General features: G+C 62.0%; 111 protein-coding genes and 1 pseudogene (1 of these 112 cut by a window edge). 43 read left to right on the top strand and 69 right to left on the bottom strand.

Features of this window, described 5'->3' with window-relative positions:
* The 3 genes in view from C9427_RS28835 to C9427_RS28825 are tightly spaced (at most 52 nt apart) and all read right to left on the bottom strand, a layout consistent with a single transcriptional unit that may run on beyond the window.
* Window positions 1–762 carry the 5' portion of a metal-dependent hydrolase family protein gene (locus C9427_RS28835; protein WP_107652417.1) on the bottom strand. Its footprint begins 579 nt before the window's first position, so the window shows 762 of its 1,341 coding nt (coding positions 1–762); it begins with the start codon at window positions 760–762; the stop codon falls past the left edge of the window.
* A gap of 52 nt (window positions 763–814) precedes the next feature.
* Window positions 815–1,594 (bottom strand): alpha/beta fold hydrolase, encoded by a 780-nt coding sequence (locus C9427_RS28830; protein ID WP_107652416.1) that lies wholly within the window; start codon window positions 1,592–1,594, stop codon window positions 815–817.
* Window positions 1,591–2,469 carry a fumarylacetoacetate hydrolase family protein gene (locus C9427_RS28825; protein ID WP_107652415.1) on the bottom strand — a complete coding sequence of 293 codons (879 nt, stop codon included), beginning with the start codon at window positions 2,467–2,469 and terminating at the stop codon, window positions 1,591–1,593. Before C9427_RS28825 ends, C9427_RS28830 begins: the two co-directional genes overlap by 4 nt.
* A gap of 203 nt (window positions 2,470–2,672) precedes the next feature.
* Here C9427_RS28825 and C9427_RS28820 point away from each other — a divergent pair, with 203 nt between their 5' ends.
* Window positions 2,673–3,344 (top strand): FadR/GntR family transcriptional regulator, encoded by a 672-nt coding sequence (locus C9427_RS28820; RefSeq protein ID WP_107652414.1) that lies wholly within the window; start codon window positions 2,673–2,675, stop codon window positions 3,342–3,344.
* Between the two features lie 509 nt (window positions 3,345–3,853).
* On the top strand, window positions 3,854–4,078 hold the full coding sequence (locus C9427_RS34990; protein WP_245437209.1) for a hypothetical protein: 225 nt from the start codon (window positions 3,854–3,856) through the stop codon (window positions 4,076–4,078).
* A 356-nt stretch (window positions 4,079–4,434) separates the two neighbouring features.
* On the opposite strand, the gene C9427_RS33905 is transcribed toward C9427_RS34990, so the two are convergent.
* On the bottom strand, window positions 4,435–4,629 hold the full coding sequence (locus tag C9427_RS33905; protein ID WP_146172605.1) for a hypothetical protein: 195 nt from the start codon (window positions 4,627–4,629) through the stop codon (window positions 4,435–4,437).
* A 568-nt stretch (window positions 4,630–5,197) separates the two neighbouring features.
* On the opposite strand from C9427_RS33905, the gene C9427_RS28805 reads away from it, so the two are divergent.
* Entirely contained in the window at window positions 5,198–6,343 is a 1,146-nt protein-coding gene (locus C9427_RS28805; protein WP_167434518.1) for an extracellular catalytic domain type 1 short-chain-length polyhydroxyalkanoate depolymerase, read from the top strand.
* 38 nt (window positions 6,344–6,381) lie between these two features.
* On the opposite strand, the gene C9427_RS28800 is transcribed toward C9427_RS28805, so the two are convergent.
* From C9427_RS28800 to C9427_RS28785, 4 genes are all read right to left on the bottom strand, one after another.
* A complete protein-coding gene (locus C9427_RS28800) occupies window positions 6,382–6,600 on the bottom strand; it encodes a hypothetical protein (protein WP_107652412.1) in 219 nt (72 codons plus the stop codon).
* A gap of 39 nt (window positions 6,601–6,639) precedes the next feature.
* Complete coding sequence (katE, locus tag C9427_RS28795) at window positions 6,640–8,754, bottom strand: catalase (RefSeq protein ID WP_107652411.1); 2,115 nt, start codon at window positions 8,752–8,754, stop codon at window positions 6,640–6,642.
* 89 nt (window positions 8,755–8,843) lie between these two features.
* Window positions 8,844–9,446: a general stress protein gene (locus C9427_RS28790; protein WP_107652410.1), complete on the bottom strand. Its 603-nt coding sequence runs from the start codon at window positions 9,444–9,446 to the stop codon at window positions 8,844–8,846.
* 27 nt (window positions 9,447–9,473) lie between these two features.
* Window positions 9,474–10,229: a DUF4142 domain-containing protein gene (locus C9427_RS28785; protein ID WP_107652409.1), complete on the bottom strand. Its 756-nt coding sequence runs from the start codon at window positions 10,227–10,229 to the stop codon at window positions 9,474–9,476.
* Window positions 10,230–10,992: 763 nt separating this feature from the next.
* Between C9427_RS28785 and C9427_RS28780 the strand changes: the two genes are divergently transcribed.
* Genes C9427_RS28780 through C9427_RS28765 form a run of 4 tightly spaced genes read left to right on the top strand, consistent with a single transcriptional unit; the run spans window position 10,993 to window position 14,320 of the window.
* Complete coding sequence (locus C9427_RS28780) at window positions 10,993–11,499, top strand: DUF305 domain-containing protein (protein WP_107652408.1); 507 nt, start codon at window positions 10,993–10,995, stop codon at window positions 11,497–11,499.
* Between the two features lie 13 nt (window positions 11,500–11,512).
* Window positions 11,513–12,967, top strand: coding sequence for a YncE family protein (locus C9427_RS28775; RefSeq protein ID WP_107652407.1), 1,455 nt, complete (start codon window positions 11,513–11,515; stop codon window positions 12,965–12,967).
* 55 nt (window positions 12,968–13,022) lie between these two features.
* Window positions 13,023–13,547, top strand: a complete 525-nt coding sequence (locus C9427_RS28770) for a sigma-70 family RNA polymerase sigma factor (protein WP_107652406.1) — start codon at window positions 13,023–13,025, stop codon at window positions 13,545–13,547.
* Window positions 13,544–14,320 carry an anti-sigma factor family protein gene (locus C9427_RS28765; RefSeq protein WP_107652405.1) on the top strand — a complete coding sequence of 259 codons (777 nt, stop codon included), beginning with the start codon at window positions 13,544–13,546 and terminating at the stop codon, window positions 14,318–14,320. Before C9427_RS28770 ends, C9427_RS28765 begins: the two co-directional genes overlap by 4 nt.
* Before the next feature lie 272 nt (window positions 14,321–14,592).
* Here C9427_RS28765 and C9427_RS28760 read toward each other — a convergent pair whose 3' ends face one another.
* Genes C9427_RS28760 through C9427_RS28735 form a run of 6 tightly spaced genes read right to left on the bottom strand, consistent with a single transcriptional unit; the run spans window position 14,593 to window position 20,667 of the window.
* A complete protein-coding gene (locus C9427_RS28760; RefSeq protein WP_107652404.1) occupies window positions 14,593–15,366 on the bottom strand; it encodes an SDR family NAD(P)-dependent oxidoreductase in 774 nt (257 codons plus the stop codon).
* Window positions 15,367–15,371: 5 nt separating this feature from the next.
* The gene (locus C9427_RS28755; protein WP_107652403.1) at window positions 15,372–16,706 is read right to left on the bottom strand and encodes a dihydroorotase; all 1,335 of its coding nucleotides are present in this window, start codon (window positions 16,704–16,706) and stop codon (window positions 15,372–15,374) included.
* A gap of 15 nt (window positions 16,707–16,721) precedes the next feature.
* Window positions 16,722–17,657 (bottom strand): polysaccharide deacetylase family protein, encoded by a 936-nt coding sequence (locus C9427_RS28750; protein WP_107652402.1) that lies wholly within the window; start codon window positions 17,655–17,657, stop codon window positions 16,722–16,724.
* 12 nt (window positions 17,658–17,669) lie between these two features.
* On the bottom strand, window positions 17,670–18,695 hold the full coding sequence (locus C9427_RS28745) for an NAD-dependent epimerase/dehydratase family protein (RefSeq protein ID WP_107652401.1): 1,026 nt from the start codon (window positions 18,693–18,695) through the stop codon (window positions 17,670–17,672).
* A 30-nt stretch (window positions 18,696–18,725) separates the two neighbouring features.
* The gene (locus C9427_RS28740) at window positions 18,726–19,475 is read right to left on the bottom strand and encodes an SDR family NAD(P)-dependent oxidoreductase (RefSeq protein WP_107652400.1); all 750 of its coding nucleotides are present in this window, start codon (window positions 19,473–19,475) and stop codon (window positions 18,726–18,728) included.
* Window positions 19,476–19,485: 10 nt separating this feature from the next.
* Entirely contained in the window at window positions 19,486–20,667 is a 1,182-nt protein-coding gene (locus tag C9427_RS28735) for an MFS transporter (RefSeq protein WP_342587268.1), read from the bottom strand.
* Window positions 20,668–21,043: 376 nt separating this feature from the next.
* Between C9427_RS28735 and C9427_RS28730 the strand changes: the two genes are divergently transcribed.
* Genes C9427_RS28730 through C9427_RS28700 form a run of 7 tightly spaced genes read left to right on the top strand, consistent with a single transcriptional unit; the run spans window position 21,044 to window position 28,193 of the window.
* Window positions 21,044–21,394: a RidA family protein gene (locus C9427_RS28730; protein WP_107652398.1), complete on the top strand. Its 351-nt coding sequence runs from the start codon at window positions 21,044–21,046 to the stop codon at window positions 21,392–21,394.
* A 24-nt stretch (window positions 21,395–21,418) separates the two neighbouring features.
* Window positions 21,419–22,849 (top strand): dihydropyrimidinase, encoded by a 1,431-nt coding sequence (hydA, locus tag C9427_RS28725; protein WP_107652397.1) that lies wholly within the window; start codon window positions 21,419–21,421, stop codon window positions 22,847–22,849.
* Complete coding sequence (locus C9427_RS28720) at window positions 22,834–23,748, top strand: nitrilase-related carbon-nitrogen hydrolase (RefSeq protein ID WP_107652396.1); 915 nt, start codon at window positions 22,834–22,836, stop codon at window positions 23,746–23,748. Before hydA ends, C9427_RS28720 begins: the two co-directional genes overlap by 16 nt.
* A 12-nt stretch (window positions 23,749–23,760) precedes the next feature.
* A complete protein-coding gene (locus C9427_RS28715) occupies window positions 23,761–25,071 on the top strand; it encodes a Coenzyme F420 hydrogenase/dehydrogenase, beta subunit C-terminal domain (protein ID WP_107652395.1) in 1,311 nt (436 codons plus the stop codon).
* 13 nt (window positions 25,072–25,084) lie between these two features.
* Window positions 25,085–26,251 (top strand): NAD(P)/FAD-dependent oxidoreductase, encoded by a 1,167-nt coding sequence (locus C9427_RS28710; RefSeq protein ID WP_107652394.1) that lies wholly within the window; start codon window positions 25,085–25,087, stop codon window positions 26,249–26,251.
* On the top strand, window positions 26,248–27,531 hold the full coding sequence (locus tag C9427_RS28705; protein ID WP_107652393.1) for a hydantoinase/carbamoylase family amidase: 1,284 nt from the start codon (window positions 26,248–26,250) through the stop codon (window positions 27,529–27,531). Before C9427_RS28710 ends, C9427_RS28705 begins: the two co-directional genes overlap by 4 nt.
* Window positions 27,528–28,193, top strand: a complete 666-nt coding sequence (locus tag C9427_RS28700) for a cysteine hydrolase family protein (RefSeq protein ID WP_107652392.1) — start codon at window positions 27,528–27,530, stop codon at window positions 28,191–28,193. The genes C9427_RS28705 and C9427_RS28700 overlap by 4 nt, the downstream gene beginning before the upstream one ends.
* Here the strand turns inward: C9427_RS28700 and C9427_RS28695 are convergent.
* The 9 genes from C9427_RS28695 to C9427_RS28655 all read right to left on the bottom strand — a co-directional run bounded on the left by C9427_RS28695 (window position 28,178) and on the right by C9427_RS28655 (window position 39,593).
* The gene (locus C9427_RS28695; RefSeq protein WP_245437204.1) at window positions 28,178–29,701 is read right to left on the bottom strand and encodes an N-acyl-D-amino-acid deacylase family protein; all 1,524 of its coding nucleotides are present in this window, start codon (window positions 29,699–29,701) and stop codon (window positions 28,178–28,180) included. The two genes, C9427_RS28700 and C9427_RS28695, sit on opposite strands and share 16 nt — an antisense overlap.
* A gap of 64 nt (window positions 29,702–29,765) precedes the next feature.
* Entirely contained in the window at window positions 29,766–31,307 is a 1,542-nt protein-coding gene (locus tag C9427_RS28690; RefSeq protein WP_107652391.1) for a trimethylamine methyltransferase family protein, read from the bottom strand.
* 19 nt (window positions 31,308–31,326) lie between these two features.
* Window positions 31,327–32,295, bottom strand: coding sequence for a D-2-hydroxyacid dehydrogenase (locus C9427_RS28685; protein ID WP_107652390.1), 969 nt, complete (start codon window positions 32,293–32,295; stop codon window positions 31,327–31,329).
* Between the two features lie 10 nt (window positions 32,296–32,305).
* Entirely contained in the window at window positions 32,306–33,214 is a 909-nt protein-coding gene (locus tag C9427_RS28680; protein ID WP_107652389.1) for a dihydrodipicolinate synthase family protein, read from the bottom strand.
* Window positions 33,211–33,801, bottom strand: a complete 591-nt coding sequence (locus C9427_RS28675; protein ID WP_107652388.1) for an aminomethyltransferase family protein — start codon at window positions 33,799–33,801, stop codon at window positions 33,211–33,213. Before C9427_RS28675 ends, C9427_RS28680 begins: the two co-directional genes overlap by 4 nt.
* On the bottom strand, window positions 33,802–36,660 hold the full coding sequence (locus C9427_RS28670; protein WP_107652387.1) for a 2Fe-2S iron-sulfur cluster-binding protein: 2,859 nt from the start codon (window positions 36,658–36,660) through the stop codon (window positions 33,802–33,804).
* Entirely contained in the window at window positions 36,657–36,923 is a 267-nt protein-coding gene (locus C9427_RS28665; RefSeq protein ID WP_107652386.1) for a sarcosine oxidase subunit delta, read from the bottom strand. Before C9427_RS28665 ends, C9427_RS28670 begins: the two co-directional genes overlap by 4 nt.
* 2 nt (window positions 36,924–36,925) lie before the next feature.
* The gene (locus tag C9427_RS28660) at window positions 36,926–38,167 is read right to left on the bottom strand and encodes an FAD-dependent oxidoreductase (protein ID WP_107652385.1); all 1,242 of its coding nucleotides are present in this window, start codon (window positions 38,165–38,167) and stop codon (window positions 36,926–36,928) included.
* Window positions 38,168–38,174: 7 nt separating this feature from the next.
* Entirely contained in the window at window positions 38,175–39,593 is a 1,419-nt protein-coding gene (locus C9427_RS28655; RefSeq protein ID WP_245437203.1) for an MmgE/PrpD family protein, read from the bottom strand.
* Between the two features lie 171 nt (window positions 39,594–39,764).
* On the opposite strand from C9427_RS28655, the gene C9427_RS28650 reads away from it, so the two are divergent.
* The 4 genes from C9427_RS28650 (at window position 39,765) to C9427_RS28635 (ending at window position 46,062) form a co-directional block, all read left to right on the top strand.
* Entirely contained in the window at window positions 39,765–40,652 is an 888-nt protein-coding gene (locus C9427_RS28650) for a LysR substrate-binding domain-containing protein (protein WP_107652383.1), read from the top strand.
* A gap of 190 nt (window positions 40,653–40,842) precedes the next feature.
* Complete coding sequence (locus C9427_RS28645) at window positions 40,843–42,498, top strand: ABC transporter substrate-binding protein (protein ID WP_107652382.1); 1,656 nt, start codon at window positions 40,843–40,845, stop codon at window positions 42,496–42,498.
* A gap of 151 nt (window positions 42,499–42,649) precedes the next feature.
* On the top strand, window positions 42,650–45,070 hold the full coding sequence (locus C9427_RS28640) for a GcvT family protein (RefSeq protein WP_107652381.1): 2,421 nt from the start codon (window positions 42,650–42,652) through the stop codon (window positions 45,068–45,070).
* Window positions 45,071–45,159: 89 nt separating this feature from the next.
* The gene (locus C9427_RS28635; protein ID WP_107652380.1) at window positions 45,160–46,062 is read left to right on the top strand and encodes an SMP-30/gluconolactonase/LRE family protein; all 903 of its coding nucleotides are present in this window, start codon (window positions 45,160–45,162) and stop codon (window positions 46,060–46,062) included.
* A 53-nt stretch (window positions 46,063–46,115) separates the two neighbouring features.
* Here the strand turns inward: C9427_RS28635 and C9427_RS28630 are convergent, their stop codons facing one another.
* The 3 genes from C9427_RS28630 to C9427_RS28620 form a co-directional block, all read right to left on the bottom strand.
* The gene (locus C9427_RS28630) at window positions 46,116–47,021 is read right to left on the bottom strand and encodes an allantoinase PuuE (protein WP_107652379.1); all 906 of its coding nucleotides are present in this window, start codon (window positions 47,019–47,021) and stop codon (window positions 46,116–46,118) included.
* Between the two features lie 48 nt (window positions 47,022–47,069).
* Entirely contained in the window at window positions 47,070–48,137 is a 1,068-nt protein-coding gene (locus C9427_RS28625) for a pyridoxal phosphate-dependent aminotransferase (RefSeq protein WP_245437202.1), read from the bottom strand.
* A 191-nt stretch (window positions 48,138–48,328) separates the two neighbouring features.
* Window positions 48,329–49,432: a PQQ-dependent sugar dehydrogenase gene (locus C9427_RS28620; protein ID WP_245437201.1), complete on the bottom strand. Its 1,104-nt coding sequence runs from the start codon at window positions 49,430–49,432 to the stop codon at window positions 48,329–48,331.
* A gap of 881 nt (window positions 49,433–50,313) precedes the next feature.
* Here C9427_RS28620 and C9427_RS28610 point away from each other — a divergent pair.
* From C9427_RS28610 to C9427_RS28595, 4 genes are all read left to right on the top strand, one after another.
* Complete coding sequence (locus tag C9427_RS28610) at window positions 50,314–51,150, top strand: universal stress protein (RefSeq protein WP_107652377.1); 837 nt, start codon at window positions 50,314–50,316, stop codon at window positions 51,148–51,150.
* Window positions 51,151–51,179: 29 nt separating this feature from the next.
* Window positions 51,180–52,775 carry an MBL fold metallo-hydrolase RNA specificity domain-containing protein gene (locus C9427_RS28605; RefSeq protein ID WP_107652452.1) on the top strand — a complete coding sequence of 532 codons (1,596 nt, stop codon included), beginning with the start codon at window positions 51,180–51,182 and terminating at the stop codon, window positions 52,773–52,775.
* Window positions 52,776–52,891: 116 nt separating this feature from the next.
* Entirely contained in the window at window positions 52,892–55,315 is a 2,424-nt protein-coding gene (locus C9427_RS28600; protein WP_107652451.1) for a phosphoketolase family protein, read from the top strand.
* Window positions 55,316–55,366: 51 nt separating this feature from the next.
* Window positions 55,367–56,560, top strand: a complete 1,194-nt coding sequence (locus tag C9427_RS28595; RefSeq protein WP_107652376.1) for an acetate/propionate family kinase — start codon at window positions 55,367–55,369, stop codon at window positions 56,558–56,560.
* A 343-nt stretch (window positions 56,561–56,903) separates the two neighbouring features.
* Here the strand turns inward: C9427_RS28595 and C9427_RS28585 are convergent, their stop codons facing one another.
* Both C9427_RS28585 and groL read right to left on the bottom strand, forming a co-directional pair.
* Window positions 56,904–57,722, bottom strand: coding sequence for a universal stress protein (locus C9427_RS28585; RefSeq protein ID WP_107652375.1), 819 nt, complete (start codon window positions 57,720–57,722; stop codon window positions 56,904–56,906).
* Between the two features lie 74 nt (window positions 57,723–57,796).
* Window positions 57,797–59,419 (bottom strand): chaperonin GroEL, encoded by a 1,623-nt coding sequence (groL, locus tag C9427_RS28580; protein WP_107652450.1) that lies wholly within the window; start codon window positions 59,417–59,419, stop codon window positions 57,797–57,799.
* Between the two features lie 159 nt (window positions 59,420–59,578).
* On the opposite strand from groL, the gene C9427_RS28575 reads away from it, so the two are divergent.
* The 3 genes and pseudogenes from C9427_RS28575 to C9427_RS28565 all read left to right on the top strand — a co-directional run bounded on the left by C9427_RS28575 (window position 59,579) and on the right by C9427_RS28565 (window position 60,571).
* Complete coding sequence (locus C9427_RS28575) at window positions 59,579–60,085, top strand: hydrolase (protein ID WP_107652374.1); 507 nt, start codon at window positions 59,579–59,581, stop codon at window positions 60,083–60,085.
* A gap of 38 nt (window positions 60,086–60,123) precedes the next feature.
* Window positions 60,124–60,256: pseudogene (locus C9427_RS34985) on the top strand (SDR family oxidoreductase); the annotation flags it as partial.
* 69 nt (window positions 60,257–60,325) lie between these two features.
* Complete coding sequence (locus C9427_RS28565; protein WP_342587267.1) at window positions 60,326–60,571, top strand: hypothetical protein; 246 nt, start codon at window positions 60,326–60,328, stop codon at window positions 60,569–60,571.
* A gap of 141 nt (window positions 60,572–60,712) precedes the next feature.
* Here the strand turns inward: C9427_RS28565 and fixJ are convergent, their stop codons facing one another.
* Entirely contained in the window at window positions 60,713–61,327 is a 615-nt protein-coding gene (gene fixJ, locus C9427_RS28560; RefSeq protein ID WP_107652373.1) for a response regulator FixJ, read from the bottom strand.
* Complete coding sequence (locus tag C9427_RS28555) at window positions 61,314–62,804, bottom strand: PAS domain S-box protein (RefSeq protein ID WP_425351689.1); 1,491 nt, start codon at window positions 62,802–62,804, stop codon at window positions 61,314–61,316. Before C9427_RS28555 ends, fixJ begins: the two co-directional genes overlap by 14 nt.
* Before the next feature lie 298 nt (window positions 62,805–63,102).
* Here C9427_RS28555 and C9427_RS28550 point away from each other — a divergent pair, with 298 nt between their 5' ends.
* Complete coding sequence (locus tag C9427_RS28550) at window positions 63,103–63,915, top strand: universal stress protein (RefSeq protein WP_107652372.1); 813 nt, start codon at window positions 63,103–63,105, stop codon at window positions 63,913–63,915.
* A 9-nt stretch (window positions 63,916–63,924) separates the two neighbouring features.
* Window positions 63,925–66,573, top strand: a complete 2,649-nt coding sequence (gene mgtA, locus C9427_RS28545; protein ID WP_107652371.1) for a magnesium-translocating P-type ATPase — start codon at window positions 63,925–63,927, stop codon at window positions 66,571–66,573.
* Window positions 66,574–66,689: 116 nt separating this feature from the next.
* On the opposite strand, the gene C9427_RS28540 is transcribed toward mgtA, so the two are convergent.
* Together C9427_RS28540 and C9427_RS33900 are read right to left on the bottom strand one after the other, a co-directional pair.
* Window positions 66,690–67,157: a DUF2231 domain-containing protein gene (locus C9427_RS28540; RefSeq protein WP_107652370.1), complete on the bottom strand. Its 468-nt coding sequence runs from the start codon at window positions 67,155–67,157 to the stop codon at window positions 66,690–66,692.
* Between the two features lie 111 nt (window positions 67,158–67,268).
* Window positions 67,269–67,550, bottom strand: a complete 282-nt coding sequence (locus C9427_RS33900; RefSeq protein ID WP_146172604.1) for a hypothetical protein — start codon at window positions 67,548–67,550, stop codon at window positions 67,269–67,271.
* 130 nt (window positions 67,551–67,680) lie between these two features.
* On the opposite strand from C9427_RS33900, the gene C9427_RS28535 reads away from it, so the two are divergent.
* The 3 genes from C9427_RS28535 to C9427_RS28525 are packed head-to-tail and all read left to right on the top strand — an operon-like array spanning window position 67,681 to window position 70,015.
* The gene (locus C9427_RS28535; RefSeq protein ID WP_107652369.1) at window positions 67,681–68,007 is read left to right on the top strand and encodes a PepSY domain-containing protein; all 327 of its coding nucleotides are present in this window, start codon (window positions 67,681–67,683) and stop codon (window positions 68,005–68,007) included.
* The gene (locus C9427_RS28530) at window positions 68,007–68,672 is read left to right on the top strand and encodes a response regulator transcription factor (protein ID WP_107652368.1); all 666 of its coding nucleotides are present in this window, start codon (window positions 68,007–68,009) and stop codon (window positions 68,670–68,672) included. The genes C9427_RS28535 and C9427_RS28530 overlap by 1 nt, the downstream gene beginning before the upstream one ends.
* Entirely contained in the window at window positions 68,672–70,015 is a 1,344-nt protein-coding gene (locus tag C9427_RS28525; protein ID WP_107652367.1) for a sensor histidine kinase, read from the top strand. Before C9427_RS28530 ends, C9427_RS28525 begins: the two co-directional genes overlap by 1 nt.
* Window positions 70,016–70,024: 9 nt before the next feature.
* Here C9427_RS28525 and C9427_RS28520 read toward each other — a convergent pair whose 3' ends face one another.
* From C9427_RS28520 to C9427_RS28510, 4 genes are read right to left on the bottom strand one after another with little or no spacing between them, the layout of a single operon-like run.
* Entirely contained in the window at window positions 70,025–71,536 is a 1,512-nt protein-coding gene (locus tag C9427_RS28520; RefSeq protein WP_107652366.1) for an RnfABCDGE type electron transport complex subunit D, read from the bottom strand.
* A complete protein-coding gene (locus tag C9427_RS28515) occupies window positions 71,533–72,276 on the bottom strand; it encodes an FAD:protein FMN transferase (RefSeq protein WP_107652365.1) in 744 nt (247 codons plus the stop codon). The genes C9427_RS28520 and C9427_RS28515 overlap by 4 nt, the downstream gene beginning before the upstream one ends.
* A 4-nt stretch (window positions 72,277–72,280) precedes the next feature.
* Window positions 72,281–72,409, bottom strand: a complete 129-nt coding sequence (locus C9427_RS34980; protein ID WP_245437200.1) for an FMN-binding protein — start codon at window positions 72,407–72,409, stop codon at window positions 72,281–72,283.
* Window positions 72,355–73,032, bottom strand: a complete 678-nt coding sequence (locus tag C9427_RS28510; RefSeq protein WP_245437199.1) for an FMN-binding protein — start codon at window positions 73,030–73,032, stop codon at window positions 72,355–72,357. The genes C9427_RS34980 and C9427_RS28510 overlap by 55 nt, the downstream gene beginning before the upstream one ends.
* A gap of 196 nt (window positions 73,033–73,228) precedes the next feature.
* Between C9427_RS28510 and C9427_RS28505 the strand changes: the two genes are divergently transcribed.
* The gene (locus C9427_RS28505; RefSeq protein ID WP_107652364.1) at window positions 73,229–73,747 is read left to right on the top strand and encodes a cytochrome b; all 519 of its coding nucleotides are present in this window, start codon (window positions 73,229–73,231) and stop codon (window positions 73,745–73,747) included.
* 217 nt (window positions 73,748–73,964) lie between these two features.
* Here C9427_RS28505 and C9427_RS28500 read toward each other — a convergent pair whose 3' ends face one another.
* The 7 genes from C9427_RS28500 to C9427_RS28470 all read right to left on the bottom strand — a co-directional run bounded on the left by C9427_RS28500 (window position 73,965) and on the right by C9427_RS28470 (window position 79,490).
* Window positions 73,965–74,474 (bottom strand): GNAT family N-acetyltransferase, encoded by a 510-nt coding sequence (locus C9427_RS28500; RefSeq protein ID WP_107652363.1) that lies wholly within the window; start codon window positions 74,472–74,474, stop codon window positions 73,965–73,967.
* Window positions 74,475–74,533: 59 nt separating this feature from the next.
* Complete coding sequence (locus tag C9427_RS28495; protein WP_107652362.1) at window positions 74,534–75,181, bottom strand: helix-turn-helix domain-containing protein; 648 nt, start codon at window positions 75,179–75,181, stop codon at window positions 74,534–74,536.
* 187 nt (window positions 75,182–75,368) lie between these two features.
* The gene (locus C9427_RS28490; protein WP_107652361.1) at window positions 75,369–75,959 is read right to left on the bottom strand and encodes an NAD(P)H-dependent oxidoreductase; all 591 of its coding nucleotides are present in this window, start codon (window positions 75,957–75,959) and stop codon (window positions 75,369–75,371) included.
* 30 nt (window positions 75,960–75,989) lie between these two features.
* Window positions 75,990–76,376, bottom strand: a complete 387-nt coding sequence (locus C9427_RS28485; RefSeq protein ID WP_107652447.1) for a hypothetical protein — start codon at window positions 76,374–76,376, stop codon at window positions 75,990–75,992.
* A 250-nt stretch (window positions 76,377–76,626) separates the two neighbouring features.
* Window positions 76,627–77,076 (bottom strand): thioredoxin TrxC, encoded by a 450-nt coding sequence (gene trxC, locus C9427_RS28480; protein ID WP_107652360.1) that lies wholly within the window; start codon window positions 77,074–77,076, stop codon window positions 76,627–76,629.
* A gap of 26 nt (window positions 77,077–77,102) precedes the next feature.
* Entirely contained in the window at window positions 77,103–78,956 is a 1,854-nt protein-coding gene (locus C9427_RS28475; protein WP_107652359.1) for a heavy metal translocating P-type ATPase, read from the bottom strand.
* A 147-nt stretch (window positions 78,957–79,103) separates the two neighbouring features.
* Entirely contained in the window at window positions 79,104–79,490 is a 387-nt protein-coding gene (locus C9427_RS28470; RefSeq protein ID WP_107652358.1) for a DUF302 domain-containing protein, read from the bottom strand.
* Between the two features lie 162 nt (window positions 79,491–79,652).
* Here C9427_RS28470 and C9427_RS28465 point away from each other — a divergent pair, with 162 nt between their 5' ends.
* Entirely contained in the window at window positions 79,653–82,334 is a 2,682-nt protein-coding gene (locus tag C9427_RS28465; RefSeq protein ID WP_107652357.1) for a bifunctional acetate--CoA ligase family protein/GNAT family N-acetyltransferase, read from the top strand.
* A gap of 23 nt (window positions 82,335–82,357) precedes the next feature.
* On the opposite strand, the gene C9427_RS28460 is transcribed toward C9427_RS28465, so the two are convergent.
* Window positions 82,358–83,911, bottom strand: a complete 1,554-nt coding sequence (locus C9427_RS28460) for a bifunctional aminoglycoside phosphotransferase/ATP-binding protein (RefSeq protein ID WP_107652356.1) — start codon at window positions 83,909–83,911, stop codon at window positions 82,358–82,360.
* Window positions 83,912–83,956: 45 nt separating this feature from the next.
* Window positions 83,957–84,355 (bottom strand): c-type cytochrome, encoded by a 399-nt coding sequence (locus C9427_RS28455; protein ID WP_097571439.1) that lies wholly within the window; start codon window positions 84,353–84,355, stop codon window positions 83,957–83,959.
* A 176-nt stretch (window positions 84,356–84,531) separates the two neighbouring features.
* Here C9427_RS28455 and C9427_RS28450 point away from each other — a divergent pair, with 176 nt between their 5' ends.
* Window positions 84,532–85,368 carry a universal stress protein gene (locus C9427_RS28450; RefSeq protein ID WP_107652446.1) on the top strand — a complete coding sequence of 279 codons (837 nt, stop codon included), beginning with the start codon at window positions 84,532–84,534 and terminating at the stop codon, window positions 85,366–85,368.
* An 80-nt stretch (window positions 85,369–85,448) separates the two neighbouring features.
* Here the strand turns inward: C9427_RS28450 and C9427_RS28445 are convergent, their stop codons facing one another.
* On the bottom strand, window positions 85,449–85,895 hold the full coding sequence (locus C9427_RS28445) for a pyridoxamine 5'-phosphate oxidase family protein (RefSeq protein WP_107652355.1): 447 nt from the start codon (window positions 85,893–85,895) through the stop codon (window positions 85,449–85,451).
* A gap of 299 nt (window positions 85,896–86,194) precedes the next feature.
* On the opposite strand from C9427_RS28445, the gene C9427_RS28440 reads away from it, so the two are divergent.
* The 5 genes from C9427_RS28440 to C9427_RS28420 all read left to right on the top strand — a co-directional run bounded on the left by C9427_RS28440 (window position 86,195) and on the right by C9427_RS28420 (window position 88,616).
* Window positions 86,195–86,578, top strand: a complete 384-nt coding sequence (locus C9427_RS28440) for a phasin family protein (protein ID WP_107652354.1) — start codon at window positions 86,195–86,197, stop codon at window positions 86,576–86,578.
* A 30-nt stretch (window positions 86,579–86,608) separates the two neighbouring features.
* Window positions 86,609–86,965, top strand: a complete 357-nt coding sequence (locus C9427_RS28435; protein WP_245437198.1) for a c-type cytochrome — start codon at window positions 86,609–86,611, stop codon at window positions 86,963–86,965.
* 190 nt (window positions 86,966–87,155) lie between these two features.
* Window positions 87,156–87,911: an SDR family NAD(P)-dependent oxidoreductase gene (locus tag C9427_RS28430; protein WP_107652352.1), complete on the top strand. Its 756-nt coding sequence runs from the start codon at window positions 87,156–87,158 to the stop codon at window positions 87,909–87,911.
* A gap of 60 nt (window positions 87,912–87,971) precedes the next feature.
* Entirely contained in the window at window positions 87,972–88,232 is a 261-nt protein-coding gene (locus C9427_RS28425) for a hypothetical protein (RefSeq protein WP_342587266.1), read from the top strand.
* Window positions 88,233–88,346: 114 nt separating this feature from the next.
* Window positions 88,347–88,616, top strand: coding sequence for a DUF6455 family protein (locus tag C9427_RS28420; protein WP_107652444.1), 270 nt, complete (start codon window positions 88,347–88,349; stop codon window positions 88,614–88,616).
* A 167-nt stretch (window positions 88,617–88,783) separates the two neighbouring features.
* Here the strand turns inward: C9427_RS28420 and C9427_RS28415 are convergent, their stop codons facing one another.
* The 3 genes from C9427_RS28415 to C9427_RS28405 form a co-directional block, all read right to left on the bottom strand.
* A complete protein-coding gene (locus C9427_RS28415; protein ID WP_107652351.1) occupies window positions 88,784–89,482 on the bottom strand; it encodes a CBS domain-containing protein in 699 nt (232 codons plus the stop codon).
* A 127-nt stretch (window positions 89,483–89,609) separates the two neighbouring features.
* Window positions 89,610–90,791, bottom strand: a complete 1,182-nt coding sequence (ubiM, locus tag C9427_RS28410; RefSeq protein WP_107652350.1) for a 5-demethoxyubiquinol-8 5-hydroxylase UbiM — start codon at window positions 90,789–90,791, stop codon at window positions 89,610–89,612.
* Window positions 90,788–91,192 carry a globin domain-containing protein gene (locus C9427_RS28405; protein WP_208636433.1) on the bottom strand — a complete coding sequence of 135 codons (405 nt, stop codon included), beginning with the start codon at window positions 91,190–91,192 and terminating at the stop codon, window positions 90,788–90,790. Before C9427_RS28405 ends, ubiM begins: the two co-directional genes overlap by 4 nt.
* 127 nt (window positions 91,193–91,319) lie before the next feature.
* On the opposite strand from C9427_RS28405, the gene C9427_RS28400 reads away from it, so the two are divergent.
* The gene (locus C9427_RS28400; RefSeq protein ID WP_107652348.1) at window positions 91,320–91,535 is read left to right on the top strand and encodes a hypothetical protein; all 216 of its coding nucleotides are present in this window, start codon (window positions 91,320–91,322) and stop codon (window positions 91,533–91,535) included.
* A gap of 3 nt (window positions 91,536–91,538) precedes the next feature.
* Here C9427_RS28400 and C9427_RS34245 read toward each other — a convergent pair whose 3' ends face one another.
* The 9 genes from C9427_RS34245 to ccoN form a co-directional block, all read right to left on the bottom strand.
* Window positions 91,539–91,697, bottom strand: a complete 159-nt coding sequence (locus C9427_RS34245; RefSeq protein ID WP_167434517.1) for a hypothetical protein — start codon at window positions 91,695–91,697, stop codon at window positions 91,539–91,541.
* Between the two features lie 118 nt (window positions 91,698–91,815).
* The gene (gene ccoS, locus C9427_RS28395) at window positions 91,816–91,974 is read right to left on the bottom strand and encodes a cbb3-type cytochrome oxidase assembly protein CcoS (RefSeq protein ID WP_107652347.1); all 159 of its coding nucleotides are present in this window, start codon (window positions 91,972–91,974) and stop codon (window positions 91,816–91,818) included.
* The gene (locus C9427_RS28390) at window positions 91,971–94,262 is read right to left on the bottom strand and encodes a cation-translocating P-type ATPase (protein WP_107652346.1); all 2,292 of its coding nucleotides are present in this window, start codon (window positions 94,260–94,262) and stop codon (window positions 91,971–91,973) included. Before C9427_RS28390 ends, ccoS begins: the two co-directional genes overlap by 4 nt.
* Window positions 94,259–94,756 carry a FixH family protein gene (locus tag C9427_RS28385; RefSeq protein WP_107652345.1) on the bottom strand — a complete coding sequence of 166 codons (498 nt, stop codon included), beginning with the start codon at window positions 94,754–94,756 and terminating at the stop codon, window positions 94,259–94,261. The genes C9427_RS28390 and C9427_RS28385 overlap by 4 nt, the downstream gene beginning before the upstream one ends.
* Window positions 94,753–96,318 carry a cytochrome c oxidase accessory protein CcoG gene (ccoG, locus tag C9427_RS28380; protein WP_107652344.1) on the bottom strand — a complete coding sequence of 522 codons (1,566 nt, stop codon included), beginning with the start codon at window positions 96,316–96,318 and terminating at the stop codon, window positions 94,753–94,755. The genes C9427_RS28385 and ccoG overlap by 4 nt, the downstream gene beginning before the upstream one ends.
* Window positions 96,319–96,528: 210 nt before the next feature.
* A complete protein-coding gene (gene ccoP, locus C9427_RS28375) occupies window positions 96,529–97,392 on the bottom strand; it encodes a cytochrome-c oxidase, cbb3-type subunit III (protein ID WP_107652343.1) in 864 nt (287 codons plus the stop codon).
* Window positions 97,393–97,394: 2 nt separating this feature from the next.
* The gene (locus C9427_RS28370; protein ID WP_097571450.1) at window positions 97,395–97,544 is read right to left on the bottom strand and encodes a cbb3-type cytochrome c oxidase subunit 3; all 150 of its coding nucleotides are present in this window, start codon (window positions 97,542–97,544) and stop codon (window positions 97,395–97,397) included.
* Window positions 97,545–97,555: 11 nt separating this feature from the next.
* Window positions 97,556–98,287, bottom strand: a complete 732-nt coding sequence (ccoO, locus tag C9427_RS28365) for a cytochrome-c oxidase, cbb3-type subunit II (RefSeq protein WP_107652342.1) — start codon at window positions 98,285–98,287, stop codon at window positions 97,556–97,558.
* An 11-nt stretch (window positions 98,288–98,298) separates the two neighbouring features.
* A complete protein-coding gene (ccoN, locus tag C9427_RS28360) occupies window positions 98,299–99,909 on the bottom strand; it encodes a cytochrome-c oxidase, cbb3-type subunit I (protein WP_107652341.1) in 1,611 nt (536 codons plus the stop codon).
* Window positions 99,910–100,184: 275 nt separating this feature from the next.
* Here ccoN and C9427_RS28355 point away from each other — a divergent pair, with 275 nt between their 5' ends.
* The gene (locus tag C9427_RS28355; protein WP_107652443.1) at window positions 100,185–100,601 is read left to right on the top strand and encodes a hemerythrin domain-containing protein; all 417 of its coding nucleotides are present in this window, start codon (window positions 100,185–100,187) and stop codon (window positions 100,599–100,601) included.
* A 104-nt stretch (window positions 100,602–100,705) separates the two neighbouring features.
* On the opposite strand, the gene C9427_RS28350 is transcribed toward C9427_RS28355, so the two are convergent.
* Window positions 100,706–101,434 carry a Crp/Fnr family transcriptional regulator gene (locus tag C9427_RS28350; protein ID WP_107652442.1) on the bottom strand — a complete coding sequence of 243 codons (729 nt, stop codon included), beginning with the start codon at window positions 101,432–101,434 and terminating at the stop codon, window positions 100,706–100,708.
* Between the two features lie 153 nt (window positions 101,435–101,587).
* Between C9427_RS28350 and hemN the strand changes: the two genes are divergently transcribed.
* The gene (gene hemN / locus C9427_RS28345; protein WP_107652441.1) at window positions 101,588–102,937 is read left to right on the top strand and encodes an oxygen-independent coproporphyrinogen III oxidase; all 1,350 of its coding nucleotides are present in this window, start codon (window positions 101,588–101,590) and stop codon (window positions 102,935–102,937) included.
* A 15-nt stretch (window positions 102,938–102,952) separates the two neighbouring features.
* Here hemN and C9427_RS28340 read toward each other — a convergent pair whose 3' ends face one another.
* The 6 genes from C9427_RS28340 to C9427_RS28315 form a co-directional block, all read right to left on the bottom strand.
* On the bottom strand, window positions 102,953–103,240 hold the full coding sequence (locus C9427_RS28340; RefSeq protein ID WP_245437197.1) for a potassium channel family protein: 288 nt from the start codon (window positions 103,238–103,240) through the stop codon (window positions 102,953–102,955).
* 243 nt (window positions 103,241–103,483) lie between these two features.
* The gene (locus C9427_RS28335; protein WP_107652440.1) at window positions 103,484–103,933 is read right to left on the bottom strand and encodes a group III truncated hemoglobin; all 450 of its coding nucleotides are present in this window, start codon (window positions 103,931–103,933) and stop codon (window positions 103,484–103,486) included.
* A 22-nt stretch (window positions 103,934–103,955) separates the two neighbouring features.
* Window positions 103,956–104,828 (bottom strand): SUMF1/EgtB/PvdO family nonheme iron enzyme, encoded by an 873-nt coding sequence (locus C9427_RS28330; protein ID WP_107652439.1) that lies wholly within the window; start codon window positions 104,826–104,828, stop codon window positions 103,956–103,958.
* A 73-nt stretch (window positions 104,829–104,901) separates the two neighbouring features.
* Window positions 104,902–106,005 carry a copper-containing nitrite reductase gene (nirK, locus tag C9427_RS28325; protein WP_107652438.1) on the bottom strand — a complete coding sequence of 368 codons (1,104 nt, stop codon included), beginning with the start codon at window positions 106,003–106,005 and terminating at the stop codon, window positions 104,902–104,904.
* Between the two features lie 306 nt (window positions 106,006–106,311).
* Complete coding sequence (locus tag C9427_RS28320) at window positions 106,312–106,758, bottom strand: pseudoazurin (protein WP_107652339.1); 447 nt, start codon at window positions 106,756–106,758, stop codon at window positions 106,312–106,314.
* 144 nt (window positions 106,759–106,902) lie between these two features.
* Window positions 106,903–108,141: an NnrS family protein gene (locus C9427_RS28315; RefSeq protein WP_107652338.1), complete on the bottom strand. Its 1,239-nt coding sequence runs from the start codon at window positions 108,139–108,141 to the stop codon at window positions 106,903–106,905.
* Window positions 108,142–108,378: 237 nt separating this feature from the next.
* Between C9427_RS28315 and C9427_RS28310 the strand changes: the two genes are divergently transcribed.
* Window positions 108,379–109,083, top strand: a complete 705-nt coding sequence (locus C9427_RS28310) for a Crp/Fnr family transcriptional regulator (protein WP_097571456.1) — start codon at window positions 108,379–108,381, stop codon at window positions 109,081–109,083.
* Here C9427_RS28310 and C9427_RS28305 read toward each other — a convergent pair.
* From C9427_RS28305 to C9427_RS28290, 4 genes are all read right to left on the bottom strand, one after another.
* Window positions 109,080–109,295, bottom strand: a complete 216-nt coding sequence (locus C9427_RS28305) for a DUF1858 domain-containing protein (protein WP_107652337.1) — start codon at window positions 109,293–109,295, stop codon at window positions 109,080–109,082. The two genes, C9427_RS28310 and C9427_RS28305, sit on opposite strands and share 4 nt — an antisense overlap.
* A gap of 96 nt (window positions 109,296–109,391) precedes the next feature.
* A complete protein-coding gene (locus C9427_RS28300; RefSeq protein WP_107652437.1) occupies window positions 109,392–109,730 on the bottom strand; it encodes a DUF779 domain-containing protein in 339 nt (112 codons plus the stop codon).
* 68 nt (window positions 109,731–109,798) lie between these two features.
* Window positions 109,799–111,316, bottom strand: coding sequence for an aldehyde dehydrogenase (gene adh, locus C9427_RS28295; RefSeq protein ID WP_107652336.1), 1,518 nt, complete (start codon window positions 111,314–111,316; stop codon window positions 109,799–109,801).
* A 146-nt stretch (window positions 111,317–111,462) separates the two neighbouring features.
* On the bottom strand, window positions 111,463–112,431 hold the full coding sequence (locus tag C9427_RS28290; RefSeq protein ID WP_107652335.1) for a GAF domain-containing protein: 969 nt from the start codon (window positions 112,429–112,431) through the stop codon (window positions 111,463–111,465).
* Between C9427_RS28290 and C9427_RS34490 the strand changes: the two genes are divergently transcribed.
* Window positions 112,405–112,852, top strand: a 448-nt coding sequence (locus C9427_RS34490; protein ID WP_208636431.1) for a hypothetical protein, incomplete at its 3' end; no start/stop codon positions are given. The genes C9427_RS28290 and C9427_RS34490 overlap by 27 nt on opposite strands.

Below are 112,852 nucleotides of genomic sequence, written 5' to 3'. Positions count from 1 at the left end.
CGAGCCGGACGAACGCGCATGCGCCGACAGCACCTTGTTGCGGCAGCGCGCCTCGGAAGCCGCCATGGCGACCTCCTCTTCCGACATCGGCGTTTCCTCGGCGCCCATGCCGGTGATGCTCTCGCCGGACAAATTGAGCTTGATGGAATCGACGCCGTACTTGATCAGCTGGCGCACGGTGCGGCGGATTTCCTCGGGGCCGGAGACGACGATGCCCAGATTGAGGCCTTCATGGGGGATATGGGAGGGCGAGGAATCGCCAAGCCCGCCGACCGTGGTGATTTCCGGCCCCGCCGCAAGATAGCGCGGCCCCGGGAAGCGGCCCTGGTTGATGAACTTCTTCGCGACGACGTCGAGACGCGGCTTGGCGGCGGCGGCACCACGGCCGGCGGTGAAGCCGGCGTCGAGCACCAGCTTGGCCATCTCCATGGTGACCAGCATGTGTTCTTCGATTTCCATCATCTGGATGGGATCGATGCCGGGGGCGTTGTTCCAGGACAGATGGAGATGCGCGTCGATCATGCCCGGCATCAGCGTCGCGCCCATGCCGTCGATGGTCGTGACACCCCCTGTTGCGCCGCCGCTGTAGGCGGAGGACGAAGGCGAGCCAAAGCGCGACGAGCCCTTGGTTATCTGCTTGATGCGGTTGCCCTGCACCAGCACCTCACCGGTGTACGGATATTCACCGGTCGCGTCGAGCACGCGCACATTGGTGAACAGTGTGCTGCTCGAACCGTTGCCGTTCCAGCTGTCGTCTGCCATCACAAGCCTCCCAACCTGCCGAGCGCGTAGTTCTACGCCCGATCTGAAATCCTCACCTATCAACCCGTCTCAAAAAATCGGCGAGCTTCTGGCTGCTCTCGCGCGGGCTTTCCACCGTGGCCCAGTGCCCGCACCGATCCAGAGACGAGAATATGGCTCCCTTGATCTTGTCGGCAAGCGCTTGGCCGACTCCCGCCGGATTGACCGTGTCGGCGTCGCCGGTGACAAGCAAGGTCGGCGCGGAAATCCGCCGCGCGTCGACCTCGGTCGCCTTGGCCAGCGCCTCACAGGTGCGGGCATAGGATTCCGGGTCCTGGCGGGTGATCGATTCACGCACGAAGGCGACGGCGGCGGGCGAGGTTTCCCTGGTGTGCGCCGAGATCGCATTGGCAACGATCTGGTCGGCGATATCGGCAATGCCGCCCGAGCGCGCCAACCGGGCGCGATTGGCAAGCCCTTGCCTGGTCGCTTCCGCCGGTTCCGCCAGCGCGCCAAACAGCGCTAGCGACGCAACCAACGAGGGTTGCGTCGCGGCAATCTGCTGGCAGATGATGGTGCCCATCGAATGGCCGACGAAATGCGCTGATGTGACGCCCATGCCGGCCATGGCGCGGATGACCGCCTCGCTCATCAAGTCGATGGTCAGCGGCTCGATCGGGCGCGGCGACCGGCCGGAGCCTGGCAGGTCGAGCCGGATGACGCGATAGCTAGAAAGTGCCGCCATCTGCGGCTGGAACATGTTGGCCGTGCCGCCGAGGCCATGGATCATCACCACGGCCGCACCCTCGCCGACAACCTCCGCGACGACCTGGCCAACCGTCACGGTCGTCATTGCGCATACTCCACGAAGCGGTTTTCCAGCGTGCCAATGCCGTCGATCTCGATGCGCACAACGTCACCGGCCTTGAGATATTTCGGCGGATCGAAACCGATGCCGACGCCGACCGGCGTGCCGGTGGCGATGATGTCGCCGGGCTTCAGTGTGATCCCTTGCGACAGCGTGGCGATGATGGTCGGGATGTCGAAGATCAGTAGCGAAATCCGGGAATCCTGCCGCAGATCCTCGTTGACGAAACAACGGATGCCGGCGGTCGCAAGATCAAGTTCATCCCGGGTCACCGCCCAAGGCCCCATCGGACAGAACGTGTCCTGCGATTTGCCGATCAGCCATTGGCTGTATTTGCCCTGCAGGTCGCGCGCCGTGACGTCATTGACGATGGTGTAGCCCCAGACGTGATCGAGAGCGTTCTCCCTGGAGATGCCGCGTCCACCCTTGCCGATGATGACGGCAAGCTCCGCCTCGTAGTCGATGGCCGTCGAGACCGAGGAATCGATCAGCACGCTGGCAAGATTGGCGACGACCGATTCAGGCACCTTGGAAAAGATGATCGGGTGTTTCGGGATCGCGCCGGCGCCGGCGCTGGAATCGAAGCCGCTGCGGGCAAACTCGTGTGCGTGCTCGTGATAGTTCTTGCCGACGCAGAAGATGTTGCGGCGCGGCTGCGGAATCGGCGCCTCGATTTCCACCTGCGCCAGCGGGATGGGTGACAGGGTGCGAGGCAAGCCGGCGCCGTTGCGCTCGATCAGTGCCAGAATTCCGGCCTTGGCCTGATCGACGGCAAAATCGAAAGGAGCGATGGTCTGGGCATCGAGATCGACAATACCCACGCGACGTTCGCCGGCGATCGAAAATGTCGCGACCCGCATTCGCTTCCTCCCTGAACCTTTTCTGAACCAAAAATGGCTCTTTCGCTACACGCTATCGCCGATTGGTTCAGGCTTCAAGAGGGTTTCAGCTCCCAATTCAACAAAGCATGTGCATACGGCGTTTTTTCGTCTGAACACTGGACCAGCCGGCAATCGCTTGATAATATTGGTCCAACATTGGATCAGATAAAAGCTCTCAACGAATGCCGAAGCTCGTCGCCAACGATATCGCCACAATGCTCAAGAGGCGGATTTCCTCCGGCGAATGGCTCGAGAACGGCCGGATGCCGCCCGAGCGCGACCTCGCAGCCGAATTCGGCGTCGCGCGCAACACTGTGCGCCGTGCCGTCGGCTTCCTGGAGGACGACGGAACGGTCGTGCGGCATGTCGGGCGCGGTACCTTTCTGACCACGACCAACCCGACATCGATCGCATCGATGGTCGCACGGATGGAAGGCACTAGCCCCGCCGACATGATGGAGATCAGGCAGTTACTCGAACCGGCAGCGGCTGCCTTTGCCGCGACCAATGCCAGCGCAACCGAACTGGATGCCGTTCGCGAAGCACACCAGACCGCATGCGATGCCGTGGAGATGCCCGAGTTCGAGCATTGGGACGCCGAATTCCATCACCGAGTGTTTGCCTGCTGCCGCAATGACTTCCTGAAAGAGATTCACAATCTCATGCGCACCATTCGCAACCAGTCACCCTGGTTTGAAATGAAGAAGCGGTCGTTTTCGGAAGAGCGACGTCAAGTGTATTGCCGGGAGCATCAGGCGATTTTGGAAGCGTTGTTCCACCGCGATCCGGAAGGCGCGAAGACGGCGATGCTTGGCCACCTCAGGACAGTCGAGAAGAACTTGCTGGGCAGGTGATCAACTGGGCCTCCTTAGTTTGGGGTGTGTCCTAAACCGCCTTTCGCAACATCTCGTGGCGCGGCTCAAAAGCCGACATCACGAAACTTCAGTCATGCATCGATCAAGACGAAACATGCGTCGACTCGAACATCTGCTTCCGCCACGCGGACGCCGGAACCTGCCTGACCGCTTCCGGCCCAATCTCGGTCATTCACTAGGAGGAAGATTCCTGGCGATCTGCGGCTACAACGTCGATGTCTCGAAGCTGATAATCAATCTCGTTCGTCGTCTTTAGGTTCGCCAGGCCATACGAGAGAGTACGAAGAAAACGGATTGGCGAACCACCCGCTAACATATTGATTTCCTGTAGAAAACGCTGACCCTCCGGGCCCACCATTGCTCTCTCTGTCGTGTTTGGATTCAAGGGCTTATAGGAAGGGGTGTCAAACCTTCACTGGCGGTTTGACAAAATCTGTTCGCTTTCGGAGCGCAGGACGAAGGACCTGATCTTTTTTGCCTTTGACCTGATGTTAGCAAACGGCGTCGATCTGCTAAAGCTGCCACTGTCTGAACGAAAGGAACGGCTGAGCGAAATGCTTGCGGACGTCGACCGCGGCGAGGCTAATCTCATTCGCTATGTCGAGCTCGCCAATGGCGGCGATGCGGTGCTTCGTTCGGCGTGTCGTCTTCGCTTGGTCGCGTCGGGACCGGCTACAGCGAGGCAAAGGTTGAGCAGCTGCTGCCAAGGCTGAAGGAGATGAAAGTATCGAAATCGCGTTTACAGGCGACGGCGCACCGAAAAAGGATTCAACTGTCTTTTGGGCGAAGCCGGAACTGGTTGCGAAGGTAGAGTTTGCCGGCTGGACTGGCGGCGGCAAATCTGCTGTTTTGCGTCGATTTTAAACCGCTCTTGCGGAGTGAGCTAGGCGACGGCAGACCTCACCCCTGAAAGGCCTTGCAGCCCGCTGTCGGTTTCCAATACGCAGGCTGGACGTAAAAAGTTTCAGGAAAATGGCCGGCGCTAGTCGGGTGGAGATGCCTGAATATTGTGCCGGCCGGACAAAATCGGCCCGCAGCCGGTGTTGTGTAGCTGAGTATTTACGCAACGTCATGTGTTGTCGTGACGGCGGATTTTTGTACGCCGCTCAGAACTCTCTATGGGGTTTTCTGTCAGCCTTGCGGAGCGATGCTCATGAAACCTGGTTGATCGCTTCTTTGTCAATTGTGGCGCGATCGTATTGGCATTGTCGGCAATGAAATGGTCGGCGCGATTCGTTCGATAATCTTCGCAGTCGTCTGACATTTTTGATCTCCGTTCGGGAGATCAACGCCTTGGTTGCCAAGGGGTTCCGGCTCGAGACTGGCGCCGATGTCGCGTGGGTAGCTTGGAGGTTAAACGACAGCGGGATACATTAGCTGAATGACAGAGAAGCCGGCAACCACGTACATCGTGAGCGTGTTCGAGGCACCGCATTGCAGTCTGGCCGTTTTGTGAGGCCGTCTGCGCAATTCGGAAGGCCGAGCTTTATAGTTAACGGTTTTTTAGACCGCGCTGTTCTACTTAAAACAGCGCGGTCTAATGGACCGAGCACTGCGGCTCCGGACAACCCCCCGCAAAGGAACGGAGCCGCCACCTTTGTACCATCGGACGCTGAACGAATGGTTCCAACCCATTCTTCCCAAATATTACAGGGGACGGTTGTTAGCCGCCAATGGGCCGCAACGAGGGCCCGGCGACAAGCATTTTGTCCACGCGCTGCGGAAAAGTCGGTGCCTGACCCGGCGTAAGCTTGCTATTGTGCACTGCAGCACGATGTTGTTGCTACGCATTATTCGCAGCTGCCGCCATTCCGGCGCACAAGGATACCGATTTGCGGAATATATCCGATACGATCGCCCGGCTGAGCGCGATGCGCGGCCATTCCGCCGGTGCAAGTCAACGCAACGACGACCACCTGTCCGACATGACAGGGTTCGGCTCCAATCCTGGCGCCTTGCGGGCGCGGCTTTATCGTCCCGATAACCTGCCGGGGCAGGCGCCGCTGGTCGTCGTGCTGCATGGCTGTTCGCAGAATGCCGCTGGCTACGATCATGGCTCCGGCTGGAGCAAGCTTGCCGCCGAGCTGGGTTTTGCCGTGCTTTTCCCCGAGCAGCAGCGCGCCAACAACGCCAATCTTTGCTTCAACTGGTTTGTCCCAGGCGATATCGGCCGCGACAGCGGCGAGGCGTTGTCCATTCGTCAGATGATCGAGGCGGCTATTGTCACCCACGGCCTCGACCGCAAGAGGATCTTCGTTACCGGTCTTTCCGCAGGCGGCGCAATGGCGGCGGTGATGCTGGCTACCTACCCGGAAGTGTTTGCCGGCGGCGCGATCATCGCCGGGCTTGCCTATGGCAGTGCCTCGACAATCCCAGAAGCCTTCGACCGTATGCGCGGCCATGGCGGCCCGTCCAGGGCCGAGTTGCAGCGCCAGTTTCGGCAAGCCTCGCCACACAAGGGTCCGTGGCCACGGATTTCGATCTGGCAGGGCTCCGCCGACATCACCGTCGTGCCCGCCAATGCCGATGCGGTGCTGACGCAATGGCAAAGCGTGCATGGCCTTGGCGAGAGGCCTACCAGGACAGAAAATGTCGACGGCCAGACGCGAAACGTTTGGTCCGACGGCAAAGGCCGCGATGTCGTGGAGATATACAGCATCGCCAGCATGGGCCATGGCACACCGCTGAAGACGACTGGCGACGATGGCCTCGGCAAGGCAGGGCCGTTCATGCTGGATGTCGGGATTTCCTCGACGCGCCACATAGCCCAATTCTGGGAACTCAACAAGCCGGAGGTGCGACCCACTGCGAAATCCGAGGCCGCTTCAGGCGCCGCATTGCAGCCCTTTGAGCCGAAGGAAAATCCGAGGGCGGTCCGTGTCGATCCCGCCCCGGAGCCTGTCAATGTGCGAAGCTCAGCAGGCGGGATTACCAAGGTCATCGAGGACGCCATGCGCGCGGCAGGGCTGATGCGCTAGCATTGCGCGGCAGGGCAAGCCTGCCGGCTCGCCGCACATCACCCCTTGTGGGAAGGGGTCTGCGAGGGGGCGGGTTGTTCTCCCTCGACGCTGTTATCGTTTACCCTCAGCGCGTTGCCCTCCACCTTTTGGGGCGCGGAGCCCGTGCGTGGTTTCGGCGGCACCGGCAAAGAGGGCGCGTCGCGCTCGCCGACGCTGTTGTCATTGACCCGCAGGGCCTTGCCGGTGAGCTTCGGCCGGTCGCCTTCATCGTTCATCTAGAACTCCTTGCCTTTGCCAGCCGCGACTTGGCGCGGCTATGCCATTTTCACCTTCGGTTCCCGGGCCCATAGCCGTAGCGCGCCAAGGGCTGTGATGAATCCGGCCACGTCTTTCGGGCCTGACAGGGCAATGACGCCTTCATCAAGACTATCGGAGATGCCTGCTTTCATAAATAGCGGCGTTGCGGCGTCGACGTAGCCAATGAACTTGCAGTGCGCAAAAGCGTCGGCCACGAAATCTCGAGCTGTCGCTTCCTTCACCAGGTCGGCCATCGCGTCTTCGGCAGGCAGCAACGCGACTGCATCGTAGAGGACGGACGGACCGCCGCCGATCATCTGCTGCGCCTCGATCAGGCTGCCGTCGCTTGCCTTGGCGCCGCCAACCTTTGGAGCAATGATTTCGAAACTGGCGCCAGCCTTGGCCAAGGCCGAAGTCAGTGCCTTGAGCAAGGCGGCGTCGGTGTCGTCGGTGACGAGAATGCCGAGCTTGCGGCCCTCGAACCGTTCCGGGCCGTTTGCCAAGATACTGAGCGACGGTGCCGCGGAGAGATCCTGGCGGGTGGCAACGGCCGCATCGGCGGGTTTCGGCATCGCCTTCAGTCCGAGATCGCCCCCGACCTTCTGGGCAAGCCCATCATCGATGTTGAGAAGGTGCGCGACCATGCGCTCGCGAATGACCGGCGTCTGGACCTTGCTGAGCTCGAAGGTCAACGCTGCCGCGATGTGCCCTTGCTCCGTTGGCGTCTGGCTGACGTAGAACTGCCGTGCCTGGCTGTAGTGATCGGCGAAGCTCTCCGCCCGGATGCGCTGCTTGGGGCCTTCTTCGGCTTCAGCGAACGAGCGGAAGCCGCGCTGCGGTGACTCCCTCGGTCCCTCGCCGAACGAATTCGGCCGGTAGTTCACGCGGCCGACCGGATTGCGCATGGCCATGTGGCCATCCTGCTGGAAATGATGGAACGGGCACTTTGGCGCATTGATCGGAATATGCGTGAAGTTCGGCCCGCCGAGCCGCTTCAGCTGGGTGTCGAGATAGGAGAAATTCCGCCCCTGCAGCAGCGGGTCGTTGGAAAAATCGATGCCGGGCGGGACGTTCTGGGTCATGAACGCGACCTGCTCCGTCTCGGCAAAGAAATTGTCGGGCATGCGGTCGAGCACGAGCCGGCCGACCGGGATCGGGGCGAGGATTTCCTCGGGAATGAGCTTGGTGGCGTCGAGCACGTCGAAATCGAACCTGTCTGCGAACTCCTGGTCGAACAGTTGCAGCTGCAGCTCCCATTCCGGAAAATTGCCGGCCTGGATCGAGTCCCACAGGTCCCGGCGATGGAAGTCCGGATCGGCGCCGTTGATCTTCACCGCCTCGTTCCAGGCCACGGACTGAAGACCAAGCTTCGGCTTCCAATGAAACTTAACGAAGGTGGATTCATCCTTGGCGTTGAGCAGGCGGAAGGTGTGGACACCGAACCCTTCCATGAAGCGGAAGGACCGCGGGATGGCCCGATCCGACATCACCCACATGATCATGTGCATGCTCTCGGGTGTCAGCGAGATGAAATCCCAGAAATTGTCATGGGCCGATTGAGCCTGCGGGAAGGCGCGATCGGGCTCTTCCTTGACGGCGTGGACGAGATCGGGAAACTTGATGGCGTCCTGAATGAAGAACACCGGGATGTTGTTGCCGACAATGTCCCAGTTGCCTTCCTGCGTGTAGAGCTTGACTGCGAACCCACGCACGTCGCGGGCCAGATCGACCGAACCTTTGCTGCCGGCGACAGTGGAGAAGCGTACGAAGGCCGGGGTCTTCTCGCCGGCACGCTGGAAAATATCGGCGCGCGTGTATTTGGCCAGCGAGTCATAAGTTTCGAAATAGCCGTGGGCGCCGTAGCCGCGGGCGTGGACAACACGCTCCGGAATGCGTTCGTGATCGAAGTGGAAAATCTTCTCGCGGAAGTGGAAATCTTCCAGAGCGGTGGGACCACGCGCGCCGATCTTCAGCGAGTTCTGGTCGTCTGATACGGGGCCGCCTTGTGCCGTGGTCAGCACCGGCATATCGCCTTCCGCGAGTTGATGAAGTTCGCCGCCTTCGCCACGCATCAGCTTTTGATCGTGAACGGTAGCAATTGTGCCGTTGGTCTTGCGCGACGACTTGGACATGATCGGTTCCTTTAGACGGGTAGAGTAACTTGCAGTGACATCGGACTAAGGCCCGATGGCCCGCCGCCCTTCGACGGCGGGCCTCGCAGTCAGGGACGGTTGGCGTTGCGCGCTCTGTCGCGCTCGATCTCGTCTGGGGTGTAGTCGTCGGCCTCGGCGTCAAAACCAGTCCAGCCACCGGCGGCATAGTCACTGCGACGTTCTTCTAGGTTGACGGACTTGCTTTGCCCGAGAATCCGTTCGACATCTCCAGCGAGCTCGTCGTCGACCTTGGCCGTCACCAATGTGCCGCCGCGTCGAACGCCCTCCGCATAGACGTGGGCATCGTCTTCAGCCACACCGGAGTCTGTAAGTGCCCCGACGATGCCACCTGCAGCGCCGCCAACCACTGCGCCCCCAACGGCACCGGCGGCAGTCGCCGCCAACCATCCAGCGGCCACCACCGGACCGACACCCGGAATGGCCATGAGGCCAAGCCCAGTTAGGAGACCACCGGCGCCGCCGATAACCGCGCCCACACCGGCGCCGCCAGCAGCATCTTCTGCGGCCTTCGAGTCGTCATTGTCATGCCGATTGTCTGCGTTACTGGCTACGATGCTGATATCAGAATGCGGGATCCCAGACGCTTCCAACTCGCCAACCGCGTCCGAGGCATCCTGGTAGTTGTCGTATAGTCCAGTTACTGTTTTCATCTTTGAGGTTCCTTGATCTGGATTTGGTCAGTTGGTGCCGGCAACGACGTTGCCTTGGTAGTCCAGCGCCACAGCAGTATCCTTGCCGTCCTTCTTCGCTTGTCCGCGCCAGATCCCCTGATCGTCCTTTGTCAGAGTCGACACATCCGAGAAGCCTGCATCTTGGATGCGGCCTTTGGCCTGCGCCTCGGTGAAACTGTTTGCTCCGGGCACTGGCGCGGATGGATTCGCTGTGTCGGAAGTGGCCACTGCAGGGGTTGCAGGTTTTGTACTTGCTGACTTGTCACCCATCGTGGAGGCAATCTGTTCAATCATTTCCTGGTGCATCTTCAGGGTCGGGACGGTCTCCAGCGCAAATGCTTTCAGCTGCACGTTGTCGCCGTCCTTGGCGTAGGTTTCGAACAGGTTGACTGCATCAGAATGTGCGTCGCGCTGCATCTGCACATATGGGCCATCGACCGGATCACTTGAGTTTTGCAAAGAGTCCAGGTCGCGCTTGTGCTTCGCATCGAGTTCGGTGGGCACTGTCAGCTTCTGTTCATGGGCGATCGACACAAGCTTGGCATTGGCTGTGCCATGATCGGCAACCATCTTCTGTGCGAAATCTTTGACGGTCGGATCCTGGGCTTTGCCTTCGGCGACCTTGCTCGAGTTCACTTCAAACATTCCGCCTTGTGCGGCCTGGTCGACGAAGTCTTGCGCACTGTCCTCAGCGAAGGCAGGCAACGAAACGGTCAAAGCGGTAGCGCTGGCCAGCGCGGCCAGAAGCAATCGGGTTTTCATTGATTGGATCCTTGTTAGGCACACATGTGCTATGACCCTAACAAGCACCTGCAGGCTTTGTTCCGGAGCAGAGTTGTTATTTTCGGCAGGACGCGAGACCTCCCCTGTTGAGGCTTACCCAAGGGATTATTTGGGTTTTCGAGCGAGGCTGGTGACAGCGGTAAGAGCCCATGTTTCAAATGGGCCAGGTTCCGGGAGAGTTCGAAAATGGCATACCCATTGCGCAGCGCACTGCTTGGCTTGGGGCGCTCGCCGCTTGCCAATCGGCTCCTACGAAGTCATCGCCATCCGTAACTCCGCGCCAGCTTTGGCTCAGGCCCAGATGCCTGACGACTCTACTGCTGCAGACCATTCGGCTGCAGTCGTTCCTCCCAACAAGTTTGTTCCAGCCAAGTATTCTGCATTCTCCGGAGTTTGGGCCGGACGACTGGACGGAACGGACGAAGCCAAATTAGCGGTCGAGACAATTACCGGGAATGGAACAGTGACTGGCCTTCGACGTTTCACAGGGCGTGCGTCGCAACAGCCTATCGGATCGCGCGACAGGCGCGTTAGCGCCGACTAAGAGGCGTAGCTTTCGCGACGGCTGCATGGATTCTAGTTGACGGCATCCAAGGCCGCCGATGTTGCATCTTCATCTTAATGCTGCAGGCGACTCGACCCGGTTCGGCATCGCCAAGAAAAATTTTTAGTTCGCCCGGAATAGTCCGCTGTCTGCGGTGTCTACCCTTCTGAACTCTTCGAGAGAGATCAGGAGATAACGATGACCGCCTTATTTCGCAGTACCTGTATTCTGGCAACCACATCGCTGCTCACCGTCGTCTCGGTGTCGGCCTTTGCCCAGGATGTGCCAGCCCACCATCATGAGACCGTGTCCGGCATGACGGACGAAGCACCGTTTCTGCAGGAAAACGACGCAGCCATGGTGAAAATGATGAACGACATGGCCGTCAAGCCGACAGGCGATGTCAATCGCGATTTCGTCGAGATGATGCTCCCGCATCACCAGGGAGCGATCGACATGGCCGTCGCCTATCTGCGCTACGGCAGTAACGAGCAGCTCAAGCGGATCGCGCAAGAAATCATTGTCGATCAGCAACAGGAAATCGCGGCCATGCGCATGGCGCTTGGCGATCCGCTTCCCGCCTCCGACGCGGTGCCGACGCAGGTCGACCCCAACGATGCGAAGACAACACACAGCCCTCACGAAGAGACGTCATCAAAGGCCCCGGCCATGCAGATGATGATGATGATGAAGCCCGCCAACTGAAAAGGACCGAGACATGAGAACCAACCTGAAGATCCTTGCTCTTCTAGCAAGCACCATGATTGCCCCCGTGGCAGCTTTTGCCGGCCAGGCGCCCGGCCTCGCCTCCGACCCGGACATTCCGATCAGCCACAAGGACCGCGTCTATGCGGCCGAGCAGTTCTCCAACACGGTTTCTGTCTCCGACCCCGTCGACAACAAACTCCTCGGCGTCATCAAGCTTGGCGATCCACAGCCCGGCAACCTGAGCCCCCTCTACAAGGGCCAGGTCCTCGTCCACGGCATGGGTTTCTCTCCCGATCACAAGACGCTCGCGATCGTGTCGATCGGCTCCAATTCGGTGACTTTCATAGATACGGCAACCAATGCCGTGAAGCACACGACCTATGTCGGCCGGTCCCCGCATGAGGCCTTCTTTACGCCTGACGGCAAGGAAGTCTGGGTGACGGTACGCGGCGAAGACTATATCTCCGTGATCGACGCGGCCACTTTCGAAGAAAAGACCCGGATCAAGGTCGCTCCTGGCCCCGGCATGCAGATCTTCTCGCCGGACGGTAAATACGGCTATATCTGCTCTTCCTTCAATCCGGATGTCGCCGTCGTCACCGTCGCAGACCATCAGATCGTCGGCCATGTAAAGCAGGCAAGCCCATTCTGCCCGAACATTGCCGCCTCCGCCGACGGCAAGCAGGTTTGGTTCACGCTGAAGGACGTCGGCAAGACGCAGGTCTTCAATGCCGAGGCCCCCTTTGACCTTATCAAGACGATCGATACCGGACCGATCACCAACCACGTCAATCTCGTCGTCAACAAGAACGGCAGTTTTGCTTACGTGACCGTGGGTGGCCTGAACGAAGTGAAGGTGTATCGCACGGATAATTTCGAGCAGGTCGCGACCATCCCGGTCGGCAACCTGCCGCACGGTATCTGGCCTTCGGGCGATGGCACGCGAGTGTATGTTGGCCTCGAGAATGCCGACCAGTTCGCCGCCATCGACACGCTGACCAACAAGGTTATCGCCAACATCCCGATCGGCCAGGCGCCGCAGGCGGTCGCCTACGTCCCGAACGCGGTGCCCGAAGGCGATGGGATGCAAAACCTCGTGCCGCTCGGTGGGGCGGGAGACGCCGCTCACCTGAAGCTTGCGGCCAAGGGTGACAAGGACGAGAAGCCGTCGACGAGCGTCACGCTCTTCAATCAGGGGCTGACGCAGGTTCTGCAAGCTGCTGTCGCTGGCCTCGATCCGAAGAAGCCTTACGTGCTTGCGCTTTCCGAAAAGCGCGATGGCAGCGGTCAGCTCCAGGGCCTTGCAGCATTCATGACCAATCCTGCCGGTTCGGCTATTGTTAACGCGGTCGGTCCGATCCGACAGATCGTCGAAGCCAAGCACAAGGACGAGAAGCGCTATCTCGTTGTTGCCACCTCTGCCGATGGCAAGCCCGGCGAGATTGTTCAGGTTCAGGCAGAGTAAGTGAAACTGGCCCGCCTCGGTCGGGGCGGGCCAACCCATGGGTAGCAGATGTGTGATGGATGATCTTCTTGTCCAGGTCGAACCGATGATCCCGGCGTTACGACGCTATGCCCGTGGTCTCGTTCACGATGCGGTCGCTGCCGACGATCTCGTGCAGGACTGCCTTGAACGCGTGATCTCTCATTGGCACCGGCGCCGAAATGATGATGCCCGCACCTGGGTGTTCGCTATCCTGCATAATCTTGCAGTCAACCGGCTGCGGCAGGCCGCCCGGCGCGGTCAGCATGTTGCGATAGAAGAGATCGCTGACGATCTCATGGCGCATCCGCCGACACAGGAGGACGACCTTGCAAGAGCGGACGTCGTCTCGGCGATCCAACAACTGTCGGAGGAACAGCATAGCGTGCTGCTGCTGGTAGCTGTCGAAGACCTTAGCTATGCCCAGGTTGCCGAAGTGCTGGCGATCCCTGTCGGAACCGTGATGTCGCGACTATCGCGCGCCCGCGAGCGTCTGCGGCAGATCTTGGAAAGTCCCGCCAGGGACGCTAGACCGGGCTCGCATCTGCGGAGGGTGAAATGACGGATAGGCCAATCACCGAGGACGATCTCCACGCCTATGTCGACGGCCGGCTTGACGCTGCCCGAAGCGAGGAGGTCTCTGCCTATCTCGACAAGCACCCGGATGTCGCCAATCGTTTTGGTTCCTATTCCGTCCAGCGCACTCTTTTGCAGGGCGCCTTTGATCCCGTCGCTGGCGAGCCAGTCCCATCAAGGCTCAATCTCAATCACATGATTGCCACCAGACGGCAAAACAGGGTCTCCAGCTGGCGATTTTTAGCAGCTGCGGTCGTGCTTCTGTTCGCCGGCGGATCCGGCGGCTGGTACATGCACGATATGATGGTCCCTCCAACCGAAGGTGTGGCCGCCCTCGCCCGGGAAGCCTCTGACAGTTTCGCCACCTATGCGGGAGACAGGACCAGGCCGGTGGAACTCCGGGCCGACAATATGGTCGAACTGGTTGGCTGGGCGACTGAACGGATCGGGCGCAAGCCTGTCCTGCCAGACCTTTCGAAGTCCGGCTACCGGCTGATGGGCGGTCGTGTCGTTTCCACACCTCACGGCGCCGGCCTGATGCTGATGTATGACAATGATCACGGCACGCGCCTTGTCATGTTGACAAGACCAATGGCCGTGGACCAGACGCGGACGATGACGCCCCATTCCCAAGGCAAGGTTGACGGCTGGGCTTGGGCGTCGAACGGCATGGGCTATAGTCTCGTAGGCTCATTGCCCTCTGAAGCGCTGCACCCACTCGCTGACGATATTCGCAGGCAGGTACAGGGCGAGGCCTAACCGTCAACGCCCTGAACCGTCCGCACGTGAAGTCCGTCGAGATCGGCGCCAACACCCCTTCTTACGACGATACCGGCGAGGGCCCGGCGCCACTGCTTCTGTCCGGCTGGTGCCAGGATCGCCGCATGTTCAAGATGCTCGCTTCGCCAAGACGAACCGCGTCATTCGCCTCGACTGGCAGCGGGTGGGCCAACATCGAGGTGACCGACCGGCTGGGCCGATCCATTTATCGAAAGCGTTCTCCGGCGCAGTCGGGCTTAAGTCTTCCTTCGTCAGCCCGCCATCCAGCCGCCGTCCACCATCAGGTTAATACCTGTAACGTAGCTTGCCATGTCGCTGGCGAGAAACAAGGCGGCTCCGGCCACATCGTTCGGATGTCCAAGTCGCGGCCATGGCGTGCGCCTTCGCGAGTAGTCGAGCGCGTCGGGATCGTTGGCGATACCCGGCTTGCCGGTGACAATCTTGCCTGGCGCAATCGCATTGCAGACGATCAAATCGTCGGCGTGGTCGACCGCGATTTGCCGTGTCATCTGCACGACACCGCCCTTGCTCACTGAGTAGGGAAGGTCGCCAGGGCAGGCGACCATGCCATGCTGCGAGGAGATGTTGATGATGCGGCCGCGCACATCGTTGACGGGTGCTTGGGCAAGCATCTGCATCACAGCCCGTCTCGAGCAGTAGAAGAAGCCGGTTAGGTTGACGCTGATGACGCGCTGCCATTGTTCCGGCGTGGTGTCGATCAGATTGGTGCTGGTGTAGATCGCGGCGTTATTGACTATCACGTCGAGCCGTCCAAACTGCGTGACGGTCGCACCGACCAGCGCATCGACGGTGCTCCAGTCAGATATGTCGGTCCGGATGTAGACGGCAGCTTTGCCGGCCGAACGGATCAACTGCACGGTGCTCTCACCTCCCTCGATCGGCTGCTCGACCGTGTCGGCGATGACGACGCTCGCACCCTCGGCCGCGAATTTCAGCGCGATCGCACGGCCGATGCCGGAACTGCCTCCGGTGACGATGGCGGTCTTGTTGGCGAGCAGGGGCATGGTCCTCAGCTTTCCCGGGTGACGATGGTTCCAATTTTCGGGCCGATTAGTTTTCCCTCGCGCGCGATTTCGCGACCGCGCAGGAAGACGCTTGTCAGCCGCGCCTGGACGGTCCAGCCATCGAATGGCGTATAGCCCGCTCGCGACACTTGATCGGCATTGGCGATGGTGCTGGACTGGCGCGGATCGAGGATGAGGATATCGGCATCGTAGCCGGCGGCGATCCGGCCCTTGCGCCGGCCGAGGCCGAAGCGCTCGGCCGGATTGCCGGCGCACAGGCGCACCAGGTCGGACAGGTCGATAAGCCCATCGTCGACCAGTTTCAGCATCGCCTGCAGCAGCGTCTGCAGCCCTGGCATGCCGCCTGGAATGTCGGCGAAAGCCGCGTAGGGTGCTGCCTTCTCGGTTGGCGCGTGCGGCGCGTGGTCGGTGGCGACGATGTCGATCAGTCCTGCGCGCAGTGCGGCGCGCAGCGCATCCACATCATGCGGCGAGCGCAGCGGTGGCGAGGCCTTGAGATTGGCGCCTTGCATCTCATAATCGCTGGCGCTGAAGAAGAGGTTCTGCGGGGTGGTTTCGACGCTGGCGTCGGCCATGCCGCACAGCCGGCTCCACGTCTCGATGCCGAGTTCGGAATTGATCTGGCGTACATGAATTCTGGTCTCGGCCGAGGCGGCGGCAGTTAGCGCCCGGGCGATGCCGTTAGCTTCGGCCAGCGGCGTCCGGCTGGCCTGAAAGGCGGCTATGGTGCCGGAGTGGTCGCGCATTGTGCTGCCGGTCAGGATCGATTGATCGCCGGGCGAGATACCGATCAAAGTGTCGGTGCCGGCGAAAGCCCTCAACGCCTCGGCCACGGCGTCGAGCGTCGCGAAGAGGAAGTCATCGGGCACATCGGCGGTGAAAAGCTCGAACGAGACAGGCGCCAAGTCCAGCAGGCGAGGGATGAGCAACAGGTCGCGGCTGACGACGGTCTGCAGGCCGACATCGACATGGATGCGGCCTTCGGCCATAGCCATCTTGTCGGCAAGCTGTTCAGCCGTGGCCGTCCAAGGCTCGTCGGTCGGCATGTCGAGCACCGTCGTCACGCCACCAAGGGCCGCGGCATGCGTGCCGGAAGAAAAGTCCTCCTTGTGCGTCAGTCCGGGTTCGCGCAGATGCGCGTGCGCGTCGACCAGGCCGGGCAGCAGATAGGCACCGGCCGCATCGACAACGGTCCTGGCCGAAGCTGTCTCGCCAGGCGCGACAAGCGCTGCGATACGGCCGCCGATGATGCCTATATCGCGCCGCTCGAACCCTTCGGCGTTGACGATGGTGGCTCCCCGGATCAGCGTTTCGAACATACCGTCTTGCTTCCGTTAGCCGCGCCGCTCGAAGCCGACATGGTTCTCCAGCCAGAACCGGGCGATATCTTCGCGGCGCATAAAGGCAGCGGCTGGCTTTTCCTTCACGTGCTCGATCACCTCGCGCAGCCCGGACGCCCGGTTGGGCTGGCCCATCCAGCGTGCATGGATGCCGATCGTCAGCATGCGGCCGCCGGTCTCGTCCGACTCGTCGAGCATGTAATCGATCGCCGAGCCGCAATCCTCGGCAAAATCGCGCGGATTGCTGTAGCCCGGCGCCACCAGATAGCGGCTGTCGTTGAGCGTCTTGGAATAGGGCACGACCAGGATCTCCGTGCCCCGATGGTCGAGGAAATAGGGCAGGTCGTCATTGCAGGGATCGGAGTGGTAGAGGAAGCCACCTTCCTCAACGAGCAAATCGCGCGTGTTGACGCTGGGCAGCGAGCGGCAGTTCCAGCCCAGGGGGCGCCTTCCAAGCAGCTTCTCGTAAAGCGCGACCGCTTCATGCAGATGGCGCTTTTCCTCGCTGCGCTCCATGGTAGTGTAGTCGATCCAGCGCAGGCCGTGGCCGAGCAGATCGTGCCGTCGCGTCTTCATCCATTCGACGAAGGGCGGGTTGCGCTCCAGTGCCACCGCGCAAGCGGAGATGGTGATCGGGATGTCGTAGCGATCGAAGAGTCGTGCCAAGCGCCAGACACCGGCGCGGCTGCCATATTCGAAATGCGTCTCGGTGCCGAGGTCGCGCACCGGCGGGCTCGAGGTGAGATTGTATTCGCCCCAATTGTCGTTGCGGCCGTCTTCCGGCCATGAGTACTCCGAGCCTTCCTCGTAGTTGAGCACGAGGTTGATGGCGAGCTTGACGCCGCCGGGCCAGGTCATGAAGGGCGGGCGCGGACCATAGCCGACGAAGTCGCGCGGCTGGGGCGGTTGCGAGGCAGCGCTCGGCGTCATGGCAAATTCCTCTCAGCTCGTTTCGTTGGCGGCTATCCAGTCCATGTAAGCGTGGAAGGCTTCCTTGCCGGGACGCGGCCGCCATGTGGTGTCGCGTAGGATGCGGGCGATGTCATACGCCCCCCACATGCCGCCTTTCAGTCTCACATCCTGGACGATATTGGCGTCTTCTCCTGATGTCACCTCGGCCTTCAGGCCCGGCACGCGTTCCCTTGCCCAGCCGACGATCTCGCCGATGGTCTGGCTGGATCCGGAGCCGATGTTGTAGTGGCGGTAATTGAGGTGCGGTGCATCGATCAGCGCGAGGATCGCGGCGGCAACGTCGGTCGAGGCGATATAGTCGCCGACGGGGTCCAGGCTGTTCGGCCTGATCGTGTCTCCGGCTAAAGCCATATGCGCGACGCGGTTGGGAACATGGCGAAAGTTGCGGCTCTCGGTCGCGCGGTCCATCGGGCCGTAGACGGAAGCAAGCCGCACCGAGACCGCCGACAGGTCGAACAGGTCGGCATAGCGGTTGGTCACCATTTCGGAGGCGAATTTCGAGATGCCGTAGAGCGTCAACGGCGCGACATAGCCATCTTCCGGCAGCGGCTCGCTGCTCCAGTCTGGTCCATTGTGACGGTAGACGGAGCCGGAACTGACATAGACGAAGCGCTTGAGTCCCGGTCTCGCGCGCGCCCAGTCCAGCATCCGCACGGTGCCCATGAGATTGACGTCGACGATGCGGGCAGGGTCTTCAGCCTCCGGCTGGCGTTTTGCCTCCGAGGCGCTGCCGCGCGAGATCGGCGTGATCGTCGCGCCATGCACGATTGCCGTGATGCCTTGCCTGTCGAGCGTTGCGGACCAAGCCTTCGGGTCGAGCACATCGGCAGCGATCACTGCGAGCCGGTCGCGAACCGGGGCGAAATACTTCTCGGCCGCCGCGTCGAGACCGGACCGGTCGAGGATCACGGCACGGGCTTGCGGATCGCGGTCCAGCCATGCGCGCGCGACCACGCTCATGACAAAGCCGGTGCCGCCGGTGACGAGCAGCGTCATGCGAACTCCTTTGAAGTTGAACGAAGAGGGTCAGCGCGTCGCATAGCCGCCGTCCACAAGCATGTCAGATCCGGTGACGAAGGATGCGTCCGATGACAAAAGGAAAGCAGCCGCCGCGGCGATCTCATCCGGCTCTGCGATGCGGCCGAGCAGATGGGCGGATCCAAGACCAGCATTGGCGGCCTCGAAGTCTGGAAATCTGCGCAGCAGGCGCGCTGTCGCCACCGCGCCCGGCGACAAGCTGTTGACGCGCACCTTGTCCGGCGCATGGTCGACCGCCATCGCCTTGGCGAGATGGATCAGTCCCGCCTTGGCGGCGCAATAAGCGACGGCCTTAGCGGTCGCGACGCGTCCGAACTGTGAGCCGATGAACACCACCGAGCCGCCGCCGCCCGCTACGATCAACGGCACCGCGAACTTGCTCATCAGGAACGCACCGGTCAGGCTGACGTCGAGTTCGCGGCGCCAGGACTGTTCGTCGAGATCGACGACGGTGGCGTTGGCCGATGGTGCGGCGGCGTTGTGCACCAGTCCGTCCAGCCGGCCGAAGCGTTGCTGTGCGATGTCGACGGCGCTGCTGGCCGACCCTGCATCGGTCACATCGCAGCGGCAGGCGGCCGCGGTGGCCCCAAGCCCATCGGCAAGTGCCTGCGCCGCGGCAAGATCATGGTCTGCGCAGACTACGCTGGCGCCTTCTGAAACGCAGCGTCGGGCAATGGCGGCGCCAATGCCGCTTGCGGCGCCCGCGATAAGGACAACGCTGCCTTGCAGCCGGTTCATCGCGGTGACCTCAAAGCCGTTCCTCGACACGTTGCATGACCGGCGCCGTGACCGGCCGGCGCAGAAGATTGTAGCAGGCGGCCAACGTGACCAGGGCAGCGCCGCCGCCAAGCAGCAGGAACATTGCGGGAGGCCCAAGATGCTCCATCAATCCCGCGGCGAGGCCCGGCGTTGCTACATTGCCGATCGAGTAGAGCAGGAGCAGCGTGCCGGAGGCGGCGACCATGTGCCGGCTATGAAGCTGCGATGCGCCGAAGGCCATCGCCACCGGATAGATCGTCAGCGCCGTGGCGCCATAGATGAAGAACAGCACGAACAGCAGAGGCACCGACAGAGTGCCGACCCAAGCGATCGAGGCGCAGGCCGTCACCGACACCAGCCCTTGCACCAGCAGTATCAGGCGGCGGTCGAAACGGTCCGACAGCCAGCCGACCGGGGTCTGCGCCACCATGCCGGCAATGCTTATCGTGGTCACCAGCCAGACCGTGGCCGCCGCCGACAGGCCGATCTGCGTCCCGTAAAGAGGCGTCAGCACGAAGACGTTCATGTTGGTGATGCCGCCCTGGAAAATCGCCACGACCGTCACCGGCGCCAGCCTGAAAAGCGCCAGCGGCCCGAGCCGCCTGTCTGCCTTGGCTCCGGGCGCGGGCGCCGGATCGGCCGGCACCGAAGGCAGCGCCGGCCAGCGCAGCCCGGCGAAGTTGGGCGCAAAGGCCACGAGCACCGTTGCTGTCGCGACCAGAAACAGATGCGGAGATTGCGGACCGACGATCGCCACCAGGACCTGGCCGAGCAGCACGGCGATCGCCGTCGTCAGCATGTAGACCGCGAACAGCGCGCCGCGATTGTGCTGTTCGGCGTAGAGATTGATCCAGCTCTCGCAGACGACAAACATCGAGGCCATCGACATGCCGCCGAGCAGCCGCAAGCAGAACCAGGCCGGCATGAAGTCGGTGACGACGAAGCCCAGGGCCGACAGCAGCGCGGTTGCCAGGACCACCAGGAATGTCCGCTCATGGCCGTAGCGGGTGACCAATGGACGCGTCATCAGGCATCCGATCAGGAAGCCGGCCGGATAGGCGGTCAGAACGATCTGCACGGTTTCGGGATCGACGCCGGCTTTGCCGAGGTGGAACGACACCGCGGTCGTCAGCATGGCGCTGCCGATACAGGCGAGACAGACGCTTGCCATCATCGGCAAAGTGGCGCGAGAGCGCTCAGCGTTCCGCCACAAGCGCATCGCGGATTGAGCGATCGACCCCATGAATGCCGCTGTCGGCCGGCTAGGACGGGCGCCGGCGATCGCAGGCAGGATCAATGACCGACGCCGGATTCCTATGCATTGCGACGGCTCCCCTTGGCAGTCACGCTGACCGGCGGCTGCTCTCCCAGACAGAAGCTATACCTCCCCATGCATGCTACAAGCGAAGATTGACACGGCTATGGCGTGATTTTTTTTGGCCATCCCTGTCGCGGAAAACGGCGTTGTGCCGTGCGACAGGCTTTACAGTCCTTTTGTCCGCTCCCTACGATAGGTCGCCTGCCGAAGATCGAGAGGAGACCAGGAGATGACGATCGAACGTCTTGAGAATGGCCAACGCTTCTGCCGGGTGCTGCGCTACAACGGCACCGTCTATGTCTCCGGCCTGACGGCGGACGACCTTTCCGGCGACACCACCGCGCAGACGAAGCAGATTTTCGCCAAGATCGATGCGCTTCTGGCCAAGGCCGGCAGCGACAAGTCGAAGCTTTTGAGCGCCCAGATCTGGCTGCGCGATATCGCTGACTTCGACATGATGAATACGGCCTGGGATGCCTGGATCGACCGCAGCGCCATGCCGGTGCGCGCGACGGTGGAGGCGCGGCTTGCCGGCGATCAGTATCGCGTCGAGATCATGGTCACGGCGGCGGTCGGCTGACGCCGATTGGGGTGGGCAAACCGAATGCATGAGCTGGTGATCAAAGGCGGAAGGGTTGCGCTCGACGACGGTTGGGCCGAATGCGACATCGGCATCGATGACGGCCGTATAGCAGCCATCGGCAACGGCCTGACCGGCAGGGCGCTGCTGGATTCCGGCGGCCGCTGGGTCATGCCCGGCGGCATCGACGCCCATTGCCATCTCGACCAGCCGGTCTGGGGCGGGGCCGGCAATGCGGACGATTTCGAATCCGGCACCATCTCGGCGGCCTTCGGGGGCACGACATGCATCGTCCCGTTCGGCATGCCAGGTCCGGACATGACGACGATCGGCGCCGTGGACCGCGCTCTCGACCGCTCCACAGGGCGCGCGGTGATCGACTACGGGCTGCACGCCGTGGTGACTATGGGCACTGGCCCTGATGTCGAGGCTCAGCTTACTGAGCTTGCCGGCCGTGGCATCGCCTCGGTCAAACTGTTCATGACCTATCAGGGTTTTGCCGTCGACGACGACCTCTTTTTCAGGGTGCTCGATACCGCCCACAGCCTTGGCTGGATCGTCATGGTCCATGCCGAGAACGATGCCGCCATCCGCCGCACGCGCCAGCGCCTGATCGATCTCGGCCGCACCGACATTCGCTACCATGTCGTTGCCCACAGCGAGACGATGGAGCGCGAGGCCACGCATCGTGCGCTGGCCTTCGCCGAAATGACCGGCGCGCGCATGACCATCGTTCACGTCTCCTCCTGGCAGTCGGCCGAGGAAGTGGCGCGAGCGCGCGTGCGAGGGGTGGATGCGATTGCCGAGACTTGCCCGCAATATCTGTTCATAGGCTCTGCCGACCTTGACCGGCCGGCTCTCGACGCGGCGCGTTTCGTCTTTTCGCCTCCGCCGCGTTCGCCGCGCAGCCATGAGCATCTGTGGCAGGCGCTGATCGATGGCGGCATCGATCTCTGGTCTTCCGACCATTCGCCATACTGGTTCGCGGACAAGATAGGTGGATCCCAGACGCCTGCCTTCAACACCACGCTGAGCGGCATTCCCGGCATCGAAACGCGTTTGCCGCTGCTGTTCTCGGAAGGGCTGTTGACCGCCCGGCTGACGCTTGGCCGCTATCTCGATCTCACCTCGCGCAATGCCGCGTCGATCTATGGGCTCGCCGATCGCAAGGGCAGGATCGCGGTTGGGCTCGACGCGGATCTGGCGCTGTGGGACCCAACGGCGCGATGGACGCTCGGCCACAAGGCCTTGCATTCCCGCGTCGACTTCACGCCTTACGAGGGCAAAAGCGTGACTGGCAAGCCGACCACAGTGCTGGTGCGCGGCGTGCCGGTGGTCGCCGACGGCCAGCTCCAGGTGCAGCCGGGGTTCGGACAGTTCGTAGAGCGCACCGCCGCCAATCCGGATCTTTCCGGAAAACCTGTCGAGGAGACGACGCCGTGGCTAGATTCCTGACCATCGCGGTCGCCCAGACAGGACCGATCCAGCGCAGCGCCTCGCGTGCCGAAACTGTCGATCGCCTCCTCCACTTGCTGGAGCAGTCCGCTGCCGCAGGTGCGGAGATTGCTGTGTTCCCCGAGATGGCGCTGACCACTTTCTTTCCGCGCTGGCGCATCGACGATCAGGCGGAGATCGATGCCTTCTTCGAACAGTCGATGCCAGGCCCCGAAACGCTGCGCCTCTATGATGCCGCCGCCCGCCTCAAGATCGGCTTCACGCTCGGCTATTGCGAACTCGCGCAGGAAGAAGGCCGGACGCGCCATTTCAACACCATGGACCTTGTCGGCCCGGACGGGCGCTTCATTGGCCGCTACCGCAAGATGCATGTGCCGGGGTCGAGCGAGCCGGAGGAAGGCATCACCACGCATCTGGAACGCCGCTATTTCGAGCCGGGCAATCTCGGTTTTCCGGTCTTCGACTATCGCGGCGTGCGCGTCGGCATGGCGATCTGCAACGACCGCCGCTGGCCGGAAACCTATCGCATGCTTTGCCTCAACGGCGCCGAGGTGGCTCTGCTTGGCTACAACACACCGCTGCTGCTCGACGAGGCGCCGGCGCTCGCTCATCTGCGCATGTTCCACAACCATCTGCCAATGCAAGCCGGTGCCTACCAGAACACACTGTGGGTCGCTGCTGCCGCCAAGGCGGGACTGGAGGACGGTCAGGCGCTGATCGGCGGGTCCTGCATCATCGCGCCGACCGGCGAGCTCGCCGCGCAGGCGATGTCGCTCGGCGACGAGATCATCGTCCATCGCGCCGATCTCGACCTGATCGAGACCTGCCGGAAGGTGAATTTCAACTTCGCGCTCTATCGCCGCCCCGACCAGTACCGGCGCATTTCGGAACCGGTCTGAGATCGAAACGAGATGGGCCTCATTGAAACAAGTCAGGACACGATGCCGCGCGCGGCCGATCCGCTGTCACTTGGCGAGATTGTCGAGAACGGACTTTGCATCGGTTGCGGCCTCTGCCGCTCGATCGCCGGTGCCGGCGAAATCGAAATGGTGATGACACCGGCAGGGCGCGAGCGGCCAGTGGCAAGACAGGTGTTCGACGAGGAGACTTTGATGCGGATCAACGCTGTCTGCCCGGGGACCCGGATCGCCGGTCCGCCGCCGGCGCAGATGAGCGAGGCCGCGCTGACCGACACTGTCTGGGGGCCCGCCGAACGGCTTGTGCTCGGCCGCGCGGGAGACGCCACGGTGCGGTTTGTCGGTTCCGGCGGCGGGGTGCTGACGGCGCTCGGACAGTTCCTGCTGAGCTCCGGGCGCGTCAAATTCGTGCTGCATGTCGCGGCATCACATTCCGAGCCGATGCGCAGCGAAAGGCGGCTGAGCTTTGATGCCGCATCGATGCTTGAGGGCGCGGGCTCGCGCTATGGCCCGGCGGCGACCTTGGTGGATTTCTGCGACATTCTCGATCGCGGCGAACCCTTCGCGCTGATTGCCAAGCCTTGCGACGTCACCGCCGTGCGCAACCTTGCGCGGCTCGATCCCCGCGTCGACCGATATATGCGCTATGCCTTGGCCTTCGTTTGCGGCGGCGCATCGGATTTGTCGAAATCGGAACAGGTGCTGCAGCGTTTCGGCCTCGCCGAGGACGAGCTCGCGCTGTTCCGCTATCGGGGCCATGGCAATCCCGGCCTCAATCGGATGGAAACCAGGGACGGCCGCGCCTTCGAACTCACCTATAGGCAGTTGTGGGAGGACGAGGACAAATGGATGATCCAGCCGCGCTGCAAGATCTGCCCCGACGCGATCGGCCAGGTGGCGGACATCGCCGTTTCGGATGCCTGGCTGAATGGCGGGCCTGCGGCCGAAGACGAGCCGCTCAACGGCATCATCGTGCGCACCGGGCGCGGCCTTGAGCTGTTCGACTCGGCGGTCGAAGCCGGCGCGCTGGAGATCAAGCGCGAGACCGGCATTGCCGAGATCAGTGAGTTGCAGTCGCACCAGGTGCGCAAGCGGCGCGCCGTCTGGGCGCGGTTGAAAGGCATGGCGATCGCCGGCAAGCCGGTGCCTTTCGTCACCGACCTCGCACTTGAAGATTGCGCCGTGCAGAATTCGCTGGCGGAGAATCTGGCCGAAGGGCGCGGCGCCCAGGACCGTGCCCGGCGCGGACGCCTGGGTGAGCCGCCTGCCGTACCGCGCGAAAGCAAGGCTGTGCAATCATGTTGAAGGACGGGCCGAAATGAGTGCCGCCGAGGAAACCGACGTCATCATCATTGGCGGCGGTGTCGCCGGCGCCGGCGCCGCCTTCGAGATTTCCCGCTCTGCCAAGGTGGTCGTGCTCGAGCGGGAAAGCCATTGCGGCTACCACACCACCGGTCGCTCGGCGGCGAGCTTCACCGAAAATTACGGCAACGGCATCATCCGTCGTATCGTGCTGGCGAGCCGATCTTTCCTGGCCGAACCGCCGGCTGGCTTCTCGGATTATCCGCTCCTTAGCAAACGCGGCATGATCACCGTGGCGCGCGCCGATCAGCTCGATCTGCTGCGGAAAGATCTGGAGACCGCGCAGGCTTTGGTCCCCTCGATCGTCGCCATGACCCAAGCCGAGGCGATTGCGCGCGTGCCGGTGCTGCGCGCGGACTATCTCGCCGGCGCCTACATCGAACCGCATTCGATGGATATCGACGTCAACGGCCTGCATCAAGGCTATCTGCGCGGCGCCCGCGCGCGCGGCGCGCGCATCGTCACCAATGCCGGCGTCAGGGCGATTGGACGGCAAGGCAGCCGATGGCGGATCGAAACCCCAGCGGGAACGTTCCTTGCGCCAACGCTCGTCAACGCCGCCGGCGCATGGGGCGACGAGATCGCCATCATGGCCGGCGTGCGCCCGATCGGCCTGCAGCCGAAGCGCCGCACTGCCTTCAACATCCCGGCACCCGCCGGTGTCGACATCACCGACTGGCCGCTGGTCAACGATGTCGGTGCCGAGTTCTACTTCAAACCCGATGCAGGGCAGCTGTTCGTCTCGCCGGCGGATGCGACGCACTCTGTGCCGATGGATGCCTATGCGGAAGAGATCGATGTCGCGATCGGTGCCGAGCGCCTCGAAAGGGCCACCACGATCGAGGTGCATCGTGTTTCGCGCTCATGGGCGGGCTTGCGGACCTTCGTCGCCGATGGGTCGCCGGTGGTCGGACCCGATGACGAGGTCCCGGATTTCATCTGGCTGGTCGGGCAGGGCGGCTATGGCATCAAGACCTCGCCGGCGCTGTCGCGCGTCTGTGCCAGCCTGATCGCGGGCAAGGGCTTTCCAGACGATGTCGCAAGGCAGGGCGTGTCGACGGACGATCTCACGCCGCACCGGCTGCGCGGCGTCGAGTCTCAAGCCAGGCAGGTTGCTTCATGAGCAATGCCGCACTGACGGCCGGCGGCAGGCTAGCCGGGGATCTGCTAGAGAGGCTTGCGCAAGCCACCACCGACGCGCCGGGGATCACGCGCATCGCCTACGGGCCTGGCGAGCGTTTTGCGCATGGTCTCGTGCGAGAGGAAGCGGAGAAGCTCGGCGCCACGGCGCGCACCGATGCCGCCGGCAATCTCTATCTGACGCTGAAAGGCTGCGACCCCGATCTGCCGGCGATCGTCATCGGCTCGCATCTCGACAGCGTGCCGCATGGCGGCAATTTCGACGGCGCCGCGGGTGTGGTGGCGGGGCTGGTCGTGATGGCCGAGCTGGTCGGGCAAGGCATCCAATTGCCGCGCGACCTGATCGTGCTGGCGACGCGCGCGGAAGAGGCTGTCTGGTTTCCGTTGTCCTATCCCGGCAGCCAGGCCGCACTCGGCCTGCTGGAGCCGGCGGCGCTGGAAGCGAAGCGGTCGGACAGCGGACGCACGCTTGCCGATCACATGCTGGAAGAAGGCTTTGATCCCGAAGCCGTGCGGCGCGGCGTTCCGGGTATCGATGCCGGCCGCATCGCGGCTTTTGTCGAAGTGCATATCGAGCAAGGCCCGCGCCTGGTTGCCGCCAACGTGCCGGTCGGCATCGTCACCGGCATTGCCGGCGGGTTCCGCTATGTCGATGCGAAGTGCTTTGGCGCTTACGCGCATTCCGGCGCCGAGCCGCGCTTTGCCCGGCATGACAGCGTGCTCGGCTTTGCCGATCTGGTCGCCGGCCTTGAAGCGGAATGGGACGCGCTCGAGGGTGAAGGGCATGAAGCCACCATCACCTTCGGTCGGGTGGAATCCGATCCGAGCCAGCACGGCGGCAGCCGCGTCCTAGGCGAACTTCGCTTCACGCTCGACGTGCGCAGCGCCGGGGCCGCTGTGCTGGAACGCATCGAGGCAAGGCTGCACCCGCTCTTCACCGAAATTGGCGCCAGGCGTGGTGTGCGCTTCGAGGCCGGGCCACGCTTCACCTGGGAGCCGGCAACCATGTCGCCGGCGCTGATCGCGAGACTGGACCGCGCTGCCAAAGAGCTGCAAATGCCAGTGCCGCATGTGCCGAGCGGAGCGGGGCATGACGCGGCCACCTTTGCCGGCGCCGACATTGCGACCGCCATGATCTTCGTGCGCAACGAGAATGGCAGCCACAACCCGCATGAAGCGATGGAGATAGCCGATCTCGATCAGGCGATCCGTCTGCTTCTTCGTTTCGTCACCGACTTCGACAATCCCCCGGGACAGCCATGAACCTTGCCGCGACTGCCTTGCTCGTCATCGACCTGCAGAACGAATACCGCCCCGGTGCGGCCTGGCCAGTCGTCGGCTATGACGCCGTGCTCGCCAATGCCGCCCGCTTAATCGCAGTAGCCCGTGCCGCAGGTGTGCCCGTCATCCATGCCCAGGCTTGGGTGAAGCCGGAGGAACGCGACGGCTATGCCAGACAAGAAGAGATCCTGACCGAGGAATTCCGCTCCGCCGTGGCTGGCAGCGATGGCGCCGACATTTGCGCCGAAGTGGCGACAGTGCCAGGCGATATCGTCATCCACAAGCACTGGCCGAGCGCCTTTCGCCGCACCGATCTTTCAAAACGGCTTGCCGACCTCAAGGTCGAGAACCTGATCGTGACCGGCGTGCTCACCGATAGCTGCGTGACCGAGAGCGTGTTCGACGCGGTCTATCAAGGTTTCAGGGTCTGGCTGGTCAAGGATGCCTGCGGCAGCATGACCGAGGCCATGCACCGCACCGGCATGCTCGACATGGCGAACCGGCTCTATGGCGGCGGTATCCTGCGCGTGCCCGAGGCGCTGAAGGCGCTCGACGGCCAGCCCTTCGACGGCTGGTGCTGCACGCGGCCGGTGGAATTCGCCTACACGCTTGAGACGGTCGACCGGATTTACGAGGCTCTGTGATCGATGCCGCAGCCGCATGCGCCTCTGACAACCGTTTTTGAAGCCGAGGGCTTGAGAACCGCACCCGGCAGCGCGCCGGTCGCCCTGCCGCCGCGCCAGACGGATACGCCATTGACGAAGACATGCTCGATGCCGGCGGCGGGCCGGCGCGGCTCCTCGAAGGTGGCGGTGTCGATGATCGTCTCGGGATCGAAGATGACGAGGTCGGCGAAATTGCTTTCCGCCAGCAGCCCACGTTGCTGGATGCCGAATTCCCGCGCGGGCAGGCCGGTCATGCGGAACACGGCCTCCTCCAGGCTGAACAGGCCGACATCCCTGGCATAGTGCCCGAGCACACGCGGAAACGTGCCCCAGAGCCGCGGATGCGGATGGATGTCGTGTGGCAGGCCATCCGAGCCGATCATGGTGCGTGGATGGGCGATGATGTTGCGCACGTCCGTCTCGTCGAGCTGGAAATAGACAGCGCCGGCCGGCAGCAGTCGCTGGCCTGCCTCGCGCTCGCTGCAATTCCATTCGCGCGCGATGTCGGCGATCTCGCGCCTCGCCATTTCAGGATGCGGATCGGACCAGGTGACGAGGATCTTCAGGCCCGTGTCGCAGCGCTCCAGCCGCAGCACCGTGGAACTCGCTGCATAGGGATAGACATCCATGCCGATGTCCATCGTCTGGCGCGCCTGGTCGATCCTTTCCAGTGACGGACGGCTCTTGCCGAAATTGGCGCGGCCGGTGCACTGATGGTGCGAGATGAACAGCTTGCCGCCGGCATGATCGGCAATGTCGATGGCTTCCTCGATCGCCTCGTCCATCGTCTCGAAATAGTTGCGGGTATGGGTGACATAGGGGCCGCCGAGGCCGGCGGCCGTCGCGGCGAGCGCCTTGACCTCTTCGGTCGAAGAGTTGACCGCCGGCGGATAGTCGAGCCCGGTGCTGAGGCCGAAGGCGCCCTCGGCCATCGCCTGCTCCACGGCTTCCTGCATCGCCGCCGTCTCCGCCTCGTTGGCCGGACGGTCGGTCACCGGCATGCAGCGTTGGCGCAGTGTGGTGTGGCCGACCAATAGAGCCGCGTTCGTGGCGATGCCGCGCCGCTTGAGCTCTGCCACATAGTCGGCAAAACGGTCGAAACGGAAACTCTCCCGACCGCCGACCAGCGTGAAGGGCGGCGGCGGTGTTCTGTCGAGCAGCAGCGGCGCCAGGCTGACGCCGCAATTGCCGGCGATCACCGTCGTTACGCCCTGGCTGATCTTCGGGTCCATGCCGCGTGGCGCCAAGAGCGCGCCATCGTCATGGGTGTGGACGTCGATGAAGCCCGGCGCCAAGACCTTGCCCCTGGCATCGATTTCCTCGCTGCCAGTTGCGTCGTCCAGCCGACCGATGGCGGCGATCCTGTCGCCGGTGACGGCGATGTTGGCCTCGAAGCGTTTCGAGCCGTCGCCGGCGATCAGCGTCGCGTGGCGGATGACGAGGTCATAGTGCATCGGGCAGATTTTCAACTCTTTTTGTTGGAGCATGATCTCGGGACAAACGGAAACCGTTTGTCCGAGAAAACCGGTTCCCACTTTTCGGGATTATGCTCTAGCCTTCCGGATTGGCGGCGATCTCCTCGCGCCGGCGCGCGACATAGGCGTCGAGCTCCTCGCGGATCGCCGGGTCCAAGGCCGGCTCCTGGTAATCATGCAGCGCCTGTTGCCAGAGTTCTGTCGCACGTTCGAGCGCATCCTTGCCGCCGGCTTCCTCCCAGGCGCCGTGGTTTTGCCAATTGGAGAGCATCGGCTGGTAGAAGGCGGTCGTGTAGCGCGACATGGTGTGCTCGGCGCCGAAGAAATGGCCGCCGGCCGGGACGGACTTGATCGCCTCGAAGCCCAGATCGTCCTCCTGGAACGGCAGTGGGCGCAGGAACTCCATCATATTCTGCAGGATCTCGACATCGAGCACGAGCTTTTCATAGGACGCCGTCAGCCCGCCCTCCAGCCAGCCTGCCGCATGGTAGATCAGATTGGCGCCACCCAGCACCGCGCCCCACGTCGCCATTTCCGTCTCGTAGGCGGCCTGCAGATCGACCACGTTCGAGGCATTCGCATTTGAGGTGCGGTAGGGCAGATTGTAGCGCCGCGCCAATTGGCCGGCGATGATGTTGGCCTTGGCATTCTCCGGCGTGCCGAAGGCCGGCGCGCCCGACTTCATGTCGACGTTCGAGGTGAAGGCGCCATACATCACTGGCGTGCCGGGATTGACGAGCTGGGTCAGCACCACGCCGAACAACGCTTCGGCATTCTGCTGGCAAAGCGCTGCCGCAAGCGTCACCGGCGTCATCGCACCCATCAGCGTAAAGGGTGTGACGGTCACCGGCTGGCCATGTTCGGCCATCGCGATCAAGCCCTCGGCCATGGCGTCGTCGAACAGCCGCGGCGAGTTGATCGAGATGATCGTCGTCACGCCAGGCGAGGTGCGCATCGCCTCGACGGAGATGCCGCGCGCGATCGCCATCATGTTGATCCCGTCCATGGCCCGGGCGCGGCCGATCGCCGTGCAGTGGAAGGAGAGATCGCTCAGCGTCAGGTTTGCGTAGTAGGTGTCGAGATGGCGGGAATTGGCCGGCAGCTCCATCGGCGCCACCACCTGGTTGCCGATGATGTGGATGGCATTGAAGTGGTGCGCCAGCCGGATGAAATTCTGGTAGTCGGGCAGGTTGCCCTGGCGGCGGCCGTTGATGCGGTCATGCACATTGGGCGGCCCGGCGACCAGGCCGAAGACCAGCGAATTGCCGCCCAGATGCACCTGCTTTTCCGGATTGCGGCTGGTCAGCGTGAAGGAGGACGGCACTGCCCGCAGCGCCTCGCGCACCAGGCTTTCGTCGATCCTGATGGTCTTTTCGTCGCGATCGACGATGGCGCCAGCGGAAGCGAACAGGTCCATCACCCGCTCGCTCATGACACGGATGCCGAGTTCCGACAGGATGCGCATCGACGTGTCATGCAGCCGCTCCATCCGCTCTTCGTCGAGCAACTGCATCGGCGGGTAGGGGTTCTCCACATGTTGCCAAGGCAGTTGCGTGATACCGCCGCCGCTGCGTTCCAGCTTCGATCTGCGGCCGCCGCCGCGCCTGTCCTGCGTCATCAAAGTCTTCCCTCTCGGCTCAGTAGCCGCGCTCTGGGTTCACGACGTTCTGCAGCGGCATGCCGCTGCGGTAGCGCTTCAGATTGTCGGCGAACATGCGCACCGACGTGATGTCCCAGCCGTCGTAGACCGCCGCGCAATGCGGGGTGATGGCGACATTGTCGTAGCTCCACAGGGGATGGTCGGCCGGCAGCGGCTCGGTCGTGAAGACGTCGAGTACCGCTCCCTTGATCCGTCTGGCATTGAGCGCGGCCAGAAGTGCTGCTTCCTCGACGACGCCGCCGCGCGAAATGTCGATGAGGACGGCGGACGCCTTCATCGCTGCGAAGGCTGCCTCACCAAGCAGGCCGCGCGTGGTCGGCAGCAAAGGCACGCAACAGATGATGAAATCGGCGCGACCGATGAGTGGCAGCAGCGCGTCAACCCCTTGAACCTCGTCCAGGCATGGCGTCGGCTTGGGGTGCGCACGGATACCCAGCGTGCCCATACCCATCGCCCGCGCCCGTTTGGCGACGGCCTCGCCGGTCTTGCCGAGGCCGATGATGAGTACAGTCTTGCCTTCGATCGGCTCGACGCGGCCGCCGCCCCATTGCCGCACCTGCTGGCGGCGCGCAAAGCCGCGCAGGTCGAGCGAGAAGGACAGCATGGCGCCGAGTGCGAACTCCGCCAGCATGCCCGCGGCGACGCCCGCGGAATTGGTGACGGTCAGCCGTTCCGGGTCCCAACGCCCGAGATGATCGGTGCCGGAGCCGCCGACCGAGACCCACTTCACCGTTGGGCTGTCGACAAGGGCCTGGCGCGGATAGCGCGGTGTGCCGTCGAAGCGCACGGAAAAAACCACTTCCGCCGCCGCGCGCCCGATCAATGCGGGAAGAGCGGCGTAGCTGTCGCATGCATGCACCGTGAGGTCCGGATGCGTCTCCTTGAGCACGGCCAGCGCCGCCGCCGGCCGGTCGGTGTGCAGTATGACGGACGGGTCAGCCGACATGGTGTCGCTCTCAGCTCCGGCCAATGTGATCGGCCGAAGGGCCGAGCGCGGCGAGCAGCTTCTCGCCGCCTTCCAGCGTTGCATTCTCATGTGGCGCGCGCAGGTTCAGCCAGCGCCTGTCGCCGGAGCGCACCGCCAGCACGGCTTTCATCGCCGGGATGAGACCTGCATCCTGGATGATCTTGCGGAACGCCTTGATCGCGGCATCCGCTTCGGCAACGTCCTTTCCTGCGATCGTTGCGTCGTAGAGGGCCCGGATGGCGGCGGCGTTGAGGTTGACGGTGGCCGAGATGCAGCCTGCCGCTCCGCTGGCCAACCCTTTGGTCAGTTGCGCTTCAGAGCTCGGAAACACCGCAACCTTCGGAGCCGCGGCAATCACCGCGGTGGTGTTGTTCCAGTCGCCGGCGCTGTCCTTGTAGGCGACGACGGTGTCGGGGAACGCGTCGTTCAGCCGTGCGGTCAAGGCGGGGCTCACCGGCACTCCTGAATTCTGCGGGATGTGGTAGAGGATCACCTTCATCGCCGGGTTCGCCACCCGCTCGATCAGCTCGCTGTAGTAGCGGGCCTGGCCGCTGTCACCGGCAGTGGTGTAGAAGAACGACGGCAGCACCATCACCCCGGCGCAGCCGAGCCCGACGGCGTGCGCCGACAGTTCGACGGTTTCTGGCAAGGCGGTGACGCCGGTGCCGGGCATCAGTTGGCCTGGCGGGATGCCGGCTTCGATCAGCCATTCCAGCGCCTGCATGCGCTCGCCCAAGGACAGCGACAGCGCCTCGCCGGTGGTGCCGAACGGCGACAGGAAATGCGCGCCCTGGCCCAGCACCCATTTAGCATGCAATATCCAGAGATCGCGCGCGATGCGGCCGTCGTTTTCGAACGGCGTCAGGATCGGTGAGATGGTTCCTTGCGGGCGGGTCATGCGTGTCCTTCCGTATCGATCAAAAAATCCGTGCAGTGTCTGGCCGCCGCCGCTGCCGTCCTGGCGAAGTAGACCGATGCGGTGACGTCGAACAGTACATCGAAACCTGTTTGCGAGCGGAACGTGACGGCCTCGATGTGACCGACGCGTGTTTGCGCAATGTCGTCGACACCGAATCTATCGGCTCTGAGATCAAGCGCGCATAGCCGGCTCATCGATTGCGGCGCGTGCGGGCCAGAGAGGCGCAGCCATGCCCAGCCCTCCTCGCGCCATGACGAATAGCCTTTCGGCCCGGCATCGTTCGCCCAGCCAGCTTTGAGTTCGGCAAGCGCTTCGCCGGCACCTTCGGCAAGCAGCAGGATGTCCTCGTTGCCGAGACGCAAGATCCGCATGCCGTGATACGCGCCGATGTGATTGACTGCAGGCAAGGAGATGCCGTGTGCCGTGAGCCAGGCAGCGCTGCCGCCGCCCTTCAGGCCAAAACGCGGACTGGCCGTCAGGTCGCTCAGCGCCAACGCACCAGTGGGCAGCTTCGTGCCGTCAGCCGCGCCGCCGGCCATGAAGGGAAACACCGCACTTGCCGCCATCTACATCTCCTGCCGTGCATTGGCGGGATCGAAGAAAGCGTGAGCAACCACCGGCCCATCGACCAGATTGCCGTTCCGGCACTTCACCGTCACCAGGCTCCCCTCCGTGGAGTCGTCGATATGGACGTAGGCGAGCGCGATGGTGCAGCCGAGCGTCGGCGAGAAGCCGATCGAGGTGATCTGTCCGACGGGAGCATTGCTGCGCAGTATGAGGCAGCTTTCGCCGGGTAGATCCCTGGCATCGGCCGGAAATCGCAGGCCGACGAGCTTGCGCGACTGGCCCAGCCTTGCGCGCATCTCGATCGACCGTTTGCCGACGAAGAACGGCTTCTTCTTCGAGACCGCCCAGCCAAAGCCGAGCTCGTCCGGCGTGGTGATCGCATCGGTGTCCTGGCCGATCAGGATGTGCCCCTTCTCCAGGCGAAGGATGCGCGAGGCTTCGAGACCGTAAGGCTTCAAGCCGTACGGTTTGCCGGCAGTCATCACCGCGTCCCAGAGGGCGGGTGCGAGGCTGGATGGACAATGCAGTTCGTAGCTCAGCTCGCCGGTGAAACCGATCCGCATGACGCGCACCGGCACGCCGGCGATGACGCCTTCGCGGCCGCTGAGATAGGGGAATGCCTCGCGCCCGAAATCGATGTCGCTCTCCAGCGCCTCAAGCACCGCCCGGGCTTTCGGTCCGGTGACATTCAGGCCGCAGAACGCGCCGGTGAGGTTGAGGACATCGACCCGCAAGCGCCATTGCGCGTTCCAGAACAGCATGTCGGCATAGACACGCGAGACTGCACCCGTGGTTGCCGTCACATAGAACCGGTCCTCCGCCATGCGGTAGGCGACGCCGTCATCGACCACCGAGCCCATCTCGTTGAGCATCAGGCAATAGCGCACACGCCCGACAGGCTGGTTGGCATGCGCCATCGTGTAGAGGCGGTCGAGGAATTCGCCGGCATCGGGTCCGCGCAGTTCCAGCTTGCCGAGCGTCGACACGTCGAGCAGGCCAACCCCTTGCCGCACCGCCGTGATCTCGTCGCGGATCATCTTTTCGGCCGCGCCGGCATCGCCATAGAAATACGGCCGCCACCACGCGCCTACCGGCTTCATCACGGCGTTCAGCGCCAAATGCCTGGCGTGCAGAGCTGTGCGCCGCTCGAGCGGTTCGTGGTGGCCGGCAAGCACGCCAAGCGTCTCCGGTCCGACCGGTGGGCGCGCGGTGGTGATGCCGACTTCGGCCACCGTGCGGCTGGTCGCTGCGGCGACGACCCTCGCCGTCGCCAGCGCAGAATGGCGACCCTGGCTCGGGCCCATGCCGACGGTGGTGAAACGCTTGACCAGCTCGATTTCGCGATAACCCTCCTTGACCGCGTTCTGGAGATCCTTGACCTGGAGATCCTCGTCGAAGTCGACGAAATCGCGGCCCTTCGGATCGGCAACGATCGGCTGCACATGGACCGGGCTGGTAGCCATAGGCCTGGTGAATATTTTGTCCTCTACAACAGCATGGCCGAGCCCCAAAAGTGCGGCCACGGCCGCGCGATGGCCGCCGGCAATCGCGCCCTGTAGATCGCTGTCTCCAGCGACAGAGCCGGCAAGGTGGACCGGCGCTTTCGGCAAGCTGAGCATCATCGATCCGCTAGCGGCGTCATAGCCGACTTTTGCTCCAGCCTGACAAGGCAGCTGCCAGGCGGGCACCTGGCCAGCCGTGACAGCCAGCAGGTCGCACTCGATCCAGCGCCCGCCGACACGGACCCGCGCAAGGTGACGATTTCCCGCGATCCCCTGGGCGGCTTCGATCGTCACGGCCTTCCGGATGGCCACGCCCTTGCCGTGCAACTCGGCTTCGAAGGTGCCTGTCTCGCCGTCGGATCTCGGATCGGCGACCAGTATGACCGAGACGCCGGCCTCAACCAGATCGAGCGCGACGCAATAGCCCTCATCGCCGGTGGCCAGCACCACGGCCTTTTGTCCCGGGCGCACGCCGTAATGGCGGATCAGCCGCTGCGCCGCGCCGCCCAGCATGATCCCCGGCAGGTCGTTGTTGCGGAAGATGGCGGGCTGTTCGATCGAGCCTGTGGCCAGGATCACCGCGCGCGCCCGTGTGCGATAGAGCCGGTCGCCCTGAATCAAGGGCAGCCAATTGTCCTCATACCATCCGTTGCAGACGGTCCCGGTCAGCAGGCGCAGATTGGGTAACGCCTCAAGTTTGGAAGACAGGTCGGCAAGGAGGGCCGGATCGTGCCGGCCGTAGGTCAACGAACCGCCGATCTCCGGGTTCTCGTCGCAAAGCACGACATCCGCGCCCGCCTCGGCGGCAGCAATGGCGGCGTTCAGTCCCGCTGGACCGGCGCCGACCACGAGGATATCGCAGTGCAGGTGCGTCTTGTCGAAATGCCGGTGCGGGGCCTTGGTGTCGACCACGCCCAGTCCGGCCTTGCGGCGGATCATCGGTTCCCAGAATTTCAGCCAGCTGTCGCGGCGCGGCCCCATGAAGGTGCGGTAGTAGAAGCCGACCGGCAGAAAACGTCCTAGTCTGTCGATGATCGCGTCGCGGTCGCGTTCGAGCGTGCCGTTGACGTTCTGCGCGCTGACCCGCAACCCTTCGCTGATCGGCGTGCGATCTGCGGCGACGTTCGGTTCGAACGGCAATTGCACCAGCGTGTTGGCGTCGGCGCCGGTCATTGAGAGGATGCCGCGCGGCCGATGATATTTGAAGGAACGCGACAGCACCCATTGTCCGGAGGCTGCGAGCGCGCTGGCGATGCTGTCGCCGGCATAACCCTCGAAGTCCTTGCCTTCGAAGCTGAAGCGTAAGGGACGGCTTCGATCGATCCGGCTTCCCCAGGGCGCAGGCAGCCGGTTCATGATTGGTCCCGGCGTTCGGACGGATCGAATGTCCGGACGACTTCATTGGTGACGAGATCGCGCTCGGCCAGAAAAAAGTAATTGCTTGGCACGTGGCGCCACCACTCGACCACGATGCCCCTGCGGTTCTCGGCGCGGAACAGATGCCGCGACCAGTCGGCATCGGCGGTTCGGTCCGGGTCCGGCTCGGCGGGGACGGGTCCGAACGACTGGAACTCGTCTATGTTGCGCGGGCCGTTCATCGGGCAAATCAGCAGTTTCATGGTCAGTGGCTCGCCGCCGTCGCGCCCATTTCGTTGAGCAGCTGGAAGGTTTCGAACCGCTCGAGCGCGAAGGGCTTCAAGATGTCGGGCATGCACCCCTTGGCGATCGTCTCCGCCATGCGTTTGCCGGCGACGGGCGTCGCCTTGAACCCCCATGTCCCCCATCCGCAATCGAGCCACAGATTGGCGAGTGGGCTGGCACCCATGATCGGGCTGTAGTCCGGCGTCATGTCGGTGATCCCGGCCCATTGCCTGAGCAGCCGCACGCCTTGCAGGAACGGGAAGAGGTGCACGGCGCCCTCGGCGAGGTGTTCCTTCATGTCCAGCGTCGAGCGCGTCGAGTATAGCTGGTAGGGATCGGACCCGCCGCCGATGACGACCTCGCCGCGCGACGACTGCACCAGATAGGTGTGCAATGAGACGGAGGAGACCAGCGTGTGCAGCCACGGCTTGAGCGGCTGCGTCACCATGGCCTGCAGCGGATAGCAGCGGATGGGAAGCTCGACGCCGGCCATCAGCGCCACGTCGTAGTTCATCCCGCCGGTCGCAATCAGCACCTGACCGCAGGCGATACGGCCCCTATTCGTCTTGACGGCCCGGACCCGGTCGCCGACGACCTCGAAGCCTTCCACTTCGGTCCGCTGGTGGATCTCGACGCCGCGTCGCGACGCCTGCGCGGCATAGCCCCAGGCAACCGCATCATGCCTGGCGGTACCGCCGTCGGCATGCCAAAGCCCGCCGAGGATTTCGAGCGAACCGCCATAATCCATGTTCAAGGTTGGGACGAGTTCCTCGACCGCCTTCTGGTCGACAACTTCGGTGCGCGTACCCAGATGCTTGCCCATCTCGGCGCGCGCATGAAAGCTGCGCAGGGTCGCCTCCGTGTGTGCCAGCGTCAGCTGGCCGCGTTGCGAGAACATGACGTTGAAATCGAGTTCCTGCGACAGGGTCTCGAACAGCTCGACGCCTTCCTTGTAGAAGGCGATGCCTTCGGCGGTGATGTAGTTTGAGCGGATCGTCGTGGTGTTACGCGCGGTGTTACCGCCGGCAAGGTAACCCTTCTCGATGACCGCGACACGGCTTATGCCATGGTATTTCGCAAGGTGATGCGCGCATGACAGTCCGTGGCCGCCGCCACCGACGATGACCACGTCGTAGGAGGGCTTGAGGTCCGGCGTTGCGGGAATGTCGCCGCTGACCGGATAGTCCCGGCTGAGGCCGTATTTCAGGAGCCTGAGCGGCATCTTGGGACTACCAGGCCGGCCGCTGGAGCATCTTGGTGATCACTGGAGGATCGTAGAGCAACGCCGAGAGATCGGAAAAGAGGCTGTCGCGGTCGTTGAGCGAGAGCACTTTGTCGCGGATCGCCGCGGCGCGGCCCTGTCCAAGCACCGGCGTCGCGAATTCCATGTACTTGGCCTCGATTTCCAGATCCGTCAGCGGCGCCTCCGGTCCGCCGCGCGCGTGGACATCACCTGAAACGAGCAAACGGCCGTCGGTCGTCGAGATCACAACATCGGCCCAGCGGCCGGCCGGGAAGCGGGCGCTATGGCGTTCCGATTCCGAGACGGTGATGCGCTTCAGCATTTCGGCGACCGCACCGTCATCCAGCCCGCTGCCGGAAATGTGCTCCAGCCCGATGCGGCCATGCATGATGAAGGTCGCGACGGCGAAGCGCAGGCTGTATTGCGCTTTCGATGTCGTGTCCGGCATGCCGTCGAACAGCGTGGCGGCGTAGTGAAAACTGTTGACCTGAACGTGCCTGATGTCGGCTGGCATCAGATGATGCGCCAGGCAGATCCCGCGCGTCGCGTCGATCGCCGCATGCGCCCAGCGGCAGATCGGGTACGGCTTCACATACTGGTGCAGTACCTGCCAGAAGGCGCCGAGATCCTGCCAATGCGGAGCGACTTCGGGCGCTTCGACGGTGATCGCCGGCGCGCCGGTGAAGCCGCGTTCTGCGAGCACCGCGGCCGACAGGCCCGTCAACGCACCGACGCCGGAGCCGTCATGCAGCATCGTTGGAGTGGCGATCTCGCGCATCATCTGGCTGCGCGGGCCATGATATTCGGCAATGCCGAGCGTCTCGCGCAATTGTCCGTCGTTGAACCGCCGCAGGCGCGCCGCCACCGCGGCCACGCCGAGCGCATTCCATGCACCAGACGTATGATAGTCCGAGACCGTCGCATGCAGCGCGATGCCGGCACGGCCGGCAATTTCGTAGCCGACCACCAGAGATGCCAGCGCCTCCGGCCCCTCGAGATCGGGGCGCGCTTCCGCAAGCGCTGCCAGCGCCGGTACGACAGCGACTCCGATATGGCCCTTGGTCGGACTGTATCCGTCGTGGCCGTCCAGATTGTCGATCTGCGTCGCCGCTGCATAAGCGGCCCCGGCGATGCTGGCGCGGCGACCGTCGAAAAGCATGCGCGCCGAATGCAGCGGGTCGGTCGAGCCGTAGAGAAGCGCGGCGGTGTCGCGGGCAATCCGGCCTGCTTCCATCGGACCGGCCGCAATGGCAATTCCGAGCGTATCCAGCAGGAGATAGCGTGCCTGTTCCAGGACAGGTGCGGGGAATACGGCCGGCGGGCGCCGCAACACGAAATCGGCCAGGCGAACGGCAACGCTGGTACTCGTGTCAGGCCTTTCACGCCGATGCGACGGCACAGCCACTTGCATTACTCCCCTCTGCAGTCACAACATCAATAAATTGGGTCCATCGAGCTTTCACGTGATTAGTTTGGCGGCTTTGGCCAAAAATATCTATGTCTTGACGCTTTCTCGCAATTGAACGGCTGCCTGCCCGTGCGATAGCGTGTCCCACGCGTGTTGCAGGAGTTTGCGATGAAGCCGCCGCCCCCTTTGAACTATATCAGGTCCTTTGAGAGTTCGGCCCGTCATCTCAGCTTCACCCTGGCTGCCAAGGAACTTGGCTACACGCAGGCTGCGGTCAGCACACATGTTCGCTCGCTCGAGCACTATATCGGCCGGCAGTTGTTCATCCGCTACCCGCGCAGCCTCAAGCTCACCGAAATGGGCGAGGCGTTCCTGCCGACGTTGCGTCAGGCGCTCGACCAGATCGACCAGGCGACGGAGGCGATCGTGACCTCGTCGCGCAATCGCACGGTGGTCGTCTCCTGTCCGATGAGCCTGGCGGAAAACTGGCTGGCCGGTTGCATGGCGGTCTTTCGAAAGAAGCACCCCGAAATCGAGATCGTGCTCCATGGCACGATCTGGGAGGATCTCACCGAGCAGATCGCCGACATAACGATTTCCACACGGCGTTTCGACGACCGCCCGCCCGCCGGCGTCCCGCTCTGGAACGACGAATTGGTTTTGCTGTGCGCCCCAGCATTGCTGGATGGAGAGAATGCCTTGAAGGCACCTGAGGATATTCTCAAGGCGGACTGGATCTTCGTGCATGGCCGCCAGGAATACTGGCAGGTCGTCACCTCGGCGCTTGGCGTCGATATGACAGATTACGACAAGGGTCTGACAACCAACGCGTCCAACATCGCGCTCGAACTGGCCGCCATGGGGGCAGGGCTCGTCGCGACCCAGCGCTCGCTTGCCCATGCGTATCTGCGACGAGGGCTGCTCGTCGAACCCTTCGTGATCCGACCCGCGAGTCCCTGGAATTACTATCTTACCGAGAACCAGCTTTCGAAGGGAAACATCGCGCGCACGGTGCGGGAATGGATTCTTTTACGGGCACAGGAAGACAGCGCCTAAAGCTGTTTCGCAGCTGGGGACTTTCCAAACTCAAAATTTGACAGGCCAATGGCATCGTTTTTTTAGGCCTCACAAGCCGGGATTCCGCGGTTTGCCCGGGCTCAAGCCCTTCCGGGATTTTTGCATCGCCTCTAACATCTTCCACGCAAGGGGAATGTAACGGGCGGAAAGCCCAAACCGGAGAATCACAATGACGATTTTCAAGAGCAACGGTGACCGCGTCCCGGCCGTCATCGAAAGCTACGCAGACGAAGTCAGGAAGGGCGGCATGGATCGCCGCGAGTTTCTTGCCATGGCGAGCGCGATGGGCGCCTCCACGGCGTTCGCCTATTCAATGATCGGCTCGTCGCCGGCGCAGGCCGCCGCCCTGGAGCCGGGCAAGAAGGGCGGCATCCTGAAGATGCAGATGATCATCAAGGAAATGAAGGATCCGCGCTCCTGGGACTGGTCCGAGATCGCCAATGTCATGCGCCAGTGCAACGACTACATGATCCGCTATACCACCGACTTCACCTTCGAGGGCCATCTGGTCGAAAGCTGGGAGGTGAGCGACGACGCTATCGAATATACGCTGCATCTGCGCAAGGGCGTGAAGTGGTCGAACGGCGACGACTTCAACGCCGACGACATCGTCCACAACATCGAGCGCTGGTGCGACAAGGCGGCCGAAGGCAATTCGATGGCCGGCCGCATGAACTCCCTCATCGATCCCGCCACCAAGAAAGCGGCAGCCGGCGCCATCACCAAGGTCGACGACCACACGGTGAAGCTGAAATGCCAACAGTCCGACGTCACGATCATTCCGGGCTTTGCCGATTATCCGGCCGTCATCGTTCATCGCGACTTCGACAAGAACGGCGGCGATATGCTCAAGACCCCGGGCACCGGTCCCTATGAGCTGATCTCGTACAAGGTCGGCGAATCGGCCTCGGTGCGGCGGCGCAAGGACTTCACCTGGTTCGGCGGCGAGCCCTATCTCGATGGCGTCGACTGGACCGACTACGGATCGGACGCATCCAACCCCGCCATCGCCAGCGCCTTCGAGGCCGGTGAGATCGATTGCAACTACCAGACGGTCGGCGGCACGGTCGACCTCTATGACAGCATGGGGCTGGTCAAGGAGCCGGTCGTCACTGCCGGCACCATCGTGCTGCGCACCAATGTGACCAACAAACCGTATGACGACAAGCGGGTGCGCAACGCCATCCAACTCGCGGTAGACAATGAGACGGTGCTGAAGCTCGGCTACAGCGGCTTCGGACAGGTCGCCGAAAACCACCATGTCTGCCCGATCCATCCGGAATATTACGCTTTGCCGAAAGTCCCACGCGATCTCGCCAAGGCCAAGGCGCTGATGGCCGAGGCCGGCCAGACGGATCACGAGTTCGAGCTGATCTCCTACGATGCGGACTATGTGAAGGACCCCGCCGACGTCGTTGCCGCGCAGATGCGCGAGGCTGGTTTCAAGGTCAAGCGGACCATCATTCCGGGCTCGTCGTTCTGGAACGACTGGACGAAATACCCGTGGTCGACCACCGATTGGGGCATGCGGCCGCTGGGCGTCCAGGTGCTGGCGATCGCCTATCGCAGCGGCGAGGCCTGGAACGAGTCGGGCTACGCCAACCCGGAATTCGACAAGAAGCTCAACGCGGCGCTGGCCATGCCGGATGTCGACAAGCGCAAGGAACTGATGAAGGACGTCGAGTCCATCCTGCAAGACTCCGGCATCCTGGTCCAAGCGTTCTGGCGTTCGCTCTACCGGCACCATGCGATCTATGTGAAGAACCTAGGCATGCATCAGACATTCGAGCTGCAGTTGGACAAGGTCTGGCTGGACAAAGCATAGGCTGGGTTGATCACGGCAAATATGGGGGGCGCATGTCGCGCCCCCTGAACTCGCCAGGCGACAGCGATCGTCCAGTCAGTTGGAACAAAACTCCAAGGCTTTGAAAAAGCGCAAAAAATAAAAGTCGCCGAACAAGGGAAGAAATCTGGATATGCGTACTCATGCACAAGCCGTTGTCATCGGCGGCGGCCTGATCGGTTGCTCGATCCTCTATCACCTCGCCAAATTCGGCTGGACCGACGTGGTTCTTCTCGAGCGGAACGAGCTGACGTCCGGCTCCACTTGGCATGCGGCAGCCAACATCCACGGCCTGCATGATTCCACCAATATCAGCCGCCTGCAGCACTACACCATGGCGCTCTACAAGGAACTGGAAAGCGAGACCGGGCAGGGCTGCGGTATCTTTCAGCCCGGCTCCCTCTACCTCGCCCAGACCGAAGCGCGCGAGCACCAGCTGAGGCTGCAGGAAGCCAAGGCGCGGCGCTACAAGATGAACTTCTACGAGGTCGCGCGCGACGAGGCGGAGCGGCTGCATCCGTTGGTCGATTTCGACGGCATACGCTGCATCATGTACGAGCCGGAGGGCGGCAACGTCGACCCGTCCGGCGTCACCGCCGCCTATGCCGCGGGCGCCCGCCAGCGCGGCGCCGAGATCCATCGCTTCACCCCGGTCACCGCGACCGAAGCACAGCCGGATGGCAGCTGGATCGTGCGCACGCCGAAGGGCGACATCCACACCCAGTGGGTGGTCAATGCGGCCGGCCTGTGGGGCCGCGAGGTCGCGGCTATGGCGGGGCTTGAGCTGCCGCTGATCCCTACCGAGCATCAGTATTTCGTCACCGAGACCATTCCTGAAATCGCCGTGATGGGCCGCCGCCTGCCTTCGGTCGCCGATCGCGATGGCGAGTATTATCTACGCCAGGAAGGGCTCGGGCTGCTCATCGGTGCCTATGAACGCAACATGAAGTTCTGGGCAGAGGAGGGGACGCCGCTGGACTTCGGCCACGAGCTCTTTCCCGACGATCTCGATCGCATCGAGGACAACATGATGCGCGCCATCGCCCGCGTTCCCGCGGTTAGCACCGCGGGCGTCAAAAAGGTGATCAACGGGCCGATGATCTGGTCGCCGGACAGCGCCGTGCTGTTTGGCCCGGTACCGGAGTTGCGGAACTACTTCTGTTGCAACGGCATCATTCCAGGGTTCTCGCAGTCGGGTGGCATGGGCAAGTTGGCGGCCGAGTGGATGATTGAGGGCGAGCCCTCGCTCGACATGTTCGCCTGGGACATGGCGCGCTTCGGCCACTGGGCCGGCAAGGCTTTCACCAAGGCCCGCGTGCAGGATCAGTACAGCCACCGCTTCAAGATCCATTTCCCCAATGAGGAACGCGCCGCGGGACGCCCAGTCCGCACCCGGCCCGCCTATGACATGCAAAAGCAGATGGGAGCTGTCTTCGGCCTGAATTTCGGCTGGGAGCATCCGCTCTGGTTCGCCGTCCAAGGTGAGCCGCGCGAGGAGACGATCGGCTTCAAGCGCCAGAACTGGTGGGCTCCGGTTGGACGTGAAGCGCGCATGCTGCGCGAGCATGCGGGCATCATCGACGTTTCGAATTTTGCCAAATACGAGGTCAAGGGATCCGGCGCGGAAGGCTGGCTCAACGCGCTGTTCGCTAACCGCATGCCGACGGAAATCGGGCGCTCCTGTCTCACGCCGCTGATCGGCAAGCGCGGCGGCATTGCCGGCGACTTTACCGTGACAAAGCTCGCCGCCGACGCGTTCATGGTGTTCGGTTCCGGCATGGCCGAGCGTTTCCACCAAAGGTTCTTCAAGGCCGTCCCTTTGCCTGAAGGCACCACGTTCCGTTCGCGCACCGAGGAACTGGCCGGCTTCAATGTCGCCGGCCCGAAGTCACGCGAATTGCTGCAGCGGCTGACCAATGCCGACCTGTCGACAGAGGCATTTCCGTTCATGCGCTCGCGCCAGATCACGGTGGCTGGTGTCGACGTGGTGGCGCTGCGTGTTTCGTTCACCGGTGACCTGGGCTGGGAACTCTATTGCGCGGCCGCCAACCAGGTCGAACTCTACAGTGCCCTGCTCAAGGCCGGTAATGAAGTCGGCGCCGGGCCAGTCGGGTCGCGTGCGCTGATGTCGCTACGGGTCGAAAAGGGATATGGCAGCTGGAGCCGGGAATATTCCCCCGAATATTGGCCGCAGGAGGTCAAGTTCGACCGGCTTGTCAAAATGGACAAGGGCGAATTCCTCAACCGCGATGCTTATGCCGCCGTCGCCGACAGGCCGGCGCGCGACGAGCTGATCATGCTGTCGATCGACGCCAGGGATGCCGACGCGACCGGCGGCGAGCCGATCTTCCTACCGGACGGCACGCCGATCGGCCAGGTGTCCTCAGGTGCCTATGGTTATTTCGTCGAGCAGTCGCTGGCGCTTGGCTACGTCAAGGCCGGCTCGGCCAAGGCAGGCGACAAAGTCTCGGTCGCCATACTGGGAATGCCGCATGAGGCGATCCTGCTGCCGCATCCGCCATTCGATCCCGAGGGCAAGCGACTGCGCTCTTGAGCTATGGGAACCGGCAAACCTCAACTGGCCGCAGATCCGTCGAATCTGAAGCAGGGAAGATTTACAAACGACTGAAAAAGGGGAATCGCATGGTAAGACGGCAGCTTCTGGGCACCATGTTTGCCCTCATTCTCACATCCTCCACGCACGCGGCGAACGTCAAAGCGATCAATGACGACGCGTGGTTCGCCGAAGGTCCGATCTGGTATCAGGACAAGCTCTTCTACGTTGAATACGGCCGCGGCTCCGTGGACATGTGGGATGGCAAGAAGAACGCGATCTTCTGGAAGATGGATGGCTGTGGTCCTTCGGCTGTGCTGCCGACCACGACTGGCGAGTTCCTCGTCACTTGTTATGACAACAATACGATCGGCCGCATCTCCGCCGACGGCAAGACGCTGCCGGCCTATGACAAGGACACGGACGGCAATCCGTTCAGCGGACCGAACGACTTCGCGCCCGACAAGGATGGCGGCATCTATTTCACCGGCTCCGGCAAGGGCGGGCCGTTGATCGATGCCTCAACATACTACATCGGCAGGGACGGCAGCGTGAAGAAGGTTGCCGGCGACCTGCACAATGCCAACGGCCTCGTCATGTCGAACGACGGCAAGATCCTCTATCTGGTCGAGACCGAGGACAACCGGATCATCGAGTTCGACGTCCAGCCTAACCACGGCCTGAGTAACCGCCGCGTCTTCCTGCGCCTCGACGATCTGTTCCCGAACCAACCGCACATCTGGCCTGACGGCATCAAGATGGACAAGGCCGGCGAGATGTATATCGGCCAGAGCCCGCGCTCGCTCGACGCGCCAGGCAAGATCCTCGTCGTCGACAAGGACGCGAAGCTGCTGCGCACGCTTTCGGTTCCGTCGCCATCTATGCCGAACTTCGCCTTCGGACCCGACGAGAAAGTGCTCTACGTGATGGCGCTTGACCAAATCGATGCCGCGCCCTGGCACGGCAAGGTCTACGAGGTTCCAAACAAATAGGGCGTCCATTGGCGGGCGGGTGAAGGCTTCGCCCGTCCGGCCGGTAGACGACGTCAGCCGCCGAACCGATCCAGCCAATGTTGGGCAAGGTCCGAGCGACGGCAGATCCAGATGTCTGGATTGGCCTTGATCTTGTCGAGGAATCGGGCGAGTCCGATCATGCGGCCTGGCCGGGCCGCCAGCCGGCAGTGCAGCGACACTGTCATCATGCGCGGTGTCTTCTCGCCTTCGGCCAGCAGCCAATCCACCCCATCGCTGACATATTCGAAAAACTGGCTGCCCGTCTCCAGGCCTGAGCCGCGCGAGAACCGGCTGTCATTATTGTCGAAGCTATGCGGGACGACCAGGTGCCGCTTGGCTGCGACGTCGACAAAATAGGGCAGGTCGTCATTGTAGTCGTCGCAGTCGAACAGGAAGCCGCCGTGCTCCACCACCAGCCGGCGCGTGTTGAGGCTGGGCCGGCCGGTGTACCAGCCGAGTGGACGGATGCCGGTGATCCGTTGCACGGTGTCGACGGTCATCGCGATATGCTTCCGCTCCTCGGCCTCGCTTAGCGGCGCATAATCGATCCACCGCCAGCCATGGCAAACGATATCACTGCCAAGCGCCGCGATCGCCTTGCCGGCCGCCGGATTGAGCTCGAGCGCACGCCCCACCACGTAGAATGTCGGGCTGACGTCCTTGTCCTGAAACAGCGAGGCAAGCCGCCAGATACCGACGCGTGAGCCGTATTCGTAGAGCGATTCCATGTTGCGGTTGCGCAGACCCGGTACCGCCGGGGACACGGCAAGATCCGAGAGGATCGCCTCGGAGACGCCGTCGCCCTCGCCGATGCTGTATTCGGCGCCTTCCTCATAGTTGACGACGATGTTGAGGGCCAGCTTGGCCCCACCGGGCCACTGCGCGGAAGGCGGCTTGTCGCCATAGCCGATAAAGTCACGGACAGGCAGGTGCGGCATCTCTCAAATCTCTCCAGGATTCAGTCGCAAAACATGCGGTCGCCAAAACTATCCGCCATGCATGTCGATCAGTATGCGCAGTGCCCGATCCATTATCTCTTGCGGGCCGACCGTCGCGCGCAAACAGTCCGTAAGGCTGTAGCCGGCCAGGCCGCGCACAATGATATCGGCGCCGCGCAAGGCCTTCTCTGCGGCCTCCGCGGCGGCTTCGTCGGAGAAGCGGATCAGCACGAAGTTCGTCCGGCTCTCCGGTACATGATATCCGTTAGCCCTCAGATCCTGCGCGAACCGGTCACGAATCCTCGCCGTGCGGGCCACAGTTTCGCGCATATAGGCCTGGTCCTCCACGGCCGCGACGGCCATTGCGAGGCTTGTCATCGTGACCTGGTTCGAGTTCTGCATCTTGCGCACTTCGGCCGCGACCGAAGGCGGAAACAACCCCCAGCCAACGCGCGCGCCGGCCAGGCCATAGGCTTTTGAAAGCGTGCGCAGCACGACGGTATCGCCACGTGCGACAAGCGCAAAGACAGGCCGTGGATCCTGGTCGTCGAATTCGCCATAGGCCTGGTCGATCAGCAGAAGCACATCCTGCGGCAATGCGGCGCGCAAGCGCAGCAGTTCGGCGTTGCGGATGCGGGTGCCGGTGGGATTGCCGGGATTGCAGACGAAGACGATCCGCGTTGCCGACTTGACTGCGGCGAGAATGCTGTCGACCGAAACGGCGAAATCCTGTTCCGCGGCCCTGGTATAGATAGCATCGGCGCGCGCCGTGGCGGAGGCCGCGAAATTATAGGCATAGGAAGTGCCCAGCACCTCGTCGCCTCTTCCCGCAAAGGCCGCGATGGTGCAGCTGATCAGGTCCATCGAGCCGGCGCCGCACAAGATCAGATTGGGCTCGACCTCATAGCCCCGCGCGATCGCCTCACGCAGCGCCGTCCAGTCCGGGTCAGGATAGAGATGGCTGCGGGCAATCGCTTCCTGGCCGGCGGCAATCGCCCTGGGGCTGGGTGGAAAAGCGCTCTCGTTCTGGGCAAGGGTTGTCCGGTCGTTGCCGCCGAAATTTGCCAAGGCAAAGGCGGACATGGCCTCGACATGAGCGGCAGCTTTCAGAGGCATGGTTGGTCCAAGGGAATTTTGCTGTCGGCCATCTTGTGAACTACCCTTGCCGGATCGGCTCATGGGCAAGCTACAACCCGCCTGCGCGTTCACAAGCAAAAACTAGCTGCGCATTGGCTCCGAAATTCTGGCCCTTATTCGAAGGGACGAAGTTCCCGCCAAGCGCGGCTGCGCTCTGCACCTCGCCCAAATTAGTTCCCGCGTGTCAGGCGAAGAACCTGTCCGCCATCGTCAGTTAAAAGCACTATCGAACCATCACGCGCTACAGCCACGTCGCGAATGCGGCCAGTTCCTTCCAAATAGCGAGCTTCGCCAGTGACGCGGCCAGCGGAGAGCGTCAGGCGTACAAGCGATAGACTGGACAGCCCGCCGACGAGGATGCTTCCTCGCCATTCAGGGAACATGCTCCCATCGTAGAAGGCCATGCCGCTCGGCGCGATTACCGGATCCCAGTAATAGATGGGCTGCTCCATGCCATCCCGGGCTGTGACCCCTTCGCCGATTGGTGCTCCGCTATAATCTTCACCATAGGTAATGATGGGCCAGCCATAATTTTTGCCTGGCTCCGGACGGTTAAGTTCGTCGCCCCCACGCGGGCCGTGCTCGATCGTCCACAGCGCGCCATCCGGTCCAAGTGCGGCAGCCTGTACGTTCCTGTGACCGAAGGACCAGATTTCCGGCAGGGCGCCTTCGATCTGAGGATTGCCAGGAGCTAAGCCTCCATCCGGATTGATCCTGATGACCTTGCCAAGATGCGTGCCGACGTCTTGAGCCAACTGCCGCTGGCCTCGTTCACCCGTTGTAGCAAACAATGCGCCGTCGCGGTCGAAGACAAGGCGCGATCCGAAATGGTAGTTCGACCGCCATGCCGGCTGCTGTTGAAAGACGACCCGCACCTCGCTCAGAGCCGCGCCATCGGCCGACAGAACCCCAGTCGCGACAGCCGTCGCATTACCCTCAGCGCCACGGGGCTGAGAGAAACTCCACCAGACCCGCCGAGACTCATTGAAATCATCGCGAACGGCCACATCGAGGAGCCCGCCTTGGCCTTGCGCCACGACCTCAGGTACCCCCTGGATCGGCTCAGACACTGTCCCGTCGGGTCGCACAAGGCGCATGCGTCCAGGGCGTTCCGTTACAAGCCATCCGCCATCCGGCAACTCCGCCATGCCCCAAGGGTTCTCAAGGCCTTCCGCGACCACGGTGCTGATCAACTGGGTGCTGTCGTTGATTACCGGAGCGCGCGTCTGACCTGGGAACGCCGGCTGCTGGTCTACGGCATTGGGCGGCGCCAAGTTGAAATCCTGCGCGGAAGCGTTCCCGGCCACTGCGAAGATTATCGATACAATCGCGGCACGAGAAGCGATAGACCAGCTTTGTCGGTGTCCGGTTAGAGATGCCTGATTTATGTTTCGCATGAGATTGTTCCTCTGCAGCTGTTGCTAGGCGCTGGGCGGCAACCTTCGCCCGTGGCTCACCTGTTGGCCAGCTTGTCCTCGACCCCAGCTTGTCGACCTCTGTGCAATTGTTGCCGACTGACTGCCACTTGTTCCGCTGAAGAATATGCTCGACGTCCCGAAGGCCGCCTTCCATGCGCGAAGAACATGGTAGATCTGAGCTTCCGGTGCAAGATCGGCACCAATGCGATGACGGTCTTGTCCTTCACCTTCCCGTGTCGGATCTGCCGTGACCGCCCTCTCTCAGCGAATTTGCAGAACTCTCAGCACACCACCCCAGTAGGATAACTGCCAGCAGGGAATGGGCTGAGGTTGTACTTGGGCTCTGTCTGATAGCATCACCGCATGTTCTTGATTTTAGAGACGCGCCCGAACTGGCTTGGATCGGGGTGATCGCCGGCGCCCATCGTCGTCGTGTCTTCGGCTTGGGCATTGATGTCTGACAGAGACCACATTCGCTCCAACAATAGCGATGGGCATAATCTTTCCCGCAGCCGGGACAATTTCCAGAAACGACGCGACGGTTTTCGTCACGCGATTGCGTTCTGGCCGTTATCGCCAGGCGCAACGACGGGCGGGCGATATCGGTGGGGCACCGGCGCGCGCGCAATCATCCAGGGGAGGCGCGTTTGCGGTGGATCAAAGCCGGGCTCGTCCCTTGGGACTACAAATGTCGCGAACGATGGCCATTTGGGCTGCACCAATAAAGGCGAAATCAGATGAAGCTTATGGCAGTCCTCTGTCTGGCGACCTATCCAGAGGCAAACTCCCCGGCAGCAGCGGTAAACGCAGTTGCCGTCGCCAAGCAACTCGGCTCAACCCTTCACGCAATAGCCGTCAACGTCGATATTCCAGACGTTTCGAACGCGCTCTCGAGCTACCTGCTCGACCTTCCCACCAAGATCCGGGAGGTCGAGGCGACCAGCCGCAAGCATGGCAAGGTCCTGCTTGAAGCGGTTGCCAAGGAGGCCTCAGAGGGCGCGGTGACCGTGACCACGCAGGAGATCGCGGCTGCGCCGGCCCTGATGGGCGATGAGGCCGCAAAACAATGCCGTTACTTCGATCTCTGTCTGGTCGGCATGGCACCGGACAATCAGACGGCGCGCATGACTGCCGAGGCTCTGCTGTTCGGCGCAGGCCGGCCGACACTGCTGCTTCGCGAGGCAACGGATGTCGGCGCGCTTGACCATGTCGTCATCGCCTGGGACGGCAGCCGCGTGGCGGCGCGGGCCGTCGCCGACGCGCGGCCGTTCCTGGAACGCTCTTCCAAGGTGACGGTCGTCAGTGTGACCGATGAAAAGCCGCTGCCCGGAAAAGACATCGGAGAGCGTCTTGCCGAGGGCCTGAGGACACGCGGGCTGACGGTCGAAACCGCTTCGATCCAGGCCGGTGACCTTTCGATCGCCGCCGCTCTCCAGGAATACGCCCTGAAGATCGGCTGCAAGCTGCTGGTCATGGGTGGATACGGTCATTCGCGTGTCAGGGACTTCGTGCTCGGCGGCGCGACCGAGGGTGTTCTCGCGGATCCGCGCCTGCCTGTCCTGCTCTCGCACTAGGGCGCGGCGACATGCAAGGCGGTCGCGGCATGGATCCGGTTCTGCGCTTCCATGGCGCGGCCCACGGCGTCACCGGCTCATGCTATGAGATCGAAACGCCTCGCTGGCGGGTTCTCGTCGACTGCGGCCTGTTCCAGGGATCGAAGTCGGAGCGGGAACTGAACTATGGCCCGTTCCCGTTCCCGCCGGAGGCGATCGACGCCGTCATCCTGACGCACGCGCATATCGATCACAGTGGCCTTTTGGCGAAACTGGTCAAACAGGGCTTTTCCGGCCCGATCCACACGACCCGCGCCACCATCGATCTTTGCTCGGTGATGCTGCCGGACGCGGCGCATATCCAGGAAATGGAGGTCGAGCAACTGAACCGCCGCAATGCGCAGCGCGGAAGGCCGTTGGTCGAGCCGATCTACAGCCTTCAGGATGCGGCTGCCTGCATGACCTTGTTCCGGGCCCTGGAATACGGCGATTGGACAACCATAGCCGATGGCCTTCGCGGACGCTTCTGGAACGCCGGCCATTTACTCGGCTCCGCCTCGGTCGAACTCGAGATCGATCTAGATCATCAGAAGACCCCGATGCGGATTTTGTTTTCAGGCGATATCGGGCCTGGCCACAAGTTGCTGCAGACCGATCCGGAAGGTCCGGCCGGTGTAGACTATCTCATCTGCGAATCGACCTATGGCGATCGGGACCGGCCAGACGTCTCGCCCGAACAACGGCGATCCATGCTCGGCGACATCGTTCGTGGCGCAGCCGCGGCCAGCGGCCCGCTGATCATTCCATCCTTCGCGGTCGAGCGGACGCAGGAGCTGCTGGTCGACCTCCACCTGCTCATGCAGACCGGTGCCGTGCCGACGGCGCCGGTCTTCGTAGACTCGCCGCTGGCCACACGCGCCAGCGCGGTTTTCGAACGGCACGCCGACGACATCGAACAGGGCGACGTCTTGCGCCAGGCCCTCAGCTCGAAGGAGCTGCGCTTCACCGAGACGGTGGAACAGAGTAAGGCGATCAATCGCCTGACCGGCTTCTTCGTGGTGATCGCCGCCAGCGGTATGTGCGATGCTGGGCGTATCCGTCATCATCTCAAGGCCAATCTCTGGCGCCGGAACGCTACAGTGATGATCGCGGGGTACCAGGCCCAAGGAACGCTCGGCAGGGTGCTGCTCGACGGGGCGCGGCGTGTGCGCATCCAAGGTGAAGAGGTCGAGGTCAAGGCGCATATCAGCCTGTTCGACCTCTATTCCGGCCACGCCGATGCCGCCGAACTGGTCGCCTGGGTCGAGGCCAGAAGTCCGGTGAAGCAGGTGGTATTCCTGACGCATGGCGAGGAAGAAGGGCTACGTGGTTTCAGCGAGCGACTGCGATCGATGATCCCCGACGACAGGATCATCATGCCGCGGCTGGATGATGCCTTCCAATTGACGCTCAGCGGCAGTTTGCCGGTCGAGACCAACGAGCCGCGCCGTCTGAGGCCGGAAAAGGTTGCTCGCCTCGACTGGCACAATGACCTTTCAAGACTTCTCCTGGACATCAACGAGGCGGTAGGCGCCGGAGCCGACGAACGGGGCCGCGCCGCGGTGATCAGGCGCATGCGCCGGGCGCTCGAGGACAATGACGCTTAAAAGCCTGCGACGCGATGAACTGAAAGCGCGCCAACGCGTTTGTGTCCATTCGCTGCAGGTCGACGAACACAGGCGCAAGTCGCGATCCGGCGACCGTCGCCAACAAGGAGCCAAACATGACCGAGCATACGAAACCCCGCGCTTCCGGTGGTCTTCTGTCTGAACGCGAACTGCACGATATCGATGCCTATTGGCGCGCCGCGAACTATCTGACGATCGGTCAGATCTACCTGCTCGACAATCCGCTGCTACGCGAACCGTTGCGGCTGGAGCATGTCAAGCCGCGCCTGCTCGGCCACTGGGGAACGTCGCCGGGGTTGAGTTTTATTTATGCCCACCTCAATCGCGTGATCAGGCTCAGGGACGCGAATGCGATCTACGTCTGTGGTCCCGGCCATGGTGGCCCGGCAATGGTGGCGAACACCTATCTGGAGGGCACCTACAGCGAGTTCAATCCAGACGTCACGATGGACGAGCAGGGGATGCGCAAGCTGTTCCGGCAGTTCTCCTTTCCAGGTGGCATCCCGAGCCATGCCGCGCCTGATGTGCCCGGCTCGATCCACGAAGGCGGCGAATTGGGCTACGCGCTTTCTCATGCCTTTGGCGCGGCCTTCGACAATCCGGACCTTGTCGTCGCCTGTGTCGTCGGCGACGGGGAGGCCGAAACCGGGCCGCTGGCCGCGGCGTGGCATTCCAACAAGTTTCTCAACCCGGCGCGCGACGGGGTGGTTCTGCCGATCCTGCATCTGAACGGCTACAAGATCGCCAATCCGACCATCCTGGCCCGTATCCCCGAAGACGAACTGCGCGCGCTGTTCATTGGCTATGGCTATGAGCCGCTGTTCGTCGAGGGGCACGATCCGGCGCTGATGCACGAGCGGATGGCGATCGTGCTCGACGACGCGTTCGATCGCATCCGAGCGATCCAGCATGCCGCGCGCGATGGTTCCGACGCGCCGACCTCGCGACCGAAATGGCCGATGATCGTGCTGCGCAGTCCCAAGGGCTGGACCGGCCCGAAAGAGGTCGACGGGCTGAAGACCGAAGGCTTCTGGCGCTCGCACCAAGTTCCGTTGTCGGGCCTTGCGGAAAACCCTGCGCACCTGAAGCTGCTTGAGGACTGGCTGAAGAGCTACCGGCCGGACGAACTGTTCGACGCCGCCGGCGCTCCTGTCGCCTCGATCCGCGCTACCGCACCCGAGGGCACACGGCGCATGGGCGCCAACCCACATGCCAATGGCGGTTTGCTGCGCCGCTCCCTTGATCTGCCAGCGCTGCAGGACCATGCGGTTGCGGTCGAACGACCGGGCGCGGTGAAGGCAGAGTCGACGCGGACAATGGGCAAGTTCCTGCGTGCCGTGATGGAGCTGAATGAGGCGGCGAAGAACTTCCGCATCGTCGGTCCGGACGAGACAGCCTCGAACCGGCTTCAGGACGTGTTCGAGGTCACCGAGCGCGCCTGGATGGAAACGATCTTGCCCGAGGACGTTCATCTCGGCCGCGACGGCAGGGTTATGGAAATCCTGTCCGAGCACACCTGCCAGGGCTGGCTCGAAGGCTATCTTTTGACCGGGCGGCACGGCCTGTTTTCCTGCTACGAAGCATTCATTCACATCGTCGATTCCATGTTCAACCAGCATGCGAAATGGCTCGATGCCTGCCGCGACATTCCATGGCGACGTCCGGTCGCCTCGCTGAACTATCTGCTGTCGAGCCATGTCTGGCATCAGGAGCACAATGGCTTCAGCCATCAGGACCCCGGCTTCATCGATGTTGCCCTCAACAAGAAGGCCGACATCGTGCGCGTCTATCTGCCGCCGGATGCCAACACCTTGCTTTGCGTGACCGATCACGTGCTTCGGACATGGAACCGCATCAACGTCATCGTCGCCGGCAAGCCGCCGTCATGGCAATGGCTGTCCATGGACAAGGCCGTCGTCCATTGCAGGACAGGCATCGGTATCTGGGACTGGGCGTCGACCGAGAATGGCGACGAGCCGGACGTCGTCATGGCTTGCGCCGGCGACGTCCCGACCCTCGAAACGCTGGCCGCCGTGCAGATTCTCAGGCACCATATTCCTGAACTCAGGATCAGGGTGGTCAACGTCGTCGACCTGATGACCCTGCAGCCCAAGGAGCATCACCCGCACGGGCTGTCGGATCGCGATTTCGATGTCCTGTTCACGACCGACAAGCCGGTCATCTTCGCCTATCACGGCTATCCCTGGACCATCCATCGCCTGACCTATCGGCGCACCAATCACGACAACATCCATGTGCGCGGCTACAACGAGGAGGGCACGACGACGACGCCTTTCGACATGACGGTGCTGAATGGCCTTGACCGGTTCCATCTCGTCCAAAGCGTCCTCGACCGCCTGCCAAAGGTCAAAGGCGCCAATATTGGCCTGATGCAGGCAATGGAGGGCAAGCTGCTTGAGCATCAAGCCTATATTCGGGCTCATGGGCAAGATATGCCGGAGATCCTTGGCTGGAAATGGGAGCAGGCGCCGGATGCAACGCCAAAACCTGCTGAATGAGCCGATGAGCGGCCTTCGGCGCATCGCAATGGCACGGGATCGGATGGCTGCATGACCGATGCGATCCTTGTCCTGAACGGCGGGTCATCGAGCCTGAAATTCGCTGTCTTCGAGGCAAGCGCAGAGCTTACGCTGCTGCTACGCGGCAATGTCTCGTCGCTTGCGAAGCACCCACGGCTGCGTGTCGAGGTCGCGGCGGGTCGGCCGGCAATAGAAAGAAGCCTGGGCGAGGGACCGATCGATATCGACGAAGCGTTCGCGACGGTCGCTTCGCTGCTCGGTGATCGCGATCTCCTCCGCTCCATCGACAGGGTCGGGCATAGGATCGTCCATGGCGGTCGCGACTTCACCGAAGCGACGCGGCTCGATGAGCACACGCTTGAAGCACTGCGCCTGCTCGAACCGCTGGCTCCGATCCACCAGAAGGTCAATCTCGATATAGTCTCGCTGGCTGCCGAGCTCCTGCCGCAGGCTGTTCAGGTCGGATGCTTTGACACCGCGTTTCATTCGGCCCGACCGGAACTTGCCAAGATCTATGGCCTCCCACGCGAGCTGACCGAAGCGGGCGTTGTTTCCTATGGCTTTCACGGCCTGTCCTACAGCCATATCGCTACGAAGCTGCGGGAGCGCTACGGTGCGGGTGCCGGCGGCCGGGCGATCGTCGCTCATCTCGGCAGCGGTGCCAGCCTGTGCGCCATGGATGGCGGACGCAGTGTCGCCACGACGATGGGATTCTCGACGCTGGACGGACTTGTCATGAGCACGCGTTGCGGCGCGCTCGACCCGGGGGTCATCCTCCATCTGCTGCAGGATCGGAAGCTGCCGGCCGACGAACTGGTCACGCTTTTGTACGAGAGATCCGGCCTGCTCGGTGTGTCCGGCATATCCGGTGATATGCGCACGCTGACCGGCTCGCACGATCCTGCTGCCGCCGAGGCCATCGATCTCTTCGTCTATCGCATCGGGCGCGAGATCGGGTCGCTGGCCGCTGCCCTGGGAGGGTTGGATCGGTTGGTCTTCACGGCCGGCATCGGCGAAAACGCGCCGTCGATCCGGGAAAAGGTCGGGGCCTTTGCCGGTTGGCTCGGCGTAGCCATAGACAAGGACCGCAACCAGCGCGGCGACGAAATCATCAGCCTTGCCGGTTCCAGGGTCGAGGTCCTGGTGGTTCCCACGGATGAGGAGAGGGCCGTGGCCGCCGAACTGCACCGGCACAGTCGCGCGTCACCTGAGCGCGCAAGCTGATGTCAGTTCTTGTCGGACGGAAGACACAGGAGCGCGCGCGCCAGGGGCGCGAGAACGCCGGCTTGCCTCAATCGGCGGCGACGACGTTCCCGCGGCCAGGCCTCACCGCGGCCGAAGCACAGGCGAGGCTCGTCGCCAAAGGCTTCAACGAACTACCCAGATCCAACGGGCGTGTCGGGCCGCCGGGGTAGGTCGTGGCGTGAACCCCATGTCGCGTTCGAGCTCATCGCCACCAGCCTCTCATGGGAAACCTCCTTCATCCCGCCGAGAAAGCGAAAGAGCAGGTCTTGCGCCACATGGGTGAAGAACTCGCAGGCGGCGGCCTGATTTTTAGCCAAAGCGGTCAGTTCGAGAACAGCCGATTGACTGAGCCCTCCTTGAGCAAGGAGCGGGTCATGCCGCCAAAGGCCCATTCACGGAGTCGGCCATGACCGTAGCCGCCGGCGACAACAAGTTCTGCATCCGTCGCGCGAGCGAGCTCGGTGACGGCTTCGCAGGCGTCCGCATGACCGGCACCCAGAACCTCCGATCTCGCCTTGACGCCATGTCTCATCAGGAACCGGACGACGTCGCCGACGCTCTCACGCGCGCTTCTCTGGTTCTGCTCCTCAATCGTCGCCACGAGCACATGTTGTGCGCCGGTCAAAAAGGGCATTGCATCGCTGACTGCGCGCCGAGCCTCGCGAGTATCCTTCCACGCCAGCAGAACATTTTGGGGGTTCAGCGGAGTAAGTTTGTCAGCCGCTAGCAGCACGGGCCGTCCGGCCGACAGTATCAACGTCCCGGTATCGACCCTCCGGTGGTGATCTCCAGCGCCGTTTGCCGGAGATCCGGTCACGATGAGGTCTGCGGCGCGGGCATGCATCGCCAGCAGACGTGTCGGATCACCGATCTCCTCGCGCCAGGAGGCATCGTCTCCTGCAAGGCTCAGGAATTCTTCCTTCACGATCTTCAGGCGATCCTCGATCTCCATCCGGCGTTGACGCATTATTTCCGCCGCTGCCGCGCCGCCATCATTGCCAGGAATAAACACATAAGGATCAGCCGCGGCGAAGCCGATCAGTGTGGCTTCGAACCGCCGCGCCAACGCCTGGGCGTAGATCGTTCGCGGAGCCGCCGGAGAATCGACATCAAGTTGAACCATGATGGTGTTGAAGATCATTTTCGTGCCTCCTTACGGCGAAATCATCATCGATCTGACTATCTTGACCATGTTTAGGACGTCCTCGCGCGTGCCTACATCGTCATGTCCGGTTCGAGAGCGCGCTCCTTCGCCGGTTCGGGGATTTCGGTCATGGTCGCTTCGGTCAAGAGCAAAACGCTCGCGACCGAGACGGCGTTTTCAAGCGCGATGCGCACCACCTTGGTTGGATCTATGATGCCGGCCTCGACGAGATCAACATACTCCTTTCGCCCGGCATCGAACCCAAAATTGCCGGTACCTTCAATCATCCTGGCAATGACAACCCCGCCGTCGACCGCGGAATTCTCGGCGATCTGCCGGACCGGCGCTTCAAGTGCGCGCTTAAGGATCTGCACGCCCGTCCGCTCGTCGCCCTCGCAATGCTGCTCCTCCTCGGAGACCGTCGCGATACAGCGCAATAAAGCGAGGCCCCCGCCAGGTACAATACCCTCGGCGACGGCAGCCTTGGTGGCGCTGATGGCATCATCGAGCGCTTCCTTTTTCGACTTCATCTCGGCCTCGGTCGGAGCGCCGACCTTTATGACCGCCACGCCGCCCGCAAGCTTCGCCAGCCGCTCCTGCAGCTTTTCGCGATCGTAATCACTGGTCGTATCGTCGATTTCGCGCCGGATCTGTTCCACGCGACCCTTGATCGCCTTGGCGTCGCCGCCGCCGCCGATGATTGTCGTGTTGTCCTTGTCGACGACGACGCGCTTGGCGCGCCCCAACTGTTCCATCGTGACATTTTCCAGTTTAAGCCCGAGGTCTTCGGAAATGACCTGTCCGCCGGTCAGGATGGCGATGTCCTGCAGCATGGCTTTGCGACGATCGCCGAAACCCGGCGCCTTGACGGCGCAGTTTTTGAACGTACCGCGGATCTGGTTGACGATGAGCGTTGCCAGCGCCTCGCCCTCGACTTCCTCGGCGATCACCAGCAAAGGCGAACCTGATTTCGCCACCGCCTCAAGCAGCTTGATGAGATCGTTCAGCGAAGCGATCTTCTTTTCGACGATCAGCACGAGCGCGTCTTCGAGGACCGCTTCCATCTTCTCCGGATCGGTCACGAAGTAGGGAGAGAGGAATCCACGATCGAACTGCATTCCCTCGACGACGTCCAGAACCGTTTCAGTGGTCTTGGACTCCTCGACGGTGATGACGCCTTCGCCACCGACCTTCTCCATCGCCTCGCCGACCAGCTCGCCAATCAACGGGTCGTTGTGCGCAGAGATCGTTGCCACCTGTTCCTTCTCGCGGCGGGTCGAGACCGGTCGAGATATCTGTTTGAGCGTGTCGATCGCGCGCTTGGTGGCGCGGTCAAGGCCGCGCTTGATGTCGATAGCGCTGGCGCCGGCGACGACGTTGCGCACGCCATCGCCAAATATCGCGTGCGCGAGGATGGTCGACGTGCTGGTGCCATCACCGACCATGTCGCCGGTTTTCTCCGCGGCCTGCCTCAGCATTCGCGCGCCGAGATTCTCCTCGGGGTCTTTCAGGTCGAATTCCTTGGCGATGGTTACCCCGTCGTTGCAAACGATCGGCGCCCCCCATTTCTTTTCAATCAGCACCGACTTCGAGCGGGGTCCGAGCGTTACGCGTACGGCATCGGCCAGTTGGGTCGCGCCGCGAAGAATCTTTTCGCGCGCCGCTGAACGGAACAATACCTGTTTGTGAGCCATGACCATCTCCGGAATCTCTTACCGGTGTCAGTCAATAGGCGTTCCCTTCGATCCGCCTTGATGCGCATCAATCGCAATCCGGGCCATGTTGACGAGGATCAATGACGGCGGCCGCGGTTCCCTGTTGGGTGGTGTTTGTCCAAGCCAAGGGGAACGACCGTGCTGACGAATGAAACGCCCCGGTACGACGACAGCGTGAATACGACCGGCTGCTGCCCCAGGTTCAATCCCGAGGGTTGGGACGGACAGGAACTGCACTTCGAGGGCAAGCGGTTCGTCAAAGCGAAGACCCACAGCATCATGCATATTCCGATGAACATGGGCAGCGTTTTCGCGCGCGTGAACAAGCACATCGAAGACGCCAGGGCTTCCACCCCCGATCAGTTCATCGTACTCAGCAGGGACATCTCGCCGTGGAGCAGCGAGCATCTGTTCGCGGTCTCAAAACCTGTCCGTGACGAAGAGATGACCACGCTGAGTGGCGACTACCTGACCAAAGTGTTGGAGGGCCCGTATAGTCAGGCAAGGCAGTGGCACGAGGACATGCAACAGATAGCGCGTGATCGAAAATCAGAGACCCGCGACGTGTATTTCTTCTACACGACATGCCCGAAATGCGCCAAAGCCTATGGGAAGAACTATGTCGTTGGCATTGCGGCCATTTGAGGCGCGACCTGAAGACGCTGGATGCTGACACGATCGGACAGCTGGCGGACTTGCATCCAATTGGGCGCCTGGGAACACCAGAGGAAGTTGACTTGCTTCCTGTTCTCCGCCGAGGCCAGTTTCATCACTGGCAGCTGCCATCTCGTGGACGGCGGCTACACGGCCAAATGACCCGGATCCTTGCCCGCTCGAAACGATTGACAGGCATCTGACCGGTGCTCGCACCGACAAGTTTCGAAAATGATGCAAATCAAGGCGCGGCTTGTCGCCTGGGAAGAACATGAACCAATGTGGAAGCAAATCCAAAGCGCTCCGTTTGGTCGCGATCTCGAACTGGCCGTCCTCGACGAAGACGGTGAGCATGCGCTTGTGTTTGCTTGTGTAAAGGACCTGCAAGGCTGGAGGAATGCCGTAACCGGCGCCCGAGTCGACATCAGCCCGACGCACTGGCGCGACTGGCCTGGAAAACCGCCAAAGGGGCGGTAGGGCGGCTAAATCGTCGGCGGAAGGACTCTAGGGCCGGATGATTTCGGGTCAAGTCGACCTGAAATCTGAATCCGGCTCTAAATCAAAGAGATAGAGCATGATGTCGTCCGAAAACCGCTTCACACTTTTCGGCATCATGCTCTAGCGTTTGGACTCCACGATCAGCGCCATGCGCACGAGATGCGACAGGCTGGTTGCGCCCATCTTGCTCATGACATTGGCGCGGTGGATCTCGACCGTGCGCGGGCTGATTCCCAAATCGTAAGCGATCGTCTTGTTGGGCAGGCCCGACACGAGCCCGTCCAGCACTTGCTTCTCCCGCTCAGACAGCGTCGACAGCCGAGCTTGGATTTCTGCAGATTGTGGGTGTGTTGCAGCGGGTCGATCGCGATTAGCCAGTGCCGAGCGGATCGCGTCGATCAGAATGTCGTCGTCAAACGGCTTTTCTATGAAATCGGCGGCGCCTTCCTTCATCGCCTGAACGGCCAGCGCCACATCGGCATGACCGGTCATGACAATGACCGGAACCGAATGGCCGCGGGCCCTGAGCTGGCGCAGCAACTCGATGCCGTCAATGCCGGGCATGCGCACATCGGTCACGATGCAGCCGTCGATATTGCTCGTCGCCGTCGACAGAAACGCTGTCGCCGATTCGTGCAGGCGTACCGCAAAGTCGGCCGTCGCCAGAAGAAAGCCCAGCGACTTGCGGACGTCCACGTCGTCGTCAACCACGTGCACAAGATCATTCCCGGCCATTGGCGACCTCTTCCCTCTCCACAATGCGCAACGTGAACCGGAAGGCAGTTCCTCCGGCAGGCATTGCCTCGGCCCAGATATGACCGCCATGCGATTCGACGATGGTACGGCAAATTGACAGACCGACACCCATTCCCTGTTTCTTGGTGGTGACGAATGGCTGGAAAAGCTGAGCCGAGACCTCCGGTGCAAGACCAGTGCCGGTATCGATCACGCTCACTTCGGCCATCCCATCGTCGCGAGCCCTGGTAACCACCCGCAACTCACGGCGTGGTGCTTCTTGCATGGCCTCAACCGCGTTGCGCATGAGGTTGAGCAGAACCTGCTGGATCTGGATGCGATCGGTCAAGACGAGCTCGGCAGCGGGATCGAGCGTATAGCTGACACGGACATTTATCTCTCGTGCACCAACCAGGGCCAGAGCCGAAGCTTCCTCGATCAGCGCCGGCAGGCGTTCGACTTGGCGCTCGCTTTCGCCTCGTGCGACGAAGTCCCTCAGATGGCGAATGACATCTCCGGCTCGCAAAGCCTGCTCGGCTGCCTTCTCCACAGCATCTCGCAGCATCGGCGCGTTCTCCTCCGTGCTCTTCTCGAGAAGGCGGCGGCTGCCTTTCAGGTAGTTCGTGATGGCGGTGAGCGGTTGGTTGATCTCATGCGCCAAGGTCGAAGCCATTTCGCCGAGCGCGGTGAACCGCGCCATGTGCAGAAGTTCCTGCTGCTGCTCCTGGATTCTCGCTTCCGCCCGGTGGCGCTCAGTCAGGTCGCGGCAGAAGCCGGTAAAGAAGCGCCCGGTTCCCGGATGCATCTCGCCAACCGAAAGCTCCATCGGAAAGGTCGAGCCGTCCTTGCGCATGCCTGTTACCGTGCGGCCAAGTCCTATGATCCTTCGCTCTCCAGTCGTCAGGAAGCGGTGCAGGTAGGCGTCATGCTCGTCCCGATAGGGCGACGGCATCAGCAGGCTGACATTTTGACCTATGACTTCGCTGGACTGGTAACCGAACAGCGTTTCGGCGGCCGTGCTAAAGGACTGAATGCGGCCCTGCTCGTTGATGACGACCATCGCGTCGGGCACCGTCGCCAGGATCGAACGCAGGTGGTCTTCGCGCAACAGGAGCGCGGCGTTGGCAAAGGACAAGTCGCTGACATCCGTGCCCTGGACAAAGATGGCGGTGATACTCCCATCCTCGGCTCTGATCGGCTGATAGACGAAGTCCAGGATGCGCTCCTCGGCGGCTGCGCCATGAACGTTGCGAAGCATGACTTTAACGCCACGGCCGACATAGGGTTCGCCGGTGTCGTACACGCGGTCCAGCAGTTCGAAGAAGCCTTGGCCCTCCAGTTCCGGCAGCGCCTCCTGCACCGATTTTCCAATCACCTGTCTTTGTCCGATCAGCCGTTGATAGGCAGCATTGGTCAATTCGAAGACGTGGCCGGGTTCGCTCAGCAAGGTCATGAAGCCCGGAGCCTGCTCGAACATCAGCGCGAGACGTTGGTGCTCTCCCAAACTGCCCAGCGTGCTCAGTCCAGAATCGACTGCCGGCGCGACTTTCGCATCGCCGGCGGATGGGGATGGGTCTTTCTTGCTCACAAGCAGTCCTTGGATCTGGGAACCGGCAATCTGAATGATTAGCACTCATCCCTCCGCGCGCAAAACAAGTTGAAGGAGAGCTGCAATGTGCCGCCTGCGAAGGTGGCGCGTTTGACCCGCATCAAGGTGCGATGCACCGGAGCATGCAATTCATGGCCCATACCAGAGTTTCCAGTGCGAGGTTTGCATGTCCTACAAATCGATCATCGTCAATCTTGCCGTAGACGCAGATCCGGCGCCAATCGTGAAGCTTGCAGTGGAGCTTGCTGGGCGCTTTGGCGCTCACCTCATTGGCCTGGCGGCAGCCGACGTTCCGCCACTGGTCGCGACCGGCGACGGCATGGTCTACGAAGGCGAGGTCATGCAGGTCCAGCGCACCGAGATCGAAAAGCGGCTTGCGGAACTGCGCGGCGAATTCGAAAGGCTGGTCCCCGACTTGATCAGCAGCGAGTGGGGCCAGGAGATCTGCAGTCCGACGCGGTTTCTAAGCGTTTCCGCCCGCGCGGCTGACCTCATCGTCACCGGCGGTGAAGAGGGAGAGAATGTCTTTCGTGCCGTCGACATCGGCAGCCTGGCGCTCGGTACGGGCCGCCCGGTCTTCGTCGCCGCAAGCAACGTCGAACATATCTTGGCAAAGACCGTCCTGGTTGCCTGGAAGGACACCAGGGAGGCTCGCCGGGCGGTGGCAGATGCATTGCCGTTCTTGGCGAAAGCCACGGAGGTCGTGGTCGCGACGATGGACACCGACCACGACGGAAGCATTCACAACAGCCTCGCCGACGTCGCGGTCTATCTCGAGCACCACGGCATCAAGGCGCGAACCGAAATGCTTGCCGGCGAGGCGGATGGAGACCGGCTGGTCGCGTTCGCGCGCTCGATCCACGCCGACCTGATCGTCTCCGGTGCGTATGGCCACAGTCGTCTGAGGGAGTGGGCGTTCGGCGGCGTCACCCGCGCGCTCATCCAGGAGAGCGGCATTCATCGCCTCATGTCGTATTGACGGCCTGTCATGCCCAGCGAAGTCGATCAATCCCGGTACAGGTCTGTCGATCGGTCAACCGGCCTCGCCAACGGTGCCTATTGGTCGATCGAAACGCACGAACTCATGCGGCGGCTGGAAACGTCCGCCTCCGGCCTTGGAGGTTCCGAGGCGGCGTCACGGCTCACAAAGTTCGGCAAGAACACCCTGATGTCGAAGTCTGGCGCATCGACCCTGGTCGTCTTTGCCCGGCAATTCCGCAGCCCACTCGTCCTCATTCTCATTTTCGCGGCCATCGTGTCGGCTTTCGTCGGCGAGGGCCAGGAGGCTGCGATCATCGGTGCGATCGTGCTGGCAAGCTGCGTCCTCAGCTTTACCCAGGAGTACGGCGCGTCGCGCGCCACGGAAGCGCTGAAACGGCGCATCTCGCGCAAGGCCGTCGTGCTGCGCAATGGCATCGAGTGCTCGGTCGGAGCCGATGAGATTGTACCCGGCGATGTCATCCGGCTTTCGGCCGGAAACCTCATTCCCGCGGATGGCGTCATTCTGAATGCGCGCGACTTCAATGTCAGCGAGGCCGTGCTGACCGGCGAGACCTTTCCGGTCGTGAAAGCACCGGGCCGATCGGCAGCAGAGGCGTCCGTCGCGCAGCGCGGCAATACTGTCTTCACCGGTACGTCGGTCCGCAGCGGCACCGCGACGGTGCTCGTGGCAGCGACCGGCGACCGCACCGAATTCGCGTCAATCGCCGCGGCCCTCGAGCGAAGTATCCCGGAAACAGATTTTGCCCGGGGCATCAGAAACTTCGGCTATCTGATGACGGAGATCATGCTGGTGATCGTCATCATCGTGTTCTTCGCCAATCTCCTGCTTCATCGCCCCCTTATCGAATCGCTGCTCTTCTCACTGGCGCTGGCGGTTGGCCTCACGCCTGAGCTTCTTCCTGCGATCATCAGCGTGACATTGGCCCGAGGCGCCCGCGCCATGGCGGCCAACGGCGTCATCGTGCGCCGTCTCGATGCGATCGAGAATTTGGGCAGCATGGATCTGCTGTGCACCGACAAGACCGGGACACTGACGGAAGGCGTCATCCACCTTGATGGATGGCTCGATATCGATGGCAATCCGTCAACGGATATCCTGCTTTGGGCACGGCTCAACGCGACCATGCAGACCGGACTGAAGAACCCGCTCGACGAAGCGATAGCGGGTGTGCAGGGGGAGGGTGCCTCAATGGCCGCCTTCGCCAAGGTCGACGAGATTCCATACGATTTCATCCGCAAGCGGCTGTCGGTTGTTGTCCGGACCAAGGACGCCGAAGATCTTCTGATCACCAAGGGCGCGGTGCAAAATGTCCTTGAAGCCTGTGGGTTTGTTCAAACTGCAAATGGACGGGAACCCCTCGATCACTTGCGTCGTGCCGCCATCGACGAGAGATTCCGGCGCTGGAGCGCGGACGGGTATCGTGTCCTGGCCATGGCTACCCGCCGTTTCGAAAGCCGGGGGGCTTTTTCGAGGAAGGACGAGGCCGATCTCACCTTCGCTGGCTTCCTGCTCTTCCTCGACCCTCCGAAGGAAGGCGTCAGGGAGACGCTTGCGGCGCTCACCCAGCGAGGCATTGCCGTAAAGATCATTTCGGGCGACAACCGTTACGTTACCGCACATCTTGCCCAAGCGGTCGGTTTGCGCGCCGACCGGATCATGACCGGCGAGGATCTGTCGAAACTCACCAAGAGTGGGCTTTTCGCCGGCGTGCAGCACACCAATCTCTTCGTCGAAATCGACCCTAACCAGAAAGAGCGCATCGTTCAGGCATTCCGGAGCCGCGGCCATGTCGTCGGCTACCTCGGCGATGGCATCAACGATGCGCCCGCTCTGCACGAGGCAGATGTCGGCATCTCAGTCGACACGGCGGTCGATGTCGCCCGCGAGGCCGCCGACATCATCCTTCTCAAACAGGATCTGGGCGTGCTCGTGCGCGGCGTGGACGACGGCCGCAAGACCTTCGCCAACACGATGAAATACATCTCCATCACGACCAGCGCCAATTTCGGCAACATGATCAGCATGGCCGTCGCCTCGCTGTTCCTGCCATTCCTGCCGCTGCTGGCAGCACAGATCCTGCTCAACAATTTTCTCTCGGACATTCCCTCGTTGGCTATTGCAAGCGACAATGTCGATCCAGAACAGCTGCGCCGACCGCGTCGCTGGGACATCGGCTTCGTCAGGCGGTTCATGATCGGCTTCGGCCTGGTCAGCTCGCTGTTCGACTTCGCAACCTTCGCTTTTCTGCTGTTTCTTGCACATGCGACAGCGGCCACCTTCCAGACCGCATGGTTCGTTGAGTCGTTGCTGACGGAACTCGCCATCGTGCTCATCGTGCGTACGCACAAGGCGTTCTGGAAGAGCCGTCCCAGCCCCCTGCTTGCGTGGCTTACACTGGCTGTCGCGGTTGTTGCGATCGTCATACCCTACATACCCTTCGCCGCGCGTTTCGGCTTCGTCCCCTTGCCATTGCCCGTGCTTGTCGGGCTGGTCGCAATCACCGCGGCCTATCTGTTCGCCTCGGAGGTAACCAAGCGTTGGTTCTTCGATCATGAGAGCGGGAATTTTCATCGAACGAGGGCAGGGCCGGCCATCGGCAGTGGGACCGTATCCCGATCAGCCCACATCCAATGAGACACGGCATGACTGAGGCCCGAAGCACGGCAAGAAGTGCAGGTATGCTGCCGGTCGCCGACCATCGAAAGGCCTTGAGACGAGCCCGTCGATGGCCGGCGGGCCGATCTAAGGGGCTAGCCGCCAATGGCCGTCTTGGCGACATTCACACCGAGGTCGTAGACAAGCAGGCCGCCGTAGTAGGCTGTAGCGGACACAAGCACCGCCCCGGCTACTTCGATCACAGGAACGGCGACAGCCGCTGGCCCCAACTCGCGGTTGCGGACCCACAATGCGAGCCTGACGACGCCCCAAATCAGGAAGGCGAACGCCGTGATGCCGCCGAGACTCTCGTGAATCTCCGCTATGTCGCTGCTGAAGCCGGCCGCTTCGGCATGATCGAGGGCGAGTCCGCCATAGAACCAGGTTCCAATAGCGAAAGCCCCGGCTGCGAGCGCGAGAAAAGTGGAAATCGTCCCCGCGCCAGAGCGCCTGGTTACCGCGTTGCCGCGGACGAGCGCCACAAGGTCGATCACTGCCAGTGTGTAGATGAGGACAATGGGAAAATGCACGAGCATGGGATGAATATGCTGGACTGGTATCATTGTAAGAAAATCTCCGGAGGGGTCAAGAAATAGCGCAGCGACAGTGCGCGTAAGCGTCGGCGACAGGGCAGGTGATTGGCAGGCGGCCAATGGACGCCAGAAGCTTCGATTCTAGTCGTCGTCCCCCTGGCCGTCCTCGGCAGTGCTGCTGAAAACGGCTCTACCGGAGGTGTGGCTGTCGCCGCAGTCGTCGTCGTCGTCGCTGACGCCCTTGATCGCCTTGGGACCGGTGGCATCCTGCATGGGGATGGCCTCGAGATCGATTGGGCCGGCAGGGGCGACTGAGGATGAGGATGGCGCTCCGCATGAACCTTCTTCAGATTCAGCGGCCGCCGGCAGGGCAAAGATCGTGAGGCCTCCAAGTGCTACGAGCAAAAAAAGGGAATTGCGCATGGTTCGACATCCTTCTCTCTGCGCGGCCATGATTGGACGCGATGATGCCTTGATAGAGAACCTTTGCTTGCTGGCAGCTGTGGATGGTTGACAGCAAATTGAAAGCTTCGACGTGCGACATGCCGTGCCCATGATGGTCAACCTAAAGCGCCTGGCAATGCTGGGCCTGGCCGGGCTTGTCCTGGTCCAGCCGGTTGCCGCGCGCGCCGACGAGGACGACGACGGCGATCATGACCGGGCGCGGGACCTCTACGAGCACGGCCAGATAAGGGGCCTTTCCAGTATCCTCGATATTGTTCGCGCGCAGGCTCCAGGCGACATCGTCGCGGTTGACCTCATCCGCAAAGCCAACAAATGGGTCTACCGGTTCCAGGTCGTCGGCGCTGACGGCCGGCGAAAGACTGTCGATGTCGACGCCGGTGCCGGTGTCATCATGCGGGAGGGGGAGAAGGACTGATGAAGATCCTCCTGGCCGAGGACGAGGCACGCATAGCAGCCGATGTCGAGACTGCGCTTAGGGCATCCGGTATGGCGGTCGATATCGTGCGTGACGGCGAAGCTGCCTGGTTCGCCGGCGATGTGGAGAACTATGATGCCGCCATACTGGATATCGGCCTTCCCAAGCTCGATGGCCTTACGGTCCTGAAGCGCTGGCGGGCCAACGCGCGCCGGTTTCCCGTACTCATCCTGACCGCAAGGGGGATGTGGACGGAGCGTGTCGAGGGCATCAATTCGGGGGCTGACGACTATCTCCCCAAGCCTTTTGAAATGGAAGAACTGCTCGCGCGGTTGCGGGCAATCCTGCGTCGCTCGGCGGGGCAGGCGGCACCCGTGTTGAAGTCCGGCCCGTTGCTTCTGGATACGCGCCAGATGCGGATTTCGCTGCGCGGCATTCCCGTTTCCCTATCGCCGCTGGAGTACCGGCTGCTGGCGTTTCTGATGCATCATGCCGGCAGGGTGGTGGCGCCGACAGAACTTGCCGAGCATTTGTACGATTCAGGCAACGACCGCGATCCGAATGCGATCGAGGTTATTGTCGCGCGGCTGCGACGCAAGCTCGGCAGCGATGTCATCGAAACGCGACGCGGGTTCGGGTATTTGATGCCCGATGATCCCGCCTGATGGGCAACTCGATCCGCTTCAGGCTGTGGTTGGCCGCAACCATCTCGGTTCTTGTCGCGCTCGCCATTGCCGGCGCCGGCTTGCGCTATCTGTTCGAACTTCACGTCGAGCGGCGCGTGGTGGGCGAGCTGACTGTCGATCTCAATGAGTTGATTGCCGCGACGACCTTCACAAGCGACGGTCGCCTCGTAGTGGCCCCGGTGCTCACCGATCCGCGCTTCGCCAATCCGCTGTCCGGTTACTACTGGCAGGTTGAGAATACCGGCACTGGCGATCTCGAGCGCTCACGATCTTTGTGGGATGCCAAGCTGGTGCTGCCTGCCCAGAGCGCGGGTGGCGAGCTACGGAAAGTCGAAGAATTCAAGGGCCCTGGTGGGGAACTCAGCATTGCGGTCGAGCGCACGATCATTGACGCCAGCGGCCGGTCATTTCGTGCAATCGTGGCGGAAGACCATCGAACCGTCGAGGTATCCGTAAGTGAATATGTTCGCGATCTTGCGCCAGCCCTCATGATGCTTGCTGTGGCTCTGATGGCTGCGTTTTTCATCCAGATCACCGTCGGTCTTGCACCGCTGGAGACCTTGAGGGTCGCCGTCAGAAACGTGATCGCGCAGCGAGCGGCACGGCTGGAGGTGGCAGCACCAAGCGAGGTTCAGCCGCTCGCGGACGAAATCAATCGTCTTCTCGATGCCCAGGAAAAGGCTCTCGTGCGAGCCCGTTCGCGCGCCACCGATCTGGCGCACGGCCTCAAGACGCCGCTGCAAGTCCTCTCAGCTGACATCCGCGCCTTGAGAAAGAAAGGCGAGGCGGAGCTGGCCGACGAGATCGAGAAGAGCGCCGCGGCTATCCGGCGCCATGTCGAGCGGGAGCTTGCTCGCGCCCGCCTCGCGCCCGGCGTTTCCGGGAAGGCATCCTGCCGCATTTCGGACGTAGCGGCTGGCGTCATCGCCGTCGTCAAACGCACGCCAAGCGGCAAGCAGCTTTCATTCACGATGGAAGTCGTGGAGGATCTGACAGCGCCAATCGATGAAGGTGACCTGTCCGAAGTCCTCGGCAACCTGGTGGAGAACGCTGCACGTTATGCAAAGTCGTCAGTCCGCGTCGATGCATCTGCCATCTTTGACGCAGTGATCATCGCTGTCGCCGACGATGGCCCAGGTATCCCGGACGCAGATCGGCAATCGGCGTTGTCGCGCGGCGTTCAACTGGACAGCAAGGGTGGCGGCAGTGGCCTTGGCCTGGCCATCGTTTCAGACATCGTCGAAGCCTATGGCGGGCGGCTTGACATGAGCAATGCCGACCCGGGCCTGGTCGTGACCATCTATCTGCCGCGACCGCGTTGACCTGTCCCTTCAGGCAAAGCCTGGGAAATAGTCGACCTTTATCTTCGATCGACGCACACCCATGGCCTGCAGCTTTTTGCGCAACGCCTTGACCATGGCCTGGGGTCCGGAAATGTAGAAGGTCCGCTCCAGGTAGTCGGGGATGGCCAGGCGCACCAGGCGCTCGTCGATGTAGCCGGGATACTGGCCACGCTCGCCACCTCGTACGACGGCATGGAACGTCCGGATGCCGAGTTCGCGCCTGGCGGCGCCAAGTACGTTGCGATAGGCGATGTCCTGTTGCCCCTCGGTTCCGTAGAGAATGACGATCGGTCGCCGCTCTTTGCGGTCGAGCAGAAATTGCAGCATCGAGCGGAACGGCGTGATGCCGATCCCCCCGGCCAGGAAAGCGATCTTGGTTTCCGGGTTGGCTGGCAGAATGAAGTCACCAGCCAGCTGGGAGGCATGGATCGTACTGCCTGGCGTCATGGTTCCCAGTGCCCGCTTGAAGGCGCTCGATCGCGGATAGAACTTGACGCCGAGGCGGACCGTTTTCTCCGTGGGCGCGGAGGCGATCGTGAAATAGCGGCGGTTGCCGCGATTGTCGGCACGGTCGAGACCGAGCGTCCATTCCAGATACTGGCCTGCCTGAAAGGCAAGCTTTCGCGGCGACCTGAAGATGAAGTCATAGCTATCGACGGCCGATTGTTCGATGCGTTCGAGCGTCAGCACGAAGCGTCCCTTGGGTCCCGCTGCATAGGCGAACAGGTTGCCTGCGAGCAGCGCCAGTTCCGGTGTGAAATAGAACGAGCCGATATGGATGTTGGGAGCGAACAGAAAACCGACGATGGCGGCGAAGGCGATGCGCGGCCATCGCGCCGTGGGCGCCGTCAGCGGCTCAGTCAGCATCACGAAGGCGAAGAAGAATAAAGGTGACGAACGCAAGGTTTCCGTGAGCACGCTTGCGTATTGCGATGGCTCGCTCGTTGCCAGGACCGTCGCCAGGGCCACAATGACGAAGGTCGCGACAACGTCGAGGCGGCGCAGCTTGCGGACTATGAGAATGCCGCCAGCGAGCACAAGGGGAAGCAGCGGCAGGTTGCCGCCGACCCACCAGGTGGCAGGTTGGTCGAGCAACAGCGCGGACAACGCCACGCCCAAGGCCGCCGGATTGAAGAGGTGCTTCCTGCCGACGGCGAGAATGAATTTGGATGAGATCGCCCAGACCGACGTGAATGCCACCGCAGCGATCCCTTTGAGGTCGGTAACGGCTACCGGGTCGAGGATGAGGGCCAGGATCAGCGCGGTGATGTAGACGGACTCGTTGTTGGCCGGGACTGCAAAGATCCGCGCAAACACCTTGTTGGTGGTCCAGCAGGCAGCCAGCACCAGCGCTGTCGTGAAGGCGAGGGCAATAGGATCATGTGGCACCAGCTTGACGGAGCCGAGCCCGAACGCTGCGCCGACCAGCGCCATCAGATAATAGAGGATCAGCCTGTACATGGTCAGGTGATCGAGGAATCGGTCGACGGTTTTGATCATGGCAGGCAAAGGGCTCCGAACCCGGTTGTGGATATGGCGCGGGCATTGGCGTCGACGACATACCCCTCCAGACCTGGTGTCTGCTCGATGAAGAGAATGCCGTCCCGACCCATGGCGAAGGCTGCGGTGGCGAAACGATCGGCTTCAAGCACATCGTCGCCGATGACGGTCAGACTGACGATGTCCTGGATTGGACTGCCAATTCCATGCGGGTTGTAGATGTGTTGGCCGCGGACATAAGTGCCGGAAGTCGCCATACCGCGTCCTCGGGGATAGACGACCTTTAAGATCTCGTCCGCGTTGAAGGGATTGCGGATGCCGACGCTCCAGTCGAGGCCTGAAGCGTTCCTGCCGCTGGACTGGATGTCGCCCCCGGCCTCGATGAAGAAATCGCCGATGCCGGCCCGTTGAATAATACCGGCTGCATTGCGGATTGCCCAACCTTTGACGATGCCGGAAGGATCGAGCGAACCGTCAGGCCTGCGAATATCGAAGTATCCGTCCGTTTCGTTTTTCGTCTGCTCGGCGAGAGCCAGCACTTCCATCATTTCGCCGCTCCAGTCTTTCACGGGAACGTCGCCGCGATTGATGGACGTGATCTCGCTGTCGGCCCGGTATGTGCTGAAGCGCCGGTCGATGTGTTCGAAATAGTCGAAGACCACGTCGATCAGTTCACCGTTCGAAGTCCCACCAACATCAACCGTGATGGGCATCCCCATCAGAATCCGGGTCGCGCGCATGGAATTACGAAGACGCTTTCTTCAGCGCGCCGCCGAGCGACTGGATGAAGGCCCGGCTGGTGAGCGTCGCACCAGAAATTATGTCGACATTGGCACTTTGGGCGCTGATCGCTTCGTCGCGCAGCAGGGGCACGCCTGTCTGTTGATGCTGACGGAAGTGCGGCGGTCGGATGGGTATTTCAGCACTTTCAGCGCCCTCAGTTGCCCGCCCTGCACGAGTGCCTGAATCTGGATGATGCCATAATAGGCATCGGCGGCGGGGCCAGTGTAGACGCCATCCGCGTAGCCATGCGCCGCGAGCTTCATGCCCGTTCGGATAACGCGTGCTGGCGCATTCGGGTATGCTGGCCTCGGCTGCGGGATGGGTATGTAGACGGCAGGAGTCGCGGCGAAGGACGCCGCTTGTGGCGCGGATGCGCTGACGACCGGCGCAGCCTCATGCGGTGATGCGGCCGGAATCGCCGCCGGTGTCTCCGGAAATCTTGGCTTCTCGCCCGGCGCCGCAATGCCGGCCGTGACCTCTCGGGCAACAGGAAATTGGGTTCTGCGCGGTGTTTCGATCGGCTCCGGCAGGGCGCGAATTGCGGGTGAGGCGGCGCTGCGGGGCGCCACGTTCGGCTGCGTGGCAGGCACCACCGCCGCATTTGCCGGGAGCGCGGAATCGAGGGCGTCGTCGGCTGGAGGGTTCCCAGCTTGGACCCAGACGTAAGCGCCAGAGGCGGCGATCACGAAAAGCGACAGGGCAATCTGTTTCATCGGAATTGTGTTTCCACATTGAACCTTGCAAAGGCGATCCATCTGGTTCGCTTCGGATGCAATATCCCACGACCAAGCTGACAACTGGCTGTCAGCCGAGTTAGCTCAAGAGGGAACTGTAAATTGATTTGTCCTAGATCAAGATTGTCTCATAAGCAGCAAGTTAGGAATGCTCTCTAAAGCGAGGTGGCTGCCTATGACTGTTGCCAACGAATCGGCCGGATACACCGCAACGCAGATTCTGCTGCATTGGGCGATCGCGACGCTAATCGTCCTGCAGCTCGTGATCGGTGAGGACATAAAGCCCGCCTACCGCGCGTTCTCTCGCGGCAACGCGCCGACTGCCGACGACGTGTTCAATGCGAACATCCATGTCTATGTCGGGCTGGCCGTTTTGGTGCTGGCGGTCTGGCGACTGGCGGCCAGGCTACGGAGCGGTGTGCCGGCGGCGCCGCCCGAAGAGAGCGTCCTGCTGAAGCGGATCGCTGCAACAACCCATTTCCTGCTCTATTTGTTCATCTTCGGCATGCCGATTACTGGGGCACTGGCTTGGTACTTTGACTTCGCAGCCATGGGGGAGATCCATGAACTCGCGAAGCCGGTCATCATTGTCGTCGTCGGCCTTCACGCGGCTGCTGCTCTTTGGCAGCATTTCTTCGTGAAATCGGATGTGCTGGTCAGGATGCTGCGGCCTGCAGCCAGGCATACGCGGTGACGAGCCCACAGGAAGCCGATATGATCGCGGGCGGGAGCAACCGACCGGCGAGCGCAAAACTCCATGGCAGCGGCCTTTGGTCAACGCGCGTTGACACACGTTTCTGGCTTGGCTGCAGCCGGAAACGGAAGACATCGCCAGTTCCAGCATCAGGACAACGCCTCCGCGGTCCTGTCACCGGAAGCCGGGATTTGCCTGTGTCACTTGACTGCCGCGGTCAGAGCTGTTTTCCGAGCCGCCGGCGAACCAAAACAAGTGTCGGGTCGTCGGGGTAGGCCGTGACGGTGAACCCCATGTCGCGTTCGAGTTCGATGGCCGAACGGTTTTCGCGGTTCTCGATCGACTCGATGGTCTCAAGTCCCATCCCTTCGGCATAGTTTGCGATATGGGCGAGAAGTTCCCAGCCGACGCCCAAATGCTTGCGATCCGCGCGAATGCAGATCGCGACCTCGCCCACACGGTCGGCCGGATCGCATGCCAGTGTCGCCACCGCGATCAGCATTCCGTCGGTCGAGAACGCAAGAAAATTATGGATATGGGCGTCATCGGAACGCGTCATCGCCACCAGCCGCTCATGGGAAACCTCCTTCACCCCGCCGAGAAAGCGAAAGCGCAGGTCCTCCGGTGTCACATGGGTGAAGAACTCGGCCACGGTCGGCTCATCTTCAGGGCGTGCGCGACGCACTTCGAAACGAAACCCGGTATGCGTGGTAAGTGTGTTGTTCATCGTCGACTGGTCCCTGACTTGTGGCCGTTCTGAAGCGTCGCTGCCTTCGGAGGGCGTGCTTATTCGCCCATGTCCTGCAACACGTCCTGCTTGAGGATTTCGATGCTGCGCAGGTTAAGCAGGCGAATGACGCCGTTGTCCTTCAAGCGGGTGAAGACCCGCGACACGGTCTCGATGGTGAGGCCGAGATAGTCTCCGATGTCCATACGGGACATCGGCAGTTCGACCTGCCGCAACCCACCCTGCCGCTCGACCATATCGACCAGGAACGCAGCAACGCGTTCGATGGCATTCTGGCGGCCGAGAACAAGGAGATGCTCCTGGGCTCTGGTCAATCCCTTGAGCGCCAAGGGCAGGAGTTGACGGGACATGTCCGCACCGGCGGTCAATCGGAAAACACGAACACCAGTCGCGTTGATTGCCTCGGCGAAGAAATGGTGGGTGGTGTCGGCTTCGAAGCCGAATGTCTCTCCGGCCAGGTGGAAGGCACTTATCTGCCTGCGGCCGTCGGCGAGTAGACGGTAGATGCGTACGGCGCCGAACTCGATCTGATAGAAGGCGCCGGCCTTCTCGCCCTGGGCGTAGATTTCGGTCCCGGCGGAAAAGAAGCTGACAGGCTGCAACGGCACGCTGTCGAGAGCTGCCGACAGGCTCGACGGCTGGAGGTGAGACGGCAGTGCAATCTTGGAGGTCGTGTGAGCGTACATGGCTGCGTTCCCGGTTGATCCGTGGCTACAGAAGTCGCGCAATTCCGAGGGCAGCGAAATTCGGTTATGTCCCTAAGGGAAACCACCTAGTGGCCGCCAGACGAAGCAGATGCCGGCAAGGCCCGCTCCTTCGTGCGTAGACTGACCGGCGCAGCCGTCCTGGTCCCCTGACAACGCTCAACGGACGCTATCTGGCCAACTGACCGAGTTTACGCATCTGCGCGATCCATTTCGCGCGGGTTGCGTCACTGCTGCCGGCAACCATGCCGAACAAGGTCTCGCGCACCGGACTGATGCCGGCAAAACGCAGAACGCTCCGCCGCATGCCCGCAATGCCGTGGCTGAGGAACCAGAGCCGGTAGACAAAGGACGGCATGCCCATCGTCACCACGACGCGCGCGGAGCGGCCGCGAAGCAATGTCCTGGGCAAACGCCCAGCGCTGTCCGGGTAGGCAAAGGCAGTTCCCGGCCGCATGACCTGCTCCAGAAATGCCTTGAGCAGGGCCGGCATGGTGCCGAGCCAGAGCGGGAAGACAAAGACAATGTGTTCCGCCCAGACGATCGCGTCGGCTGCATCCTTCAACCCGTCCGGGACTGCCCCGTGTTCGAAGTCCTGCATTGTCCGCAGCATCGGAAAATCAATCGCCGCCAGATCGACCTGGCGGACGGCATGCCCGGACTGCCCCGCGCCTTCGGCATAGGCATTGGCAAGACCGCGGCAGAGCCGGTCCGGGGACGGGTCGGGATGGCCGATCACAACAAGGATGCGCCGCGACATGGCTTTCTCCTCAATGCTGCCTGCCAGCCGCTAAGGCCGTTCGACCCGCGCCACGTGGTAGGTGTGCATGGCTCCATTCCGCGCGATCGAGACATATTCTCCTGTCACGAAGCGCTCGTCGCCAAGATGGAAACCGATTTCGTCGTCGCGGTCGCCCTCGGCATAGTCGAAATACCATTGTCCGCCGGGTTTGCGCCTCAGTCTTCCGATCAGATCCTCCTCGCCGGTGCGAAAGCGGCGGACGCGGCAGGAAGCCCTGTGCGACTTCCATTCCTCCGCATCGATCCGGCCTTCGCCGGTCAATGGAGCCAGCACATCATAGCCCTCTTCGCGGTCACCTTCGGGATGGCCCTTCTCGCGAGCGAGCAGCAGCCGGACATTGCGGAAATTCGGGGTGAGGTCCTTCAAACTGGTCATTGCGATCTCCTTTGAAGGCGTTCCATAGAGCGGTGGCGGGACCTTGCCCTTGATCCGCATCAAAGAAGGCTCGAGCTCTATCCAGGACCGAGCAATAAGAGGGCGCAGATGCCCATGGTGGCGGCGATCAAGGTTGCGACGGTAGCCAAAACCTGACCGGACCGGCAAATACTGCGAGCGACAGGCGACCGGAAGCGCGCCAAGCGCGAAAACGGCAAGATCCGCGGTCACGCTCGTGACACTGAAATCCTCAGGCGGCGACAGTTGGCAGACGGTCGCGCACCCATCTGACGATCTGCCCCGCCGTCATTGCGCCGGAGGTGCGCGCAATTTCACGCCCGCCATGGAAGAGGATCATCGTTGGGATGCCGCGAATGCCATACCTTGCCGAAACGGCCTGTTCCTTGTCGGAGTTGAGCTTGATCAGGCGGACATGTGGCTCCAGTTCGTTGGCCGCAGCCTCGTACGCCGGCGCCATCATCTTGCAGGGGCCGCACCAGGGCGCCCAGATGTCGACTACAACGGGAAGGCTGCTGCGCGTGATCTGACGATCGAAAATCTCAGCGTTGACGTCTTGCGGGTGTCCCGAAAACAGTTTGATCCCGCATCGCCCGCATTTTGCCTCCAAGGCATTGCGGGCCTGCGGCAGACGGTTGACGCCGCCACATTCGCTGCAAACCACCAGATCCTGCTGTGCCATGGCCATTCACCGATTGCTGTCGTCTACTATGCGCGCCCGACACGTCCGTCGCCAAGGGCACGCAGCGCGTTCAGGATGACCGCTACGTCGATCCCCTCCTGCAGCAACGCGCCCGCCACCGGCGTGATCTGCCCCATGGCTGCGGCAACCATCGCCAAGGCCGAGAGCGCGAGCCCGGCGATGATGCTCTGCAGGGCAATCGCGCGGGTGCGTTGGGCAATCCGCACCGCGTCGGCGACCGGCTGCAATCTGTCGGCCAGTATGATGACGTCGGCCGCCTCCGAAGAGGCCGTTGCACCGCGTGCACCCATGGCAACACCGACCGTCGCGGCAGCGAGGGCAGGGGCATCGTTGATACCGTCGCCGACCATCATTGTGGGGGCCTGCGCTTTCTCGGCCTCGACCGCCGCGACCTTTTCGGCGGGGGTGGCATTGGCGACGATCACATCGAGGTCGAGCAAGCGGGAAATGCGCTTGGCTGCCACGCTGTCGTCGCCTGTAAGCATGACGACGCGCTGGATGCCTGCCTGCCGAAGTTCGTCCAACGTATCGCGTGCGTCCGCTTGCAAGGCATCCCCGAATGTAAAAACGCCGGCAAGGCGCTTGCCGAGCGCGACAAAGACCCTCAGCACCGGCTCGTCCCGGTAGCGGTCTTCGCCGCTTCTCGCCCAGGCCGGCAGCGGTTTGTGGGCGAGCACGAGATGCCGCGAGCCCGCCGCGATCGACACGTTCTCGACCTGCCCCTTCAGGCCGGCCCCACGGTACTCGCGAACGTCGCACGGATGCGAGAGCAGCAGGTGCCTGGCGCGCGCCGCTCGGGCGATCGAGTCGGCGAGCACATGGTGCGAGGCCTGTTCCAACGATGCCAACAGCCGCAGAAGCTCGTCCGGGTCGCGGCCGGGCGCCACGTCGATTTCAATCAGCTCGGCGCCGCCGATGGTCAAGGTGCCGGTCTTGTCGAAGATCGCGGTCCGAGCCTGCGCAAGGGCCTCCAATGCCGCAGAGCCTTTCATCAGGATGCCGCCATGCGCGGCGCGTGACACGCCGCCAATGAAAGCAACGGGGGCGGCGAGGATGAGCGGGCAAGGTGTCGCAACCACCAGGACGGCGAGCGCTCTGATCGGATCGCCGGAGACGTACCAGGCGATGCCGGAAACCAGCAAAGTGACAGGGAGCAGGAACAGGGCGAAACGGTCGGCCATCCGGATAAAGGGGGCTTTCGCCGTCTGCGCCGCCGCAACCATGCGAACGATCGCCGCGTAGGTGCTTTGTTCGGATAGGGCAGAAGCCCGCATGCTGAAAGCCTCGCCCGCATTGACGGTGCCGCTGCGCAGCAGGTCGCCGGCGCTGCGACGTTCCGGCAAAGGTTCGCCAGTCACCGCGGACTCGTCGAGTGAGGCCGAAGCGTCGAGCAAGATCCCGTCGACAGGCAGCAGCTCACCAGCGCGCACGAGCAGGTGGTCGCCGACGTTGACGTCCTCGACAGGGATGGTTTCTGTTCCTTGTGTCGACTTCCGGTGCGCAACGCGCGGGGACCGGTCGGTCAATGCCTTGAGGCTCCGTTCCGCGCGCCCGCGGGCGAAATCCTCAAGCACCGTGCCGCCGGCATACATGATCGCGACGACTATTGCGGCCAGCGATTGGCCAAGCAGCAGTGCCGCGGACATCGATACCAGTGCGATGGCGTCGACGCCGAAGCGGCCGATCCAGAAATCGCGCAATATCGAAATGGCGAGAGCCACTACAACGGGCAAGGTTGCTGCCGTCCAGATCGTGCCGGCCTCGAGCGACCCGAACCCTGTTCGCCAAACTGCAACGCCAATGGCGAGGCCCAAGATAGCAATGACAAGCAATGCGCGTCGCAGGGTGGACTCGTTCATGCGATGTCCCTCAACTTGATGGTCCGTGTGGCGCTAGAGCCGGATGATTTCAGGTCAAGTCGACCTGAAATCTGAATCCGGCTCTAAATCAAAGAGATAGAGCATGATGTCGTCCGAAAACCGCTTCACACTTTTCGGCATCATGCTCTAGAGTTCGCGGACCACCTCATCAAGCAGGCGCCGCACATCGTTCGCGACCTGCGCAAGCTCGCGATTGTCGATGGCGCCCATGGAAGCAACTGGATCCACTGCCGCGACTTCCACCTTTCCGGGCTCGACCTCGGTGAGGATGACGTTGCAGGGCAGCATGGTTCCGACCTTGTCGTCTGCCTGTAACGCGCGCCAAGCGAAATGCGGATTGCAAGCACCCAGGATGACGTAGGGCTTGAACTCTGCGCCAAGCTTGGCCTTCATCACCTGCTGAACATCAATCGAGGTCAGAACGCCAAAACCCTTGCTTGCGAGCTTGTTGGTCACGTGGTTGATTGCCGCTGCAAACGGCATGGCGACGGTCTTGCTGAAATAGTAGCTCATCCAACTCTCCAATCCTTTGTCGCAACAGCTCGTCACCATTTCGCGAGCGGCCGCCTCAGACCTGGCGCAACAGCTAATCGCGATAACCGGAGAACGCTTTGATCCAACGCAACGAACGGGCAAGATGGACTGGCGATTATCGTCATGAATCGGAGACACAGGGTGACGATCCGGAATCTCGAACATGCTTTCGCCCCGAAGTCGGTTGCCGTGTTCGGGGCATCGGTGCGCGACGGCTCCGTCGGCCGTATCGTCTTCGACAACATCGTCAATGGCGGCTTCGAGGGCGAGATCTGGCCGGTCAATCCGAGATACCCTGAAGTCGCGGGTCGGCGCTGCTATGCGAAGGCGGCGGATCTGCCGGGTATTCCCGATCTGGGTGTGATCGTAACTCCACCCGAGACGGTTCCCGGCATCGTGCGCGATCTTGCTGAAAAGGGCACGCGGGCGGCGGTTGTCGTCACCGCCGGGCTGACGCGCGAAAACGGCCTGCGTCAGGCTATGCTCGACGCCGCCAAGCCTAGCCTTTTCCGCATCATCGGACCGAACACGCTCGGGCTGATGATCCCGCCAGTGAAGCTCAATGCCGGGTTCGCGCATATGGCGGCCAAGCCAGGCAATATTGCCTTGCTGTCGCAATCCGGCGCCATTGCGACAACACTGGTCGACTGGGCGGCGGAGAACAATGTCGGCTTCTCGCAGATCGTCTCTCTCGGCGACATGGCCGACGTCGATGTCGGAGACTGTCTCGATATGCTGGCGGGAGATGCCCGCACAAGCGCCATCGTGATGTATCTCGAAACCATTCCCAATCCGCGTAAGTTCATCTCGGCTGCACGTGCCGCGGCACGCATCAAGCCGGTGATCGCGATCAAGTCGGGCCGGCATGAACAAGCAGCGAAGGCCGCCGCGACCCATACCGGCGCGCTGTCGGGCGCCGATCGCGTGGTCGATGCGGCATTGCGGCGCGCCGGCATCCTGCGCGTCAAGGATCTCGCTGAGCTATTCGATGCTGCGGAAACGACCGCTCGCTTCGCTCCACTCGAACGAGCCCGCGTCGGCATCGTCACCAATGGCGGCGGGGCGGGCGTGCTGGCCGTCGATCAACTCATCGACTGCAAGGGTGAACTGGCCGAGTTTTCACCGGAGACAATAATGCGCCTGAATTCCGTGCTGCCGCCCACCTGGTCGCACGCCAATCCGGTCGACATCATCGGCGATGCTCCGCCGGCGCGTTACAGAGCCGCCGTTGAGGCCGTCGCTGCCGATCCGGGAACCGACGTCCTGCTGGTGATGAATTGCCCGACGGGGCTCGGCTCGCCGCTTGCCGCGGCAAGCGCGGTGGTCGAAATCGCCAGCGAGGGGAAGATAGGCAGGAAACCGGTCCTGACCTGCTGGCTCGGAGAACACACGGCGCGCGCCGGACGGCGGATCCTCCAGGAGGCCGGCATTGCCAGTTTCGAGACGCCCGCCGATGCCGCAAGCGCGGTCTCCTACCTCAGCGAATGGTCGCGAGCCCAGCGTGCGCTGATGCGCACGCCCTCGAGCAGTAGCGAGGATACCATCAGCGACCGCCAAGCCGTACTTGCCATCTTCAGACAGGTTGCGAAGCAAGGCCGGCGAATGCTGACCGAGCCCGAAGCCAAGGCGGCGATTTCCGCCTATGGCATTCCGGTGCCCGGGACGATCGTCGCAAAATCTCCCGCCGAAGCGGAGAAGGCAGCCGGCGTACTCCTCAAGACGTCCGAGCACGTCGTCGTCAAGCTGCTATCCAAGGCGATCTCGCACAAGTCGGACATTGGCGGGGTGGTACTCAACATTGCCACCGCCGCGGCCGCTGGGGAGGCTGCAAGCTCGATCGAGGCGCGGGTGCGCAAGCACGCACCGGAAGCCGACATCGAAGGCTATGCCGTTCAGCCGATGGTGGCGCGAAAACAGGCACAGGAACTTATCCTCGGCATGAGCAGGGATCCGATCTTCGGTCCCGTGGTGCTGTTCGGCGCCGGCGGCGTGGCGGTCGAAGTGATGGACGATACGGCGATCGCGTTGCCGCCGCTCGACGACGTTCTTGCCGGCGACTTGATCGACCAAACGCGGATCGGCCGCCTGCTTGCCGGGTTCCGCGACCACAAACCGGCCGATCGCAGCGCAATCACTGCTGCGCTCAAAGGGCTTTCGCAGATGGTCGTCGACTTTCCCTGCCTCGTCTCCATGGACATCAATCCGCTGCTTGCCGACGCCGCCGGCGTGATCGCGCTCGATGCCCGCATCGAGATCGAGCCGGAACGCGTGGAAGAGCCGGGGCCGAACCCGGCGCTTGCCATCAGGCCTTACCCCTCGGGCTGGACTAGGGACTTTGCTGCGGGCGGCGCGCACTATCAAATACGGCCGATCAGGCCGGCCGACATCGCGCTCTACCCGGAATTCCTCGCCAGGATTTCTCCGGACGATCTGCGCCTGCGCTTTCTGTCGCCGCGCAAAAGCTTCTCCGACCAGATGCTGAAGCGGCTCACCCAGCTCGACTACGACCGCAACATGGCTTTCGTGGCGCTGGAGACCAGCACTGGCGCGCTGGCTGGGGTTGGCCGGCTTTCCTGCGATCCGGACCGGGCCGTTGCCGAATACGCTTTGCTCGTACGCACGGATCTGCAGGGCCAGGGTCTCGGCTGGGAATTGCTCAGGCAGATCGTAGATTATGCAAAGGCCGATGGGATCGGTCGGATCGAAGGCATCGTGCTCAGCGAGAACACGAAGATGCTGACCATGTGTCGCGAGTTCGGCTTCTCGCTAGCGCATCATCCGAGCGAACCCGGCCTTGTCGAGGCAAGGCTCGACCTCCGTTGACGTCGATCACCCTGCCGCACCTGTCAGGAGGCTGAGCGCAGGGTTTCGGAAGTGTCGCCTTCGGAAAAGCTTCTCAACTCTGCAACGATTTCGGCGGGCTTCCGACCGGCGTTGACCTTGCGCCAGCCAGACTGGGTGGCATTTCGCTGCAACTGCCGCGACAGGATATCTATGGTGGCGTCGGAAGGACCACCCTTGCGCTCGCTGACCCGTTGCCAAAGAACAAGCGGATCCGCCTCCAGCCAGAATCCAAGGAATGCGATGCCCGTGTCACTTGCAGCCTTTTCGATCCGGCTTCGATCGTCTGGCCTGTCGAACACGGCATCGGCAATTACTGACCCGCTCTCGGAAAGGATCAGACCGGCCTGCCACGCCATTTGACGATAGACGCGTTCCGACACTTCCGGTCGATAGGCCTTGTCCGGCAGTCTCGTTTCGGCCGGCACCCCATGCATCGCTTTGCGGACACGGTCGCTTTCGACGATGCGCGCACCAGGCGGCGCGCCGACATGGGCGGCGAGCGCCTCCGCGACCGTCGTCTTGCCGGAACCACTCAGGCCCCCGATGGCAATGAGCCGCGGCGAGGTCTCCTGGAGAAATGTTCGGGCAAGCTCGAAATAGGATCTGGCCTCTGTAGTCAACTTGTCGGAATTGGCGCTGCTTTCTTCGACCTGTGTCGCGGTGACATGCGCCCGCACCGCAGCCCGAACCGCCATAAAGAACGGCAGCAGGACAAAGCCGTCCTCGTCGTCGGCCTCGTCGAGATAGCGGTTCATCACGAGATTGGCGAGGTCCGGGAAACCGCGATGCCAGAGGTCCATCAACAGGAAGGCAAGGTCGTAGAGCACGTCGATGGTCGCGATCCGGTCGTTGAATTCGATGCAGTCGAACAGGCGAGGCTCGCCGTCGAACAGGCAGATGTTGCGCAGGTGCAAGTCACCGTGGCATCGGCGGATCTTGCCGGCGGCCTCGCGGCGGTCGAGCAGTCCGGAATGCCGGGCGAGGGCGGTGCGGAAGGCTTCGGCGAAGGTTTTGATCTCCGCTTTTCCGAAAACATGGCTGGTGGCAAAGCCGGCCTCGTTGATGTCGAGGACACCGGCCAGGTTGGAGGCTCCACCGCCATTGTGGATCTCAGGGACGCCGCGATGATAGCGCACAATCATGCGCGCGACCTCTGTCATCAGAGCCGGCGTCAGTTCGCCAGCGATTGCCATCCGATCAAGGAGCTTCGATTGGTCGAAGCGAACCATCTCGATCGCCGCATCGACCAGGTCTCCCGATCCATCGAGTGCCAGCTTGCCTGCGGCCTCTCGCGTAATGCGCCGCACACCCAGATAAAGGCCGGGTGCGGTCTTGGAGTTGAGTTCCACCTCCTTTTCGCACGCCGCGAGCCGCAACTGCGGTGTCGAAAAATCGACGTAGGGCAGCTGGACTGCCCGCTTCATCTTGAAGGCGCGTCGGCCAGCCAGAAAGATCCGCGAAATATGGGTCTCGATCGCCTCGACCGGTCGGGTCTCGCCATATGTGGCGGGATCGAGCAGCAGCGCGGTCGCGGCTTCCTGGGTTTCAACGATCATCGCATGGCTCCTCTGCGCCGTGTGGAAGCGTCCCGAACGGCGCTGCTATCGCTGCAGTGTCTGGACGTAACCAGCAAGGTTGTGGATCCGTTCCCTGGTGACGATTTCCCCGGCGTTTGGGCCGTATTTCTTGGCGTCATCGGGCAGGAATTGGCGGCCCCAGACAGGCATATCGCGTTCGCCATGCTCCGGCACCATCATGCGGCCGTCGATCAGTGCATAGACGCGCCAATACGGAAATTCGCCGCCATTCTTTCTGGAGAGGCGCGTCAGGTCGGCCGGGCGCTTCACGAGCTCGTCGCCCAAGGGGCCGTCACCCTTGCCGTCAGGGCCGTGGCAGACTGCGCAAGAATTCAGATATTCCGCTTCGCCATAGCTCATTTCCTGCGCCATTGGCGCATTGAAAGCCGAGGTTGCGAGAACTGCCGCGATCAGAAGTCTCACTTGTATCTCCACCGATTGATTGTCTGAAGCCTATTCCCGTCGCTTCGCCAGCGCCTTGATGCGGATCAAGTGCCCGCGCAGCAACGCTGGTTGATTCAGCGCAATGAATGCCCTCGCCGCCCTCGCTAATGATTAACGCCACGATAGAACCTTCACCCGAATCAGGAGTTGCCGCCGTGACTTTCAAGACACTGCTTACAGTTACCGGGCCGAACCAAGGCGGGAGCGATCTGAAGCTCGCCGCCTCGCTCTGCGAACAGGTCGACGCCCATCTGTCGGTGCTGGTTCTCGAACTGGCCGCACCGCCTTCGGGCGGTGAGTATGCGGCCATCGTCTCACCAGCTTGGCTGGAGGAACGTCAGGCCGAGCTGAAAAGGCTCAAGAAACGAATTTCGGAGGTCGCCGACTTTCTTTCCAAGAGCGCCGTATCGTCTGATCTGAGCGACGACTATCCCGACGTGGCATGGGCGGACGAAGTCGTCGGAAGACGCGCCCGCTACGCCGATCTGACTATTCTCGGGCCAGATCTGCTTGCGAGCGATACGCTGAAGGGCAAGGTCATTCAAGGAGCGCTGTTTTCATCCGGAAAGCCGTTGCTGCTGGTTCCCGACGGCGCACAGCCGACGCTGAAGCCGAAGCGCATCCTCGTTGCATGGGACGCCCGCATCGAGTCGTCGCGCGCCGTTCGCGAATCGCTCGACATGCTGAAAGGCGCCGAAGAGGTGCGCCTCATCATGGTCGATCCCATCGAGGACGAATTCCACCATGGTGCGGAACCCGGAGCAGACGCCGCGACCTATCTCGCCCGTCATGGCGTGAAAATTACGGTCGAGCGGCTGCCGAGCTCAAACCACTCAGTCGCCGATGTGCTTCGCCAACACGCTATTGATGTTGCCGCCGACCTGCTGGTGATGGGCGCCTACGGTCATTCCCGGTTGCGCGAGCGCATTTTCGGCGGTGTCACCAAGTCAATGCTCGAGAATTCATCGCTGCCGGTTCTGATGGCGCGTTAGCATCTCAAGCCAAAGAAAGCCGGGCCGGCGCAGTCCGCGCCGGCCCGTTCTGTTTTTCGGCAAGGAATTGGCGGGAAGACTTACTCACTCGCTTCTCGGCCCGACAGCTGCTCGATGAGTATCCGGAAAAAAACGTGCGGTGCGCTGTCGGGAGTGGGAGGGATGGCCGGCTTGAGGGCACCTGGCTCCCACCAGTCGACGTGCTTGCTCAATACCGACCACGCATGATCCCGCTGAAGCTTGTGGCCGATCCGGTCAGGCAGTTCCTCGTATCGGCCATCGACAACAACGCTTCTCCATCCTCGCCCCTGGCTGTGTTCGTCGACCTGGACGGATACCAGCGGATTGGCTCGCATCCATTCGATCTTCTTGCCCGGCATGGAAAACGCATAAAGATGAGCATCCGAATGAGCGTAATACAGGGGCACGACGTAGGGCTGCCCGTTCTTCGCGCATGCCAGGCGGCCCACCCGGTTGGCCGTCAGCAATTTGGTGCATTCCAGGGCAGACAGTGCGCGGATCAGCATCGGTGCGTTCTCCTAACTCTTTGTAGCTGTTTTGTGTCGTTGTCTTTGTCACGTTCATGGCGGGGCGTTTCGAATTGCCATGATCGTCTTGAAAGCCATCGTTGCAGACCCTCTTAGGGTCGAAACGAGCCGGCCACGAAAAAGGGGCAAGGGCCTTGATGCTTGTCAAACGCTGCATCCAAGTCGGGATGACACCTATCCCTAGCAAGGATTGTGAGTCCGTTGATCTTGATCAACAACGCGACGGCTATTGGCGGTAGCATTAGCCTGCAGTTCGCGCCGCTCACAAGGAGATTTACATGCAAATCGATCTCGAGCCGTTCCAATTCGGCCTGGTATTCCCGCCGACGCCGCAGAATGTACAGAAGCTTGTCTTCGCTGCGGCATTCACTCAGGCGCACGCTTTCAAGGCGATGATGCGCTATCACATCGAAACGCTGGCGTTTCTGAAACATCGTTGTGAGCAGGATGTGAAGCTGGCCGAGGATCTCATCGCCGGCTCCGAGTTCAATGACGCTTTCGACGTTTTCTCCACCTTCCTGCAGAATGCGGCATCGGAATACGCCACCGAAGCCGGCAAGGTGGCGGCACTGACCTCCAAGCTCGCTTCGGAAACGGCCAGGCGCGTGCGCAAGGATGCCAGAACCGCGATCGAGGATGTAGCGGCCAAGACAGTCACGTAGATCAGATCGGAAATGCGGAGGCCTGCAACCATGAACACCTGTATGGACAATGGTGGTCACAGGTGTCGTCGTCTGCGGGTTTCCGTGCTTGCAGCGATATTGCTTGGTTTTGTGCCGCCAGCCCCGGCCGATAGCCTGACGGAACACGGAAGGGCGTTGGTGGAAGTCAATTGCGCCCGCTGCCACGCCATCGGAAAAACCGACAAGAGCAGCCATCCTGACGCCCCTGCCTTTCGTACCTTGTCAAAGCGCTATCCGATTGCTGATCTCGAGGAGGCTTTCGCTGAGGGCATTTCGACCGGGCATCCTGACATGCCCGAATGGATTGCCAGCCCCGATCAGATCGAGGCAATCATCACGTATATCGGCAGCCTGCAGCAACCATGACTGCTACGAGCAACGTAAACGGACACGCTGCCCGGGCTCAAGCCGAGCTTCTCCTTGCCGACCTCAATGACCCTCAGCTGCGATGGCGCCTGGCCGGTTGGAGCGAACTCGATCTCCCCCGGCAGCAGGCACGGCGATCAAGTTCTCGTTCTTACGGTCGGCCTAGGATGGCGGCAGTTGACGGAGTGAAATGATGAATGATTTCAAAGACAAGACCGCGATAGTAACGGGAGCCGGATCAGGAATCGGCGCCGCGATCGCGATCGAGCTGGCGGCTCGCGGAGCGCATGTCGTCGCCGCCGACGTCGATATGGCGGCTGCAGAAACAACGGTCACCAAAATCGCTTCGACACTTGGCAATGCGCGTGCCTGTCAGGTCGATGTCGTCGATCCGCGCTCGGTCGAGCAGATGGTGGCGTTCGCAGTCGAGAATTTTGGCGGGCTACAGCTCGCCGTGAACAATGCCGGCATCGGCGGGCCCAGCGAGACGACGGCCAACTATCCCCTCGACGACTGGCACAGGATCATTGAGGTGAATCTCAACGGCGTCTTCTACGGTCTGAAATATGAGATCGCGGCCATGCTGAAATCGGGCGGTGGGGCGATCGTCAACATGTCGTCCATTCTCGGTTCGGTCGGTTGGCAAAATGCCTGTGCCTATGTCTCAACCAAGCACGCCCTCATCGGGCTGACGAAGACGGCTGCCATGGAATATGCTGCGCAGAACGTTCGGATTAACGCGGTTGGGCCAGCCTTCATCGATACGCCCCTGCTGACGAAGAACCTGGATGCTGACGCGATCGGACAGCTTGCTGCCTTGCATCCAGTTGGCCGCCTGGGAACACCAGAGGAAGTTTCGGCACTGACTTGCTTCCTGCTCTCCGCCGAGGCCAGCTTCATCACCGGCAGCTATCATCTCGTGGACGGTGGATACACAGCCAAATGACCTACCTTTTCCGGGCGTCCAGCGGGTGGCGCGCACGCTGCAGTCCGGCAGCTATTGAAAATGATGCAAATCAAGGCGCGACTTGCCGTTTGCGAAGATTATGAACCAATGTGGAAGCCAATCCTAAGCGCTCCGTCTGGTCGCGACCTCGAACTGGCCGTCTTCGACGAAGACGGTGAGCATGCGCTTGTGTTTGCTTGTGTGAAGGACCTGAAAGGCTGGAGGAATGCCGTAACCGGCGCCCGAGTCGACATCAGCCCGACGCATTGGCGCGACTGGTCACGGGCGAGCATCCAGGCAAACGAGCGCAAAACGAGTTAATCCAAGACGGAAAGTCTCCAGGCCTTGATGCTCCCGGGCAAGGCGCATGTTGACCGAGATCAATGCGGCGGTCGCCAACATGGCAATGATGGCTGGTAAACGGGAGTGACCGACATGACCTTTCTCGACTACCTGATTTCAGTTGACGCAAGGACCGTTTTGATGGGTCGCATGATGCAGAAGCTCGGCGTCGACAGACAATTGAAGGTCGTGGCGGACCATGTGGCCGTCACCAATCGTGCATCGGACCGCTGCCGCTCCTGCGGCCATCAGGACGATTGCACGACCTGGCTCGACGAACACCAGCAAGCCGACAACCCACCGGACTATTGCCGCAATCGCGACCTGATCGCGCGGCTGCAGCTCGCCGCTGGTCAACGATAGGCGTGGAGCGAATACGAGCATGATGCCGAAAAGTGTGAAGCGGTTTTCGGACGACATTATGCTCTATCTCTTTGATTTAGAGCCGGATTCAGATTTCAGGTCGACTTGACCTGAAATCATCCGGCTCTGGAGTTCGCATCGACAAGGTCGAGCTGGTCTTTGGGTTGCTAGGAAACCAGGATGACCGACAGCGGCGCGGCGCAGAAGAGACTGTCTTTCACGGCCCTTACGCCAGCAACGTTTTCGGCGGCGACGATCGCCGCCTGGCGCTCGCGTTCATCGAAGACGGCACCGTTCAGTTCCACCAGCCCTTTGTCGACGGCGACGTTGATCATGTCTTTGCCGGCCCATTTCCGCATCGCAAGCTCGGCAAGGATGTTTTGCCGGATCTGTTCGTCGTCAGCGGTTGCGGGGGCCGATCCGGGCAAGACGCTCAGCAATGCGCGCAGAAGGTCGGAGCGGGTGACGATGCCGACAACTTTCTCACCGTCGACGACCGGAATGCGTTTGACATGATGGCGCGTCATGAGTTCTGCGATCTCGGTCAGCGGTGCGCCAGGCTGCACCGTGACGACATCCGCCGTCATCACCTCCTCGACACGGCGTCCGTTGGCCCGAACATATTCATCAGCGGCTCTTCCGGGGCTGACAAGAAACTCCAGCCAGCGAGATCGCTTGCGCTCAGTGCCCAGTTCTCCCCGGCGCAGGAAGTCGCCCTCGCTGACAATGCCAGCCAACGTGCCGTCACTGCGAATGACGGGCAGACCGCTGATCCTTCTCGACAGCATCAACCCCGCCGCGTCGGAAATCGACGCAGACGGCTCTATTCCAATGACCGGTGCGGTCATTATGGCTTCGGCTTGCATGACTGCCTCCTCGGACATCTTCCGGTCGTTTATGGAGGCCTTGCGCGCGATGTGCCTTGATCTGAATCATTTCGGATCATGCCGAGGTAGATGCCTCCAGGCCGTTGGCGCCATCGTGACTGCGGTTTCATCGCCTCAGGACAGCTGAAATGCCTTGGCGGACAAAGGGAAGACTCTGGCCGAGGCGAAGCCCCACATGTCTGGCTAGCCGTGCCACCGGGTGCTCGTCCGTGTAGAGTTTCACGAGCATGTTCGTGGCATGATAGAGCGGCGCCGCCGTCAGGCGTAGCCGGCTCTCGTATTTTTGGAGAATAGCCGGATCGGCAATGTCGCGACCGTCGCGCCATGCTGCCATAATTTTGTCTGCGAGCTGGCTCTGACCGCTGAGGCCTATGTTGAAGCCATGTGCCGTTACCGGGTGCATTCCAACGGCGGCGTCGCCAATGAGTGCGGCACTTGGAGCCCAGAATTTGTGCGCCCACGTCGTGACCAGCGGATAGATATGGCGGCTGCTTGCCAAGGTCATCTTTCCGAGACGCCCTCGACACCGGTTCGTCAATTCCGCCAAAAACAAGTCGTCGTCGAGGGTGAGCAGCCTGTCAGCTTCAATCGAGCGCAAAGTGACAAGCACCGACGACACGCCTTCCGCGAGCGGCAATATCGCAATCGTCTGATGGTGATCGAACCATTCGATCGCGATCTGGTGATGCGGACGCTCGTGTCTCACCCGGCAGATCAGCATCGAGTCGCCAAGCCGGTTGATCTCGGCGCCGATACCGAGCCGGTCGCGCATGGCAGACAGACGCGAATCCGCCGCAACGAGAAGCCGGGTGGTCAACTGCCTGCCATCGGAGAGCATCATGACTGCTCCATTGGGGCCGGTTTTAGCGGTGACGACCGAATGGCCGCACAGCAGGCGGGCATGATCCTGCGAGCGAACGACCCTGAACAGGGCATCGCGGATCCGGCAATTGGGAACCAGGACTCCGAGCGGCCCTTTCGATCCCTTGGGAGGATCGAAACACAGAGCGAAAGCGTTCGATCCATTCAACACGCGCGCACCCTGAAGCGGTGATTTGTCCGAGGCGGGGATGGCGTCCCAGGCGCCGAGCTCGCGAAGGATTCGGATCGAGGCGTGGGTCAGCGCGATCTCGCGACCGTCGAAGGCTGGTTCAGCCAGCTTTTCCAGTGGCTGCTGTTCAATCACCGCCACCTTGAGTTTGCTCCGGGCAAGCGATGCGGCGAAGGAAAGTCCGACCGGCCCGGCGCCGACGATGACGATGTCGAACCTGTCGTCAAAACCGGTCATCGGCGCGTCGCCATCGCGTCGGCTATTTTGGCGAGATGCTGGTGGATCTGGGCTGCAAGCCAAGGTTCGATTGCGCCGCGTTCCAATGCTCGCCGCATCGCCTGAAGCCACTGGGCGGAGAGATCCGCGGTAATCGGCAACGAAAGATGCAGTCCCATCAGGCATGGATGCGGCTGTTCGAACCAGTCCTTGGGGCCGCCCAACCAGGCGGATAGCCAGCCGGCTAGCGAGGCTCTCACGTCGGCCGTTCCTGAACCGTGAAGCGCCATTACCCCGCTGTATGCCGGATCGGCTTCTATCAGGTCGTAGAACTCATCGACCAGGACACGGATCGCCGGACTGCCGCCGATACGAATGAAAATGCTATCCGACGCGTCTGTTGATTGCATCTTGTTGGCCACTCTTGAGCGGAGGTGAAAACACCGGCGTGGGAGAATTTGTGAGACATTTGATCTGAATCAAATGCATCGGGGAGGGATCGTAGGAGTCGTCGGAAAACAAGAATTTTATCGAAAGGAGCATCCCCACTTGGCCGACGTGATTTCCAAACTTGTGAGGGAGTGCAACGCCGCACGCGGCAAGGGCGTGGATTTTCCGACCATTTGGCAGACCGTGCTGAAAGCACATCCCTATGTCGCCGGGCACCCGAAGCAGGGGCTCAACGATAGCGGACCCTTCCTCGAAGTTCCGCTGATCACCGGCCGTCACCTAGTATACGATCCGTCGGGTTTTCGACTCGGCTAACTTTCAGTCACGGTCATTCTTCGTGTCGGTCTCGATCCAGGCCGATCGCCGAGGCGTTCGGTGACGTCGCGATTCATCGAAGGAGGCGTAGCCGAGCACGACCATGAAAAACCCAAAACCCATCAAGACTGCGATAGTGACGATCAGGCTGTCCATGGACACGTTCGTTCTCCTTGAAAGACGGGTCGAAGAAACCGCGCCGACGAGGAGAAAACCTTGATCTGGATCAACCAAACCCGACAATGGCGTGCCGGCAGGCGGCATCAACCTGCGAAGGGTGTCAAAGCTGATCCGCCTTGTCGTCCCGATCGATCAGAATCCGCTCCGCCGCGCCGTCGAGATCCTCATATTGACCGCTCATCAGGGCCCACAGGAACCCAACTAACCCAAGCGCTCCGAGGAACAGGGCCACAGGTATGAGGTAAGCGAGCGTCGTCATGAGGATTGTGCCAGTGCGTCGATACCGGAGCGCCTGTCGGGCGCGGTGCTTCTTGCTTGAGTGTGCGGCCCAAGCGCTTGCAGCCGCAGCGCGTTTCCAATGACCAGCAGCGAGGAGGCGGACATCGCGATCGCCGCGATCAGCGGCGTGACATAGCCGAGAATGGCGATCGGCACGGCAACGGCATTGTAGATGATCGCGATTGCAAGGTTCTGGCGTATCAGCTGTCCGGCCTTTCGCGAGATGCCGAGGGCGAGGGGCACCGCAAGGAGGCTTTCACGCAGGAAGACGAAATCGGCGGCGTTGCGCCCGATATCGGCGGCGGTGGCCGGGGCGAACGACACGTGCGCCGCGCCCAGCGCGGGCGTGTCGTTGAGCCCGTCGCCAACCATCAGAACCCTGTGCCCCGCCCTGGTCAGCGCTTCGATGTGCTCGACCTTGCCGGAGGGGAGCAGCGCCGGAACGAAGCTCCCGATATCTAGCATCCTGGCAACCTCGCCGCAGGCATTGGCGATATCACCGGACAGCATCTCGACCGACACGCCGGCGTCCTTCAGTTGACGAACCGCCGTCTTGGCATCGGAGCGCGTCGCGTCCTCGAAGGTGAAGGATGCGACGATCATCCCATTCCTCGAGAGCACCGTCCCGCCATGGCCGCCAAACTTGCCTTCGTCACCGGTCCGGGCTTTCCACCCGGCCCAACCGCGCCGGCCAAGACGCCAGGTGCTGCCGGCGGTCGTGGCTTCGATGCCGAGACCCGGGTGCTCGCTCACGGCCTCCAGCTTCGGCTGTCCGGCAAATACCGCGAAGGCGGCTATGGCCTTCGAGAACGGGTGACGGGAGTGCGCGGCCATGTCGGCTGCGATCGCCAGCATCGCCGGATCGACGGAGGAGGCGTTGACCAGCCGGGGCTGGCCGAGCGTCAGCGTGCCGGTCTTGTCGAATACGGCCGTGTCTATCGCTGCCAGGCGCTCCAGGGCCGAGCCGTCCTTGACCATCACGCCTGCTTCGAAGAGGCGGCGCGCCGCGACCACCTGCACAATCGGCACGGCAAGGCCGAGCGCGCAGGGGCACGTGATGATGAGAACGGCGATGGCAATCGTCACCGCACGATGCCAGTCACCGGTCGCCGCCATCCAGCCAAGGAACGTCACGAAGGCGGTGAGATGAACCACCGGGGCGTAAAGCGCGGAAACGCGATCGGCGATCCGGCGGTAGCGCGCGCGACCGCCTTCGGCGGCTTCCATCAGCCGAACCATTTCCGCCAGGAACGAATCTTTTGCGGCCGCCGTCACTTCCAGCGAAAGCGGGCCGGTAAGGTTGAGCACGCCAGCCTGCATCATATCGCCTGGCGCTACGCTTCTGGGCGTGCTCTCGCCGGAGACGAGCGAACAGTCGAGATCCGACGCTCCCCGCACGATCCTGCCGTCGACGGGAATCCTTTCGCCGGCCGCGATCAGCAGGTGCATGCCTGGTTCGATCTCGCCGACCGGCAGGTAGTCGCGTGTGCCGTCATCGCGCAGCACCATGGCGCCACGCGCCGCCAGCCGCGCCAGGCCGTTCACCGCAGTCCGTGCGCGCTCCCGCATCACGTGATCCAGAGTGCGGCCGATCAACAGAAAGAACAGCAGCGACACCGACGCGTCGAAATAGGCGTGCTCGCCGTGGTTGATCGTCTCATAAAGGCTCATGGCATAGGCGAGCGAGACGCCGACCGCGATGGGCACATCCATGTTCATGCGGCCGTGGCGCAGCGCATTCCAGGCCGAGCGGAAATAGATGCCACCGGCGAAGGCGAGCGCGGGGATGGCGATGAGTGCCGAGACCCAATGGAACAGGTCGCGGGTCGCGCCTTCAGCGCCGGACCAGACCGAGACCGAAAGCAGCATGATGTTGCCCGCGGCAAAGCCGGCGACGGCGACGGCCCGGATCAGTTCCGAGAGCGTCTTGTCCTTGCCGTCAGCCTCGGGGTCGAAGAGGTGCGCGTCGTAGCCCAGCCGCCCTAATGTGGCAACCAATGGCGGAACCTCGTCACCGCGCCACCGGATCGACACCCGTTTCGTCGACAGGTTGACGCGAGCGCCTTCGACACGGCCGAGCTTTCCGAGCGCCGTCTCGATTGTCTGGATGCAGGCAGCGCAATGCACAGCCGGCACCGAGAGATCGGTCTGGCGCAGGTCGCCGCCAAGGGCGCGACTCGCCAACCTTATTTCCTGGCTTGAGGGGAGGGCAGCTTCGCTCCTGTTCAAAGCCAACGCCATTTCAGCGTCCGGTGCACAACAGCTCATTGCAGCACTCCCTGAGAAATCATGATTCTACGGACATCGCGATAGGGCTGTGTCAGACCGGCATCGGCGTCGACTTCGACGATCCAGACGCCGTCCCTAGGCGTGTGCTGCGCGGCAAATTCCTGGCCCGAGGCAGGGGCGAGAGGGACAGCCTTGTCCGCGGCCTCGTAGGCGGGATGACGAAACAGCACCTTGACGCCATGCAGCGGAACGGGCTTGCCTGCCGCATCGCTGAGGCCGTAGCGGACCTCGCCCCATGCGATCGTGAGTTTGCCGGTCCAGCCGAGCGCCGCCTGGGCGCGCCCTTCCTCGGCCTTTCGGTTGAATTGCTGGCTGGCCACATAGGTGTTCTCGACGACAAGGCCGGTCCAGCTCGTGCTGGCGAGTGTCGCCATCGTCAGATTGACCGCGATGACCACACCGAAAAAGGTGAGGATGATGACCAACATGTGCCTGCCGGTGAATTCGCGGGGTTTTTGCGTACTGGCGCTCATCTGGCGATCTCCGGGGCATTGAAGGTGGCCGTGTATTCGTCCGTTTCGAAACTCGCCTTGTCCTCGACGCGGAATTTGAACGTTTGCGTTGCGCTTCCGACCTGGTCCGCCGGCTGGCGCACGAAAACCTTCAGCGTCTTCAGCCGGTCGGGTTCGACCGCAATGGCGAAGGACCGATCAGCCGGAAGGTCGACGCCAACGACGTTCATTTCAGCTCCCTGCAATCCCTGCATCGTGACGATGATCGTCCTAGGCTCGGGGATCATGTTGAGCAGCTTGACGGTGTAGCCGTTGCGGATCGAACCGTCCGACAACGTGACGAATTGCGGGTTGCGATCGTGCAGGACGTTGACCTCGAGCCGGTCGCGAGTCAGCAGCGAATAGACCAGCGCGAGTCCGATCGCCGACCATGCGCCCATATAGATGAAGGTGCGCGGCCGAAATATCTTGCGGATATGGAAATGGGCCAGTTTGTCGGAGAAAGCACCGCCGTCGGTCCGGACGAGCGACGGGTTCACCGAGCAGGAGCCGCCTGCGGTGGCCACCGCCATGTTGACGTTGTAGTCGGACAGCGTCGCGTAGGAGATCAGCCCACGCTCCTTGCCGAGCTTGTCCATGACGCCGTCGCAGGCATCGATGCACAGCGCGCAAGTGATACATTCGAGCTGCTGGCCATCGCGAATGTCGATCCCCATCGGGCAGACCGCGACGCAGGCATTGCAATCGACGCAGTCTCCGACCGGCTGCCCCGCGGCCTGGGCCTTCTTGGCGTGACGCGACCGAGGTTCGCCGCGCCAGTCATTGTAGGTCACTGTGAGCGAATTCTCGTCGAGCATGGCCGCCTGGATACGCGGCCACGGGCACATATAGGTGCAGACCTGCTCGCGCATCAGCCCGCCGAATGTGTAGGTGGTTGCTGTCAGCACCGCGATGGTGATGTAGGCGACGGGCGCTGCGGTGCCGGTGAAGACCTCGCCGATCAGCGTCGGCGCATCGGCGAAATAGAAGATCCAGGCGCCGCCGGTGGCAGCCGCTATGACCAGCCAGATGGTGTGTTTCGATAAGCGCAGCACGAGCTTGCGCGCGGTCCAGGGTCCGGCGTCGAGCTTCATGCGGGCGTTGCGATCTCCCTCGATCGCGCGCTCCACAACCAGAAACAGATCGACCCATACGGTCTGCGGGCAGGTATAGCCGCACCAGGCTCTGCCAACCGTGGATGTGACCAGGAAAAGGCCGACGCCGGCCATGACGAGAAGGCCGGCCACGTAGTAGAATTCCTGCGGCCAGATCTCGATGAAGAAGAAATAGAAGCGGCGGTTGGCAAGATCGATCAGCACGGCCTGATCGGGAGCAAACGGACCTCGATCCCAGCGCAGCCACGGCGTCAGATAGTAGATGCCCAGCGTGATCGCCATCACCAGCCACTTGAAGCGGCGAAAACTGCCCGAGGCACGCTTGGGGAAGACCTTCTTGCGCGGGGCATATAGCGGCTGGCGGATCCTGGCGGAGTTGACCGCCTCGGCTTCAAGCCGTTCTACCTGCGTATTGTCCAGCACGAGCATCTCCAGTCGCGCGGCTTATGGTTTTCGGGGCGCCCAGTCGGACTTGTTCTTCGGCCGGTGCGCGAAATGCCGCGTTGAACAAGCCTTGCTACAGGGCGGACTGCGCCGCGTTGATGCAAGTCAATCGCCGGACGCCGGAATGCAGTCGAGGCCCGGCCAGGCCGGGCCTCGTCGCTTGGACGGCGGAGGGCCGAGAATAGGCCCCCGCTCCTATTCTCCACCACCAAGCGAATGAATGTAGACTGCGAGTTCCTTGACCCTGGTTTCGCCGAGACGTTCGACCCAGGCCGGCATCACGCCGTGTCTGGGTGCGCGGATCTGCGCGGCGATGGCTGTTTCGCCGGATCCGTAGAGCCAGATCGCATCGGTCAGATCGGGCGCGCCGAGCTCTTTGTTGCCTTTTGCATTATCGCCATGGCAGGCCGCGCAGTTTTCCGCGAAAACCTGGGCGCCGGGCTCGACCAGTTTTGCATCTTGAACCGGGCCTGACAGGCTGGCGACATAGGCGCTGGCCTGTACGATCTGGTCGGGCGTGATGATCTCGCCAAAAGCCGGCATTTCTGCCAGGCGCGTATCCGGGTCGGATGCGAAGCGGATGCCGTGGGTGATCGTTTGCTGGATCTGCTCGGCGCTGCCGCCCCACAACCAGTCGTCGTCATTGAGGTTGGGAAAGCCCTTGGATCCCTGGGCACCGGAGGCGTGGCACTGCACGCAATTGACCTTGAACGCAGCGCTGCCGGCGGCAACAGCGAATTCGCGCAACGCGTCGTCGCCTGCAATCTCCGAGACGGTTTTCGACTGTACCGCCGCGGCATATTCGGCCTTGGCGAGTTCGGCCGCGGCAAGCTCGTTCTTGACATCGTTGCGGCTCGAATAGCCGAGCACGCCCTTGGTCGCCGAGTTCAGCATCGGCCATGCCGGATAGGCGATGGTATAGCCTATCGCCCAGACAATGGTGATGTAGAACGTCCAGACCCACCAGCGCGGAAGTGGGTTGTTGAGTTCTTTGATACCGTCCCACTCGTGGCCGGTGGTGGGGACGCCCGACACTTCGTCTATATGCTCGTTGCTCATGATCAGTCGTCCTTGAGAGGGATCCGGGCGGCCTCGTCGGCCTGCTTGCGGCTGCCAGGGCGGAATGCGAAGGCGATTACGCCGACGAAGAAAAGCGCCATGGCGAGCAACGCCCAACTGTCGGCAAACTCCCTCATCAGATTGTAGTCCATCGTCATTCTCCTCAGCGGTAGCCCGCGGCTTCGTCGTAGGTCTTGAAATCGACCAGCGTGCCGAGCATCTGCAGATAAGCGACCAGGGCGTCCATCTCGGTGACCTGTTGCGGGTTGCCGTCGAAGTCGCCGAGCTTGGCCTTCGGGTAACGGCCCTCCAGGTCGGATGTATCGGCATTGGGATTGGCCTGCGCTGCCAGGTCATCTCCGGCGTGAGCGATCATGTCATCGGAGTAGGGGACGCCGACGCGCCGGTTTGCGATAAGGTGCGTCGAGAAGTCCTTCACCTCGATCGGCGCGTCCTTGAGGAAGGCATAGCTCGGCATGATCGATTCCGGCACCACCGAGCGCGGCTCTGCAAGATGCTGGACGTGCCACTCATTCGAGTAGCGATCACCGACCCTGGCGAGGTCCGGCCCCGTGCGCTTCGATCCCCACTGGAACGGGTGATCGTACATCGACTCGGCCGCCAGGCTGTAGTGACCGTAGCGCTCGACCTCGTCGCGGAACGGCCTGATCATCTGGCTGTGGCAGAGATAGCAGCCCTCACGCACATAGATGTTGCGTCCGGCGAGTTCGAGCGGCGAATAAGGCCGCATGCCTTCGACCTTTTCGATCGTGTTGTCGAGATAGAAGAGCGGTGCGATTTCGACGATGCCGCCGACTGTCACCACCAGGAGGGAGCCAACGAGAAGAAGCGTGGCGTTCTTCTCGATGATCGCGTGTTTGTCCATCAAGCCCATTGTCTGGCTCCTTATTGTGCAGGCTGAAGGGCGGGGATGGCGCCCGGCATCGGCTCCTCCTCGCGCTGATAGCCGAGGATGGTCATGGTGATGTTCCAGGCCATGATCAGGGCGCCGGCAAGATACATCGCGCCACCCGCTGCGCGCATGACGTAGTAGGGATGCATGGCGGCCACGGTCTCGGCGAACGAGTAGACCAGGAAGCCCTGCTCGTCGTACTCGCGCCACATCAGGCCCTGCATGATGCCGGAAACCCACATCACCGCGGCGTAGACGACGATCCCGAGGGTCGCCAGCCAGAAGTGCCAGGTGACGAGCCGCAGCGAATAGAGGCGATCACGGTTCCAGAGCTTCGGCACCATGTAATAGATCGCGCCGAACGAGATCATGCCTACCCAGCCGAGCGCGCCGGAATGGACATGCCCGATGGTCCAGTCCGTGTAGTGCGACAGCGAATTTACTGCCTTGATCGACATCATCGGACCTTCGAAGGTCGACATGCCGTAGAAGGCGATTGCCATCACCATCATGCGAACGATCGGATCGGTACGCAGCTTGTCCCAGGCGCCGGACAGCGTCATCAGGCCGTTGATCATGCCTCCCCACGAGGGCATCCAAAGCATGATCGAAAACACCATGCCGAGCGTCTGCGCCCAGTCGGGCAGGGCGGTGTAATGGAGGTGGTGCGGGCCTGCCCAGATGTAGAGGAAGATCAGCGCCCAGAAATGGATGATCGAGAGACGGTAGGAATAGACCGGCCGGTTCACCTGCTTGGGCACGAAGTAATACATCATGCCGAGGAAGCCGGCTGTGAGGAAGAAACCGACGGCATTGTGGCCGTACCACCATTGCGTCAAGGCGTCCTGTACGCCGGAGAACGCGGAGTAACTCTTTGAGCCCAGGAGAGAAACGGGCATCGACAGGTTATTGACGATATGCAGCATCGCAATGGTCACGATGAAGGACAGATAGAACCAGTTGGCGACGTAGATATGCGGTTCCTTGCGCTTCAGGATGGTGCCGAGGAACAGCAGGAGGTAGGCGACCCAGACGATGGTCAGCCATATATCCACATACCATTCGGGCTCGGCGTATTCGCGGCTCTCGGTTATGCCGAGCAGGTAGCCGGTCGCGGCCATGACGATGAAGAGTTGATAGCCCCAGAATACGAACCAGGCGAGATTGCCGCCGAACAGCCGGGCGCGGCTGGTGCGCTGCACGACATACATGGACGTGCAGATGAGCGCATTGCCGCCGAAGGCGAAAACGACGCCGGACGTATGCAGTGGCCGCAGCCGGCCGAGGTTGAACCAGGGCTCGATGTTGAGGTCCGGGTAGGCAAGCTGCAGCGCGATGACCACGCCGACAAGCATGCCGACGACACCCCAGAACATGGTGGCGATGGCGCCGTAGCGGATTGGCCCGTCCATATAGGCGGAAGGGTCGACCGGGGTGGCCGGTTTGAAGTTCGTATTACGAATAAGGACGGCAACAAAGCCGAGCAACACAAAGAACAGCACCCACATATGCTGCCGGAAAGGTTCGTCCACACCAAAACCGGCTGCCGCCAGCGCCGCGAATGTGAGCAAGCCTAAAACGGCGATTTCCGTGCCAAATCTCATGACATGTCCCCGGCGTTGAATTCCAATCTGCGAACACCAATCCGCCGCGACACCAATTCCGCAGTTGCTTCGTTGCCGCCTTGATCCAAGTCAAAGCCCGCTACTTTCAGATTGGGCAGCGTTGGGCTCGCAAACAGTCAGGAGGTTGCCTGTTGGTTGAACGGAGGGATCAGTTGAACGGAGAGAAAGAGCGGGGATCGTCGCTATTCGAGACACGCCGAGAGAATTCGATACCAACTGACCGATCTACCATGGAGGCAGTCCCGGCGGCCGTGATGAAGCGCGCGCATGACGAGAAACTGAGGCTCTGCGACGCTCTGGAAAGAATCGCCGACGCTTTGCCAGGCGTCGACCGTCTGACGTGCCTGCGCACCGCCAACGCGGTCGTGCCGCTTTTGCGCAGCATTCATCAGTACGAAGAGACGATCATCTTCCCTGCCTACGAGGAGGCCGTGGTCGGCAGTAATGCGAACCTTGCCTCAACCCGGCGATTGCGAGCCGAGCATGTAGAAGACGAATGCTTTGCCGGCGAGGTGACTGAAATTCTATTGGCGATCGGTCACGGCAAGACTGTCGAGAACCCCGAAGCCGTCGGTTTTATGCTGCGCGGCCTGTTCGAGAACCTGCGCCGGCATATAGCATTTGAGCGCGAGCATGTCTTGCCGATGATCGGGATCGTTGACGCAGCCTAGAGCATGATGCCGAAAAGTGTGAAGCGGGTTTCGGGCGACATCATGCTCTATCTCTTTGATTTAGAGCCGGATTCAGATTTCAGATCGACTTGACCTGACCGGCTCTAGGCGCCGGAGCGTTGCTCCAACCGTGCAAGGCTGTCCACTGTCACATGGCGGTTGTTGTCGATCCGGATCACATTCTCGGTTCGCAGCCTGGTCAGCTGGCGGCTCACCGTCTCGATTGTCAGGCCGAGGAAATCCGCGATATCGGCGCGTGTCAGCGGCAGGTCGAAGGTCGCCGACCTAGCGGCCGGGTCGGCCGTGGGATCGATGTTCCTGGCGATCATCAGGAGGAAGCTCGCCACCTTCTCCGACGCGGTCTTGCGCCCCAGCGTCACCATCCATTCGCGCGCCTCGTCGAGTTCGTTCAGTGTCTGCCTGAGCAGGCGATGCTCGAGCTCCGGCGATTCCTTCATCATTCGTTCGATGGCCGTCTTCGGGAACGAGCACAGGGAGACGTTCGTCGCCGCCTCCGCGTTGATCGCACTTTCCGCCTTGAACGGCCTTCCCAGGAAATCTGGTGCAAACTGAAGACCGACAATCTGCTGGCGGCCGTCCGAAAGGCTCTTTGTCAGCTTCACCACGCCTGAGAGCACGTTCGAGTAGCTGTCGACGGTCTCGGCGTCGCCAATCAGTTCGACCCCCGGCTCGATCTTGTGCCTCGACGAGGTCTTGGCGAGCCCGACAAGCTGGTCGGGATCGAGCGCGCCGCAGACGCCGCGGTGCCGCGCTTCGCAAGATTGGCAAAGCACGGGAATGCCGGCACTGTGAACGTCCTGGCGCACTGTCATCATGATTGTCCGAAGGATTCCACGTGCGGGGAAGATAGCATCGGCCTCAGGAAAAGCCTTGCGGCAGTTTGTCCGTGGGGGCTTTGACCGAAATCAAGGCATCGGCACGCCGCTGCGGCCAGATTTATCCCGCAAGAAGAGATGGAAGGCGACATGCAACAGGAATTGGCTGCCAGGCTGAGCGAGAATGTGCCGCGCTATACCAGTTACCCGACAGCGCCGCATTTCCACGCGGGCGTCGACGCTGCCGTCCAGCGAGGCTGGTTGGAAGCGATCGAAGGCGGTGAGGAGATTTCGCTCTACCTGCACATCCCCTACTGCGATCGGCTCTGCTGGTTTTGTGCGTGTCATACCAAGCAGACCCGACACTACGAGCCGGTGACTGCCTATCTCCGCTCGCTGCATGCGGAGATCGCAACAGTCGGCGGCCTCGTCAGCGGCAGGGGCCATGTCCGCGCCGTACATTTCGGCGGCGGTTCGCCCACCATGCTGAAGCCCGAGGATATGGTGGCACTCGGAACCGTCTTGCGCGGTAACTTCGATTTTCTTCCGGACGCCGGCATCAGCGTCGAGATCGATCCGAACGACATGGACGAGGCACGCCTCGACGCGCTCGCCGAGATCGGCATGACGCGGGCGAGCCTCGGCGTGCAGGACTTCGATCCGAAGGTGCAGAAGGCGATCAACCGCGAGCAAAGCTTCCTGCAGACAAAGGCTGTCGTCGACGGGGTTCGTTCGCGCGGCGTTGCGTCCGTCAATCTGGACCTCCTCTATGGCTTGCCGCACCAGACCAGGGAGGGCATTTCCTCCACCGTCTCGCAGGCCTTGACCCTGGAGCCGGACAGGATGGCGCTGTTCGGTTACGCCCATGTCCCCTGGTTCAAAAAACATCAGACGATGATCGATGAGGCGTGGCTGCCGGACTCGATGGAACGCTTCGCTCAGGCGCAAATTGCCGCCGGCCTTATGCTGAAGGCCGGATATCAAGCCGTGGGCTTCGATCATTTCGCCAGATCCGATGATGCGCTGGCCATTGCTGCACGCACCGGAACCTTGCACCGGAACTTTCAGGGCTACACCGAGGATCGCTGTGAGACATTGATCGGCCTCGGCCCGTCATCGATCAGCCAGTTTCGCCAGGGTTATGCACAGAACATGCCGGCGACCGCCGAATACGGACGCATGGTGGAGCAGGGAGGCTTGGCTGTCGTGCGCGGCATCGAGTTGTCCGATGATGACCGTGTTCGCGGCTGGATCATCGAGCGGCTGATGTGCGATTTCGCCTTCTCGGCGATCGATCTGATCGAACGCTTCGGCGAAATCGGCCAGAAGCTTCTGCTCCAGGCGAGTTCCATTGCGCTTCGGGATCCGGCTCGGTTGCTGGAACTCGATGGCGACAGTTTCAAGGTGCCAGTGGAAAATCGTCCCTTTGTCCGCAGTCTAGCGGCCAGGTTCGACAAATATTTCGAAACCGGTAAAGCCAGGCATTCGGTGGCGGTCTGAGCGCCGGCCGGCCGGTCAGAAATGCTCGCCGGTCTTGAATGGGCCGATTCGGGTGCCAGCCGCGATCAGATACGCGGTCGACCAGCCAATGAGCAGAAACCCGTTGACGCCCTCCAGGGCCGCAAGAACGCGCCAGTCATGGGCTGGCACGACGTCGCCATAGCCAACGGTCGAGAAGGTGATGGTGGAGAAGTAGAGCGCGGTCTCGAAGTCGGGCAGGACTCCAAGCAGGCGATACACCCCGGCCCATAGCCAGACTTCCGCCGTCATGACGGCAAAAAGACCCATCACCACGCTGATCATTGCGACAACCCGGCTTCGCCGACCATGCATGCGGAATCGCGCCACCAGACGCCCCATCGCCTGGGTGACCGCGATGAGGCCAAAGGTGTGAATTAGGACCGTCAAGCTTATGACGATCGTGCCGAGGAAGAGGTTGAGAACCATGGAAGGAAACTAGAATCTCCAAGGAAGTTTTCCTTGCGCAGAATCAAACTTCGCGAGCCTGTCGAGCTCGACGCGATCCGCGAGTTTTCGCCGATGTCCCTATTGACCACCGACCGTCGCGGCGGGAGCGAGGCGAAAGAACATCGCCAATTTCAGGCTTGTCGCGATGCGCTCGGCTCTGTCGACAAACACCGCCGCTGTTTCCGGGGCGAAGAGTTCGGCGGTCGTCTGGCGGAACAGGGCCAGCCAGACATCGAAATCGGCCTCGGTGACATCCTTGAGCCTGAGATGCGCCGGCACCGGGCGTCCGTGGTAGTCGCCGCTCTTCAGGATGACGGAACACCAGAAGTCCGTCATTTTCTCCAGATGCGGCTCCCAGTCACCGATGATTTCGCGCGCGAAAATCGGCCCCAGACGCTCATCGTTCCTGACTTTTGCGTAGAATTCGCGGACCAGTTTTCCGATCGATGTTCGATCGACGGCGGCGTGGTCCAGAGGCTGTTCCGCGACCGGGCGCGCTCGATCGGTCAGAGCTGATTTCAACGTCATCATGCACTCTCGCTTTATGCTGTCAGGCGAGTCCCAGGCGCCGGAGGAGGGTCCGCGCAAGACTGGGCTGGTCGCGGACAAGCCGGAAACCCAGATTGTCGGGCGGCGTGCCGACGGCGCAACCGCCGCTCTTGCCGTCCCGGATGAAGTTCGACATGTAGGTGCGATGGAAGCCTTCCACGGCGTGCACGCCGCAATTGTCGATCGAACTCGCGATCCCCAAGCCGTCGCTGGCCATTGTTGCATGGATGTAGCACGTCGAGGTCCATTCCCAGATGTTGCCCGCAACGTCCGCCAGTCCTTTTGAGTTGATACCAAAAGCGCCTTGTAGCCTTGGTTCAGGATCTGGCTTACGACCAAGAGCGGTTTCGGTGCGATACCGGGCGAGCCATCGCCGAGCCGGGTTATTCGGGTCGCTTTCACCACTCTCCATGTCGCCCCGGAATCGTTCGCCGGCGGCGTAGGCCCACTCGACGTCCGTGGGCAGCCGCCATGCCTCACCTGTGCGGCTTGACAGCCAGGTCGCATAGGCTTCGGCGTCCATGTGGCTCACGCCGGTAACCGGAACGTTGCCACTCTTGCGAGCGTCGATGGGCTTGCAGGCGCCGTCCGCCACGCACCGTCCGTATTCGGAAACGCTTACCTGGTATTTCATGATCTCCAGAGGCGCATGGATGGTTTCTTGCACAATAGGCGCTGCGACAGGATGGTTCTCCTTGAGGAATTCCCCGGCCTTTGGATGATCGAATGAACCGGGCCCCACGAGCACCAGTTCGCTCACGGCTGTCAGTTGGGAGAGCTCCAAAGAACTATTGTCTAGCGCATGGGTTATGCCCACACCGATCAATGCGGCGGCCGCAATCGTTCCGGATATGAAGATAGGATCGAGGGACATGGTCACCAAGTCCGGTCGCGAATGCAACCCTTCGGCTTCGCCGCAGGGCTGCACCGGGGATCGGCTCTCCCGTTTACGAGGCAATCGCCTTGGGCGCTTCGACCTGCATCATCAGGTCGTCGTCCCAGCTTCCCTCGACCGTGAAGTGCGCGGTTGCGCCGAGTTCGACTGCCTCGATCAGATTGTGGTTCACATAGGCGTAGATGCCCGGCTGCAGGAATGTGTAGAGCGCCGCGCCGGCCGACCCGCCGCGAATGAACCAGGTTTCGAGATCCTTGGCCGGAGGGTTGGCGAACTTGCCCTGTTCCCAGACAAAATCGCCGTGGCCGCCGATCAGGTGTGGGCGCGTGTCGCGGTTGGCCTGGGAGTGAACGATCAGAATGGTTTCGCCGACCTTCGCTTTCATGGCGTTGTCGCCGGTCAGCGATCCCGCCTTGCCGTTGAAAACGACATGGGTCGGGATCAGCCCGCGCATCACTTTGAGGGTATCGTCGTAGTTGTCGCCGGCCGTTTCATATTTCTTGAATTGCCCCTGCTCGTCGCGGGGAATGTAGAAGTCGTTCTCGCCGACGTAGTAGATATGGTCATAACGAACGGGCTTGCCCGTGTCGTCCTTGAGACCGTCGCGCGGCAGCACCATGATCGCCCCGCTCATGCCCGACACGACATGCCAGGGGATCATCGCGCCGCCAGGCGCGCAGTGATAGACGAACGTTCCGCTTCTGGTCGCCTTGAAGCGCAGCGTGACCTGCTCGCCCGGATTGACCAGTGTCAATTCGCCGCCGCCGAGCGCGCCCGTGGCAGCATGGAAATCGATGTTGTGGGCGAGCGTATTGGTCTCGGGATTGATCAGCGTGAGCTCGACATAGTCTCCTTCATGCACGACCATCAGAGGACCGGGAACCGAGCCATTGTAAGTCATTGCATTGATCTGTGTGCCGTCGGCATCGATGACCATAGGCTTTTCCTCGATCGTCATGGTGAATTCGACGACCTTTGGACCGCCCTTGGCGACCTGATCATGAGCATGGACGAACGGTGGCGGGACCAAGGTTACCTTTTCACGAGGCAATCCGGCGACGTCCTTGGTGCTCGCTACGGCGGGCATTGCCCCAACGGTGGCAACCGCAGCCGCGGTAAGAACAGTTCCCAACAAAGCTTCGCGTCTCGTAAGCATTTCCATCTCCTTGGTTTCAGCCATTCGATGTCTTCAGAATAAATCCTGGTCTCGGCCAAGTCTTTGCGCTAACGCAAATCCAATACCTTTGCCGCGGCTTCTTTTTGGAGACAGTATGCACCGACGCGGACGCGAACGGATGGGAAGCCGCGGCTGTGGGGGATCGACCACAAGCCTCTTCTTAAGAGGGGGAGGGATCGGTTCTGCGGCGAAATCCAGAATGAAACAGGCCGGACCGGACCGCTTCTCCGGTCCGTCCGGCCTCTGCCTCCGGAAGATCGCAAGCCGGAGGGCATCCAGAAAAAATCAGTTGGAAGCAGTCTTGGTCGCCTCGGCGAACAGTTCGGCGAATACGGGTTTGGCTTTTCCGATCTGCTTGACGGCTTGCGCAGCTTCCAGGTTGACTGGCTTGCCGACGACGATCAGCGCCACCATGCCCATGCCGTAGTGCGGAGCGCACTTCACGCCATAGACACCCTCCTGGCCAAGGGTCACGGTTACTTCCTCATTGGTCTTTCCCTTGAAAGCCTCGGCGCCGTCCGGGATCATCCCCTTGATGCTTTCGGCATTGTGCGACTTGTCGGTCGGAACGAACTTGATCGTGTCCCCAGGCGCGGCCTGAACAAAGGCAGGTTGGAAGACCATCGAGCCTTTCTCCCCCTTGTTCAGCATCTGCACGACATGTTCTTCGGCATTGGCCGCACCGGCGATGGAAAGCAGGGCGATGGCCGCGGCGATCAGTGGCAGTTTCATTTGTAAATCCTTTCTTGAGTTCGTCACGGCATCAACCGTTGCGCTCTTTTACTGGGCCCGGAGACTTGATGATTTGCGCTGGCGCAAACTGGCGTATGAAATGTGTATGACATTCTCGGGAGAGCTGCCGATATAGGCAATCGGTCAGACTGGTGGCCGGCTCCCGCCGATGTCCGGCCTCGAAACGGCGGCTCTCACCTGCCTCGCTTGCAGACGTGGTCGAACGAGCATTCCGCCAAACAGGCCCGCATAGCCGATGAAGGACGCGATCCACAACGCCGCCGACATGTAGAGCAGCATCGCATGCGCCGGTGCGAATGCGGCTCCGACGCGAAAAATGGCGGCAAGCACGATCACGACAAAGACCGCGCATGTGCCGATGCCTGCCTGAAGTTCGCGGCCTGTGTGTCCGAGCGTGGCTCGGGTCATGACGGCGAGCGTCATACACGCAACCGCTCCGACGCCGAACGCATGAATGCCGGCTACCGCAGGCACTTTCGCGGGCACGAGGACAGCCAGGCCGGAAAGCAGGAGGCCGATCGGCACGAAGGCGAACGCGACATGCAGGATCAGCACCAGGGGATCGCGCAGCGCCCGGTCTCCGGCCCACCGGGTAAGCCGAATGGTATTGAGAATCGCCCCCAAGATCAGCATTGCCCCGGTGCCGGCACTGTCTGGAAGGAAGGTCCAGGCCATCAATCCCGCCGCGGAGAGCGCGATCGCTCCCACGTCGAACCTGCCGAACGGGATCGGAAGCCGTCCCGGTCTCTCGCGTGCCAGCCAGTTACGGGTGAAGGACGGAATAATGCGGCCACCTATGATCATGATGAGGACGACCGCAGCGCCAAGACCGAGGCGGCGGCCGATGTCGGACACGCCTTGATAGTGCGCCTCAGCATGAAACGTCATATTCGCTGCCAAAAGCGCCGTCACAGGCAGCAGGACCTTGAGGTTTCGCCAGTTTCGGCCGGCGATGATCTCCGTTGCGGCCGCGGCGACAACCGCGAGAAGAAAGGCGCAGTCAATGACGGCGCCGAGCAGCCAACCTGTCTCCGCCGAAAAGAAGATGGCGAACCGTCCCGCGCACCAAAGCAATGCGAGCGCCAGCAGGGGAAGGCCCTGCACGGGAAGACGTCCGGTCCAGTTCGGGATTGCAGTCAGCAGGAAACCCGTCACAACAGCCGCCAGATAACCAAACAGCAACTCGTGGACATGCCAGTCCACGGGCGAGAAGACGCTGGAGGTTTCGAGCTTGCCGTAGAACAAGGGCAGCCAGAACAGGATCGCCGCGCCGGCTTGCAGGGAGCCGAGGAGAAAAAATGGCCGGAACCCGTAAGAGAGAACTGCCGGATAGGCGCTTGGCCGCGTGCGTGGAATTGCCATGATTTCCCCTGAAATGGAAGCAACGGCGGGCGTGACAGGTAATATCGACGGCAGCCTCTTTGGTCGTTCTATCCCGACCCGCCGCGCGAAACTTGCCGCAGCGCAAACAAGAATGGGAATTTCAGGGGCAAGACGGAGAGGGCGCGCCTCTTGCCGCAGGTCGGTCGCCCATGAGACATTCTCCGACCAGACGAACTTGGATGCGTAGGCCATGATCAAATTCGGGAGGAAACAGCGTTGGGTAGCCTCGATCGCTCGCTGATTGCAGGGCTTTCCGTCTTTGAAGGCCTGGCCGCCACGGATCTTGACCGCATCGTCGGCCAGGCCAGGTCGCTGAGGATCGCCAAGGACCAGCCGGTGTTCGAGCAGGAGCAGGAAGCACATTCCTTTTTCCTGCTGCTGGACGGACATGTGCGCGTCGTCAAATCGACGCCTGACGGTCACGAGGTGACGGTGCGATACATTAGTCCAGGCGAGTTGATGGGCATCGCCCACGCGCTTGGCCGCACCACCTATCCGGCAAATGCGATAGCTGCCGTCGATTGTGTGGCTCTTGCCTGGCCAAGCCATCTATGGCCAACGCTCGCAGCGAATTTCCCAAGCTTCAGTGCCAACACATACAAGACCGTGGGCAGCAGGCTGCAGGATGCCCATACGCGCGTCATCGAGATGTCCACCGAACAGGTGGATCAGCGTGTCGCCCATGCGCTGCTCAAGCTGGTCAAGCAGACGGGCAAGAAGACGGAGGAAGGCATCCTGATCGACTTCCCGATTTCACGCCAGGACATTGCCGAGATGACAGGAACGACGTTGCATACGGTGAGCCGGCTGCTCTCGGCGTGGGAAGACCAGGGATTGGTCAAGAGTGGGCGCCAGAAGGTGACCGTGGTCGAGCCTCACCGGCTCCTTCTGATCGCGGAAGGCCGCGCGGAGAAAAGCTAGCCGGACGCGGTCCCTTCGATTGCGGCCTGCAAATCGCTGCTGAGTTGTTCTTCGTTGAGATCGTGTTCGCGTGCGGCGTCAGAAACCGTATGGAACGAGGCAATCGGGCAGCCGACGCAAAGCAGGCCGTGCTGGAGCACGACCCGGATGGCCGCCGGCGACCGGCTCATTATTTCGTCCATCGTCGCATCGTCGCTGAATTTGTGTTTCATGCTGCTTGTCCGCGCTTTGGAAGCGGACATCTTGCATCCGCTTTGCGGGATGCTCGTTGCGCTGAGACAAAGAGCAAGCAGCTTGACGCTCGCTTGCTACCCCTGAACGGCGCAGATAGTCGACCGGGTCAGGAACCGCTTCTCCCGCCCGTTGTCCAGCGAGAACATGCCGCCGCGGCCAGGCACCACGTCGATGATGAGATCGGTATGCTTCCAGGCTTCGAATTGCGAAGCACCGATGTAGAAGGGAGCGTCGCCGATGTGGCCGAGCAGCACATCCCGGTCGCCGACGATGAAGCCGGCACGCGGATAGCACATCGGCGAGGAACCGTCGCAGCAGCCGCCAGATTGATGGAACAGCACCGGACCGTGCTCGGCAACGATCTCCGCGATAAGTTCAAGCGCTGCCGGTGTTGCCGTGACCTTGGTATGCAGGGCGTTTTCGATTTTCCAGGCTTGGGCGCGGCCCCTTGCGGAGCCGCGCCTGTGAGCCAAAGAGGCGATCAGAAGAAGCCGAGCTTCTTCGGGCTATAGCTGACCAGCATGTTCTTGGTCTGCTGGTAGTGATCGAGCATCATCTTGTGCGTCTCGCGGCCGATGCCGGACTGCTTGTAGCCGCCAAAGGCCGCATGCGCGGGATAGGCGTGGTAGCAATTGGTCCAGACGCGGCCGGCCTGGATCGCACGGCCGAAGCGATAGGCACGGTTGCCGTCTCGCGTCCAGACACCGGCGCCCAGACCGTAGAGCGTATCGTTGGCGATGCTGAGTGCTTCGTCATCATCCTTGAAGGTGGTGACCGAAACCACGGGCCCGAAAATCTCCTCCTGGAAGATGCGCATCTTGTTGTGGCCCTTGAATACGGTTGGCTTGACGTAATAGCCACCCGCCAGGTCGCCGGGCAGGACGTTGCGGGCGCCGCCGGTCAGCACCTCCGCCCCTTCCTGGCGGCCGATGTCGATGTAGGACAGGATCTTTTCCAATTGCTCGGACGAGGCCTGCGCACCGATCATCGTCGCCGGATCGAGCGGATCGCCCTGCACGATCGCTTCGACGCGCTTGAGGGCACGTTCCATGAACCTGTTGTAGATCGATTCATGGATGAGCGCGCGGCTCGGGCAGGTGCAGACCTCGCCCTGGTTCAGTGCGAACATGACGAAGCCTTCGATCGCCTTGTCGAAGAAATCGTCGTCCTCGGCCACGACATCCCTAAAGAAGATATTGGGCGACTTGCCACCCAACTCCAGTGTGACGGGGATCAGGTTCTGGCTGGCATATTGCATGATCAGCCGGCCCGTCGTGGTCTCGCCGGTAAAGGCGATCTTGGCGATGCGCGGCGACGAGGCGAGCGGCTTGCCGGCCTCGAGGCCGAAGCCGTTGACGATGTTGAGCACGCCAGGCGGCAAGAGATCGCCGATAAGATCGGCCCAGAGCAAGATGGCGGCAGGGGTCTGCTCGGCAGGCTTCAGTATCACGCAGTTTCCGGCGGCAAGCGCGGGCGCAAGTTTCCAGCAGGCCATCAGCAGCGGAAAGTTCCATGGGATGATCTGGCCGACCACGCCGAGCGGCTCATGGAAATGATAGGCGACGGTATCGTCGTCGATCTGGGAAAGGCTGCCTTCCTGGCCGCGCAAGGCGCCAGCGAAATAGCGGAAATGGTCGATGGCCAAAGGCAAGTCGGCCGCGGTCGTTTCGCGGATCGGCTTGCCGTTGTCCCAGGTTTCGGCGCATGCGAGGAGATCGAGGTTTTCCTCCATGCGGTCGGCGATGCGGTTGAGGATGAGCGAGCGTTCGGCCACGCTGGTGCGTGCCCAGGCGTCCTTGGCGGCATGCGCCGCATCGAGAGCCGCCTCGATGTCCTGGGCGTCGGAACGCGCCACTTCACACAGCAACTGGCCGTTCACCGGCGAGTGGTTCTCGAAGTAGCGGCCGGCGTGCGGCTCGGCCCATTTGCCGCCGATGAAATTGCCGTAGCGCTTGTCGAACGGCGCCTTGACCGAACGTGAGAATTCAACCTTGTTCATCTGTCTTCCTCCCGAAGCCGACGTCGCGGGATGCAACGCTTCGGAAGAGAGACTTGTGATTTCCGCCGCTCTTGTCACCGTATCGGAGACAGCGGGCAGACCGGATGTGTCGCAGAATTGCGACAGTCATGCGAGGATTCGAATGGTCAGTGGGACCTGTGTACGTCCAGGCGGTTGAGCTTGCGGTGAAGCGTCGCTCGGCTGATGCCAAGCGCCTGAGCCGCGGCCGAGACATTTCCGTCTGCCCGCGCCAGAGCCCGCTGCAGAACGCCGCGCTCGGCCTCGGCGAGGACTTCGGGGCCACTCTCCGCCCAACCGAGCAGATCGGCTGCGGGCATCGGTTTGTCGAGACATTGTTGCGTTATCCCAAGCGCCAGGCGAGCCGATCGGGTCGCGCCGACCACAAGGTCATCGGCATCGACTGCGATCAGCGCGCCGGAGCCTTTGTCGGTCACCGGCGCCAGCAGAATTCGCGCCTTCGGGAACGCCATCCTGAAGTTTTCCGCTTCGATCCGGCGTGCGGCATCGACCACGGCCACCGAAATAAGATTGGCGAAGGCTTCGGTCAGATCGGCCCGGCACGACGAGACGTCAAGCGCGGCGACAAGATTCCCCTCATGATCGTAGATCGGGGCAGTGGTGCAGCTCAGCCCCGTGTTGCGCGTCTGAAAATGCTGGTCGCGGTGGATCGTCAGCGCCCGCTGTTCAACCAGACAGGTACCGATACCGTTCGTGCCCTGGCTCTCTTCGTTCCAGACGGAGCCAGTCCACAACCCCCAGGAATGAAACGTCTCGTCATCCACGGGCGCGCCACGCCGTTCTACCGGCACACCGTCGCGATCGGCGAGCAGTACGCAGCACCCGACGCCGCCCACCGCAAGATAGAGCCGGTCCAGACTCGGTTGGGCGGCTCGGACGAGTGCTTCGATGGGTTGCCGGGCTTCCTCCAATTCGGCCTCTGTCAGATAGCGTGGCGGGCTGCAATCAGTCGGATCGAGCCGATGCAAACTGGAAGACCGTCGCCAAGAGGCGACCAGCGCCGACTTCGCCGCGGCGTCCGAAGCGATCGCGGCCTGAATGCGGTCGGCATGATGACGGGGCAAATCCTCGCCCATGCTTATCCTCCCAAACCCCATTTCTTCTTTTCGGTTCCTGGACCATGGCTGATTCAAGACAGGGCAACGCTGATGTCGTGTCAGGTTCCGCTTTCAATCACCGCATTGTCAATTCGACAGAAGAACCAGAAAGGGGACATCCTCCATGTTTCCTATTGGTTAGTGATGTTTGGCCAACCGACGGTCGTTCCTCGCCGGTGCATCCTCTCCTCCGGGCACCTTTCGGTTGATGCACAAAGCCTACCAGCACGAATTGGGGCGTTCATTGATCGAGAGCAAAGACGAACGACTATGTCCAGCTTGCGGTACAATGCGGAACGATACGGGAAGATTTCTGGTTTGGTCCACGAAAAACCCAATAAAATCAATGCTTTTGAACACCCCTCCGGGCCGCCCGGTGCTCCAAAGCCCCTGCGCACTT

It is taken from the genome of Mesorhizobium helmanticense, assembly GCF_003034915.1.
In the GTDB taxonomy this organism is placed as follows: Bacteria; Pseudomonadota; Alphaproteobacteria; order Rhizobiales; family Rhizobiaceae; genus Mesorhizobium; species Mesorhizobium helmanticense.
Note: the sequence above shows the minus strand (reverse complement) of the source record. Positions and strands in the feature narration are given on the sequence as shown.

Bases quoted from the DNA above. Each gene is read 5' to 3' on its own strand.
- groL (WP_107652450.1), bottom strand. From the start codon at position 59,419: ATGGCTCACAAACAGGTATTGTTCCGTTCAGCGGCGCGCGAAAAGATT.
- C9427_RS28460 (WP_107652356.1), bottom strand. From the start codon at position 83,911: ATGATCGTTGAAACCCAGGAAGCCGCGACCGCGCTGCTGCTCGATCCC.
- C9427_RS34990 (WP_245437209.1), top strand. From the start codon at position 3,854: ATGTTAGCAAACGGCGTCGATCTGCTAAAGCTGCCACTGTCTGAACGA.
- C9427_RS28690 (WP_107652391.1), bottom strand. From the start codon at position 31,307: ATGACGCAGGACAGGCGCGGCGGCGGCCGCAGATCGAAGCTGGAACGC.
- ccoN (WP_107652341.1), bottom strand. From the start codon at position 99,909: ATGAGATTTGGCACGGAAATCGCCGTTTTAGGCTTGCTCACATTCGCG.
- C9427_RS28335 (WP_107652440.1), bottom strand. From the start codon at position 103,933: ATGACGTTGAAATCAGCTCTGACCGATCGAGCGCGCCCGGTCGCGGAA.
- C9427_RS28780 (WP_107652408.1), top strand. From the start codon at position 10,993: ATGACCGCCTTATTTCGCAGTACCTGTATTCTGGCAACCACATCGCTG.
- C9427_RS28535 (WP_107652369.1), top strand. From the start codon at position 67,681: ATGATGGTCAACCTAAAGCGCCTGGCAATGCTGGGCCTGGCCGGGCTT.
- C9427_RS28650 (WP_107652383.1), top strand. From the start codon at position 39,765: ATGAAGCCGCCGCCCCCTTTGAACTATATCAGGTCCTTTGAGAGTTCG.
- C9427_RS28700 (WP_107652392.1), top strand. From the start codon at position 27,528: ATGAACCTTGCCGCGACTGCCTTGCTCGTCATCGACCTGCAGAACGAA.
- ubiM (WP_107652350.1), bottom strand. From the start codon at position 90,791: ATGACCGGTTTTGACGACAGGTTCGACATCGTCATCGTCGGCGCCGGG.
- C9427_RS28390 (WP_107652346.1), bottom strand. From the start codon at position 94,262: ATGAGCTGTTGTGCACCGGACGCTGAAATGGCGTTGGCTTTGAACAGG.
- C9427_RS28525 (WP_107652367.1), top strand. From the start codon at position 68,672: ATGGGCAACTCGATCCGCTTCAGGCTGTGGTTGGCCGCAACCATCTCG.
- C9427_RS28495 (WP_107652362.1), bottom strand. From the start codon at position 75,181: ATGTACGCTCACACGACCTCCAAGATTGCACTGCCGTCTCACCTCCAG.
- C9427_RS28340 (WP_245437197.1), bottom strand. From the start codon at position 103,240: ATGATCAGCGTGGTGATGGGTCTTTTTGCCGTCATGACGGCGGAAGTC.
- C9427_RS28475 (WP_107652359.1), bottom strand. From the start codon at position 78,956: ATGAACGAGTCCACCCTGCGACGCGCATTGCTTGTCATTGCTATCTTG.
- hydA (WP_107652397.1), top strand. From the start codon at position 21,419: ATGCATGAGCTGGTGATCAAAGGCGGAAGGGTTGCGCTCGACGACGGT.
- C9427_RS28625 (WP_245437202.1), bottom strand. From the start codon at position 48,137: ATGCCTCTGAAAGCTGCCGCTCATGTCGAGGCCATGTCCGCCTTTGCC.
- C9427_RS28825 (WP_107652415.1), bottom strand. From the start codon at position 2,469: ATGCGGGTCGCGACATTTTCGATCGCCGGCGAACGTCGCGTGGGTATT.
- C9427_RS28520 (WP_107652366.1), bottom strand. From the start codon at position 71,536: ATGATCAAAACCGTCGACCGATTCCTCGATCACCTGACCATGTACAGG.
- C9427_RS28645 (WP_107652382.1), top strand. From the start codon at position 40,843: ATGACGATTTTCAAGAGCAACGGTGACCGCGTCCCGGCCGTCATCGAA.
- C9427_RS28490 (WP_107652361.1), bottom strand. From the start codon at position 75,959: ATGTCGCGGCGCATCCTTGTTGTGATCGGCCATCCCGACCCGTCCCCG.
- C9427_RS28585 (WP_107652375.1), bottom strand. From the start codon at position 57,722: ATGATCTTCAACACCATCATGGTTCAACTTGATGTCGATTCTCCGGCG.
- C9427_RS28370 (WP_097571450.1), bottom strand. From the start codon at position 97,544: ATGGACTACAATCTGATGAGGGAGTTTGCCGACAGTTGGGCGTTGCTC.
- C9427_RS28385 (WP_107652345.1), bottom strand. From the start codon at position 94,756: ATGAGCGCCAGTACGCAAAAACCCCGCGAATTCACCGGCAGGCACATG.
- C9427_RS28760 (WP_107652404.1), bottom strand. From the start codon at position 15,366: ATGCCCCTGCTCGCCAACAAGACCGCCATCGTCACCGGAGGCAGTTCC.
- mgtA (WP_107652371.1), top strand. From the start codon at position 63,925: ATGCCCAGCGAAGTCGATCAATCCCGGTACAGGTCTGTCGATCGGTCA.
- C9427_RS28695 (WP_245437204.1), bottom strand. From the start codon at position 29,701: ATGCTCCAACAAAAAGAGTTGAAAATCTGCCCGATGCACTATGACCTC.
- adh (WP_107652336.1), bottom strand. From the start codon at position 111,316: ATGAACAAGGTTGAATTCTCACGTTCGGTCAAGGCGCCGTTCGACAAG.
- ccoP (WP_107652343.1), bottom strand. From the start codon at position 97,392: ATGAGCAACGAGCATATAGACGAAGTGTCGGGCGTCCCCACCACCGGC.
- C9427_RS28750 (WP_107652402.1), bottom strand. From the start codon at position 17,657: ATGACGCCGAGCGCTGCCTCGCAACCGCCCCAGCCGCGCGACTTCGTC.
- C9427_RS28470 (WP_107652358.1), bottom strand. From the start codon at position 79,490: ATGAGCTACTATTTCAGCAAGACCGTCGCCATGCCGTTTGCAGCGGCA.
- C9427_RS28765 (WP_107652405.1), top strand. From the start codon at position 13,544: ATGACGGATAGGCCAATCACCGAGGACGATCTCCACGCCTATGTCGAC.
- C9427_RS28705 (WP_107652393.1), top strand. From the start codon at position 26,248: ATGAGCAATGCCGCACTGACGGCCGGCGGCAGGCTAGCCGGGGATCTG.
- C9427_RS28515 (WP_107652365.1), bottom strand. From the start codon at position 72,276: ATGCGCGCGACCCGGATTCTGATGGGGATGCCCATCACGGTTGATGTT.
- C9427_RS28775 (WP_107652407.1), top strand. From the start codon at position 11,513: ATGAGAACCAACCTGAAGATCCTTGCTCTTCTAGCAAGCACCATGATT.
- C9427_RS28440 (WP_107652354.1), top strand. From the start codon at position 86,195: ATGCAAATCGATCTCGAGCCGTTCCAATTCGGCCTGGTATTCCCGCCG.
- C9427_RS28785 (WP_107652409.1), bottom strand. From the start codon at position 10,229: ATGAAAACCCGATTGCTTCTGGCCGCGCTGGCCAGCGCTACCGCTTTG.
- C9427_RS28640 (WP_107652381.1), top strand. From the start codon at position 42,650: ATGCGTACTCATGCACAAGCCGTTGTCATCGGCGGCGGCCTGATCGGT.
- C9427_RS28330 (WP_107652439.1), bottom strand. From the start codon at position 104,828: ATGTCCCTCGATCCTATCTTCATATCCGGAACGATTGCGGCCGCCGCA.
- C9427_RS28485 (WP_107652447.1), bottom strand. From the start codon at position 76,376: ATGACCAGTTTGAAGGACCTCACCCCGAATTTCCGCAATGTCCGGCTG.
- C9427_RS28665 (WP_107652386.1), bottom strand. From the start codon at position 36,923: ATGAAACTGCTGATTTGCCCGATGAACGGCCCGCGCAACATAGACGAG.
- C9427_RS28715 (WP_107652395.1), top strand. From the start codon at position 23,761: ATGGGCCTCATTGAAACAAGTCAGGACACGATGCCGCGCGCGGCCGAT.
- C9427_RS28605 (WP_107652452.1), top strand. From the start codon at position 51,180: ATGGATCCGGTTCTGCGCTTCCATGGCGCGGCCCACGGCGTCACCGGC.
- C9427_RS28685 (WP_107652390.1), bottom strand. From the start codon at position 32,295: ATGTCGGCTGACCCGTCCGTCATACTGCACACCGACCGGCCGGCGGCG.
- ccoS (WP_107652347.1), bottom strand. From the start codon at position 91,974: ATGACGACGCTCGCTTACCTCATACCTGTGGCCCTGTTCCTCGGAGCG.
- C9427_RS28290 (WP_107652335.1), bottom strand. From the start codon at position 112,431: ATGGGCGAGGATTTGCCCCGTCATCATGCCGACCGCATTCAGGCCGCG.
- C9427_RS28770 (WP_107652406.1), top strand. From the start codon at position 13,023: ATGGATGATCTTCTTGTCCAGGTCGAACCGATGATCCCGGCGTTACGA.
- C9427_RS28830 (WP_107652416.1), bottom strand. From the start codon at position 1,594: ATGACGACCGTGACGGTTGGCCAGGTCGTCGCGGAGGTTGTCGGCGAG.
- C9427_RS28550 (WP_107652372.1), top strand. From the start codon at position 63,103: ATGTCCTACAAATCGATCATCGTCAATCTTGCCGTAGACGCAGATCCG.
- katE (WP_107652411.1), bottom strand. From the start codon at position 8,754: ATGTCCAAGTCGTCGCGCAAGACCAACGGCACAATTGCTACCGTTCAC.
- C9427_RS28320 (WP_107652339.1), bottom strand. From the start codon at position 106,758: ATGAAACTGCCACTGATCGCCGCGGCCATCGCCCTGCTTTCCATCGCC.
- C9427_RS28610 (WP_107652377.1), top strand. From the start codon at position 50,314: ATGAAGCTTATGGCAGTCCTCTGTCTGGCGACCTATCCAGAGGCAAAC.
- C9427_RS28355 (WP_107652443.1), top strand. From the start codon at position 100,185: ATGAAGCGCGCGCATGACGAGAAACTGAGGCTCTGCGACGCTCTGGAA.
- ccoG (WP_107652344.1), bottom strand. From the start codon at position 96,318: ATGCTCGTGCTGGACAATACGCAGGTAGAACGGCTTGAAGCCGAGGCG.
- C9427_RS28425 (WP_342587266.1), top strand. From the start codon at position 87,972: ATGATGCAAATCAAGGCGCGACTTGCCGTTTGCGAAGATTATGAACCA.
- C9427_RS28820 (WP_107652414.1), top strand. From the start codon at position 2,673: ATGCCGAAGCTCGTCGCCAACGATATCGCCACAATGCTCAAGAGGCGG.
- C9427_RS28680 (WP_107652389.1), bottom strand. From the start codon at position 33,214: ATGACCCGCCCGCAAGGAACCATCTCACCGATCCTGACGCCGTTCGAA.
- C9427_RS28670 (WP_107652387.1), bottom strand. From the start codon at position 36,660: ATGAACCGGCTGCCTGCGCCCTGGGGAAGCCGGATCGATCGAAGCCGT.
- C9427_RS28510 (WP_245437199.1), bottom strand. From the start codon at position 73,032: ATGAAACAGATTGCCCTGTCGCTTTTCGTGATCGCCGCCTCTGGCGCT.
- C9427_RS28740 (WP_107652400.1), bottom strand. From the start codon at position 19,475: ATGAACCGGCTGCAAGGCAGCGTTGTCCTTATCGCGGGCGCCGCAAGC.
- C9427_RS28315 (WP_107652338.1), bottom strand. From the start codon at position 108,141: ATGGCAATTCCACGCACGCGGCCAAGCGCCTATCCGGCAGTTCTCTCT.
- C9427_RS28595 (WP_107652376.1), top strand. From the start codon at position 55,367: ATGACCGATGCGATCCTTGTCCTGAACGGCGGGTCATCGAGCCTGAAA.
- C9427_RS28505 (WP_107652364.1), top strand. From the start codon at position 73,229: ATGACTGTTGCCAACGAATCGGCCGGATACACCGCAACGCAGATTCTG.
- C9427_RS28445 (WP_107652355.1), bottom strand. From the start codon at position 85,895: ATGCTGATCCGCGCACTGTCTGCCCTGGAATGCACCAAATTGCTGACG.
- C9427_RS28710 (WP_107652394.1), top strand. From the start codon at position 25,085: ATGAGTGCCGCCGAGGAAACCGACGTCATCATCATTGGCGGCGGTGTC.
- C9427_RS33900 (WP_146172604.1), bottom strand. From the start codon at position 67,550: ATGCGCAATTCCCTTTTTTTGCTCGTAGCACTTGGAGGCCTCACGATC.
- C9427_RS28745 (WP_107652401.1), bottom strand. From the start codon at position 18,695: ATGACGCTGCTCGTCACCGGCGGCACCGGCTTTGTCATGAGCGTGGTC.
- hemN (WP_107652441.1), top strand. From the start codon at position 101,588: ATGCAACAGGAATTGGCTGCCAGGCTGAGCGAGAATGTGCCGCGCTAT.
- C9427_RS28600 (WP_107652451.1), top strand. From the start codon at position 52,892: ATGACCGAGCATACGAAACCCCGCGCTTCCGGTGGTCTTCTGTCTGAA.
- C9427_RS28430 (WP_107652352.1), top strand. From the start codon at position 87,156: ATGATGAATGATTTCAAAGACAAGACCGCGATAGTAACGGGAGCCGGA.
- C9427_RS28800 (WP_107652412.1), bottom strand. From the start codon at position 6,600: ATGAACGATGAAGGCGACCGGCCGAAGCTCACCGGCAAGGCCCTGCGG.
- C9427_RS28530 (WP_107652368.1), top strand. From the start codon at position 68,007: ATGAAGATCCTCCTGGCCGAGGACGAGGCACGCATAGCAGCCGATGTC.
- C9427_RS28675 (WP_107652388.1), bottom strand. From the start codon at position 33,801: ATGGCGGCAAGTGCGGTGTTTCCCTTCATGGCCGGCGGCGCGGCTGAC.
- C9427_RS28435 (WP_245437198.1), top strand. From the start codon at position 86,609: ATGAACACCTGTATGGACAATGGTGGTCACAGGTGTCGTCGTCTGCGG.
- C9427_RS28790 (WP_107652410.1), bottom strand. From the start codon at position 9,446: ATGAAAACAGTAACTGGACTATACGACAACTACCAGGATGCCTCGGAC.
- ccoO (WP_107652342.1), bottom strand. From the start codon at position 98,287: ATGGGCTTGATGGACAAACACGCGATCATCGAGAAGAACGCCACGCTT.
- C9427_RS33905 (WP_146172605.1), bottom strand. From the start codon at position 4,629: ATGTCAGACGACTGCGAAGATTATCGAACGAATCGCGCCGACCATTTC.
- C9427_RS28565 (WP_342587267.1), top strand. From the start codon at position 60,326: ATGATGCAAATCAAGGCGCGGCTTGTCGCCTGGGAAGAACATGAACCA.
- C9427_RS28755 (WP_107652403.1), bottom strand. From the start codon at position 16,706: ATGTTCGAAACGCTGATCCGGGGAGCCACCATCGTCAACGCCGAAGGG.
- C9427_RS28660 (WP_107652385.1), bottom strand. From the start codon at position 38,167: ATGCCGCTCAGGCTCCTGAAATACGGCCTCAGCCGGGACTATCCGGTC.
- C9427_RS28630 (WP_107652379.1), bottom strand. From the start codon at position 47,021: ATGCCGCACCTGCCTGTCCGTGACTTTATCGGCTATGGCGACAAGCCG.
- C9427_RS28305 (WP_107652337.1), bottom strand. From the start codon at position 109,295: ATGAAACACAAATTCAGCGACGATGCGACGATGGACGAAATAATGAGC.
- C9427_RS28635 (WP_107652380.1), top strand. From the start codon at position 45,160: ATGGTAAGACGGCAGCTTCTGGGCACCATGTTTGCCCTCATTCTCACA.
- nirK (WP_107652438.1), bottom strand. From the start codon at position 106,005: ATGCTTACGAGACGCGAAGCTTTGTTGGGAACTGTTCTTACCGCGGCT.
- C9427_RS28730 (WP_107652398.1), top strand. From the start codon at position 21,044: ATGACGATCGAACGTCTTGAGAATGGCCAACGCTTCTGCCGGGTGCTG.
- C9427_RS28540 (WP_107652370.1), bottom strand. From the start codon at position 67,157: ATGATACCAGTCCAGCATATTCATCCCATGCTCGTGCATTTTCCCATT.
- C9427_RS28555 (WP_425351689.1), bottom strand. From the start codon at position 62,804: ATGTTCGAGCAGGCTCCGGGCTTCATGACCTTGCTGAGCGAACCCGGC.
- trxC (WP_107652360.1), bottom strand. From the start codon at position 77,076: ATGGCACAGCAGGATCTGGTGGTTTGCAGCGAATGTGGCGGCGTCAAC.
- C9427_RS28420 (WP_107652444.1), top strand. From the start codon at position 88,347: ATGACCTTTCTCGACTACCTGATTTCAGTTGACGCAAGGACCGTTTTG.
- C9427_RS28500 (WP_107652363.1), bottom strand. From the start codon at position 74,474: ATGAACAACACACTTACCACGCATACCGGGTTTCGTTTCGAAGTGCGT.
- C9427_RS28350 (WP_107652442.1), bottom strand. From the start codon at position 101,434: ATGACAGTGCGCCAGGACGTTCACAGTGCCGGCATTCCCGTGCTTTGC.
- C9427_RS28735 (WP_342587268.1), bottom strand. From the start codon at position 20,667: ATGGCAAGCGTCTGTCTCGCCTGTATCGGCAGCGCCATGCTGACGACC.
- C9427_RS28415 (WP_107652351.1), bottom strand. From the start codon at position 89,482: ATGCAAGCCGAAGCCATAATGACCGCACCGGTCATTGGAATAGAGCCG.
- fixJ (WP_107652373.1), bottom strand. From the start codon at position 61,327: ATGGCCGGGAATGATCTTGTGCACGTGGTTGACGACGACGTGGACGTC.